The organism is Emticicia sp. BO119, from assembly GCF_013912375.1.
In the GTDB taxonomy this organism is placed as follows: Bacteria; Bacteroidota; Bacteroidia; order Cytophagales; family Spirosomataceae; genus Emticicia.
Genome location: NZ_JACETV010000004.1, coordinates 288,357 through 403,699, shown reverse-complemented (window position 1 = coordinate 403,699; position 115,343 = coordinate 288,357). Strand labels below are relative to the sequence as shown.

Below are 115,343 nucleotides of genomic sequence, written 5' to 3'. Positions count from 1 at the left end.
AAAAAACACCCGTAGAGCAAGAACTTGTGGCTTCAGATCAAACTTTAGCTTCAGCAAATGACATCAAATCAAAGCAGGCAAAGGCAAATGCTCAATCAGGGTTAGCAAATACAGGAAACATTGTTTCATTAAGCTCCCGCAGTGTTGATAGTAAAGTTAGTAATTTACCTGCTATAGCGATTAATAATCCTGTAGTAGTGAGTAATCGCACTAATATTACTGCTACAAACCAGGATAATGCTGCCAAAGCAGTTATTACACCAACGAACGCAGAATTGTTAACTGATACTAAAGTTACCCTGGCAAATATTGATAATTTAGAGGGAAAAAAATATCGTTATTTTGGTAGCAGATATACTATGAACCGAAATAAACTGGCGTTTGATGCTGAGGCACCCGAAAATACAGAGAATGTTGCACTGGCATCTAACGATTCAAAAGTATGGATAGGTTTGCAGTCAGGAGTTTCGCCGTTTGATCCTAATATGAAATTCAGTAATCTGAACAATCTGGCTTATAGTTCAGCTAATGAATACGCACAGTTGGCTAATGGTTCTGCTGCCAGTCCGGGAGATAAAAATGTACAGGTTTCTCAACCTCAAAATGATATAAAAGCAGGATTAGCTATTAATAGTGGTATAGCAGTAGGGTATAAAATTGCTAAAAAATGGCATATAGAAAGTGGCGTAAGGTATCTGAGAGGTAATTCTACCTTAGAAACTAATACCTATGCCTTTCAGAACAATGGCTATGTGAATACTTTCTTAGGTAATTATTTATTACAAAATTCTGCCAAAGATTACTCTTTAGTAGGGAATAGCAATACGGTTGTGGCGGATGCTTCTAAATTTGGCAACAGATACGAATATCTGATGGTACCCATGCAATTAGGTTATGAAATAGGTATTACCAAGAAATTAGGCCTGAATGTATTAGCAGGTATCTCGACTGACATCTTTTTACAAAACAGTATTTTTACAGACAATGGTCTGGTGAGGAGTAAAAATACGATCAGCAATGATAGCAAGATTTATAAACCTGTCAATTTCAGTGGCTTAGGCGGGCTGAAAGCCAGTTACTTAATTAGTAAACACTGGCAGGCTAATATCGGCACTTCGTATCAGAGAGCCTTGTTCTCAGGCATGAACTCATCGGTAGATCTGAATATGAGATTACAAATGTTTGGAATCAATTACGGCTTTAATTATCGGTTTTAATTAGACGGAAACGCCGGTCCCATTGGGAGAGGCGTTTTTTATTCAATCAATCTTGTTCTTACTCATATACTCCAGGTACTTCACTATCTCTTCTGCTTCATTTGGTTTTATCCCCAGATTCGGCATTTTTACTTCGTTACGATAGCTCTCCGGCTCCTGAATAAAGCCTTTCAAATCTTCTGTTTTCCAATATTCTGTTACACTTTTCGGGAAGTTCAACTCAGGCCCCATTTTACCACCAATTTTATTAATACTATGACAAGTCTGACAACGGCTCTTAAATAATTCATAACCTGCTTTAGCAGATTCTATTTTAGGCACTAAAGCTGCATCGTTCTCGTGCAATGGGGCTAAGTGTATTTTTACTAAATTATAAGGCCACTTATAGTCTACATCGGTAGGTGATACTCCTTCATACACAACATAAAATGGCTCCATTTTTATTTCCTCTCCATTGCTTTTTTTCACTAACGCCCACTCTTTGTCTTTAGGTGCATCAACATCACTCACCGCTAAATAAGCCTTTGACGAAAGTAACTTTTCGAGTGGCATTTCAGGCTTATAGCCGTCTTCGCATTCAAAAACTACTTTAGTTTCAGCAGGATTCTGCTTTTTAGCTGAGGTATAATTTTCTAATATTTCCTTTAATGATATCGCATTGAATCGTTTTTTCTTTAAATACACGGGGTCTTCATTAACTGTAATCACTTTTGTTTTTTCTAACAGGCCTTTTTCTTTCAGCTCTAATAAATCTATAGAAATAGAGTCTGTTGAACTTAATAAGATGGGCTCAGGTTTAGCTACCTGTAATGAGTCGTTCTCGGAAGATTCTGATTGATTACAAGAGAGATAAATAAGAGGTAGTAAGAGAATTAACAAAACCTTTTTCATCGGTCAAAATACGGATAGTTTGGTATCAGAATTTAAAATTAGCTTAAAATATCCGATGGGAAAATCAAATTTGATTTTTTTTATAAAAGCAGTACTTTTAGCGTATAATTTAAAACTTTACCTATGAAGAAAATCACAATCGGGAAAATCCTTTTCCTAAACCTGCTCACGCACCTATCCTTCGCTCAATGGCAAATAACCGCCAGGGACTTCGACCCCTTCAATTATTATGGTGTAACTGTAGCCAATGGAATGGTTGGTATTGTATCTTCACCTGAACCCCTGAAAGTAAAAGATATAGTACTGAATGGAGCTTTTGATACCTACGGCCGTGGTCGGGTTTCTAATATCATGAAAGTGTTTGAATTTGCAAATATGGAGTTGATTGTAGATAATCAGATGATTGATAAGAAAAATATAAGCAATTTTGTTCAGACTTTAGATATGCAGAATGCCCTCTTCACAACTACTTTTGATCTGGGTAACAAGGTGTCTGTTAAGTCTAATGTTCTGGCTCTGCGTCATCTTCCACATTCGGCTATGATTGAGATGGAAATTACTGCCAAACAAGACATTGAAGTTACGCCTATCAGTATTATGCAAACGCCAGATATGCTGAGAGATGTAAACAATTATTATCACCTGATTGACCGCCCTCATTCTTTGATTCCCTTGATGACTTCGGTCGCTAAAACCCCCACAGGCAAACATACTATTGCAGCTTCCAACTCCTTTTTATTTGAAGAAGAGAGAGGCAAAGAGCCACAATTGATACATGAAGAATGGGATAATGGCATGCACCGCATGAAGTTTACCAAGAAACTGAAAGCAGGCGAAACTTATAAGTTTTCGATAGTAGGCTCCGTTATTTCTACCGCTCATGTAACCGACCCACATAATGAAGCTGAACGATTAACGATTTTCGCAGCATTAGAAAAAAGAGAACGCCTGTTGAAAAAACACAAAGAAGCCTGGGCTAAACTCTGGGAATCTGATATTATTATTGAAGGTGACACTGAAGCACAAAGAGCTGCTCATTTTTCGCTATACCATCTTTATTCCTTTTGCAGAGAGGGACAAGCCTATAGTTTATCACCAATGGGCTTGTCGGGTTTAGGTTATAACGGACACGTTTTCTGGGATACCGAAATATGGATGTATCCGCCTTTACTGGTCATGAAGCCAGAATTGGCAAAGTCGCTTTTAGAATATCGCTTTGAACGTTTGGGTGCAGCTAAGGCCAATGCCAAAGAACATGGGTTTCAGGGAGCTATGTTCCCCTGGGAATCCGATGATTCAGGACAGGAGGCCACCCCTGTATGGGCTTTAACAGGGCCATTTCAGCACCATATTACGGGCGATGTAGGTTTTGCGTTCTGGAAATATTATCAGGTTACGAAAGATAAGATATGGCTGAGAGACAGGGGTTATCCAATGCTGAAAGAAGTGGCCGACTTCTGGGTAAGCAGGGTTGAAAAAGGCACTGATGGCAAGTATCATATTATTAATGTGGTATGTGCTGATGAATGGGCTGAGAATGTGGATGATAATGCATATACTAATGGTATGGCCAGAGAAGTATTAGGTTTTGCCAATCAGGCGGCTAAAGAATTAGGCTTACCAGAAAATCTAAGATGGAAAGAAGTACAAGAGGGAATTGTAATACTAAAATTCCCTGACGGCACTACCCGCGAACACGCCAGTTATAATGGCGAGCCTATCAAGCAGGGTGATGTAAATCTGTTGGCCTACCCTATGAAACAGATAACAGATACCAAAACCATTAAAAAGGACTTAGATTTTTACTGGAAAGTGCTGGCCGACAATCTTCCTGGCAGAAGAGGACAAAGCCCTGCTATGGCACATGGCGTTTTTTCCATTCTGAATGCCCGATTAGGGGATACAGAAACAGCTTATAAGCAATATTTAGATAGTTATAAGCCAAATGAAGTACCTCCATTCGGTGTATTAGCTGAAACCGCAGGAGGAACTAATCCTTATTTTGCTACCGGTGCAGGTGGTTTCTTACAGACCTTTATTAATGGATGGGCAGGGTTGGATCTTACTGATGCGGGTATCATTCAGCTAAAGACCAAACTCCCCACCCATTGGAAATCATTAACGATTAAAGGTGTAGGAGTGGAGAAGAAAACTTTTACGGTTAAATAGGGTTTAACAGAAAAAGGGTTTAGTTTTTAAACCCTTTTTCTATAACGGAACCGACAATACTATTAAAGACCCCTAAAGGCAGTAGTTTCCGCAGGGTCAAAAACATGGAAGATTGTGGACTGGCAGGATAGCGCAATTTAAAAGAACTATCGTTAGCGGCCTTAAAAATAGTTTTTGCTACAACCCTACCATCTGGCGCACTTTTATAAGATTCATCCATATTTTTAGTCGTAATCTCTTCATATCTATCGTAATCTTTCAGGCTCTCTTTCTTGAATATATCCATTGATCGACCCAGAAAATCTGTTTTAATAGCACCCGGTTCAATGTTTTTTATTCTGACTCCAAACTGACGCACTTCAAATTGTAAAGACTCTGCCCAGCCCTCTAATGCCCATTTAGTTGCATGATATACGCTATATAGAGGAAAAGTAATTCTACCACCCATTGAACTTACGTTGATGATAGTTCCACCTTTCTTCGCCCTGAAATAAGGTAATATCTGCCGGGTAACATTCATTACCCCAAATACATTGGTATCAAATTGCTTCTGGATTTGCTCTTTAGTAGCCTTTTCAAAAATACCAACAGCACCATACCCGGCATTATTTATGAGTACATCAATTTTTCCGAAATCTTTGATAGCATCCTCTATCGCTTTTGCAATACTTGCTTCATCAGTTACGTCTAATTGATAAAGTTTAATATTAGGTATTTGTTTCAATTCTGTTTCTTTTGCAGGTGTACGCATAGTAGCGGCTACATTCCAGCCATGTTCGGCAAAATACTTTGCTGTGATTTTACCTATACCCGAAGAAGCTCCTGTTATTAAAATGGTTTGCGTATTCATTGTGTTTTAAAATTAATAGTGAATATTTATTCATTTATACATTAAAAAAATAGGCTTTAACTTTTAATACCGTCCCAGATAATACCAAAAATTGTATCCCACTCGATGTCTGAAATACTTTTCCGGGAGTAAAATGCTACTTTCGCTACCGTTTCCAACATTCCGCATATCAGTGTAACTAACAATTCTGGATCCGTTTCTTTCACAATCCCGTGTTGCTGACCTTCTATTATTAAATTATAAAAAGGCTGCATTACCATGTTTTCCTCTGCCAGTACACTCTCTGTTTCATGAAAAAAAGGTGAACGAAAGTATTGTTCGAAAAAAGCTCCGTTTTCAGGATACAAGAGATTATTAATCAGTAAGTTATAGCAAATTTTATTAACTCTCTTTTTGAGTGGTTCACGAGTAGAAATATCCTTTATAACTTCTTCAGAGGATTTTCTCAATAAATATAGATACAGTTTTCTGATCAGTTCTTCTTTATCTTTAAAATAGATATAGAGAGTTCCGGTAGCTACATGAGCTTCTTTGGCAAGGTCTGACATCTTTAATCCGGCCAAGCCGATGCGAGCAATCATTTTTAACGCCGCTTCTAATATCAATAGCTCCTTATTTTCGTCTTTTGCTCTCATCAGTTATAATTTCACTACAAATATAAATGAATAAAAATTCATTTTACAAGAAAATTTTTATTAATTTTTTAAAGCTCATATACGATAGCGCCCGCATGAACAGAGTCGAAGGTATGCTCCCGGAAACTTTGTATAAAGGGATAAATATTACAAATAAATCTACAATGCAATAATAAATTTAAACCTTCCTCTCTCCCACCTCAACTGTCTTGCCATTCTCTAATCTGATAATCTTATCTACACAGGCGGGTATCTCGTCGGGATAATGAGTTACATAGACCAGGGTCTTGTTGAGGGCAATTACCAGTTCATTTACCAGCTCTCTGAAATACACCATGTGGTTATAATCGAGCCCTTGGCAAGGTTCATCTAATAAAAGCAAAGATGGGTTTTTAACCAAGGCTCTTGCCAGAAATACCTGTCTTTGTTCACCCGATGAAAGTTGTATAATCTGCCGGTTAGCTAAATGCTGGATATTTAATAATTTCATGTAGTCTTCAACAATCTCATATTCTTCAGGTGTCAGTTTTTTAAATAACCCTGCCGAATCAAAGAAGCCGGAGGCAACGGCTTTCCAGACTTCGGTATGACGATTGAAATATAAATGTAATTCCGGCGAAACATAGCCTATGCGTTGTTTAATATCCCATATACTTTCGCCAGTTCCCCGCTTCCAGTCAAATAGTTCATAATCATTCTGATAACCTTGTGGATTATCTGCTGTAATCAAACTCAATAATGTACTTTTACCAGAACCATTTGGCCCCATCAATGCCCATTTTTCTTGTTTTTTTACCTGCCAGTTTACCCCATCTAACACATTTTTGTTCTTATATGTAACAACAATGTTGCGCATATTGATGGCATATTCAAACACGTGATCAGGCGGATTGCTTTCTATTTTTTCTAAAATTTCGGGATACAATAATTTCTCCTTTTTTGAACCCTTATCAATAAACTGAAACGGCTTTGTGTAAATCTTTCTTACCTCACCCTCTTTCAGTTCAATTAAGTGCGTAATACATTCAGGTATCTCCCTGGATGAACTTACAATAATAACCTGTATATCTGATTGAGCTACCTGATTGAGTACCTCATGCAAGGTATGGCGACTCTCTGTGTCTAAACCAATGAAAGGATTATCTAATAAAAGAAATTTCGGTTTCTTTAATAACGACAGAGTAATGAGTGTCCGGCGTGTTTCTCCGTTGGACAGCGTAACAATACTACGGCCTAATAAATGATTGATTTTCAGCAGATCTGCTACTTTAGCAATTTCCTCATCTGAAAATTCCGGAGGGGGCAGCTTAACAGATTTCTCGTCAACCGTACCCACAGGCTTGATTCTGTTTTGCAGAATCTCTATAACTGTAGGCGCAATTTCTGCATCCATTGAGTTAAACCGCTGCTGATAGTATTGCGTGGCTGATTGCACAATACGGTTAAAGCTATAATCTTTAGCCACAAAGGCAATCTGCGAATAATGAGGCGTATGTGCAGTACCTTTATAAGGAAAGATCTTTCCGGCTATTACGTCAAGCAAAGTGGTTTTACCTGCCCCATTACCCCCAATAATTGCCCAGTTTTCATTTTCCTTGATTTGCCAGTTAATATTGTGCAGCACCGTGCGGTCGCCCTTTTGTACAGATACTTTGTGTAATTCAATCATTTGGTCAGAGATAGTCTGTACTCACGAGGGCTTTTGCCCTTGAGTTGCTTAAAAGTTTTATTGAAATGCGAAATGTTATTAAAGCCTACCTCAAAACATATATCAGCAATGGAAAGATTTTCAAATAATAATCTGCAAGCCTGATTCACCCGATGCTCATTCACAAAATCAGTATAAGTCAGGTGAGTGATTTTTTTAAAGTAACGGCAAAAAGAAGGTACTGTAAGGTTGATTAAATCAGCAACTACTTCAATAGCTATTGGCTCACGGTAATGGTGTTCTACATATTCATATACCTTATTAATACGATTTTCGTCTTTATGGCTAAAATCAAATAAAGCTTCCGACGAATTAAGTACAGAGTATTCATTAGTGGTGGCAAGGGTCTGAAAGATGTTTAATAGTTCTACCAATCGCTCAAAATGTGAAAGATTCAGCATTTTTTGTAACTTGCTACCTACCAGTTTTTTAGTCTTACCATGAAAAGAGAGTCCTTGCTTCGCTTTCTCGAACAAGTGCTTAATCTGCTGCATTTCGGGGGTATATAAAAAACTTTCTCCTAAAAAATCTTCCCGAAGTTGTACTACTATTTCTTCGTGTTCGCCAATTACACCATACCCAAAGCCTGTATGTGGCAGATTCGGGCCTATAAAAACCAATTCGCCTTCTTCGTAGTTAGTCAGGTGTTTGCCTATATGCAATTTGCCAGACCCTTTACGCACAAAAACGATTTCGTATTCAGGGTGATAGTGCCAGAAGTATCTGTCGTTTTCTGATTTCCAATAAATGAGACGGAAAGAGCTGCCCGTATCGGGGGAGATTTTCTCGTATTCTACTTTCATGCTTTATTATCATTATCAGTAAAACAAATTTATAAAATATGTTAATAAAGTACAAGTATTTGATAATGATGGAATAGTTTATTGTAGAAAAATAGCTGAATTTTGTAACTGCAAAACACTATTATTTAGCCTTTCTTTTGACAAATATACTTTACCTATGATAATTAAATCAGCGAAGCCAAGGCTTCGCTTTTTTATTTTAACAGGTAGTTGTAATCTTTTGTAAAAACTAAGCGGTTGATTATTATGCTTTTGGCAAACTTTCTAAAAACTCAATCAGCTGAACTACGGCTAAACCACGATGGCTGATAGGATTTTTTTCCTCGATACTCATTTCGGCAAAAGTTCGGTCATATCCGTCAGGAACAAAAAGCGGGTCGTATCCAAAGCCATAGGCACCTCGCTTTTCTTGCGTTATACTTCCTCTGATAATTCCATCAAACTGATGAATATCATCACCTAAAATCAATGTAATCACGCATCTGAATTGCGCCCTACGGTCTTCAATCCCTTCCAGGTTTTTAAGAAGCAATTCCATATTCTTTGCATGATTTCCATGCTTTCCAGCATACCGGGCCGAGAAAACACCTGGTTCGCCATTTAACGCATCTACTTCCAGACCCGAATCGTCAGCAATGCTGTTTACTCCAAATCTTTCGCGGACAAAAAGTGCTTTCTGACGGGAGTTACCCTGAAAGGTATTCTCGGTCTCAGGAATCTCGTCATAACAGCCAATATCTGCCAGTGTTTTTAACTGATATTTGTTACCCAACAGGGCTTGCAGTTCTTCTACTTTGTGTTGATTATTCGTTGCGAGGCATAAAATCATGGCTAATGATAGATATTTGTTTGGAACAAGAAAAATGGAAAAAAGAAAAAAATCTATTCGTAGACTGAATGATGGAGAATGAAGAAAGTAAAGATTTGACTTTCTTTATTCTCCTTGTTTATTTCTCCAAAAGGTAAAGCCTTATGCGCCCAGGCCCTCTTTCATTTTCTCAGCATTATCAGCAATGCGAAGTTGTTCGATAAAATCGTCAATGGCGCCGTCCATTACGCTCGGCAGGTTATAGACTGTCAGTCCAATACGGTGATCGGTTACACGGCTTTGTGGGTAGTTATATGTACGAATTTTGTCTGAACGGTCACCGCTGCCAACCAATGTTTTGCGAGCATCGGCAATCATGGCATTGTGTTTAGCCAATTCCATTTCATACAACCTTGAACGCAGTACTGAAAGGGCTTTTTCACGGTTTTTAATCTGTGAACGCTCATCCTGACAAGAAACCACTATCCCTGATGGAATGTGAGTCATACGCACCGCCGAATAGGTAGTATTTACCGACTGCCCACCCGCACCTGATGAGTTAAAAGTATCTACCCGAATATCATTCATATTCAACTGAATATCTACCTCATCAGCTTCCGGCATAGCTGCTACTGATGCCGCAGAGGTATGCACACGTCCCTGAGATTCGGTAGCAGGTACACGTTGTACACGATGCACGCCTGATTCAAATTTTAATTTGCCATACACATCTTCTCCCTCTACCTGCAAAATTATTTCTTTGTATCCTCCAGAAGTACCTTCGTTGTGGTCGAGAAGTGTCATTGTCCAACCTTCTTGTCTTTCAATATAACGCTGATACATTCTGAACAGGTCTCCTGCAAAAATAGAAGCTTCATCTCCACCGGTTCCAGCACGTATCTCCAGGATCACGTTTTTGCTATCATTCGGGTCTTTTGGTATCAGCATCTCTTTCAGAATAGCCTCAGCTTCTTCTTTCTGAGGTGTCAGAATATCCAATTCTTCTTTTGCCATCTCACGCATTTCTTCGTCCTTTTCATTGGCGATAATATCCTTGGCCCCTTCTATATTTGAAAGGATATTCTTGTAGGCATTGAGTTGGCTGACTATCTTCTCAAGGTCTTTATACTCTTTGCTCAATCGTTTAAATTTTGCCATGTCAGATACCACTTCTGGCATCGTAATCTGTTGAGATACCTCTTCAAATCTTTCTCTAATGGCTTCTAACTGCTCTAACATACATTTAACAAATTAAAAAAACTCCCAAGCTTATTACGAAAACAGCTTGGGAGAATTGCCGGATAGGCGCGTTTATTTTTTACATTGTGCAAAAACATTCTGATTCAGCTTGATATAAGCATCATCTCCTGCTTTCTTTGCCAACTCCATCGACTTCTCAGCATTTGGTAAGGCTACCGCACAATTTCCTTGTTTAGCTGCTACACGGGCTACCAACTGATACGCCCAGTATTCTTTGTTTTGTTCGATCACCTTATTGGCCCAAACCAAAGCTTTATCTAAATGAATACCCTTTTGGTAATAATAATCAGCGGCTGCGAAATAGGTATCAATCGTAGCATCTGCCTTTGATGTTTTCTCTTCTATCTCTGCCATGATTTTGTCATTAACCGGTTGCTCTACTCTGAATTTTGCTTCCGTGTTTTCCCACTTAATGGCTATGTCTGAAATAGTCGGGTTGATACCCTCAATATCAATGGCCATTTGTTCTACAAAGCTTTTGCTTTTGGCTGGCTTCACTTTGAAACGATACACATCTTTTTTATCATCATATCCGTAAGAGCCCCATTGCTTATCGTCTGTATTCAGGATAACTGTCCATTCAGTGGCAGTTGGTATTGTATAAAGCCCATAGCTACCTGCTTTTACCGGTGTGCCGTTTATTACCACATCATCATCAAACTTAATTGAGGTGATTTTGTTTGCGCCTGTTCTCCAGACTTTTCCGAAAGGCACTAAATCACCAAAAATTTTACGCCCTTTCACCGACGGGCGGCTATAATCAATTGTAATTTTCGTCAAACCAATCCCTTGCGAAACAGTAGCCGAAGGGCTTACCGGAGGTGTATTGATTTGTGCAAAACTTGAAATGGATATAAAGGTACAAGCTATAAATAGCTTCAGGTTTAAACGTTTCATTGGTTTTTGTCTGTGATATTAGGTTTCGGGTGCGAAGTTAAGATTTATCTTCCGTTGGCGTGTGCTTTTTGGTTAGTTTTTTAGTATTACTACTAAAAATATCTTAAAAGTTGTCCTTTTACAAGCAACAAAACGTTTTGTCCATACCAACAAATTTACACAAATAATACCTTTTAATAGTACAACCAAATCTTTAAATTGCACAATCAATAAAACCTGTTACACTATGTTTAACCTTTCAACCATTTTAGAGCACCATGCTCGTAACTCACCTGCCAAAGAAGCTCTTATTTTTGCTGATAAAAGAATTACCTTCGGTCAATTAGATGCCGTTGCCAATCAGATTGCTAATGGCTTAAAAGCCTTGGGAATCGGGCATGGCGATAAAGTTGCCCTTACCTGTCCAAACCTACCATATTTCCCGATGATTTACTTCGGGATCCTGAAAACAGGTGCTACGGTTGTCCCATTAAGTGTATTATTGAAACGCAATGAAATTGCTTTTCATTTGCAGGATTCTGATGCCAAGGCTTATTTCTGCTTTGTAGGTACACCCGAAATGCCGATGGGACAGGAAGGCCTCGCAGGTTTTGAAATGATTGATACCTGTAAAAATTTCTTTATGATAACCCCTGCTTTTACCGATGCGACTCCTATTGAAGGCACTAAAACTTTAGGTATGCTGATGACCGGGCAATCACCTGTATTTCAAAGCCATTTTACTTCTCCTGACGATACAGCAGTTATTATCTATACCTCCGGCACCACAGGCCGCCCGAAAGGTGCAGAACTAACTCATTCAAACCTTTTTCTGAATGCCTGCCTGAGCAAAGATTTACAGGATTTATCTTATGACGACAAATCTATGTTAGTGCTTCCATTGTTTCATATTTTCGGGCAAACGGTTTGTATGCTGGCAAGTATCTATAAAGGGGCAACCAGTGTACTTGTGCCCCGATTTGATGCTGAAATGGTGCTTACCCTTATGCAGAAAGAAAAAATTACGCATTTTGCAGGCGTACCTACCATGTATTGGGGTTTATTGACTTACGCTGATACTGATAAGTTTGATATGGGGGCTATTAAAAATAATCTCAAGCTTTGTATGTCGGGTGGAGCGGCATTACCTGTACAGGTTTTACGAGACTTTGAACAAAAGTTTGATGTGGCTATTTTAGAGGGTTATGGTATGTCTGAAGGATCGCCGGTAGTAACTTTCAATCAGAAAGACCGCGGCCGCAAACCTGGGTCGGTGGGTACTCCGGTATGGGGTGTCGAGGTTTGTATTATGGATGAAAACGGGAATGAGTTAGGCAACAATGAAAAGGGAGAGATTTGTTATAGAGGACACAATGTTATGAAGGGCTACTATAAACGACCTGATGCCACGGCTGAAACGATTATCAATGGTTGGTTACACTCAGGCGATATAGGTATCAGAGATGATGATGGTTTCTATTTTATTGTTGACCGTACCAAAGATATGATTATCAGGGGGGGATATAATGTATATCCACGTGAAGTTGAAGAGTTGATGATGCAACATCCGGCGGTTTCGATGGTAGCAGTGATTGGTATTCCAAGTGAGGAATACGGTGAAGAAATAAAGGCTTGTGTGGTTCTGAAACCTAATACAACTATCAAAGATAAAGAACTCATTAACTGGACAAAGGAACAGATTGCTTCGTATAAATATCCGAGAGTAATTGAGTTTATGAGCAGCCTGCCAATGGGTGCATCGGGCAAGATATTGAAGCGGGAGTTGAGGTTGAAGTAGGTATTCCTTTGGTGGAGATGTTATGTTTCAAAAACATTCTCTGGAAATTCCAAATTTGTAGAGATTGGGCAATGCATTGTCTCTATTTTTGTACCAGCGGTAACGTTTTTATATTACAGCCAATCAACTTCAAAAACCCAGTAAAACAAAAGGGTCTGGAAGAGGTTTCTTCCAGACCCTTTTGTTTATCAATACAGGAAATCAGTATTTAAACGGTTTTCCACCTGCTAATACCTCTTGCGTTTTCTCATCAAACGTAACTTTCAAACCTGTACGATAAGCAGCGTTCGACATGATCGTAGCAATTGAGTGCGAATAACCGGCTTCAATTGGCGCATGAGGGGTTTTACGGCTACGTACACATTCCATCCAGTTTTTGATGTGTGCAAATGTTAACGGGTCACCGCCTGTATTGGCACCTGATTCTACTTTTGCACCTTCCAGTTTCACGGTTGGCAACAAGTTTGGTTGTAAGCCCATAGCTTTTGCTTCACGCTCACGTAAACCACCTGTGGCAGAGATTTCGTTCGTATCTAAGTTAATCATACCACCGTTTGAGTAGTATAACTCTTTAGTTTCACCTGCTGAGTTTGAGAAACGGGAAGTAAATTGTACCTGGAAGCCAGTCGATTTATCATTTAATGGGCCGTAATCAAATACCACAGTTAGCGTATCTGCATTACTTCTGCCATCTTTCCATTGATAGATACCACCATTGGCAACTACCGAACGTGGATGTGGTAAACCTGAGAACCAGTGTACAGTATCAATCTGGTGGCTCATCCATTGGCCAGGAATACCAGATGAATAAGGCCAGAATAAACGGTACTCTAAGTATTTACGAGGGTCGAACGGAACCATCGGACGGTTCATCAGATAACGTTTCCAATCAACATCCGATTCTTTCAGATCTTTTGTTAATTCCGGTCTTCTCCAACGACCCGGTTGGTTTACATTCCACATTAACTCAACCATCACAATCGGGCCGAATTTGCCAGATTTAATGAAATCTTCTGCAGCAAAATAGTTTTCACCACTTCTGCGCTGTGAACCAATCTGAACGATTTTACCCGATGCTTTTACCGCTTTCAATACTGCACGGTTATCTTCCATTGTTTCAGCCAATGGTTTCTCCGTATAAGTATCACAACCGGCTTTTACGGCCTCTATGGTATGTAAGGCGTGTTGGAAGTCAGCAGTTGAAATGAAAACTGCATCTACCATTTTCGATGCATACAGCTCTTCGTTATTACGGAAAACTTTCACATCGCTACCTAATTGTTTATCTAAAAAGGCTTTTCCTTCTTCACGGCGGCGGTTCCACAAATCAGAAAGGGCAACCATTTCGAAGTTCATTTCTTTTTGCATGGCTTTGAAAGGGCCTACGTGAGAAGCACGGTGGCGGTCAGAGAAACCAACACAGCCCACACGTACACGGTCGTTTGCTCCGATGATTTTGCCATAACTTTTTGCCGAAAAACCAGTGGCTGCAGTAGCCAGAACTGATTTGATAATAAAATCTCTGCGGGTTGTCATAGTTTTATTGGATTGAATATTACTTGCTTGAGTGTTTATTTAAATGAATATAAGACTTAGATTTCTAATGTACTTCTCTACCAAATTACTTATAATTCAGCCCATCACCAAATTTGAATAGTGCATAACCAGGCTCCATAAATCCTGGTACATCTGATTTGTTGTCCTCTGCTGCTTTCTGCGAAACAGGCGTGCTGAAAGGCATTTTTCCGCTTGGATCAAATTTGCCAGTTACAATATCCAAAACAGCATCCTGTGTTGTACTAAAGGTGGCCAGAATCGTTTGGGTCTTCCCTTTATCAATTTCATCAATCACCCACGGATTGGTATAATTAACCACTACTACTGTCGGTTTCGAATTGATTAATTCGTTGATATGCGACACATTGATTTTGTTTTTAGACAAACTCAAATCTATCGGTTTTCCTTGTGAGCTGAACAACCCACCCCCTGTAGGAATAAGCCAGACTAAAACTACATCTGCCTCTTCTTTATTGGCTACAAACTCAAGATTCCATTTATTCTCTTTCGGAATATTTATAGAAACAGGGTTTTGTGCCTGTCCACCGGGAGGGCCTCCTCTTTCGTAATAAGTCTCAAAATAAACCTTTCTCTTTTGTGCGATTGGTAATAACTGAGCATCGTTTCTCAACAACACAATCGATTTACGAAAAGCTATATCGGCCTTTTTCTGAAACTCCGTATTGCCAACCGTTTTTACAGCAAGTTCTGTGTCAACAAATGGATTTTCGAATAAGCCCAGTTCAAATTTTTCTCTTAGCAAGCGGGTAACAGATTCGTTAATTCTTGCTTCAGAAACCAATCCGGTCTTAACGGTTTCGAGTAAAAGAGCCGGGTCAGCACCTCCTGAGAAAATATCGACACCTGCCTCAAGGGCTTTCTGATAGCGTTGTATAATCGTCAGGTTTTCAACACCCCAGGGCATCATATCAATAGGCCCTGTATCTGAATTAATAATACCTTTAAAGCCTAATTTTTTGCGTAATAAATCCTGAATGATTGCCTTATTATAAGAAAACCCAACCTCCTCCATACTCTTATCTTTCGGGGCTGAATAATAAGGCATAATGGCAGAAGTACCTGCATTGATGGCAGCAATAAAAGGTTTTACATGATAATCAAACATACCCCCCGGATAATGCGCATATTTACCCCAGTCAAAGTGTGAATCTTGTCCGCCTATCTGTGGGCCACCACCCGGAAAATGTTTGGTTGTCATGGCTACCGAATTTTTATTCAGTTGTTTGCCTTGAAAACCTAAGACAATCTCACGAATCATGTTCGAAGTTAGGTCAGCATCTTCACCAAAGGTGCCTTCAATACGTTGCCAACGTGGTTCAGTAGCTAAATCAGCCATATACATATAGCCTTTTCTTAAACCTACCGACACCCATTCCTTTGCAGCTATTTCGGCAAACTCACGAGTCAGCTTCAAATCTCTCATGGCTGCCATACCCAATTCGCCAGGCCATTTCGAAAAAACTGTAGTGCCCACACTTAATCCGATAGAAGCATCAATCGTTATATGATTACGCGGGTTAGAGGCCACAATAGCAGGAATACCCAAGCGTGAACTTTCACACAAAGCTTGCAAATTATTCGACCACTCGGCCATCGTTCTGGCATTCGTATTCGCTCGGAGAATAAAATGACGAAGATGAAAATTTGTTACACCCTTTGTTGTTCCTGCTGCTGACATCATCGGTACAGGCAATGGCTTTCGGGTAAACATATTGATGGGTTGCATCAAATCTTCTTCATTGAACCCATTTGAAATCTCTGCTCTTGCAGCACCAGCCTGAAAAGAATTGTCTCCTGCGAGGCGCGTGGTGCTGATAATCATAAAACCTATTTTTTCCTCAAGAGTCATCTGAGAAATAAGGTCTTTTATTCTTTCGTCATTCGGCAACCGCCAGTCTTCGTATTTATCAAGTTTACCGTTTTTATTCAGATCTTTAAAGTCTAAACCAGCTATTTTCAGAATTTTAGCCGAACGATAACCTAAATCTGCCTGCTTAACTTTTTGAGCAAAACCATTACTAAACCCTACCACCAGTAGTATGATAGAAAGATATTTTGATTTCATATCATTGTTTAGTTTAGATGATTATTTCAACTCTCTGATCTTCAGATTCTTAAACGAAACATTATTGCCATGATCCTGCAACAGAATGTGACCTTTATCGCCTGCTCCAAAGTTATTATACTTCGCATATTTACTTCGGGCTACTAAAGCGTTAAAAATATTACTTTTTCTTTCGTATTCTAATACTTTAAAGCCATTCAACCAGTGTTGAACGATATTATTCGGGTAAACTACGAGGCGTGCCTGATTCCAGTCGCCAATCTTACGCTGGAAACGTTTATCCAGTTTATAAGATGGTATCAGGTCATATAAACTCGCCAGTGTACGGTTGCCTACTACACCCATTTTTGCATCAGGGTGACGTTCGTCGTCCAATACCTGAAATTCAAGCCCTATGCCTGATTTTCCGCCTGAATCAAAATCTTCGTTCACGAAGTATTTTAAACCCGAATTAGCTCCTTCGGTTAGTTTAAACTCAAAAGTCAGTTCAAAAGCCCCGAATTGCTCATCTGTTACAATATCATTGCCCGTTTCAGAACCATCTGATGGGCTTATGTTAATTGTACCATCAGTTACACTCCAACGCTTTCCGGGCATAGTAGTCTGGTGTACCCCTCTCCAGCCCGTGAAATCCTTTCCGTTGAAAAGCATTTTAAAACCCTGTGCCTTTTCTTGTGGTGATAAGTTATTCAATAACAGGTTTACTACGGGCGTATTATCAACAGGGCTTGGTTTCAGATTATCTGTCTGGATTCTGATATTTCTCCAACGAATCTGTTTACCCGGTGTATCATTCTTGCCAATAGCGTGTACTTGCAGGGCAATAAAGCCGCTTGGTGTTACATCATCAACCAGATAGGCTACGGGTACGCCATTTACCCAGGTGCGGATAATATTGCCGATAGCTTCGATGCGATACTTATTCCATTCGCCTTTCTTAAAGGCTTTTTTACCCTCCGGGTTAGCATTCGGAATATACAGCCAATCGCGGCGGGCTTCATCATAAATGCCGCCCGACCATGCCCGGTCTGATGGGTCAATTTCCATCTGATAGCCATGCACACGGCCATCTTTGTAATCAGATTTTGACAAACTACGGAATTGTATGCCTGAATTCATCGAATTATCGACTTTCAGCTCCAATTCGAGGATGAAATCGCCATAATCTTTCTCAGTAGCCAGAAAAGAGTTAGGGGTGTCTGATACTGTGGTACCTACTATTTCGCCGTTTTCAATGGTATATTTGGCTTTACCGTTTAGTTGTTTCCAGCCTTTCAGATCTTTTCCATTAAAAAGTGAAGTCCATTTCTGTGCTGCAGCCGTGTAGAAAACTGACTGAACAACCAGAAAAACAATTAGTATTTTTTTCATTCAGGTATGAATAGGATTGAATAATTTTTATTCAAAATTACAATTTATACACTTATCTGTCTAATACCTATCTGTCTAAAAATTCCTAAAATTTGATAAACATTCTGCCTGTTCCTATAAAATTTTCTGATGAATTTAATAGTTAACGATATTTACTTTCAAAGCGTATTGATTTATTATGAAAACTCGTTTGCTGATTCTGAAACCCAAATTAAAGTCTTGACTAAAGCTCAGACAATGGGAGTAATCCACGGCCTTCCTTCAGGCCGTGGCAATTGATTCAATGAGCAAACTTGAAAAGTCTGGCTAAAGTCTTAGTGATTCCGGCTTCTCCTTCAATTGATGAAGCTGACCTACAGGTTCTGCCGATTAAAAGTAGTGCTCAGGAATTATGCTGCAATCAGGAGAATTTAATATTTATTGATTCCAGATACTTTTTGCTGGTCTGGCCGCTCTCGAGGGCTGTTCTTCCTTTTACAGGCACCGAATCTAATTCTATTACATTCCAGCCTTTGAATTTAATCTTTTCTAATGCTTTAAAAATAGCCGGAAAATCGACACGCCCCTGCCCCAACTCTACAAACTGATACCCTGATTTGCTTTCGGCAGGCTTCGTATCTTTGATATGTGTAGCATACAGAATATCTTTATATTTAATAACGGCATCAGCTGCATTTCCGCCTCCTTGTGTATAGTGAGCCACATCAAGTTCCAGCTTAATATAGTTGGTATCCATGCTTGTAGCGACAATTTCAACCTCCTCTGGTGTTTCGCCCAATTGGTGCATATGATTGTGCCATGCCGGTTGAACACCCGTTTCTCCTATTATTTGTTTAGAGATTTCCGACATATTCTTTGCATATTTCTTCAATTCTTCTGTTGTCGGCATCCTGTCTTTCGGACGTGAATTATTGGTTATCTGTAATGATTTTCCTCCTAAGGCTTTTATGAAACGTGCGTGGTTGAGATGTGTTTCCAGATCTTTAGAAATATCATCACTTATACCTACGTTTCCGCTTGAGAACATAGCTAAAGTAAGGCCGTTCTGGTCTAAAATATCTTTTAAGTCTTGTGGCTTATCTTTGAAAGGTGCGTAGGTGTTTGCTCTTAACTGTATTCCTTTGAAGCCTAAAGCGGCAATGTCTTTGATAGCTACGAGGTCGTTACCATTCCAGGTAATAGCCGAATATGCCATTTTATGTTTAACTTTTGCAGCGGCCAAACTTTCAAACGAAATGAGTGAAGATGCAGTCAGTAGCGACGCCTGAGCGAGGAAGTCTCTGCGGTTCATGGGGTTGATTATGTTTATTATGAATAAATGTTGAATTACTAAAACTTAAAAAGAGAGGACTCCTTGAAATGAAGGAGCCTCTCCAATGAACTATGATGAAACAAAACTAACTAAAATCCTGGATTTTGTGCAAACGCCCCCTGTGCTGATCTGTCGATTTGTGTCTGAGGGATTGGACGCACATAGTGTTTATCTGTGATATTACCCGCTGCTTGTGGGTTATATTTTTTCACTCTGTCTACTAATATTCCCCAACGTTTCAAATCTACCCAACGCATTTGTTCGCCAGCCAATTCTCTCGCTCTTTCTTCGACAATCATTTCGAAGTTCATTTGGGCATCTGTAATTAGCATAGCATCTTTTTTACCCGGCCAGCCCGCTCTGTAACGAACCATATTAATTGCTTTGGTTGCTTCAGATACATTTCCAGCCTTCAATTGAGCTTCGGCTAACATCAGGTAAATATCTGCCAAACGGAACACGAAGTAGTCACGGCTACCTGCTTCATAGGTAAGGTCGGGACGTTTGGTATCAAAAAACTTCATTAAAGTCGGGAACAAGGCTTCGCTATAAGCACTTGGTACCAATACCTGATATTTTTTCTTCGCGCGCTCGTCTACAGACATTTCGTAGCCAGGAATAAAGATAGCGGTATCTCCAGCAGCAAACGTAAGCTTAGATTTTGAGTTATCAAAAGAAGCATTCAGGTTAGCTCCTGGGTTATTACTCAACCAGGTATCTCTGAAAGTCTTTTTGTAACGAGAATCATTGGTTCTGTCGGCAAAAACAGTATTCAAAAGATAAGCTGTAGGACGCAGACGTTTAAATGGTCTTCCGTAGAATACGTCACGTTTCATACCCGGCTGTACGTCATATTGCATACCGAAAAACAAGTGCAGGTTGTTACCACCATTTACCGCACCTGTATTGTTGGTTAGGTTGGTTAGTGGGTCAGAGGTGTATTGTACTGCATATACAACCTCACTATTCTGCTGATTGTTTTCATCATGTACTGATGCAAAATCGTCTAATAATTTGAAACCGTAATTATTAATTACACTATTACAAAGTGTTGCAGCTTTTGAGAAATCATCGGCAGCTTTTGAAGACGAATAGGCTTTTGCCAGATAAACTTTGGCCAAAAGTGCTTCTGCAGAGGCCTTAGTTGCACGGCCATAGTCTGACGAATGACCTTTGGCTTCCAGATTAGCTACTGCATCGTTCAGATCATTAATGATGGCTGTGTACATCTGGGCATCTGTAGCTCTTGAGGTTTCCTTGGTAGGTGCCAGTGTTTCAGTCAATCTTAAGTCTACTCCACCCCATTGCATGAACAGGATATAATAGTAATGTGCTCTTAAGAATTTAGCCTCTGCTACTCTTAGCTTTTTGACAGCATCTGATACGGCTGCCTTGGGAGCTCTGTCAATAATAGCATTACAGGTATTGATACCACGATATAGCTCGTCCCATGTATTAATGAGATAATCAACAGTAGGCTGCATCTGTGTATCGTAGAAGTGAAAGCCTTTATAGCCACCATCTGCGCCTGTTGCATAAATATCAGTACCATATTCGGTCAGTGTTAAGCCTTGCTGGCTTCCGTAGAAATATCTGAGTGATGAATACGCTGATTTTACCGCATCTTCAAACCCTTTTGTAGTGTTCATATAATCGTTGCCGATACCTGATACTACTTCCTCGTCCAATAAATCCTTGCAAGACTGAGTTGCCAGAAGCATTGACATTACTCCTAAGACTTTGATTGGTTTTAATATATTTTTTAGTTTCATTTTCTTAATAATTAGAGTTTTTCGACTTAGAATCTCACGTTCAGACCAAAGGTAGTAACCGAAGTAGCAGGTACAACGTTTGAACTAACAGAGGTGGTACCATTACCCGAAGAAGTAATCGTTGCTTCTGGGTCAATACCATTGTATTTGTCACGGTATGAAGACCAGATTTTAGGCTGTTGAATACTTGTGTACACACGTAGAGACTCCATGCCCAATTTTTTGGCGATTTTTGGTGAGAAAGTATAGCCGAAATTAACATTTCTTAATTTAACAAAAGTACCATCAAAATAAATCAGAGTGGTATTATAAACCGGGAACTCCTGATTACTTTTCGGACGAGGGAATTCGTTGGTAGGGTTATTTGGTGTCCAGTAGTCAACTTTAATCTGTTCGTATCTACCAGCCAACTGGTTTCTATCCTGATGGAAACCACTTACAATCATGTTTCCGAAACGACCAAACAAGAAAGCAGATAAATCAAAGCCTTTGTATTCGAATCTGGTTGTGAACCCAGCACTGAAATTAGGGATGTCTGAACCTAACAATACACGGTCGGCAGCTGTGATTTTACCATCACCATTTGTATCCTGTACTCTGATCTGACCAACCTCGCTACCAAACGATTTTGCCAGGTCAGCTTCATTTGTTTGCCAGATACCCACTTTCTTGTAATCAAAGTAAGAGTTTAATGGCTGGCCAATAAACCAACGGTTTCCTAAGTCATCAACTTTACCATTATATAATGAGATGATTGCCTCTTTGTTTTTAGTAAAGGTAAAGTCAGTTGTCCATTTGAAACCACTTGGAGAGTTTACGTTTACGGTTGTTACACCCAACTCAATACCTTTATTACGGGTCTGGCCTACGTTTCTGGTTACAGAACCGAAGCCAATTGATCCTGGAAGTTGGTCAGATAATAGAAGGTCAGTAGTATTAGTTTCATATAATTCTAATGAACCCTGGATTCTACCTCTTAAGAAGCTGAAATCTAAACCGATATTAGCTGTAGCAGAAGATTCCCATTTCAGGTCAGGATTTCCGATAGTAGATGGTCTATAACCAAATGCTGCTACTGATCCCCAGGCATAGGCTGTTCTGGTTAACAAACCTTGTGTCTGATAAGGAGCTACCCCCTGATTACCTACTACACCCCAACCCGCTCTCAGTTTTAATAAGTCTAACCAGGTGATTTGTTTCATGAATGATTCATTGCTGATATTCCAGCCCAAAGCTATACCAGGGAAGTTACCATATTTGGTATTAGCCCCGAAACGGCTTGAACCATCACGACGTAATGTAGCAGTCAGGAGATACTTATCATTAAAATCGTAGTTCACACGAGCCATGTAAGAGTTGATCGTCCATTGTGTCAAACCACTACCTACCAATAATACTGAACTTGCATTACCTAAGTTATAGAATTGTTGCGATTCTGCAGGCACACCCTGTACTTCTGTTCTGTAAACCTCGAAATTATCTCTTTGAATTGAGTGCAATAAAGTAACACCCAAATTATGTTTGCCACCAAATGTTTTGTTGTAATTAACGATGTTTTCAAGTGTCCAGTTAAAGCCATTGTTATTCTGAACTGAGGCTTGTGGATCACCAAGTTTACGAGCATTAGTGGCTGATCCTACAAATCTTCCCCATCTCTGAATAGTAAAGTCAGGACCGAAGTTTATACGATATTTCAGGCCTTCTATGATTTTAACTTCCGCATACAAGCTATTGAACAAGCGATATTTTTTAGTCTCGTCAACTTGCGCACCCGGTACAATTTCAGCTAACGGGTTTGTCAACAAAGCATCATTAGTTGGCGAGAAAATGATATTTCCTTTATCATCATAAGGCACTGCCAATGGGTTTTGCTGGATTGTCATCCCGTAAGGATTCAGGTTTTCGCCATTTCTGATGCTATACATTGTGTAAGACGAGATACCTACTTTCAGGCGGTTATTGATATTGTGGTCAATGTTAATTCTCAAAGACATACGGGTGTAATCAAGACCAGCCGTAATTCCTTTATCCTGAAAATAGCCTCCTGAAATATAAAACTGCGTTTTATCATTGCCCCCTTGTACACCCAATGAGTGGTTTTGCATTACACCATTACGTAAAAGCAAATCCTGCCAGTCGGTGTTAGTACCATTGGCAATACCTTTCGCAACAGCAGGGTCACCACCTAATACGGCTACTTTTGCATCAGCGGCAGGGTCGCCCACACCTGTTGGTACAGGGTTACCATTAGCATCTTTATAATTATTGGTAGCTCTGTAAGCCTCTCTTACATACTCTAAAAACTCTGGGCCGCTAAATAACTGGATTTTATCTAACGGTGTAGAAACTCCACCATAAGTATCAAAACTTACTGTTGTTTTTCCTTTTACCGCGCCTCTCTTAGTGGTTACAAGTACAACCCCATTAGCACCTCTGGCACCATAGATGGCTGTAGCGGTAGCATCTTTTAAAACCTCCATTGACTGAACATCGCTTGGATTCAAATCTTCGTAACCTGCTGAAAGCGGAATACCATCAACCACATAAAGTGGGTCGTTACCTGCATTGAACGAACGACGACCACGAATCAGAATTTTTGGCACTGAACCTGGTCTTGAACCTGATTGTGAAACGTCAACCCCAGCCACACGGCCTTGCATTGCCTGGCCTAAACTGGTAATAGGCATTTCCTGGATCTGTTTCGCACTTACTGACGAAATAGCACCGGTAGTCTGGCTTTTCTTTTGAGAACCATAACCAACCACAACCACTTCGCTTAAAGCGGCCGCATCTTCTTCCAACGATACATCGATTGTGGTTCTTCCGGCAGAAGCAATCTCCTGCGCTTTGAACCCGATGTAACTAAATACTAAAACCGCATTACTTGAGGCTTGAACTGAAAATTTACCAGCCGCATCTGTGATGGCACCTTGCGTAGTACCTTTTACCGTAACACTAACACCCGGAAGAGGAGAACCTCCTACGTCAGAAACTTTTCCCGAAACAGTTCGGTTTTGAGCTTGTGCAAACTGCCAGCTCAGGAGCACGGCAAACACAAGCAGCATTTTTTGTAGTAGTTGTTTCATACAAATAATTAAGGTTAATATAAAATTAGGCTTCCGCTAAAAAAATGAAAATTTAATATTGGAATAATTACAAAATTAGGAATAGATATAGGCTTTTACCACTAAAATTTAGTCATTTTCTAATATTTTTTTGACAAGTTATTTGTACATTTAATCAAGAAAACATAGTGTAATTGAATTTTGCCATTATATTTACATGATTTTTATCATTAGCTATCAAAAGTGATAGAGCATAGACTGAACAGGCATTAATAGCGACCAAAGAAATGAAGCCTCAATTACTCAAAATATCGAACCCTGCTGATTATTCGTTTAATCTCTTTGTACAGGAGTGCCCTTTTTTTCCGACTCCCTGGCATTATCACCCTGAGTACGAAATTGTACTAATCTTAGAAAGCACCGGAAAGAAATTTATTGGCAGCAGTATTACTGACTACGGCCCGGGCGACCTGTGCATGATAGGTTCGTATCTACCTCATTATTACCGGAATGATGAAGAGTTTTATGTAAAAGATTCTGGTTTAAAGGCCCGTTCGCTGGTGATTCATTTTCTGGAAGATTTTTTAGGCGATAAATTCCTTGAGGTTCCTGAAAGTCAGGCTATCAAGGCTTTACTTGAGCGCTCGAAAAGAGGTTTGTCATTTGGTGAGAAAACCGTACAGAAGGTTGAGCCTAAATTTAAAAATCTGCCTACCCTGAAAGGTATGAGCCGGTTGCTTGAAATGATTTCGATTCTGACGATTCTGGCTGAAAGTGAAGATAAACAGGATTTAACAACTAATCCTATCTCGTTACGTAATGAGGTAGATTCGGCTCGTATGAATAAGGTATTTGAATATGTAATGCAGAAATACCAGGAAGAAATACAACTAAGCGATGTAGCCGAACTGGCCAACATGAGTGAGTCGGCCTTTAGCCGCTACTTTAAAAAACGTACACGCCGTACTTTCTCGCAATTTCTCGCCGAAATACGTATCGAACACGCCTGTAAACTATTGATGGCTGATAAAATGAGCGTTGCCGAGATTTCTTTTGAGAGTGGCTTTAATAATCTTTCTAATTTCAACAGGCAATTTAAGGCAATTAAAAAGATAACTCCGCTGACTTACCGGACGAAGTTCCTGGAGTAGATTAATGTTTGGGGCAATCGCACTGGTTTTTGCCTTTGAACAAACCCCATAAAAAGCCTTTTTTCTTTTTGTAAGAACCGTTCTTCTTTCTGCGGCCTTTACCTAATTCTTTTTTCATGCTTACGGTTGTTTTGCTATCAGGCATAGCTGCCTGCGAAAACTCAGGGGTGATAGTAAAAAAACCTATGATACAAAGAATTGCTATTTTTTTCATTTGGTTAGTCTATTTTCAATTGGAACGAAAAAACTCTGACAAAAATTACACCACTACTACACTTTCCACTGAAAAAGCCATAGGTTTATCGGCAAACAGTGGTTTGGTTTTAGCCCATGTACTTTTAAAAAGAGCGGAATCACGATAATTATTCAAATCATCTTCTGAAAGCCAATGACTATGTGTCATAAAAACTGAAGGTTGATTAATATCACGCATCAGTTCGAGATACTCACAACCCCTCATAGCCCTGATTTGCTCTTTCGAGTCATCAAAAACCTTTAAGAAATCGGCCACTTTATCTTCCTGAAAGGTCATTCTTACGTAGCGTATAAGCATGGAATACATTTTTTACAAATATACAAGAAAAAACAAAAACCTCCTGCGGCAAAGCTACAGGAGGTTATCTAACCCCTAACCTAAACAAAATATGAGAATGATCTATATATGTAATCCTGATTTAATACTGTAGTTTCAAAGGCACTTCTATTAACTCTAACTACAAAAAAGATTTTTGTAATTAGTTTTCATGGCTTTTAAAAAATATTTGTCTATACTTGATTGTTAATTGTGTGTGTTTGATTGTCCAAAATTAGTGAATGCCCACTCTCTCCAAAAGTCAGAATTGATGGATGGACAGTAAGAATATGCTTGTGGCAGCTTTTGGCTCAAATATGGCTTAACAACTATATATCATCTATCATTACCTATATTTATATTATGAAAAAAGCTACTCATACGCTATACTTTGTCCTCTCTCTTCTGCTTTTCTATTATCCTTCTTATAGTCAAGGTCCCAAAGTTCTGATTATAACTGCTCATCCTGATGATGAAACGATGTTTCCGGTAACGGTTTTTAAGGTTACTCACGAAATGAAGGGTACTGCCGATGTAGCCCTGATAACCGACGGTTCGGGTGGGTATAATGGTCTGGTGGCATCAAGTTATTATGGTAAAAACATGACCGATTCGGCAACGGGCCGTACATATCTGCCATTAATCAGAAAAAAAGAGCTGCTTTGTTCTGGCGAGGTAATGGGTATCAGAAATTTTTACTTTTTCGACCAGATAGATGATTTTTATCAGATGAACCCTGAGCCATTTTTATCCGGCGAGCGTTGGGATATGACCTATTGCGAGAAAAAACTGGATAAGATTATAGAACAAGGCAAATATGATTTTATTTTTTGTTTAGTACCTGATGCGGGGCAACACGCCCACCACAAAACAGCCAGTATTATGGCCATAAGAGCAGCCCAAAGATTTAAAGGTGCTGACAAACCGATTGTATTAGGCGGTAGATCGACAGGTAAGGATTCTGATTATAAGTTCATAGAATTGGAAAATTATCCTGAAACCAGGACTTCGGCTAAAGCCCCTGTGTTCTACTTTGACCGCTCTTATGGTTTTGGCGAAAACAATAAACATAGCTATATGATAGTGGCCGACTGGGTAAAGGCCTGCCATAAATCTCAAAGTGGTGATATGAACGCCGCCATGCACAAGGGAGATCTGGAAACATTCTGGTATTTTGAAATAAACGGCGACCTGAATATTGAGAGAACCAAAACCTTTTTTGAGCAACTGAAAAGTAGTGGGTTTCCTACCAAATAGGGATATCTGATAACAGATAAACCGTTTTATCGGATAAGTGTCTGTTTTACATTTTTAAAAAAATTTAAAAATTAGCGTTTTTGCCAGCAAAAAAAGTGCTTTGGTAATGAGAAAAGCCTTAAATTTGTCGAAATTTCCTACGTTCAGTGCCTCTAAAACAAAACTACAATTATAATGGAACAGCAGATTATCACAAATGAACCTATTGCTTACGAGAAGATTCCAACCAAACTTTTTAAAGATTCAAAAGAAGCCTCTAAGGCTGTTGCCCAGGAGATAGCAGACTTGATTCGGGAAAAACAAAAACAAGGGAAACCATGTATATTAGGTTTAGCCACAGGTTCGTCGCCTAAATCGGTTTATGCCGAGTTAGTGAGAATGCACCGTGAAGAAGGACTGAGCTTTAAGAATGTGATTTCTTTTAACCTTGATGAGTACTTTCCGATGGAGCCAGACTCCCTGCAAAGTTATGTTCGATTTATGAAAGAACAGCTTTTTGATAAGGTTGATATTCCGAAAGAAAACTACTTCATTCCTGATGGAACTGTTCCTGCCAGTAAGGTAAAAGATTTTAGTGATGAATATGAACGTAAAATAGATGCGGTAGGTGGGCTTGATTTTCAGTTGTTAGGTATTGGTGCGAATGGTCATATTGGTTTCAATGAGCCGGGTTCATTGATTAATTCAAGAACCCGGCTGATGATGCTTGATCACTCAACCCGTGTAGCGGCGGCATCAGATTTTGGTGGTAGTCTGGTAAAAGTTCCTAAAAAAGCCATTACGCTTGGTGTGTCTAAAATAATCAATGCTAAAAGAGTAGTTTTATTGGCCTGGGGTGAAAGAAAAGCCCCTGTCATTGCTGAGGCTGTTGAAGGGAGAGTAACCGAATCGGTACCTGCTTCGTATCTGCAAACGCACCCGAATGCGATGTTTGTAATAGACGAAAGAGCGGCTTCGGAGTTAACACGTATGAAAACTCCGTGGCTGGTTGAAGATGTGGAATGGTCAAGCAAAATGGTAAAAAAGGCTGTTACGAATCTTTCACTTTCGTTGGGTATTCCGGTATTGAAGCTGACAAATAAAGATTACAACGATAATGGTTTAAGTGATCTGCTGGCTCAACACGGACAAGCCTACGAAATCAATATTGACGTATTTAACCAGTTACAACATACTATTACAGGCTGGCCTGGTGGAAAACCCAATGCCGACGATACGAATCGCCCGGAAAGAGCCTTACCTGCTAAAAAACGTGTGATTATTTTCAGCCCTCACCCGGATGATGATATTATTTCGATGGGTGGGACTTTCCAACGTCTGGTTGACCAAGGACACGATGTGCATATCGGTTATCAGACTTCGGGTAATATTGCGGTAGCTGATGATGAAGCTATCCGTTTCATTGATTTTGTGGTTGATTTTAATCAAAAATTCGAAATTGAAAACAAGGCAACCCGTGATTTATTCAGTGAAGCAAAAGAGTTTTTGAAAAATAAGAAAGACAGCGATGTAGATACTGCCGCGGTGAGATATGTAAAAGGTCTGATACGCAGAGGTGAAGCGAAAGCCACCTGCCGTTTTGTGGGTATTCCTGATAAAAACGTGCATTTTATGGATATGCCTTTCTATGAAACCGGCCGTATTGAGAAAAAACCACTAAGTGCAGAAGATATTAAAGTTGTGGCAGATTTGATTGAAGAGGTAAAACCACACCAGGTATATGCTGCCGGAGACTTGGCTGACCCACATGGCACACATAAAGTTTGTTTAGATGCTATTTTTGCTGCTATTGAAGGTCTGAAACATAAAAATTTCATGAAAGATTGTTGGGTATGGCTATACCGCGGTGCCTGGGCAGAGTGGGATATTCATGAAATCGAAATGGCAGTACCTATGTCTCCTGACCAGGTGTTACAAAAACGTATGGGTATCTTTAAGCACCAGTCACAAAAAGATGGGGTAGTATTTCAGGGTACTGATGCCCGTGAGTTCTGGCAACGTGCCGAAGAGCGCAACAGAGCTACAGCAGGCCTTTACAACAAACTGGGGCTTGCCGAGTATGAAGCGATGGAAGCTTTTGTGAGATGGAAGTTTTAAGAGCTTGATTAATATTAAAAAAGGCGTTTGATTTTAAAATCAACGCCTTTTTTAATGGTATAAAATGAAGCCTAAATAGTCTTCACTTCAAACTTGAATTTATCTTTATTAGGCACACATTTACCATCTTTGTTAGTACAGGTCTGGCATTCTATTTTGCCTTCAATCACCGGGTTTGCCTTCATGATCTTTACTTTCTGAATAAACCTGGCTTCATGTTCAAAGTAATGCACTTTACCGCCCCATATATCATCAAATTTTTCTTTCGGTTTCACAGGCACTAATTTACCTACCAGAGTATAAGTATCGTTTTTAGTAAAATTAGCTGCGGTTGGCAAAGGGCCATCTACTTTCAGGTCAGACGAATACATGTACCAGTTATCATCAATCTTGGCTGTGAAAACCAAATCAATGGTTTCACCTACTTTTGCCGAAGTCTTTGATGGAGTGAATGTCCATTTGGCAGGTTTAAGAATCTGTGCTGAAGCTGCCATTGAAGAGGCAAGTAACACTATAAAAAGGATTTTTTTCATGCTTATAAAAAAATTAATACTATAAAATTACTTCTATATTATCTTGATTGATTAACGACCAATTATTCATTTTCATATATAGTTGTGTTAAAACTATAATGTAGTCGGCGCAATACTGTTCAATTTTAGCTTTATTTTTTTCTTTGTAATAAATATCATTGATAAGCTCGCCACTAACGTCCGTTTCGCCTCCGGGAATATCAAATAGTGCTGCTAACAAATCTAAGGAGGTATAATTCTTGTAATCGCCAAACTTCCATAGGTCAAGCGTATCAATATGATTGATTTCCCAGGGTTTTTTGCCTGATACCTGTAAAACCCTCGGAAGAGTAATTCCGTTCACTAACATACGGCGACAAATATAGGGGAAGTCAAACTCCTTGCCATTATGGGCGCATAACATCAGGTTTGACCCTGCCTTATGTTTTTCGAGTATATTTTTAAATTCTTCTAAAATCTCTTCTTCGGTTTCTCCCCTAATCATTTTAACACGAAGAGCTGGTTCGTCGTTATCATCAAAAAAAATGCCACCAATACCGATACAAATAATTTTGCCGAATTCGGCGTAAATAGAGGAGCGTTTCAGATAGAGGTCTTCGTCTGAGAGGTTATCAGTATTCTGAAAGTAGCTTGCTTTTTTGAGCCACAACTGTTTTAATCTGGTATCTAATGCGTCTAAGTGTGCTTCCTGCGACACTGTCTCAATATCTATAAAAAGAATATTTCTAAGATGTTTTATTGTATTTTCCGCCATTGTAATTGTGTGTATTTAACTACCAAATTTACAAAATTTATAGCAGAAAATAAAGTAATAATCCCAGTAAAATCCAGTAAATGGGCAAAACAAACATTACAATTCCACCTGTTATAGAATCAAAGAAAACTGACCCGCGGGTAACCTTTCTTGAAACTGATTCAGCCAGAAAATTGACTGGGAAATTTACAACCCGACCAATATAATAGAAAGGGTTTTTCCAGAAGCCAGCCTTTGGCAAAGGTACTTCTATCAATTTGGTTAGTCTTTCACTTAATATGCGGTTAAATTCTTTAAGGAATAATCCTTCTGTGGTATCCTGTGGCAATTCTTCTTTTTGTAAAGCCTCACCGATATTCACTTTAACTATTTTGCCGAATCTATTATAGTTATTGTAAGTAATAGCAACAGGTACAACTGTTACCTCCATATTATCTCCCCAGGCCTTTTGCGCCAGTCTGCCTGTTCCTTTTTTTAGTGGTAATAATTTTGTCTGATTTGTACAGAGTCCTTCCGAAAAGATTAATACTATCTCACCTTGACTGAAAAGTTCTATGCACTTCCTGAAAGTATCATCGTTATCACCCAGATACTCCTTTCCCTCTGATAACCTGTACATAGGCATCATATAAAGGCTGTTCAGTGCTTTTTTTGCCAGGGGTTTCTTAAATACATCACCACGCGCCAGCGACCAGATTCTACGTTCATAATGTCCGCAAAGCACTACGGCATCAAAGAATGAATTGAAATGATTGGAAGCTAAAAGCACAGCTCCCTTTTTTGGTATATTTTCTAAACCTGTAAATTCAATACGTTTAATAAAGAATTTTAAAAGAAAAGGAGAAAATATTCTCAGGAAATCGTAAAGCAATGTTTAAGTTTATTTAGGTAATAAAAAATTCTGTTCAAACCTCAAAATTCAGAAGAAATAAGGTCATCTGCAAATATTAAGGCAGATTAGTATTCGTTTAACACAGAGTAGTAGTTTTTTGCCCAATATTTCATAAAAATTAAATTCTCTTTGGTTTTCTTACAGGGGGCTGTAATTTCGTCGCTGTTTTACAACAAAACTTCACCAGAGGATGTTTAAATAGTGTTTTTCTGACTGAAGATTAATGACAGCCGTCGGATTCTATTATTTAAAATTACTCATAAGCCAAAGAAACAACATGAATAACCTACAAGAGAAAATCACGGCTATCTTCCCTACGGCCGATCAGATCCCGGATGCTTATCAGATTCAACCGCTTCACCAGAGAGAATATTTGGTAGGAGGTGAAATGCGCCAATGGGCAGGGAAAACACAGGATGTGTATTCGCCTGTTTATATTAAGGGAGCAGATGGCCAATTTGAAAGTAAGTATATTGGTAGTTTCCCGATTACAGATACTGCAGAAGCAATGGAAGCCTTAGATGCTGCAGTAAAAGCATTTGACAGTGGTCGTGGCGAATGGCCCACCATGAGTGTAGGTGAGCGTATAGCCTGTATGGAGAACTTTGTTAAAAAGATGTTGGAAAAGAAAACTGAGATTGTCAACCTGTTAATGTTTGAAATAGGGAAGTCTCTGGCTGATTCAATCAAAGAGTTTGACCGTACTGTTGAGTATATTTATGATACTATTGATTGCCTGAAAGATATTGACCGTGCTTCGTCGAGATTTAAAATTGAGCAGGGAATTATCGGACAGATCCGTCGGTCACCGTTTGGAGTAGTGCTTTGTATGGGGCCGTTTAATTATCCGCTGAACGAAACTTATACAACGCTTATTCCAGCAATACTGATGGGTAATACAATTCTTTTCAAGCCGCCGAAACATGGTACACTTTTGCATTATCCGATGTTACAGGCATTTAAAGAGTGCTTTCCTAAAGGTGTAGTAAACACCATCTACGGACGTGGGGCAAACGTTGTACCTCCTATCATGCAAAGTGGTAAAATTAATATTCTGACCCTTATTGGCTCAAGCAAAGTTGCTAACGATCTGAAGAAAATGCATCCTAAACTGAACCGTTTGAGAGCGGTCTTAGGTTTAGATGCCAAAAACGCAGGTATCGTATTGAAAAATGCGGATGTAGAACTTGCGGTTAAAGAATGTATTTTAGGGTCTTTGTCGTTCAATGGTCAACGGTGTACTGCTATCAAGATTATATGGGTACACCGCTCAATAGCAAAGAAATTCCTGAACAGATTTACCGAAGAACTCGAAAAACTGAAATTCGGTATGCCCTGGGAAGCGGGCGTAAATCTTACTCCTCTACCAGAGCCAAACAAACCTGCCTACTTAACCGAATGTATTGCTGATGCCAAAGCCAATGGCGCAGAGGTTATCAATGAAGGCGGTGGAACAGTTGTTAATTCTTTCTTCTATCCGGCAGTTTTATATCCTGTAAATGCTCAAATGAAAGTATATGTAGAAGAACAATTCGGGCCGTTAATTCCTGTAGTGCCGTTTGATGATGTAGAAGAACCTATTCAATACCTGATTGATGCTTCACACGGACAGCAGGTAAGTATTTTTGGCACTAATCCAGATCAGATTGCGAATCTGATTGACCCATTAGTAAATCAGGTAAGCCGTGTAAATATTAATGCCCAATGCCAGAGAGGACCGGATACTTTCCCATTCACAGGAAGAAAAGACTCGGCAGAGGGTACCCTTTCGGTTGAAGATGCCCTGAGAGCTTTCTCTATCCGAACGGTAGTAGCCACCAAAGAAACGGCTGAAAATAAAAAGATTTTCAACGAAATTGTAGAAGACCACAGTTCACATTTTCTTTCTACAAAATATATTTTCTAACAAAAATGCCCCGCCACAACGGGGCATTTTTTTATGCTTCTGTGTTGAAAATAATTCTCATTTAATTTATACGTGTTCTTATTTTTATTCTACCCGTTTTACTACCCCTTGGCACAAATCTTATCCAGATCGAGTCGCCTTCATAATAATCATACTGTGTATTAATTCTAATTAGCCCCTTTTTTAGTTCATAAGTCACCGGATCGTGATTGTTAGGATAGGAAGCATAAGTTATCGTTGCAGAAGAATCTATTTCACCTGTGATTAATACTGAAACATTTGCATGATTAATATCAGTAGAGGCTGATGTAGAATCTATAAAATACATCGCTTTAGATACATCATCTATAGAAAATTCAGCAAACTTACGTTCGGAACAGCCCATTGGCAGTAATAAACTTAGCGTACATAAAAAAGCGAAACTTATATGAGTGCGGTTTTTATTCATAGAGTTTAACGACATCGGTTAGCATTAGTTGTGATATTGAGTGTCTGTAAAGAAATATCAACATTTTCAGGTAAAAGCCTCCTTCCTTGCCCTTGTGCGATTTTTTGAAGAATAGCATTCAATATAATGCCTGTTTTTTTATTCGCTATTGGTTCGGCAGCTACTTGACTACTTATTTGTTTAAATGTATTTATTCCAAGATTATTATTAAATAAGTCCATACTTTGATTAACAGCGTCTTGCCCAACTTCATGATTATCGGTTATTTCTAATGCTGTTCGAGGTCCAACTGTAGCTGATAGCATTGCAGCCCAAAATGCATGTTTAAAGGCATTCCAATTCCCATCATCATTATTATTACAATAATAAAATAATACATAATCTTCAGCGGCTCTATATGCATTATAGGCATCAGGCAAAAGCCACCATTTAGCTGTAAAGTAAGCCTGCTCTGTAGCATTTAAATGACTCCATAAATCTTGTATTCCAGGAAATTGAAGCATACTGCTTAGCGATGATGAACTTCCACCACTCATTGCCGCTTCAAGTGCAGTTGTGAAAATTGACCCCGCACTTCCATCAATATTTACAGTTGAACAGGTTGTGTGTGTATAAAGCCAATCATAACAGCCATAACCATCAACACAAACTTGTGAATGCCAGTCAACACAAATTTCAACTTGGTCTAAGATTCGGCTTTTCTTAATATTATTACCCAAATCACCCACTTTTTTACCGTCCTGATATAATAACCCAGAAACAAAATTTTTGTTATTATCAAAGATATAAACATATCCATCAAAATCATTTAAAGCCAATTTGGTTTTTTTCTTTTTTAAATAATAATCATCTTCACTGATTATTCTCATTTCAAATGATTCTATTTTATCTTTAACTTTTGTAAAAACTAAGTTCGTTTTAATATCAGAACTCATAAAGTTGTCCTCCTCTTTTTTAGATTTTCCAGCTCTTTTATCTTTAATTTTGTAAGCTATTTGTTTGTTATGGATTAAAGGGACAGTAACTATGCTTTCATCTTTTGAAACCGTTTTTTGTACTGCGTCGCTCCAAATTGGTTTATCCGCTTCATTGTCTGATCTATATGCTTTTTGATTGTTTTGATACCAAGTTTTTGCTTCTTCAACTGTAATACTATTAGAGATTTAGGAAATTTGTTGAGGCTCGATTATATTTTGTTTGTTACAAGAGACAATATTTAGCAAGCATATAATTGAAATTATAATTTTTTTCATTTTTCGTTTTTTTGATTAATTAGTTTTTGCAAAAGAGTTAATTTAGTTTTTTATATGTTTAAGTCACTGCATAGTTATATCATTCTCCACCTCCTTTTTCTTGAAAATATTTAAATAATGCTAAAAAGTTTTATTCGTTATTCACAGCAACAAGGACTTTGAATAACGAATAGCAAAGTTCCGAAAAATTAATTTTATTTCAGTAGTGCATTGTTGAAAGTTATTAAGCGGCGTTATTCTTGTTTTATTTTATTGAGGTTACTGGAGTTAAAAACTATAGTCTTTATATTAACTTTTTTGCTCGTTTAAAGCATATCCGAAATATAAGCTTACCCCAAACGTTTCATACCAAACAGAAATAAGTTTAAACAGGTTATATCTTCTAAAAAGAATATTTTTATAATTTTGACAAAAATTTATCCCAATTAAAAACAAAAACCTATGAAGATTTTCCCGAAAATAGTATTTTGTCTTTTGCTGACGGGTGTTTTTTATTCTTGTAAAAGAGCTGCCACACCAACTAAAAGCACATCTATAGGTGAATACGAAGAGGATTTGTCGCCTGTTCGCCTGACTTATGATAAAAAGCCGGATATTGACACCAATGATGGCAAGGTGAAAAGAGACAATGTATATAATGCCGTTAAAGACGAGATTCCGATGAACGACAACAAAGAAGTTGATAAAGCTCTGGATTCTATGTCGATACATAATAAGAATATCCGCTACTCGGCTGGATACAGAATCCAGGTATATGTAGGAAATGAACGCAAAGAAGTTGATGAGGCGAGATCTTATATTTATCAGAATTTCCCTGATTTGAATGTCTATCTTACATTCAGTCAGCCTACTTACCGGTTAAAAGCAGGTGATTTTACAAGCCGGATGGATGCCGAAAGATACTACAATAGTATTCGTCAACGCTATTCTATGGCAATGATTGTACCTGAACGAATCGATATTCGTAAAAGTATGCAGATACGCTAATAACCAACAGACCACCATATAAATTGTTTACTATGACAGCTTACGTTTTTCCGGGGCAAGGGGCTCAGTTCAATGGAATGGGCAAAGACCTGTACGAAAATTTTCCCCAAGCCAAAACACTTTTCGATAAAGCCAACGAAATATTAGGTTTTGATATAACCAAGATCATGTTTGAGGGTTCAGACGAAGACCTTAAGCAAACCAAAGTTACCCAACCTGCTGTTTTCCTTCATTCGGTTATTTTAGCATTGAATCTTCCTGATTTTAAGCCTGATATGGTCGCTGGACACTCATTAGGTGAGTTTTCTGCATTAGTAGCTGCCGGAGCCTTGTCGTTCGAAGATGGTTTGAGACTGGTTGCCCAGAGAGCCGATGCCATGCAGCGCGCCTGTGAGTTAAACCCCTCAACGATGGCCGCTATTCTGAACTTAGACGATAAAGTTGTAGAAGATATTTGTGCTGCTATCACCGAAAAATCGGCAGAGAATGTGGTAGTTGCCGCTAACTATAACTGTCCGGGACAATTGGTTATTTCGGGAAGTATTGAGGGGATTAATATCGCTTGTGAAGAACTGAAAGCAGCCGGAGCAAAAAGAGCATTGGTTTTACAGGTCGGCGGAGCATTCCACTCACCTTTAATGGAGCCTGCCCGTGAAGAATTAGCAAAAGCTATTGAAAACACCAGTTTTTCAACCCCTGCATGCCCGATTTATCAGAATGTGAATGCACTGCCTTCGACAGATATTGCTAAGATTAAGGCGAATCTGATTGCTCAATTGACAGCTCCTGTTCGCTGGACGCAATCGGTTCGGAATATGGTAGAAGATGGTGCAACCAAATTTGTAGAATGTGGCCCCGGTAAGGTTTTACAAGGTTTAGTAAAGAAAATTGCACCTGATGTAGAGACTGCGGGTGCGAGTTTGTGATAACATATCTACGAAGAATAAACAAAATAGCCGCATTGCTGCGGCTATTTTGTTTATTCTATTATCAGGTTATGCCTTCCTTAGATTCAACACCTCTTGTATTGCGGCCTTTGCTTCATCGGCAACCTCCTTTGTGGTTTTCCCTTTAGGTTCAATACCTTTCAGGGCTGTCCACGAAAGTTTTGAGAAAGAAGTTAATGGAAACATCCCATTGGTTGGGTTGAATTTGCGTGTACCCTGAATAGCTATCGGCACTATCAAAGCATTTGGGGCTCTTTTCAAAAGAGCTGAAATGCCACCCTCTGCAAATGGTTTCATTTCTTCTGTTTTTGAGCGTGTGCCTTCCGGAAAAATAACCGCTGAAAAATTATTTTCATGAATATACTTACTCAGTTTCAGAATTTCGGATACTGCTTGTTTACCATCTTTGCGGTCAATGAGAGCTGCTCCGCTTTTACGGAGGTTATAAGATATAGCCGGAATACCATGAGCTAATTCTTGCTTAGATACAAAAATGGGTTGGTGTTTTCTGAGATACCAGATTATGCCCGGAATATCAAAAGTGCTTTGATGGTTAGCTATGAAAATAATAGGTCGGTCAGTTGGGTATTCTTCTAATTGCCTGAAATGAACACTGGTGCCTGTTACATAATAGCTTGTATTAAGTGCCAGATTAAAGATATCAACCGATTTTTTGTGTGCTTTTTTGCCAAAAATATTGAATGCAATTACCTGAACCACATGAAAAACAACTAATAATAGTCCAAAATAGAGTAAATAAATGACACTAAGTATGTAATCGAGAATCTTTTTCATGCAATTTTTTTTTGCACAAAAGTAGGCAGAAAAAGGTCTTTATCACAAATTAAGTCAATAATTTACTGTTTTTAGCTAAATAAGACTTACCTTGTAACGTTTTTCTAAATAAAAGAGCTTTAAAAAATATTATCATGGAATTATCCAATTTAAGATTAGAGGTGATGAAATTTGTAGGTCAGAAAATAGATTATTTTTTTGACGAATTTCTGAAACCCATCGAGACTAATTGGCAACCAGCGGATTTTCTTCCAGATGCAACAAACGAAAATTTTTTCCAAGAAGTAAAACTGTTACAAGAAAACGCCAGAGAATTGCCATACGATTATATAGCGGTGTTGATAGGTGATACCATTACAGAGGAGGCTCTGCCAACTTACGAATCGTGGTTAGTAGATGTAGTGGGAATTGACCAGGTAGATGAGCCAAACGGCTGGGCAAAATGGGTTCGTGGGTGGACAGCCGAAGAGAACCGTCATGGAGATTTATTAAATAAGTTTTTGTATCTCTCTGGCCGTGTAAATATGCGCGCAATGGAAACATCGACGCAATATCTGATTGCAGATGGTTTTGATATTGGTACGGGCCGTGACCCCTACCGTAACTTTGTTTACACGTCTTTTCAGGAGTTAGCCACTAATATTTCTCACCGCCGTACGGCTACTTTAGCCAAAAAATACAATAATAACCTATTGTCTAAAATGTGTGGGGTAATTGCGTCTGATGAAATGCGCCATGCAAAAGCCTATAAGACTTTTATCAGTAATATTTTTGAAGTTGATCCTTCAGAAATGATGTTGGCTTTTGAAGATATGATGAAAAAGAAAATCGTAATGCCGGCGCACTTTTTAAGAGAATCAGGAGTAAAAATAGGGCAGACATTTTCTCATTTCTCTGATGCTGCGCAACGTCTGGGGGTTTATACTACCATAGATTATATAGAAATTATGGAGTCTTTATTGGATGAATGGAAGATTTCCAGCATATCAAGCTTAAATGATGCTGGCGAGCGTGCCAGAGACTATCTGATGGCCTTACCAAACCGTTTAAGAAGAGTAGCAGAACGCACCAAAGTACCTACTTTAGAATACGAATTCAGCTGGATAGCTTCGTAAGAATATATTAGTGAATGAGTGATTATAATCGCTCATTCACTAAATCACACAATCACTAAATTACTTATTACAGAACTTATTCCATAGCTCTGTTCCTTTTGCCTGTTGCAGATTTTTCAGATGCAACAGATCTTCACACATTTTTTTTGTATCTTTTTTCATGGCATAGGCACTTGCTCTGCCATAATATGCATCGATATTCAGGGGGTTTTTATCCAGACTCCAGGTGTAGTTTCTGATGGCTTCGTTATAATTCTTTAAAGTAAGATAATACTTTCCTTCTGCCAGATATTCATTTGATTCCTGTAGCTTTTCATCTTCAGACTGCTCTGAGGTTGAGGCACTTCTTTCTGTCTGTTTCTCTGTCCAGCCAAAATCAAACCCCATCATTACTTCTACATTTACAGGTTTTCCTTCCCACATGGCAGGCTTCCACTTTCCTTCCGATTTCTTGATGGCGGCAATGAGTTTATTATTGTATCGATCGTTGGTAGTTCTCAGAATCTCAATACCTTTTACTTCTCCGTTTTTTGTAATGATAAATCTGGTATAAAAATCACCTGTTCTGAATTCGGGAAAATCGAAGTTTTCTGAAATATAATGGCTTGCGTTCATGTCGGCATCTATGAAGAAGGGTTCCAGATAATTAGGCTTAAATACATAAATTGTGTCCCCTCCTTTTGTCCGGTATTTTTCCGGCATAAAGCCAACATTATATAGATGTGCCGGGGTGAACATAATTTTGAGTGCAGTTGCCGACGAGTCGGCAGTGATTTGCTGCAATACCATTTTAATATCACTAACCTCTTCTATCTTATAAAACGTATCTCCACCAACAATAAGCGTATCATGGTTGACCTGATAAGGTCTGTCACCAGCCCTTCCGTCATAAACAACCCGGGAAGTTCCGTTTTTTTCAAAAATATAACGCAGTTGAATGTCCCTGACAGTCTTATCTAAAATCGGGCTTCCGTCTTTTAAGCGAATATCTTCTTTTATCCAATCTCCGACCACTTTTTCTCTGATACCCTGCGCAACAGCCACCGACGAAAAACCAATCAAAATCAAAGTTTTAAGCATACAATAGATTAATAGTTGAAAACGAAGTTAATAAAAACAGACAGAAATTTGTAAGATTATCACAGTTTTTTGTCAGAAATCCGGTGCTTTACTGTGCCATCAGTTTATCATAAATGGGTTTCAGCTGTGAGTCGCCAAAACCATAAACACCTTCGCGCGCACTGAATTCACCAAAGACTTTGTAGAAATTAGTCTCTCCTTTTTGAAGGATATCTTTCAGGATACGTTCGGGTCTGCTTAATGCTCCGCCTGAGGCAAAACGTTCAATATGTGCTACGCAAGCATCTTTCAAATAAGGGAAACAAGCTGATTTTCTCTCGGCCAGTTGCACCAGAGTAAGTAAATCCTGATTTTTATAGGCCTGCCAGAGTTCTCTTGCTAACTGAAAATCGGTCTCTCCAAATTGGACTTTATTTGAGAAGCTTACTCTTAAATCTTCAGCATCTGCACGACCGAACTCTTTCCAGATGTCTGCCTCTTCCAGAAAGGTTGGATAAACAATATAAACCTCTCTCCGAATAGCAAGACTATCAATCAATGAAAGTACAAACCATACATTTGCCTGGCAAAATAAATCATAGCCGAACCAGAGATTAAAGGTTGAGTTATCCGGCGCATTCAATATTTTCTCAAACTCACTCACTGAGTATGATTGATACTCGTCTAAGCTGATATCTAAACTCTTAGCTCTGTTTTGCCAGAATTCGGTCAGGGTATCTCCTGACAGATTTCCATCAATCAGAGCTTCCCTACATACGATAATTTCTCCTGCTATGCCTGCTTCAGGGAAGCTGTATGCCAAGGAGTCTCCGTTTAAAATGTTGTAAGTCATGGGTTAAATAATTTAGTAAATGAGTGATTACTATTAGTTATTTTCTCCTATTTTTACTTCTCCAATCAGCATGCAACCTGCTACTTTCAGACCACCTTTTAGCAAAGTAGCTTTTGAAGCTTTGTTTTGAATATTACAACGAGCGGCTGGTACTTTTCCTGCTATATAACAGACTTTTTTTAATTCCTGTATTAAGAACGACCCTAAGCCCTTGTTTCTATGGCTCTCGGCTACTTCCATATACAAATCTGCAAAAGGTTTGTTATAATGCAATAAAAAATCTCCTGAACCTACTACCTCTCCGCCTTTCTCCAATACATAGCCGCTGCCATCTTCTACCTTTTTGCCAAAAGTAGTTTCGTACTCTTCTTTTGAACGAAAAACTACATCAGAAACTGATAAATTTGTGGGACTATCTGCTTCAAACAAAATAGCCTCTGCCCTGATATTGGTGGCAAATTCATACAGCATTGCCGTGAGCAAGGGAGCATTGCTTTGCGGCTCAATAAATTTTGCACCGCAGGTATCTAATAAGACCGCAAAAACACGGGTGGCTAAACGCTGATACTGAGGAAGCAGATAAAACTCGAAAATGGTATCTCTATCTGCAATTTCCTGCCCTTTTACAGAGCCATAGCCAATCACAGCCTCATCCGCATACAAAAGATAAGAATCTGACCAGCCACGTTCATGGCAGGCATTGTATCTGATTTGTCGGTTCATTTCCTGTAAATACAAATCCCGATAGGGCAGAATATTCTTTAGAGGGATTTTGGTGGCTTTGACGTGCATGATAGATATACGTAAAATTCAATAATCAGATTGAGTGGGTATTTATTGTGGGTGAGCAATAATTTTTGCGGAGTTATTGATGATTTAGCTATTTATTAAAAATTTACTGGCTTTGATGCCTTTATAAATCTGATAAATTCTTTAGTAAATATCAATAGCCTTCTCACGTAAAATGTTTGACAATACGAGTAATGTTTTATAATATTTTAAAAAAAACAGGGTCTATTTTACCTCCCGTAAGGTTGCTGAAGTCTCTGCCAATTACCATTTAAAATTGATTTGCATGACTATTAAAAGTTTACCTTTCTCTAAATTTCTTGTATCAGCATTATCATTAAGTACCCTTTTTCTTGATAGATGTAAAAAAGGCGCAGATGATATAACTCTATCATTTAATGATGTATGTTTAATATCAAACCTGTTTAAACTTATTTCTTTTGCCTCCGAATAGCACTTTTTCAATCATATTTCACCGATTTATTTCGTCTGTAGCTTTGCTACGCTCTCAACAAATCCGCTCATCTGATTAAAAAATTGTACATTCTCGCCATAAAATAAAAAGTTAAAAAAGGTTCATCAAAAAAGACAACATTTGATGCTCAAGGGAAAATAAAGTATGAGGCGACTTATAATAGCAAAGGGCAAGCATCTTCAATAAAATATTATAATGAATCAAGTAACCCCTCTACAAGTACTGTATCATACGAATATAATTCAGATGGGCAGGTAACAAAAGAAATATCTAACTTAAGCACTACTACTTGTAGTTATAGTAATAAACTATTGATAGAAGAAAATACGATTCAGGGGTCGGTTATACTTTCAAATAATTATTTTTATAACGCTGATTCCAGAAAAAGTAAGGTTATTTATAAAACTACCGAAAATAATAAGGTTACGGAGAATTTTGAAGTGGTTTACTTCTATAAGGATACTTTATTAATCAGGACAATGTTCCGCAGGCTAATTGCTGACGGTTAGATTACAGGCTTAGATCATGCATACAAATATGACGCTCAAAACAGATTAATTGAAGAGCAGGCTTTAAGGCAGAATAACTCTGTATATGAAACTAAAAAATACCAGTATGATTCAGATAGGAATGTTATAAAGATGACACATTTTAATGATACTAATTATAAGGAATATGAGGAGCTATTTACTTATGCAAATAATAAATTAGTTGAACAAACAATGTATAGCTTTTATAGTAAAGTGCTACCACCCATTATTTCCAAAAAAGTTTTTGAATATAAACAGGATAATATCACTAAAATGACTTATTTCTATGAAGGAGAAGCATATATATATGAACAATATTCTTATACCTGTGATAAATAATGTTTATTATAAAGTCTCTATTTGTAGTAGCTCAAAAACAAAAATTCCCCTCGAAAAAACATTTCAAGGGGAATAATCTAAGGGAGGAGTATGGGGCTCGAACCCACGACCTTCGGAACCACAATCCGACGCTCTAACCGACTGAGCTAAAACCTCCATTCCGTTTAAGGACTGCAAATGTAACGGCTTTTTTACAAAAAATCAAAAAAAATTTGCTCAAATTTGCCCTTACTACTAAATTAGGGATTATGAGCGAGCGAAGAACATCTTTTTTTGATACAAAAATTGAATTCCTGAGAGGAGTAGGTCCAACCAAAGCCGAACTTCTCAATAAGGAGTTGAATATCTTCACTTATGGCGATTTAATCGAATACTATCCTTTCCGCCATGAAGACCGCACACAGTTTCATCGCATCAGCGAATTGAATGAAGCCATGCCTGCGGCACAAATCAAGGGCCGTTTACGCTCATGGGAACGCATGGGTGAGGGTCATAAAGAAAGATTAATTGCCCAGTTTACCGACGGCACCGGAATTTTGGAACTCAGCTGGTTTCAGGGTATTACTTTTCTGGAAAAAACGCTTCGGCTGCAAGGTGATTATATCGTTTATGGCAAACCTACTTCATTTAATGGCAGATGGCAGATTAGCCACCCGGAAATGGATGTGCTTACACCCGAAAATGAACGGGGTGGTTATTTCCAACCTGTCTATTCGCTCACTGATAAGATTCGTAAACGATACGTAGATAGCAAGCAGATAAGCCGCTGGATGAAAACGCTGCTGGAGTCAGCCGTGCAACATATACACGAAACTTTACCTGCATCTCTGGTTCAGAAATTCCGTCTGATATCCAAGCAGCAAGCTATCTATCATATTCATATCCCAATCAATTTTGATGCCCTTAAACAAGCCCAGAGGCGACTGAAATTTGAGGAATTATTCTATAATCAGTTTCGCCTGATTAAACAGAAACTGATTCGTAAGGATAATTATGCCGGGCAGATATTTACCAAAACCCAGTTACTGACCGAATTTTATCAGCATCACTTACCCTTTGAATTGACTGGTGCACAGAAACGGGTAATCCGGGAGATTTTTGAGGATTTGCGTTCAGGTAAACAAATGAACCGTTTATTGCAGGGTGATGTAGGAAGTGGTAAAACCATTGTGGCGTTTATTACCATGCTACTGGCTATTGACAACAATGCACAGGCCTGTTTAATGGCTCCTACGGAGATCTTGTCTGACCAGCATTATACAAACCTTAAACGTTTTGCTGATTTAATAGGCATTAAAATTGCAGAGCTGACGGGCTCAGTAGGGAAAAAAGCAAGACGTATTATTGCGCAGGGATTAGAAGATGGTAGCATAAATATTCTGGTTGGCACGCACGCTTTGCTTGAAGATTACGTGCAATTCAAGAATTTAGGCTTGTGTATTATTGATGAGCAACACCGCTTCGGAGTAGCACAAAGAGCTAAATTATGGGAGAAAAACCCGAATTTCAGGCCGCATATTCTGGTTATGACTGCTACGCCTATCCCACGAACGCTGGCTATGACACTTTATGGAGATTTAGATGTGTCAATGATTGATGAGCTACCCGTTGGGCGTAAACCTATCAAAACCATTCATCGATATGATTCTGACCGCCTGCGGGTATTTGAGTTTCTGCGGAGCGAAATCATCAAAGGCCGGCAGGTGTATATCGTATATCCGCTGATTGAGGAATCAGAGACACTTTCTTTCAAAAACCTGATGGATGGCTATGAGAGTATCGCCAGAGCTTTCCCTGAATATGCTTTGAGTATTGTACACGGCAAAATGGGCTGGAAAGAGAAAGACTACGAAATGCAACGTTTTAAGAATAAAGAAACCCAGATATTGGTTGCTACAACCGTAATTGAGGTGGGAGTTGACGTACCCAACGCCTCGGTAATGGTCATTGAAAGTGCCAATCGTTTCGGGCTTTCACAGTTGCATCAGTTGAGAGGTCGGGTTGGGCGAGGTGCCGAACAATCGTACTGTATTCTGATGACCGAATATAAGATAGGCAAAGAAACCCGCACCCGCATAGAAACCATGGTGCGAACCAATAATGGATTTGAGATTTCGGAGGTAGATTTGTCGCTAAGAGGGCCTGGAGATATGGCAGGTACGCAACAAAGCGGGATGTTAGACCTGAAAGTGGCCGATTTGGCCAAAGATGGTGAGATACTGAAATATGCCCGTGAAGCAGCTATGGAAATTTTAGATAACGACCCCGACATTCAAAGTGCTGAGAATGCCCCCATCAGACACCATATACAGAACCTACGGAGCAATGAAACCAACTGGAGCAGAATTAGTTAAACAAAATCATAATTTAATCTACCTGATGAAATATTTCATGACTGGTTTTTGTTTCTAATCAAAAAGAACCTGAATGCTACGAAGATTTACAGCTAAAATTTTTATTGGCTATTTATGTATTTTGCTGTTAGCACAGCTTTTTTCGGGCTGTATGTCTTTCAGAATGAACGATGAGGATCTGAATGAATATTTTGCAGGGCATACTATTCCGAAACAGCATACCATTCGGGTATCAGATAAAAATATAAATTATGCCGAAATTGGTAATGATTCGCTACCTGTTGCCTTTTTTGTGCATGGTTCACCGGGTTCCTGGAGCGCATTTGCAGATTTTATGAAAGATTCAATTTTACTACAAAAAGTAAAAATGGTTTCGGTTGACAGAATTGGTTTTGGCTATTCAGATTTTGGGCATGCCGAAAAATCATTAGCCAAGCAGGCAGCCTACCTGAAACCCATTGTGGCCAGGTATAAAGCACAAGGCAAAAAGATAATATTAATCGGACATTCATTAGGTGGCCCTGTAATTGCCCGAATGGCCATAGATTACCCCGAATTAATTGATAACCTGGTTTTTGTAGCAGGGTCTATCGACCCTACCCTGGAGCCTTCCCGTTGGTATCGCTATATTTTAGATTTTGCAGGTGTAAGATACATGATTCCCAAAAGCTTCAGAGCTTCTAATTATGAAATTCTTTGTCTGAAAGAAGAGTTGGAAGAAATGCTACCTTTATGGCAAAATATTAAACAGCCCTGCATTGTGATACAAGGCAATAAAGACGTGCTGGTTCATCCGCAAAATGCTGCTTTTGCTAAACGAATGTTGGTGAATGCAGAAAGCGTAGAAATGTGGCTGAAAGATGATATGAATCATTTTGTTCCGTGGTCGAACCCTGAGCTCATCAATCAGGCTATATTAAAGAGCATTGAAAGATAATTGATTAAATAGTTATCGTCATAAAGATTTTATCTCCTAACTTTGATAAAAAGTGTTTTCCATGTCCTTTTCCCGGTTATTTAAGGTAGTCAAAAAGAATTTTCAGGAACCAACGCCCACAACTCCGGCTGCCCCTTTACAGCCCACAAATAGCTATACACCACAAGTAGCCCGCAAGATGCACGAAATGCTTACAAAACACGTACCTGCTGGTGCAGTAGAATATTGTTTTGCCTTGTGGAAAGAACAGCCTTTTTCGTTTAAAATTACCCGAACACGCAGTACCTGTTTTGGCAATTATAGTTACCGTGATGGGCAGCATAAAATCACTGTCAATAATGATTTGAGTACATATGCCTTTGTGATAACCTATATTCATGAAATTGCCCATCAAAGGGCGTGGCTTGGGAAATCCCGACGAAAAATAGAGCCTCATGGCAAGGAGTGGAAAAAAAATTTCCAGTTGCTTATGTCACCAATGATGACTCCGAACGTTTTTCCTGAAACAATATTAGTTCCGCTTACACATTATATGAGTAATCCTGCGGCTTCATCAGTAAGTTATGCTCCATTAGCAAAAGCTTTGCAGTGTTTTGACTTAACTCAGCAAAATGGTATCCTGTTGGCAGAAGTGGCCGATAACCAATGGTTTACGTTCCGGAATACTGTTTTTCAGCGATTAGAAAAACGCCGCACACGTATATTGTGTATGGAGCGAACCAGTAAAAGACGATATACTATTCTGGCCACAGCAAGGGTCGATTTAGTAGATATTTAACAAATGAATGAATCTTTACTTCTCAAATAAAGCATTATACAAAGTTCTGTTTAACTCCTTGAAATACAGAAGATGGCTTTTTATTGGATTTATATGGTTATTATATCCAACGTTTATGCTGGCACAATCTTCAGTTTTAAGTAAAGGCACATGGTACAAAATTGCTACTACGCAAACAGGAGTTCATAAAATTAATGCTGCTTTTCTGAGAAAAGCTGGGATGGACATCAGTAAAATTAATCCGCAAAATATCCGTTTATATGGTAATGGCGGGGCTTTACTACCACAAGCAAATAACGAGGCACGTCCGAATGACTTGATAGAAAACGCAATTGAGGTAATCGGTGAAACCGATGGCAAATTTGATGAGAGTGATTACGTGCTTTTCTATGCAGAAAGTCCTCATACCGTTTTTTATGATGCCAGTATCCGCAAAATAAGCCATGAGAACAACTATTATTCAGATTCTACCTTCTACTTTCTGACAATTGGAGATACCAAAGGGCTAAGAGTAAAAACTGCTCCAGACATACCGTCTTCTCAGACGATTACTACTTTCGACGATTTCAGGTTTCATGAGCTTGACCAGAAAAACCTGATAAGTTCGGGTGCTAAAGAATTGAGTGGTTCGGGAAGAGAATGGTATGGCGAAGCCTTCGGCATTAATACCGAGCAGTCTTTCGACCATACTATTGCAGGTTTAGTACCTAATTCCACAATAAAAATCACTACTTCTGCCGTAGGCACTGCTTATATTTCAACACAATTAGGTCTGAAACTCAATAACGCCAACGTTGGCAATCTGGTATTTAATCCTATCAGGGCAGGGCAATACGATATTAAAGGTATTTATGATTTGAAAGGCACAGAAACTACTTCAACTTTTACTGCCAGCATCCCAAGTGGAAATGCGCTTAAACTCACCTATACTTTCAATAAGGGCAATCAATCATCAGCTACCGCCTATCTGAATTACTTTGAGATTCAGTCGAAACGAACTTTGCAGTTTTATGATACCCAAACGTTGGTAAGGTCTTTAGAAAGTTTGAACAATGTAAATACTCTATTTAAAGTAACCAATGCCAATGCCCAGTCTAAAATATGGGATATTACTCATGCACAAGTCCCTGATAATATTGCTTATACACTGAATGCGGCAGAAGCCTCCTTTGGTTTAGCAACTCAAGATAGCCTGAAAACCTTTGTTTTATTTACTGATAAAAACCTCTTAGAGCCAGGTACTATTCAGGCAATAGCTAATCAGAACCTCCATGAAACAGAAGTGCCGGATTTATTGATTGTTACACTACCTGAATGGAATGCCCAAGCAGAAAGGTTAGCAGATTTCAGAAGAACAAATGATAAGCTCTCGGTGATGGTAGCTACCATAGATGAGGTTTACAATGAATTTGCATCGGGCAAGCCTGATATCAGTGCTATTCGTGACTTCGCCCGTTTTTTATGGCTGAAAAATCCAACAAAGTTTAAATATCTGCTTTTATTTGGCGATGCTACCTATGATTATAAAAACAATAACCAGTTTGCGTACGTCAATCCTGCACTCTTTATACCTACTTATGAAAGCCGTGAATCGCTGAATCCGATTTTCAGCTTTGCATCAGACGATTATTTTGGATTTCTTGAAAACCATGAGGGTGAATGGGCAGAAAACAACCAAGGAGATCATACACAGGATATTAGTGTGGGGAGACTTCCGGTTAAATCGGTCGAAGAGGCTAAAAATGTGGTTGATAAGCTGATTTATTATGCCAACAATGCCCGTACAATTGGGAAATGGCGGAGTAAAGTGAGTTTTGTGGCAGATGATGGTGACGGTAATATTCATCAGGAAGATGCAGACAGAATTGCCAGCCTGATTGAAAATCAGGACGAAAATCTTTTTATTAATAAAATCTACGTAGATAATTATAAACAAATCTCTACTTCGACCGGTACTATTGCGCCCGATGCCAACAAGACCTTAAATAAGGTGGTAAATGAAGGAAGCCTGATTGTGAATTATAGTGGACATGGAGGGCCAGACGGCTGGACGGAAGAAAAAATCCTGACGATTGACCAGATTGAATCGTGGAGAAATCTGAGCAATATGCCTTTGTTTCTGACAGCTACCTGCTCTTTTGGTCGTTTTGATGACCCTTCAGTTGTATCAGGTGCTGAGATAGCCATGCTTAGCCCGAGAGGTGGTGCTATTGGTTTATTAACCACTACCCGCCCAGTTTATTCATATACAAATTTTTTGCTAAACAACGCATTTTATTCAGCTTTCGTCTTAGAGAAACAGCAGATGAACTGGCGGTTGGGCGATATTTTCAGACATACTAAAAACAATTCATTAAGTGGGGTAAATAACCGAAACTTTTCATTATTAGGAGACCCTTCGATGAAATTAGCGTATCCGACAGATAAGGTAACGATTACCAGAATTAATAATCAGCCCCCTGAAAACCAGACATTAAAGGCATTAGCTAAAGTAAACATAGAGGGGATTATACAGGAGTCGGGCTCTGACAAACTAAAAACTGATTTTAATGGTTACGTAATTATTTCAGTATTTGATAAGCCCTCTACTGTAAGCACACTGGGGCAGAAAACAGATAAATTCAGTTATCAGATTTATCAGAATAAGATTTTTGAGGGCAAAGTAGCTGTAAAAAACGGTAATTTTTCTGTTAATTTTATTGTTCCCAAAGATATTAATTATCAGTTAGGTACGGGCAAAATCACTTGTTATGCGGTTTTAGCAGATAGTAGCAACGATGCCATCGGGAGTTTTGAGAGAATATTGATTGGCGGTAGTGAAGCCGTTACAGGCATTGATACCAAAGGGCCTGAAATTGAACTTTTTGTAGATAAAAACAATATCCTGGAAGCTAAAATTTCAGATGATAGTGGCATTAATTTATCACAAGCCGGAATAGGTCATGAAATGTTGCTTACACTTAACGACACCTTACAAGTTATTGTTAATCAATACTTTATGAGCGATGAAGACTATACCAAGGGACTCTTAAAATATGCTTTTGGGAAGCTCCCGGCTGGTGTCTTCACCGTTAAATTAAAAATCTGGGACATCTATAATAATTCTACGGAGGCATCGTTAGAGTTCATAGTAGAGAATGAAAAGTTCAGGTTATTGCAAGCATACAATTATCCTAATCCTTTTCAGGGAGCAACCAGTTTTCTGATTGAACATAATGCTGAAGGTGAAGACATTGAGTTTGAAATCAAGGTTTTTGACAAATCGGGCAGAACAATTTTTGAGAAGTCGGAGTTATGTTATTCGTGCTTTCAGACACTGAATATTGGCATGAATATTGACCCTCAAGACCTAACGGTAGGTATATACTTTTATAGGATTACTGCCAGATTTTTAGACCATAGAATAAAAACTTATGCCTCCGGAAAATTAGTATTTTGGAAGTAAGAAAGAAAAACTGTTATATTTGATGCCTTAAATTAACAGAATCCAATACAAACAATATATTAAAGTACCCCATTTTTGGGTAGAATGAAAAAAAAGCTCTCATGAAAAGCAAATTTTTGGCCCTTGTGGCAAGTTTAGTTTTAATACATTCTTTTTCGGCGCAAGCGCAAGTCTCTGCCTCTACTGAAAAAAGGGTAGTTTCTTCTGCTGTTCCGTTTCTTACTTTTTCACCAGACTCAAGAGGAGCAGCTTTAGGCGACGCAGGGGTAGCTTCTACACCTGATGCCAACTCTATGTATTGGAATACTGCTAAATTACCTTTTCTTGACCGTAGCCTTGGTTCGAGTGTTTCGTACACTCCCTGGCTCAGAGATCTGGTAGATGATATGGGTCTTCTTCATGCTTCTATCTTTAAGAAAGTTGCGAGAGATCAGGTATTAGGTTTATCCATGACGTATTTCAATCAGGGTAATATTGAGTTTACTAATTCTTTCGGCGAAAATGTAGGCACCTTCCAATCAAGAGATTTTAATATTGCTGCCGGATATAGCCGTAAACTGAACAGAGATATTGCTATGGGGCTGAATCTGAAGTATATTCACTCAAACCTGATAGGCTCACAAGTAATCAATAACGTAGCCAGTAAACCAGCTAATACAGTAGCAGGTGATATTTCGTTCTATTATACGCAGGATTCTCCAACCATAAGAAACCGTGAAAAAGGCCCTGCATTTTCGGCAGGTGCAGTTATTCAGAATCTGGGAGGCAAAGTAAACTATGGTCGTGACCGTTATTTCTTACCGACAAACCTTAAATTAGGCGGTAACCTGAATTATAAGATAGATAACTACAATCAGTTCAACTTCTTAGTTGATGTGAACAAATTATTGGTGCCTACTCCTCCTTTGAGAGATAATAATGGTAACATTATCAAAGGTAAAAACCCTGCAGAATTAGGTTCTATTCAGGCTATTTTCTCTTCTTTCTCTGACGCCCCCGATGGCTTTAAGGAAGAGTTGAGAGAATTTACTGGTTCTTTAGGAGTAGAATACTGGTATAACAATGTTTTTGCTGTGCGTACGGGTTATTTTATGCAAAGTAGTTATAAAGGTGGTGATAAATATGTAACTGCAGGCTTAGGATTACGGTTGAAAAACAGCTACGGTATTGATTTCGCTTACCTGATTCCGGTATCACAAGGTAATGCTTTAGCCAATACATGGCGTATTTCCCTGATTTTTGATATGCAATCGAAGAAAGTGGCTGATCCATCTGAAGAGCCTGCTGAATAGTATAGTAGAGATTTATAAGATAATTCATACACAAAACCTCATAGTTTTAAGAAACTGTGAGGTTTTTGTTTTTTAGCTTTGTAACTTTACTGGCTCAACCTTATAACATATAAAAAACTTTGAAACCTGTTTTTGAAAAATCTTCTTACTTTACCCTATTTATATTCCTTTTTGTTTTTCTCTCTCTTACTACCTATGCCCAAAAGAAAAACGATAAAATTGAGTACCGCATTCATCCGGCTACCTCTCCCATCAAGGTTGATGGTATCCCGGACGAAAGAGCCTGGGCAGAAGCACAGTTAGCTACGGATTTTTATCAGGTTTTGCCGATGGATACCAGCAAGGCTTTCGTAAAAACAGAAGTAAAAATGACCTATGATGATAAAAACCTGTATGTGCTTTTTATCAATTATGAATATGCTCCCGGTCCTTATATGGTTGAATCTTTGAAACGGGATTTCACTTTTGGAAAAAACGACAATGATTTATTATTTATAGATACTTTTGACGACCAGACCAATGGCTTTACTTTTGGTGCCAATGCGCACGGGGCACAATGGGACGGCTTGCTCTATAACGGGAGTGCGGCTAACCTGAGCTGGGAGAACAAATGGATATCAGAAGTAAAATATGACGATGATAAATGGATCTGGGAGGCTGCTATTCCGTTTAAGACCCTGCGTTATAAAAAAGGCATAACCCGCTGGGGGGTTAATTTCAGCCGACTTGATTTAAAAACTACTGAAAAATCATCATGGGCACCTGTTCCACGACAGTTCCCTACGGCTTCACTGGCGTATTGTGCTTCTCTGGTGTGGGATCAGCCACCACCACAGGCAGGCTCAAATATCTCAATTATTCCATATGTTCTGGGAGGAGTAAGTGCCAATCAGGAAAGCCATTCACCAACTAAATTACGAGGAGACATAGGTTTTGACGCGAAAGTAGGACTTACCTCTTCGTTGAATTTAGATCTGACAGTGAACCCTGACTTCTCGCAAGTGGAAGTTGACCAACAACAAACCAATCTCGATCGTTTTGAACTGCTTTTTCCAGAAAAACGACAGTTTTTTTTAGAAAACGGAGACTTGTTCTCTAATTTTGGCTATACTAATATCCGTCCTTTTTTCTCCCGGCGGATTGGTCTGAACGCCCCTATTAATTTTGGGGCAAGATTAAGCGGGAAACTCAATAAAGATTGGCGTATTGGGTTTATGGATATGCAAACAGGGAAAAATGAGACCGGCGTGCCTGCGCAAAACTTTGGTGTAATAGCCTTACAACGCCGTATGTTTGCCCGTTCCAATATAGCTATCATGTTTGTCAATAAGGAGACCTTGAATTATGGGAGCCTTTCCGATTCATTAATCAGATTGAATAGCCTTTCTCAATTTAACCGGAATATAGGTATTGAGTATAACCTTGCTTCTAAAAAGAACGACTGGACAGGTAAATTTTTATACCTGAACTCGTTTGGTCCAAATACGATGAATAATGATGCCGTTTTTGCCGGGAACATTCTATACACCTCTAAGAAATGGGTGACTGGTGTACAAGTGGAGCAGGTAGGGAATACTTATTCGGCAGAAGTAGGCTATGTTCCACGAATCAATTATGGAAAACTTAATCCACAAGTAGCCTATCTGTTCTTTCCTAAACCCGGAGGTGCCGTGCTAAGTCATGGGCCAACTGCCATGTTGACCCATTATTTTACAAAAGATTTTTCACAGGAAACAGAAAACGAGAAGTTTATAGGTTATAAAATCAATTTTCGTAAGACCAATACCCTACTGGTTTGGGCCGCACATAATTATGTCAAACTATTGAGTCCTTTTGATCCAACCAATTATGTCAAAGCCTTTTTACCAAAAGGTAGCGAACATCAATGGAATTCAGCAGGATTTGACTATACCTCTAAACCCCAGGCTCTATTAACTTATCTGATTTCTACGCGTTATGGCGGGTATTATGCTAATGGTACACGCCTTCGTCTGAATGGTGAAATTGGTTATCGTTTTCAGCCTTACGTAGCTATAACAATGAGTGCCAACTATAATCGTCTGGAATTTAAAGATGACCCTTTGTTGCCGAAAGAATTAATAAATAAACAATACAATCTCTGGCTGCTGGGGCCTAAAATAGATGTTACCTTTACAAATAAATTGTTTCTGACTAATTTCGTGCAATATAATAATCAGAACAACAATTTTAATATTAATACCCGTCTGCAATGGCGGTACAGCCCGGCATCAGATTTATTTTTAGTTTATACTGATAACTATTTTTCTGATACATTTAAAGTCAGAAACCGTAGCTTAGTTGTGAAATTCACCTACTGGTGGAATGTATAGATATTATATTTTTTCTTCATTATTCAATCCTAAATACACATGAAAGTCTTAGTATTATTTTTATTTCCGATTTTAACATTCGCTCAAACCATGCCTTTTCAAATTGAGGGTCATCGTGGTGCACGTGGCCTTGTTCCTGAAAACACCATTCCATCGTTTAAAAAAGCCATCGATTTAGGTGCACACGTGATTGAATTAGACGTGGTAATTTCAAAAGATAAAAAAGTTGTTGTTTCACACGATACGTATTTTAATCCTGATATCACGACCGCCCCCAACGGTGAATTTGTAACTAAAGAAACACAGGGAAACTTGTACACACTTGACTATAAAGAAATAAAAAAGTATGATGTGGGCTCTCGTGGCAATAAGGGTTTTCCTGAACAGGAGAAAATGAAAACATATAAGCCTTTGTTTAAAGACATGATACGCGAGATTGAGAAATATACCAAACAAAAAGGCTTACCTCCGGTTAAATATAATGTTGAGATAAAAAGCAGCGAAAAGGAAATCGGTAAAACACAACCGGATTATCCTGAGTTTTCAGATCTGGTTTATAGTATTATCGTAAAAGAGCTGCCTTTAACGCGAGTGAATATACAGAGTTTCGATTACAATGTGTTGAAATTCTGGCATGCTCAAATGGAAGCCGGGAAATACAAAAGGATAGAGCTTGCTGCTTTAATAGAGCCAAGAGCTAATAACGATGTACAGGTAAATTTAGATAAACTGGGTTTTAAACCTGACATCTGGAGCCCTTATTATACACAGGTAAATACTGAGCGTGTGAAGCAATTACACGATTTAGGTATCAGGGTAATTCCATGGACGGTGAACAAAAGAGATGAAATGGAAAAAGTAAAAGCAGTAGGTTGTGATGGCGTAATAACTGATTATCCTGACCGGGCAAAGGGATTATAATAAATTATAGCAAATGATTCAATATCAATGCTTTGACTGCTATGAGGAAAAACAAGCTTTTTTAAATGATGTGCGAACAAAGAAATTTATATAATTTAGGCAGTTTTTAAAGCATATTTTAACGGCGTGGGCATTTTAAACGACATACTTGGCTTCTTTATCAAGAGACGTATTGAGCGTATTGAGGAGTTCCTGCAATATCCTATTGAAACGCAACACCGTATGTTCCATGAACTGATTGAAAATGCCCGTTATACAGAATGGGGATTAAAATATAGCTATGGAAGTATAGAAACTATCAAAGATTTTCAGGAAAGAGTCCCTATTTCTACTTATGAGGAGCTATTCCCATATATTGAAAGGGTGCTGAAAGGTGAGCAGAATGTGCTTTGGTCTTCAGATATTAAATGGTTTTCAAAATCATCGGGTACTACCAACTCCCGAAGTAAATTTCTTCCGGTTTCTGAAGAGTCACTGGAAGATTGCCATTATAGAGGGGGAAAGGACATGATGACCTTGTATATTAACAATCGCCCTGATGCCAAGCTTTATGAGGGTAAAGGATTGTCGATAGGTGGTACATTGCATAAAAACCCTTTTAATCCTAATACGCAGGCAGGTGATATATCAGCTGTTATTATGAAAAACCTGCCCACCTGGGCAGATTTCATTCGTACCCCACCTATTGATATAGCCCTGATGGAAAACTGGGAAGAGAAAATGGAACAGATGATTGAAATCTGCTCGCAGGAAAACGTAACCAGTATCTTAGGTGTGCCTACCTGGACTGTAGTACTTCTCGAAAATATTCTGGAACGAACCGGAAAGAAAAATATGTTAGAGGTATGGGAGAATTTTGAGGTTTTTGTGCATGGTGCAGTAGCCTTTCAACCCTATCGTGAATTATTCCGAACTAAATTTTTCCCATCCGAACAGGTAGCTTATCTTGAAACGTATAATGCTTCAGAAGGTTTTTTTGCGATTCAGGACGAATTAGGGCGTGTAGGTGAAATGCTTCTGATGCTCGATTATGGTGTGTTTTATGAGTTTATCCCAATGGAAGAATGGGAAAAAGACCATCCTAAAACCCTTTTGCTTGACGAAGTTGAATTAGATAAAAACTATGCCTTAGTGATTTCGACCAATGCAGGTTTATGGCGATATAAAATTGGTGATACCATAAAGTTTACCTCTAAGTATCCATTCAGAATTAAAGTAAGCGGCCGTACCAAACATTTTATCAATGCTTTTGGTGAGGAGGTTGTAATTGAAAATGCGGATATTGCTATTACTGAAGCCTGTAAGTCAACGGGTGCAACAATGGTAGATTACACAGCCGGTCCGGTATATATGGGCGAAAATAATAAAGGTGGCCATGAATGGGTAATAGAGTTTTCGAACAAGCCTGACGACGAAGACGTTTTTACCAAGATTTTAGACGATACCTTAAGAAAGGTAAATTCAGACTACGATGCCAAACGCTTTAAAAATATGGCTTTGTCGGAACCTAAAATACACTTTGTAGAAAATGGCACTTTTTATCAGTGGATGTCGAAACGCGGGAAATTAGGAGGCCAAAACAAAGTACCTCGCCTGAGCAATTCGCGTGAGTATCTGGATGATATTTTAGAGATGGTAAAAAGCTGATTTTTCGATGTGTCCTGATCAATTAAAGCCACTCATTTTCTGGAATTGGTGGCTTTTGTTTTTTAAATAAATCAGAATTCATAAAACTAAGTATTCTGGAAGGGCAATCGTAGAGACAAAGTACGGGGCCTTGTCTCTATCCGATCTGGCTGTTCTGGAGCATTTATTTTCATGAAATTAATTACCTGATTCCCAAATAATAAGTACAATGAAAATCTTACATACTGCTGACTGGCATTTAGGTAAAAGACTGGATAACTATCTGCGTCTGGGCGAACAACGAGAAGTGCTGGAAGAAATCTGTGAGATTGCCGAACGTGAGGCTGTAGATGCAGTGATAGTAGCCGGAGATTTATTTGATAATTTTAACCCATCGTCAGAAGCGATGGAATTGTTATATTCTACCCTTCATCGGCTTTCGGCTAATGGTAGCCGGGCAGTCGTAGCTATAGCAGGAAACCATGACTCGCCCGAACGAATTGAAGTACCAGATGCGCTGGCTCGTGCCTGTGGAATTGTCTTTGTGGGTTTCCCTAATTATATAGTAAAACCTATTAAAACCCGGGCAGGATTAGAAATTACCAATGTTGATGTAGGTTTTATAGAAATACAGATACCTGGTTGTGATTTCCCGTTGCGTGTTTTACTTACTCCTTATGCTAACGAGCAACGATTAAAGACCTTTTTAGGAGTTGAAGAAACAGACGATGCCTTGCGTGTGCATTTGCAAAAACACTGGCAGGGTTTAGCCGATTTATACCTCGACAACAAGGGATTTAATCTATTGGCCTCTCACTTGTTCTTTATGAAAAAAGGTGGTGAAATGCCAGAAGAACCCGAAGATGAAAGACCCATCCTGCATATTGGCGGAGCATCGGTTATTTATTCAGAGAATGTTCCGAAGCAAGTACACTATATTGCTTTGGGCCATTTGCATCGTTATCAGGTAATAGATACAGTTCCTTGTCCGGTTATCTATTCAAGCAGCCCGCTGGCATATAGTTTCTCAGAAGCCAATCAGACCAAATATATTGTACTAATTGAGGCCGAAGCAGGTAAATTAGTTGACTATACTCCTATTGCGCTAACCAAGGGAAAAGTATTGTTGAAAAAGAAATTTGATAATATTGACGAAGCTCTGGTATGGCTTGCCGATAACCCCGATACATTAGTGCAGTTGACAATCGTTTCAGATAAATATCTGGAAGCAAGTGAGAAAAAACGATTGTTAGACGCGCATGAAGGCTTGATTCAGATTATCCCCGAAATCAAAAATCTGAATGGTATGGCTGGAGAGGGCATGACAATAGATCTTTCGATGGGTGTTGAAAAGCTGTTTGAAGAGTATTTCAGAAACCGCAAAGGGCAGGAGGTCTCTGATGAACTGATGCTACTTCTGAAAGAAGTGCTGGCAGAAGGTAATGAGTAGTAAAAGCTTAAATTAATTTACCAATGATTCCTCAACATCTAATTATAAAGGGGCTTTATTCTTATAAAAACCAGCAGGAAATTGATTTCAATAACCTGACAAGCGCTTCGCTATTCGGTATTTTCGGCTCTGTTGGTAGTGGCAAATCTTCTGTGCTTGAAGCCATCATGTTTGCTTTATATGGTGATACGGAACGTCTGAACAAATCAGGCGACGAACGATATTATAATATGACTAATCTAAGCTCTGACGAATTAATCATTGATTTTACTTGTCTGGCCGGAAAGGAGGATAATAAGTATCGTTTTTTTGTAAGAGGCAGAAGAAGTCGCAGAAATTTTAAGGAAGTAAATATAGAACGTAAGGCTTATCAATGGATGAACGATAACTGGAGTCCGATTACAACTGATGATGTAGCCGAAAAAGTAATAGGGCTAAGCTACGAGAATTTCCGCCGGACAGTCATTATTCCACAAGGCAATTTTCAGGAGTTTATCGAATTAAAAGGTAAGGAACGCTCAGAAATGATGAAGGTGCTATTTGGCCTTGAAAAATTTGATTTATTCGAGAAGAATAAGCGATTAATTGAGAGAAATAATGCTGAATTAAGTGTATTAGATGGGCAGTTATTAAGTTTAGGAGATGAAACCCAGGAAGCCATTGAACAAAGAGAACACGATTTAAAACTTAAAAGAGAATTCAGCAAGAGTATAGATATACAATTACAGCAGCTTCGTAAAGATGAAAAACAACAGGAAGAACTCCTGAAATTATTTTCGAATTTAACACATACAACACATAAATTAGACACACTCAAAGAGCAGGAAAACTGGTTCAGACAAAGAGATGAAAGGCTAAAGCTCTATGAAAAGTGTGTCATTAACTTCAAATCTTTATTTGAGCAGAAAGCCTCTAAAGAAGCAGATTATAAAAGAGATAAAACCGAATCAGACAGGAATCAGATAATATTATCTCAAAATCAGCTACGATTGCAAACAATTCAACACGAGTTGGATACCATAAAGCCTGATTATGAGAAACGAGAAGAGCACCTGGCAAAAGCTAAAGAACTCGACGTATTAAAAGGTTTAAGAAATCTGGAGCAAGAGCGATTGAAAGCACAACAACGCATTGCTAACGGGAAAACTAAACTTCAGGAGAAAGAATTATTTATACAAAACCTGCTGAATGAAAAAAATCTTCTGGAGCAAAATCTGGATAAACGTAAAGAAGAGATACGCTTACAAAAAATTGAGTCTAAATTAGATGAAGAACTATTGCATCTGAAAGTACAAAAATCACTTCAGCAATTTGCCGATGCATTGAAGGATAGCGAGCCTTGTCCTCTCTGTGGTTCAGTTCATCACCCCGATGTATTGAGTTCAAATGAAGATTTCGATAGTAAAATTAATCAATTGACTACTCAAAAAGAAAATCTCAGGACGGAGTTAGTTTCAGCAGAAAATGCCATTAAGAAACTATTCTTAACTATTGAAGGAGAGAATAACGATAAAGTTGAACGATATGAAAAAACTCTTAATACACTTATCGGGCAACTGGCAGGTTTCGAAGGACAAAAAACTATTCTATTAAATCAGTTAAGTATTTTCAAATGGGTAGATTTTGAGCAAAAAAACCTTGAAGAGATAGAAACGCAAAGACTGTACACCGAAACACATCTCAAAAGAGTTGTTGAGACTTTTAATCGCTTAGATGTGGAACATCGTACGGCAGAAGGGAATATCAAGGGTATTGAGGGAAGCCAGAAAACTCTGTTGGCAAATCTTGAAAACCATACAAAAGACTTAGCATTGATTGAAAAAAGTATAGCGGAGCAATTAAAGGTTGATGATTTTGAATCGGCAGAAGCGGTATTGGCTATTCTAAAACAAAATATATTAATTGATCGAGAAAGAATAGAAATACAGACATTCCAGACTGATTTACAGGCCACACAGCAAGCTTTGGAGCAATTGACCAAAGATACAGAGGGGAAAAGGTATGAACCGGAAAGACATCACTTAATTAAAGACACCATCAAAAATAATGAGGCCAGATTTAATGAACTAAAAAAAGAAGAAGGTAGCCTGGAAAAAGAAATTGAAAGCGGGAAAGAGAATCTTAAAAACAAACAAAGGCTATTAGCAGAAAAGAAAAGATTAGAGATCCGAAAAGATAATCTTGATACACTCTACAAACTCTTTAAAGCCAATGGCTTTGTAGATTTTGTGTCAAGTATTTATCTGAAAAACCTTTCTCATGCGGCTAATGAGCGTTTCCATCGCATGACTCGCCATCAATTGCATTTAGAGGTGAATGCTGATAATGATTTTGAAGTACGTGATCTGCTGAATGGTGGTAAAACGCGATTGCTCAAAACCCTGTCTGGTGGTCAGAAATTTCAGGCAGCCTTATCATTAGCGTTGGCATTGGCCGATAATATTCATACCCGGGTGCAATCCAAGCACAATTTCTTCTTTTTAGATGAAGGCTTTGGGTCTTTAGACCGTGAGTCTTTATTGATAGTTTTTGAAACTTTAAAATCTCTGCGCAAAGAAAACCGCATTGTAGGTATCATTTCTCATGTAGACGAGTTGCAACAGGAAATACAGACTTTTTTGAAAGTTGAGAATACAGAAGATGGCAGCAAAGTATCTACAAGCTGGTAAGCATTTTTAGGCACGATTTTAGCAAATAGGTTTATTGTAATCAATAACCCGTGCTTGGAAAGTCTGTAATCAGACTTTCCAAAGTATTAAAATCAATGAAAAATCTCCTGTTACCCCTTTTACTGTTTGTAAGTTATACGGCTTCGGCTCAGCAAACCTGCCTATGCTCTCAGAACTTCGATTTTGCTTATCAGAAAATAAAAGATAATTATGCCGGATGGTCAGATAAAGTGAGGCCTGATAATCAGGCTGCTTTTGACCAGCTATCTACCGAAATTAAAGAAAAAGCCAAAAGCATCACAAACGAACGTGAGTGTTTCTTCCATCTGAAGAAATGGCTTGATTTCTTTCAGGACGGCCATGTATTTATTACCCCCATTACTCCTTATACAATTGATGACAGCCCTGAGGTAGTAGCTATCCGTGCCAGTAAAGTTCCGGCTTTATCCTTTAATGAAATAAGTTTTACTCAATATCTGAAAGAGAATGAAAATAAACTTGAAAATGTAGAAGGCATCTGGGAAAGCGATGATAAGGCTTATCGGGTTGGGATATTGAAAGATAAAAAAGACTCTAAAAAATATACAGGTTTTTTATTAGGAGATAGAGATGCTACCTGGAAAACGGGCAAAGTAAAGTTTGAAATGAATCAGGTTTCACCTTTACGCTTTATAACTACCTACTATTATGCTGATTTTTCGACAGAGACGAGCTTTACAAGAGAGGTAAAGAATTTTCTTATTATGGAAAATCTATACAAGTTTACCAAGCTATTTCCGATTCCGAAAGAAGAAGTAAGTGATGAGGATATTAAACAAAGAATCATTGATTTCAGAATTGAGCAATTAGATAATGAAACGGCCTTATTTGTGCTTCCCCCTTTTACGTTAGTAAATGGTCCTGAGTATATCAAGGAAATGATTAAAGACAGTAAACCTATTTTAGATAACTCTCCAAACCTTATTATTGATCTTCGCAATAATCCCGGTGGTGATGATGCCGCATATGAGTCTTTATTTCCATATATTAATACCAGCAGTATTGTACGAAAAGGTGGGGTATTCAGGTCAACTTTTGAAAATATTGTTTCTGTCAGACATGAATTAGAAGCTATACAGAGCTATCCGGCTTACAAAGAACGTCTTTCTCCTAAATTACAGCAGGTCTTGAGATTGATGGAGGGTAATGGGGGCAGATTTGTCAATGGGCCTGATAAAGAATTCGCTTTGGTAAGTGTAGCACCTAATCCTAAAAAGGTAGCTTTCCTTGTCAATAAAAACACAGCCAGTACGGCAGAGCAGTTTATTTTAGAAGCCAGACAAAGCAAGAAAACAATGGTTTTCGGCGAAAATACGAAAGGATTAGCCGATTATATAGAAGTAAGAGACTGGGGAATGCCTTGCTATGGCTGGCGGGTTGCCTTTGCCTTAGCCAAAAGTGCACGTTTGCCGCAGAATCCTATCGACAACAAAGGTATTGCACCTGATATTAAAATCAGTGAAAAAGAAGCAGATTGGGTTGAATTTGTCAGGAACTATCTAAAAAAGTAAGTAAAATGCCCACTTACAGGAGTGGGCATTTGCTTTTTAATCAGCCAGTCTTTCTTTAATACTTTTCAGAATCTCCGTTCCACCCTGAGCCAACACATTTTCGGCTACTTTTATTCCTAATCCTTCGGGGTCATCAACCGAACTTTCCTCTGTTACCTTAATATGTTTTTGACCATCCAAACTGATAAGCCCGGCGGTCATTTTCAGATGAAGCCCTCCGTGATCATTTTCTTCCAAAGTTGTGTTTCCATAAGACGGAATCGAACAACCACCTTGCAGTTTTTTAAGATAAGCTCTTTCGGCAAGTAAGCATTTTTCTGTCTGTGCGTCGTTAATCAGGAGCTTTATCATCAGCCTTTTTTCTTCTTCCAGCGCTTTAGCTGCTTCAATAGCAACACAACCCTGGCCAACCGGAGGCACAAACTTACTCAACGACAGATGTTCTACTATCAAATCATCATAATGCATACGGTGTACCCCTGCATAAGCCAATAGCAAAGCATCGCATTGTTTTTCTTCCAGTTTGCGCAAACGTGTCTGTAAGTTACCTCGCATATCAACTATCTGAATATGCGGATAATAATGTTTCAGCATAGCTACCCGACGCGTTGAAGAAGTGCCCACTATGAAGCTCTCACCGCTTTGAAGCGATAAGTTTTTATTAAAGCTTACCAGCACATCATTTACCTGTTCACGCTCGGTAAATGCAATAATCTCTAAATCTGATGCCAATTCAGATTGCAAATCTTTAGCTGAATGAACAGCAATATCAATCTCGCCCGTGCGAAGCTGGTCTTCCAACTCTTCGGTAAATACCCCTTTGCTACCAATTTTTGATAAAGAGCGATCCAGTATTTTATCGCCTTTGGTTTCAATAATAACAATTTCTGTATCTACTCCTTTAGCTTTTAGTTTATCTTCGACATAATACGCCTGCCACAAAGCTAATTTGCTTCCACGAGTACCGATTTTTATTTTCATCATATACGAGACTGTTTATCCTTTCGTCATTAACCTTGCAATGATTAAAGAAATATCTAAAAACACTATTTTAGCTCTGGCGTTTCGTTCTATATGAAAATGTGATTCGCTGAGCACTTCTGTAATCTGTTCTAAATTATTAAGGTTGATGGCTGCTGAAAATTTCTGTACAAAAACCAATTCATCATTTTCTAATCTGATAAGTGACTGCCCTCCGTTGCGATACAAAAAAATCTCTCTGAAAATACTTAAGCCATACTCTAATATACCTTTCTGTTGTTCTTTGCTTTTGGCATCAAATTCATCAGCCATCGGAACCAGTTTTTGTAGATTCAAAGCGTAACACATACGCATCCAGTTGGCAAACCAGGCATGGTCGTCATCATCTGATTTATCAACAATCTCCAACGCCCTGTGTATATTTCCTTCTGCCAGAAAGGCGATCTGCCTGACCCTTTCTTGTGAAATATCCTTATACTTTAATAAATATTCTGTGATTTCAGTCTCTGAAAACTTCCTGATAGCTACCCTTTGCGTTCGTGAAATAATGGTTGTCAGTAATCGTTCCATGCTATTTACTACTAACAGGAACAAGGTTTGCTCAGGGGGTTCTTCCAGAATTTTCAAAAGGGCATTGGCTGTTGTATTATGCAGGCACTCTGCCTGCCAGATAATTACAATCTTGTAACCACCCTCGTAAGATTTGAGCGATAGTTTCTGAATCAATTGCCGGGCTTCTTCGGCAGGGATATTTCCTTGTTTTATTCCGATTTTTTCGAGCCAGTCAGATAAATTGCCAAAGGGTGTTGCTTTTACAAAATTACGCCATTGAGGCATAAAGTTTTCAGAAAGTACGCTTTTACCCCCTGCTGTCGGGAAGATATAGGTGACATCCGGATGTGCCAATTTGCTCATCTTTATACAGCTTGGGCATCGGCCACAGGCATCGTCTGCCTGCTTATCTTCGCAATTAACATAGGTTGCATAGGCTAAGGCCAAAGCGAGATTGGCCGTTCCTTCATTTCCATGAAACAACTGGGCATGCGCCACATGATTATTGGCAATAGTACCAATAAGTGATTGTTTAATATCGGGAAGACCAGTGATTTCACGAAAAAGCATGGGGCAAAGTTACGATATTCTCATCAAATAGAAGACTCTGTGTCATGAATGTATTGAAGAATTTGCAGGTCTGTCTCTGTCAGTTGCTTATCTCTTCTTTTCATGGTTTCGTTAATTACCTGCATGGCTTTATCGAAACGGTAAAGCGCATAGCCTGAATCTACCCCACCCCACTTAAAAGACGGAATATGCTTCTCCTGAAAACCCGCACCAAAAATATTGGAACATACCCCTGCAACTGTACCGGTATTGAACATGGTGCTGATACCCGCTTTGGTATAATCTCCCATAAAAAGGCCACAGAATAATTCGCCACTTTTTTCTAATTGTTTAGTAGCATAACTATAAAGTTTTACATCAGAATAATCGTTTTTCAGATTAGAATTATTGGTATTTGCGCCAAGGTTACACCATTCACCAATTACCGAATTACCCAAGAACCCATCATGCGCTTTATTGCTATAGGCCGATAAAATAGAATTACCAACTTCGCCCCCTGCTCTACAAAATGGCCCAAGTGTAGTATTAGCCCGCATTTTAGCCCCCCATGCCACAATACTCCCCTCATCAGCCGAAAAAGGCCCGATGATAATAGCCCCTTCTTGTATGGTTGCATTTTTACCGATATAAACAGGGCCATTTTCGGCATTAATAATGGCGGCTTTGATACTTGCCCCTGCTTCTACAAACACATTTTCAGTTGCATAAACGCGTGTAAAGAGGTCGGTAATGGTCTGTGATTGTCTGCCTTTTGTAATTAACTGGAAATCAGCTTTTATCTGGTCTCCGTTTTTTAAATAAATATCTGGTAGATTCTGGATGATTGTTGGTCTATGCCCCACTAATTCTTTAGTCTCAAACTGGGTATAATCAATCGGGAAACTTAATTTCTGTGAAGTTCTGATAGCGATAGCGACATTACTTGTTATTAACATTTCATCCTCTTTTAGTTGCTGAATTGTCGCCAGAAGATGCGAATCCGGGCACACGCACCCGTTCAGATACAAATTATCTGATGCGATAATATGCTTGAATTTTTCTTGCAGGTAGGTTTCGGTCAGATAAGAGAGCGTTGTCCCAAGTACCTTTTCCCATTTCTGGCCGATAGTCAGAATCCCACATCTGATTTCGATTACAGGTTTGGTAAAAGTAAAAGGTTTCAATTGATTTCTTAGCTGAAGGTCATCAAAAGCAATATAGTTCATCTTATTTTCTTTAGTTTTTCCTGCGGTAAAGATAAATAAAGTTTTCCCTTCATCTAAATTTTGTTTGTCCTGAGAGACGAAATCTAATACCTTTGAAATCAATTGACTACCCTTAATTTTAGCTGATATATTTATGAAAAAGATAGTAATTTTCGGTTCGACGGGTTTATTAGGCAAACCTGTAACGCGGGCATTAATTGATGCTGGTTTTGATGTTACAGTGCTGGTAAGAAATGAAACCCTTGCCCTAAAACTCTTTCCGAAAGCTACTATTATTAAAGGTGATTTAAAGAATGAGTCCGATATAGAAAAAGCTATTGAAGGTCAGGAAGCTATTTTTCTAAGTTTATCGGTAACACAAACCGAGAAAGAACATGGATTTCATACCGAGCAGGAAGGCTTAGATACAGTTATAAAAGTTGCCAAAGCCCGAAATGTCAAACGCATAACCTATCTTTCTTCTTTAGTACACCTGTATCAGGGCATGGATGGGTTTGACTGGTGGATATTCAGAATTAAAAAAGAAGCAGTCAGAAAAATTAAAGAATCGGGCATTCCTTATACTATTTTTTATCCTTCTACTTTTATGGAAAGTATAGCGTACCAGTCAAGGCAGGGAAATATGATTGCTATTGGAGGCAAATCAGAATATCCGCTCTATTATATTGCTGCTGAAGATTATGCCCGACAAGTAGTGGGTTCATTTAAAATACTGAAAGACGAAAACAGAGATTATGTTGTGCAAGGCCCGGATGCTTTTACGCAGGCTGAGGCAGCTAAAGTTTTCATCAAACATTATAAAAAAGAGAAACTTCACACCATGTGGGCACCAATGTTCCTGATGAAAATCATGGGGATTTTTGCCCGGAAGTTTGATTATGGTTATCACATTGTAACAGCTTTGAATAAATACCCTGAAAAATTTGAGGCTGCTCAAACATGGGAAGAGTTAGGGAAACCTACTATTACGCTGAAAGCATTTGCTGAGAGGATTTAACTTAGAATATAAGTAGAAATATATTGATTAAGCAGTCGCTGCGCCGATTCAATCAATAATCGTTCTGGCTAAAGACAAGTAAATCTTAATCCATTTCAGGTATTCTCAGGAAAAGAAAATCCCCTAATGGTAAGGGGATTTCTAATTTAATTACAATTTATTTTATTTAACTAAAACTTACTTTTTTGCGATTCTGTATAGTCTCCCCTGATCGGTGATAGCATAGATAGCACCATCTCTGCCCTGTGTTACATCACGGAAACGTTGGTATTCTTCTGAAAGCAAACGCTCCTCGCCTACTACTTTATCGTTTTCAATTACCAGACGCGCAATGTGCATCCCGCTCAAACAGCCAACGAAAAGGTTGTTTTTCCACTCAGGCATCATATCTCCACTATAGAAAGTCATACCGCTTGGTGATACAGACGGATCCCAATAATAGACTGGTTGCTCCATTCCTTCTTTTTGTTGGATCACCTCACCAATTGCTTTCCCACTATACTCAATACCATAAGTAATTGTTGGCCAACCGTAGTTTTTACCTGCACGCACATGGTTTACTTCATCACCACCTCTTGGGCCAAATTCATTTGAGTAAAGTTCGCCTGTAACCGGATGAAAGGCTAACCCTTGCACATTGCGGTGGCCATAAGAGTACAATTCAGGTTTTGCCTCAGTATTACCCGCAAACGGGCCGCCTGCTACGGCTTTGCCCTCAGTAGTAATATGAATAACTTTTCCTAAACTTGAATTAAGTGCCTGCGCCTGCGGACGAGTAACCAGATCAGAGCGTTCGCCTGTGCTGATAAAGAGATTCCCACTTTTATCAAATACTATACGGCCACCATAGTGTAAAGTACCATTGTGTGCAGGTGTAGCACGATAAATCACCGTTGCTCCTTCAATTTTGGTTTCATCAGCCGAAAGTTTTCCTTTGCCCACAGAGGTATGCGTTCCTCCTGCTACATTCTCTGAGAAAGTCCAGTAAACCATACGGTTTCTCTCAAAGGCAGGATCGATGGTAATACCTAAAAGACCTCCCTGGCCGTCTGAGTTTACAGCCGGTAAACCTGTAATGGGTTTACTTAATTCTCCGGTTGCTTTGGCAATTCTTAAAGTTCCCTCTTTTTGAGTAATAATTAATCTTCCGTCAGGCAGGCTTTTTATGCCCCAGGGAGAGGTTAATCCCTCCGTAAGAACCTTAAAGCTATAAGGAGTTTTAGTTTTTATACCATTGGCTCTGGTTTGTCCGGCAAAAGCCGGTTTATAGGTAGCGTTTGGTGCTTTTGTTTCAACAGGAGCCGAATCGGCAGTGCCTTGTGCACATGAAACATAAGTTAATGAAGCAAATACAAATGAAACTAATGCTGCTTTTTTCATATAAATTTTAAAATTAAAGATACTGATTTAGAATATGGAGAATGGAAAAAAGGAACATCAAGGAAGACGAATAGAAAGCAGAAAAGGGATTTTCCTGCTCATAGCCTGCTTGTCAGTTATTCCATTTTCTAATCTCCGATTGCTTTTTTTCTTAGCTCCCCATCTTATTTAAAAACACCTGTTTGTACATCCGACCTATCGGTATTTCCTGCTGGTGAATTTTCAAAGAATCATTATTATAAGTATTGATTTTATCAATGGCTACAATAAACGATTTATGCACTCTGATAAATTTTGATTCAGGCAATTTAGCTTCCATATAACCCAATCGTTCATAAACCACATATAAATTTTCGCTGGTGAATACCTTTATATAATCCTTTAAACCCTCAATGTATAGAATATCATTCAGAAAGACCTTGACCTGGTCTTTATCAACCTTCAGAAATAAATAGGCGTTATTAAAAGCATTGGGTTCGGGGCTGATCGCCTTGGTTATCTCCTGAAAATGCAGGAATTTGGAAATAGCTTTTAAAAACCGCTCCTGACTGACAGGTTTTACTAAATAATCGAATATCTCTAAGTCAAAAGCCTCAACTGCGTATTCACGAAAGGCAGTTGTCAGAATTACTTCAGGTTTTTTATGCAAGGCTTTCAGTAAATCCAGACCAGACATTTTGGGCATTTGTATATCTAAAAACAGCAAATCGACTTCGTTGCTTTGCAGATAAATAAAGCCATCAATGGCATTATCGAATAAGCCCACTACTTCGAAATCGGGCAAAATTTCCAGATATGCCTTGATTAATTCTCTTGCGGGTAGTTCGTCATCTATAATTAAGCAACGATAGCTCATTATTCAAATTCTAATTTTAAGACTACTAAAAAACTATTCATTTCGCTATAGGTTTTGAAATCATGCTTGCCCGGATACAGCAACTCTAAGCGTCGTTTTACATTACTCAAACCTAAGCCACCATTATGCAGTTTGGGACTTTGCGCATCGGGTTCTACACTATTTTCAACCTTTACAACTAACTCGTTTCCCTTCACAGAAATATCAATTCTCAACCATGAGGGCTTAATTGAATTGTTTACACCATGCTTAAAGCAATTCTCAATAACAGGCAACAATAACAATGGCGGAATTAGAATATGATTGATGTTATCATAAATATTAAAAGACACATCCACCTTATCCCCAATTCTTACTTTCTGTAAATCAACATAGTTTCTGATATACTTTAACTCATCTTCCAACGCCACCTTTTCTTTCTTTGAATCATATAAAGTATATTCTATCAGATTAGATAGCTTAATAATCTGCTGCGCTGTTTCAGGACTTTTCTTAAAGGCTTCGGCATAAATACTATTGAGCGTATTAAAGATAAAATGCGGTTGAACCTGGGATTTCAGTAGCTCTAATTCAGCAGCGGTTTTTTCCTGTTTAAGGTCTTGCATAGTCTGTTGTTGCTTGTACCAACCCCGCATAAAATAGAACATACTGTAGAGAAATACGAGAAAGTACAGGTTTACAAACTCATATAGCAGCTTAGGGAAATAAACAAACGGGCCAGGATAAGGATGCGCCTCTATATAAGGGTAAATCAGGTAATAATTGATAGCTCGTTTAATAAAGATAAAAACAATAGCTACAGAAATCAAACCTACCCAAAAGATAGTTTTGTGGTCGGTCAGGAAGTATTTTTCAAATAAGATATGAATCGAAAGATAAGATACTATAAATGCCGCAGGCATATAAACGCAGGCCTTGATAAGAGAGGCATGGTAGTTTTCGGTCATAGCCCCTCCGCCCAACCATTCATACAAAAAGTAGAGTAGCCAGAATATCAGATTGAAGCGTATAAAAGTCTTCTTATCAATCATTACACCCTCGGTAGTGTTCAGAACGCAAATATATCGGCTATTTTTCGTTTCAGATTGATAATCCAGTGAATTTAGACCAAGCTGTTATTTTAGCGACAAACGCCGTTGGTGGTTTTATAAGATATGCGGGTATTAATTGAATTTTATTCCCCTTAATGAAACTTTTTACATCAATTTACCTGTTGTCAATTTCCCCACTTACATTTTCATTGAAATTTCATCATGAGTCAGTTTATTTACGGAATTGATTTTGGCACTAGTAATTCTGCCCTCGTTATTCTTGATACTAAAACCAACAACGTTGTTAAATTATTCACTACCCCCTCTTTGCTGTTTTTCCCGGAGACCAAAAGTGCACAAGAACAAATCACTTTTTCGATAGGTAACGAGGCCATAGAACGCTATGTAGAGAACCGAAGACGTGGACGTTTCATGAAGTCTATCAAAAAGGTACTACCTAATAAAAGCTTTATAGATACTGTAATTGGTTATAAAAGATATAAAGCCGAAGATTTGGTTTCCTTGATTCTGATTCACCTCAAAAAACAGGCGGATGATTTCTTGGGTGAAACTGTTACGACGGCTGTCATTGGACGCCCTGTGGTATTTGATGAAAATCCAGAAAAAGATGCCTTAGCACAAGAACGCTTGTCAAAAGCAGCTCGAATAGCCGGATTCACCGATTTCTATTTCCAGATGGAACCAATCGGGGCCGCATTTACTTACGAACGCCAGATTCAAAAAGAAGAACTGGTATTAGTTGCCGATTTCGGTGGTGGTACTTCTGATTTTTCCTTGATGCGCCTTAATCCGGAAGCTGTTAACCAGGCTGATAGAGGAGCTGATATGATTGCACAAGGCGGCGTGTATATTGGTGGCGATAGTTTTGATTCTGATATTATGTGGCATAAGGGTACTTCGCACTTTGGCAGAGGGGTGAAAGAAGAATTCACACCTGGCAAGCAGATAGATTTACCTTTGTCTTACTTTCAGAATATATGCTCCTGGGAAAAAATGAACTTCTTAGATACCCTCCGCATGAGAATCAATATCAGCAAGTCTTATAATTTCTCAGGAAAAAACCCCAAAGTCAAAAACCTGTTGACCTTGATTGAAGATAACCTGGGCTATGTGCTTTTCAAGCAGATAGAAAAAACCAAAATAGACCTGACTCATAATAATGAAACCTCTTTTGAGTTTAACCAGAACGAAATTGACTTTAAGGAGCCCATTACGATCGAAAATTTTGAACACGAAATTATTAACAAGAATCTGGATAAAATTGAAGATTACCTGTTAGATTTCTTAGAAAAATATAGCGTTAATACACAGGATATTGATGTGGTTTTTATGACTGGTGGTACTTCAATGGTACGTCCTTTAAAAAACATTTTCGTTAAACTTTTTGGCGAGAACAAGATTAAATCAGGGGATAATTTTAATAGCGTAGCTATGGGACTGGCTTATAGCTATAAGGTTGTTTCAGCAATTGCTTAACCCAAAAAGCATAGAAAATCATAATCATACCTATAAAACCACTTAATAAATTAATCGTGTGGTTTTCAATTAATTGTTTTTATTTAATTAAATAAAGTACTTATTTTCAGTCAGTTACAAACACATACTGACATGAAAAAATTATTTTTACTTCTTCTATTAATTACAAATGGAGCTTTCTCACAAGGTAATTATTACTTACACAATAATTCGAGCAGTGTTACTATTTTGCCAAGCCAGATAAGTGCCAAGCATCCTTTAGGAGAGTTTAATACATCTGTAGGGCAAGATGCCTTAAAGGTAAACACGCGTGATTTTAATACGGCTGTGGGTTATAGAGCACTTTACAATAATGCCAGCACCCCAGATGGTGGTGGTGATGATAATACGGCAATAGGGGTTTATTCCCTTCTGTCAAATACTACGGGATTCTCTAATATAGGTTTAGGTAAAAGTAGTCTTCAGAATAATACTGTAGGATACTGGAACATCGCTATTGGTACCAACGCACTTGATGAAAATGTAGGGGGCTATACAAATGTTGCTATTGGCTACGATGCCGTTGGCAGAGCCACAAGTGCCAATTATAATACTGCGGTAGGCACTTATGCCATGCGTTTTTCGGCTGGCGGATTTAATACAGCGTTGGGGGGTAATGCTTTGGCCGGCAATGGGTTTACGCCTTCAAATGGTACACTTAATGTAGCATTGGGTTATGGTGCTTCTTATGCTAATATTTCAGGCTCCAATAACGTAGCAGTAGGTTACGATGCGCTCAATAATAATACAACTGGAAACAGTAATGTAGCTATTGGTTATAACGCAGGTTATTCTGAAACAGGTAGCAACAGGCTTTATATTGATAATTCGGGAACTTCGTCGCCACTTATCGGGGGTAATTTTTCAACCGATAAAATTGGTATTAACCGCTCAATGGCAAATCTTGATTCAAGATCAGAAAATTTTCAGGTACAAGGCTCTGCTTTTATTACGGGTAACCTCTGCGCAGCCAGTTATAATTGTGTATCGGACTTCCGCTATAAAAAGAATATCTCTCGTCTACAAAACTCACTAACTAATCTGCTGACACTACGAGGTGTTAATTATGACTGGCGAATAGACGAATTCCCCGAACAGGCATTCACTTCACAACGTCAGACAGGCTTCATTGCTCAGGAATTAGAACAGGTTTATCCTGAAATGGTGGCAACCGATGTAAATGGCTTTAAATCGGTTGATTACGCCCGCCTGACTCCTGTATTAGTAGAAGCTATTAAAGAATTGAATGAAAAAGTACTTGCTTTAGAGAAAGGAAATGAAGTGTTGAAATCAGAAAATGCCCGGCTTAAAAAACAGTTTGATTTGTTTGAAGTAAGGTTACAGAATCTGGAAAAAGAAGAAATGAAGTAAACAGGTAATTTAACCCATTTTTTTAGGCTGAGTTTGTATGTTGAAATTGTACTATACAAAGTATTACCTGTGATTATATGGTAAAATGAACTGAATGGTATAATTTTTCCGTTATTTTGGCAATATGATTCAATTTCAGGAAAAGTAAATAATTGAGTCATAAGAAAATTATGGAAACCTTAGGATACATTGCGGGCATATTAACTACAGTTGCTTTTGTGCCGCAATTACTACAAATCTACAAAACTAAATCGGCCAAAGACGTGTCTCTGTCCATGTTCTTAATCTTTACTACAGGAGTCATTATGTGGTTAATCTATGGTATTAAAGCTAATGCTTTCCCTGTTGTTGCAGCGAACGGTGTAACCTTGATACTCGCATTGATTATCTTATTCTTCAAGTTTAAGTATAATAATCACTCTTTGAAGTAAGAGAGTTTGCTGCATCTTTTTTAAAGTCAAAATTTTATTTCAATTTTGAGCAGGCATTTCCATGTCTGATTTTTGTTGTTTGTACCTATTCTTAATGATATATTCTGAATAGAATGATAAAAAACAGAAAAATAATTGTAAATTTGACACTTAATAATTTACTTCGCATCATATTTAAAAATTATTCATATTCAACCGAGCAGAAATCATGACAAAATTGAAAGTTACGATAGGTGAAAAAGAATATTTTCCATTCATTAAAGAACCTATTGCTTATGAGGGAAAAGAATCTAATAATTATTTGGCGTTTAAATACTACGATGCTAACAGAGTAGTAGCTGGCAAAACAATGGCAGAACATTTACGTTTTGCAACGGCTTACTGGCATACCTTCTGCGGAACCGGTGGAGACCCATTCGGCCCGGGTACAAAAGTTTTTCCTTGGGATTTAAACAGCAATCCGCTACAAGCGGCTAAAGATAAAGCAGATGCAGCTTTCGAATTCATGACCAAGTTAGGTACACCTTTCTATTGTTTTCATGATATTGATATTGCTCCAGAAGGCAATTCACAAAGCGAGTTTGAAAAGAACGTTCAAACCATTGTTGCCATTGCGAAACAAAAACAAGCCGAAAGTGGTGTAAAATTATTGTGGGGTACAGCCAACTTGTTTTCTCACCCACGCTATATGAATGGTGCTTCTACCAATCCTGATTTCGCGGTAGTGGCTCATGCCGGTTTACAGGTAAAAAATGCCATTGATGCCACAATCGAATTAGGGGGAGAAGGCTACGTATTCTGGGGAGGTCGTGAAGGCTATATGTCTTTGTTGAATACAAATACAAAACGTGAAATTGATCACCTGGCGCAATTCCTGACTATTTCCCGTGATTATGCACGTAGTCAGGGCTTCAAAGGTAAATTCTATATTGAGCCAAAACCATGTGAGCCATCGAAACACCAGTACGACTACGATGTACAAACTGTCGTTGGTTTCTTGCGTCATTATGGCTTAGATAAAGATTTTCAGTTGAATGCTGAGGTAAACCACGCTACGTTGGCAGGTCATACCTTTGCACACGAACTACAAATGGCTGCTGATGCAGGTATGTTGGGTAGTATTGATGCTAACCGTGGAGATTATCAAAATGGCTGGGATACAGACCAGTTCCCGATTGATTTGTTTGAATTAACAGAAGCCATGTTGGTTATCCTGGAAGCAGGTGGATTCTCGACAGGTGGTATAAACTTTGATGCGAAAACCCGTAGAAACTCTACTGACCTGGAAGACATCTTTATTGCACACATTGCAGGTATGGATGCTTTTGCAAGAGCATTATTGATTGCCAATAACATTCTTGAGAAATCAGACTATAAAAACCTACGTACGAAGCGTTATGCTTCGTTTGATGGTGGTGATGGTGCTGCCTTTGAAAAAGGTAAATTATCATTGACTGATTTGAGAGGTATCGCCCTGAGAGATGGGGAGCCTGCACAAATCAGCGGAAAACAGGAGTTGTTTGAAATGATTATCAATCAATATATCTAAAAACTTATTGATTATAAATGAAGCCCTGTAAAATATCATTTGCAGGGCTTTTTATATTAATTTTTAATTAATTCATAGCAGGCAATTGCCATTCCAAATATTTTCCGTAATTTTGCTTGGCAAATAAGAAAACGAAATTATTTGCTATGTTAGATTCTTCAAAGTTGCTTTACGAAGCACTCACCTACGACGACGTTCTCCTCGTTCCGGCTTATTCAGAAGTTCTCCCCCGCGATACGCAAACGAAAACTTATCTGACCAAAAATATACAGTTAAATATTCCTCTCATTTCTGCCGCTATGGATACCGTGACAGAGTATGAAATGGCTATTGCAATGGCGCAGGAAGGAGGTATCGGTATTATCCATAAAAATATGACTATTGAACAGCAAGCCGAGCAGGTACGCAAGGTGAAACGTTCAGAAAGTGGTATGATTATCGATCCTATTACATTAAGCGAAGGAGCTACCATAAGCGATGCCCTACGCCTGATGGCAGAATTTAAAGTAGGAGGGATTCCGGTTATAGATGAAAATCATAAACTAAAAGGAATCGTTACGAATAGAGACCTACGTTTCCAGACTGAAATGTCGAAACCAATTGTAGAAATCATGACCAAAGAAAACCTGATTGTAGGTCATGAAGGCGCAGGTCTGGCAGAAGCAGAAGAAATTCTGAAAAACTATAAAATCGAAAAGCTACCGATTGTTGACAAAGACTACAAATTAATCGGCTTAATTACCTACCGAGACATTCTTAAAAAGAAAGACCGCCCCAATGCAGCCAAAGACCGTTTAGGTCGTCTGATTGCCGGAGCAGCTGTAGGTGTAACGCCTGATATTGAAAAACGTGTGGCTGGTCTGATAAAAGCAGGGGTTGATGTAGTGAGTATTGATACAGCCCACGGCCACTCAAAAGGGGTAATAGAGACATTACAACGTATTAAGGCTGCATTCCCGAAATTAGATGTGATTGTAGGAAACATTGCTACTGCCGAAGCGGCCGAGGCTTTAGCCAAAGCAGGAGCAGATGCTATTAAAGTTGGTGTAGGGCCGGGCAGTATCTGTACCACCCGTATCATTGCCGGTATTGGTATGCCGCAATTATCAGCCGTGGCCGATTCTGCGAAAGCTGCTGCCAAATATGGTGTTCCGGTAATTGCTGATGGGGGTATCCGTTTCTCAGGTGATATTACCAAAGCCATTGCAGGAGGTGCCAGCACTGTGATGATGGGTTCGTTATTGGCTGGAACAGAAGAAGCACCGGGTGAAATGGTGATTTACGAAGGACGTAAATTCAAAACGTATCGTGGTATGGGTTCAGTAGAAGCGATGGAAGATGGCTCAAAAGACCGTTATTTTCAGGATGCCGAAGATGATATTAAGAAATTAGTACCGGAAGGTATCGTAGGACGTGTACCTTACAAAGGCCGTGCCGCCGAAATTCTGTATCAGATGGTAGGTGGACTGAAAGCAGGGATGGGCTACTGTGGCGCTGGCGATATAATAAGTTTACAACAGGCAAAATTTGTAAAAATTACAGCCGCAGGTATCAAAGAAAGCCACCCGCACGATATTCAGATTATGCGTGAAGCACCGAATTATTCGAGATGATAATTCCAATTAGTAATAAAACGAAAAACGGCTCCCGAAAGAGCCGTTTTTTTTGTATCATGATTTTTCAAATCGTCTGCACAATGTCCGCTTATAATTCTTTAGTTTCTAATCAAATTCAAGAATTAAAGGGATTGTCATTCTCAATTTTGTTACTTTATCTTCTACCTTTCCGGATTGCCATTTAGGCATATTCTGGAAAGCTGTAATTATCTTCTGCTTTAATAAAGGACAATTTTCAACCCCTTTCATTATTTCAACTTTACCATCTACTGATACGTAAAATTGAACATATATTTTATTACAGTTCCTATCTTCAGCTTTATAAGGTTCAATTTTAGCAAGGATGTATTTATACATTTCTATTTTGCCACCTATTAATTCAGGGGATTCTATTTTTTGTACTGGCAGAATACATTCAAATTTCTCTTCAACTATCGTAACATTCATTTCCTTTTTACAGCTATAAAAAGAATAGAGTATAATTAAGAGCAAGAGTTTTATAGATTTCATATTCAGTCACATTAATAAACCAATATACACAAAATCCCCAATCTCATGGTTTTATGCTTACTTATTTTATATTTGCATAAACAAAACCATGACCTATGAAACGCATTCACCTATTACTTATCCTATTATTTTGCACAACAGTCAGTCTGGCGCAAAGCCCACAACTAAACATTGCCAAGCCCAAGCCATTTAAGCAGAAAACCTTCTGCAACCCGATGGATATTAACTACCAGTATAACTGGGAACAAACTAATGAGAAAATATCCTATCGCTCAGGCGCTGACCCTGTAATTATTACGCATAAAAATGAATATTATCTCTTTCATACCATTCAGGGAGGATATTGGAAATCGAAAGATTTATTAAACTGGCAATACATTATTCCAAGTCGTTGGCCCATGGAAGATATGTGTGCCCCTGCTGCTATTTCAGTGCGTGATACGCTTTATCTCTTCCAATCAACCTTTCAGCAAAGACCTATTTTCTATACAACCACACCCGAAAACGGCAAACTGCATTTCTATAACCGTTGGCTACCCCAATTACCAAAAGACATAGGTCCTTGGGACCCGGCTTTATTCCATGATGAAGACACCGACCGTTGGTTTATGTACTGGGGTTCCTCAAACGTCTATCCGCTATTTGGTGCAGAATTAGATAAAAGCAAAAACCTGACTTATAAAGAGAAAGACAACTACAAAGGCTTAATTTACCTACACCCTGAAAAACACGGATGGGAACGCTTTGGCAGAGACCACAGAGATACTATCAAACCTTTTACAGAGGGTGCCTGGATGACGAAGCATAATGGCAAATATTACCTGCAATACGGTGCTCCCGGTACAGAGTTTAATGTCTATGCCAATGGCACTTATGTAGGCGATGACCCATTAGGCCCGTTCACCTATGCCCCATACAATCCGGTATCTTATAAACCAGGCGGATTTATGACAGGTATGGGGCATGGCAATACTTTTCAGGATTTATATGGCAATTATTGGAATACAGGAACCCCCTGGATTGCAGTTAACTGGAATTTCGAACGCCGGATTGAAATGGTACCCGCTGGCTTCGATAAAGACGGACAAATGTATGCTAATAGTCGCTTTGCGGATTTTCCCCAACTATTACCCACGAAAAAGTGGACAGATAAAAACGAATTATTTGCAGGCTGGATGCTGCTATCTTACAAAAAACCATGTACATCTTCGTCCGTTCAGGAAGACAAGTTTTCTGCCAACTTAGTTACTGACGAAAATCCAAGAACTTTCTGGGTAGCTAAAACCAATAAAAGTGGAGAAACTCTCTCGATTGATTTAGAAAAGCCGCAAAATGTACATTCTCTTCAAATCAATTATACCGACTATAAGTCAGATATTTATGATAGTGCCTTGCCTAAAGTATATATTCAATACAGAGTTTATGCTTCTCTGGATAATAAGACATGGATAAAAATTGTAGATAATACCAACGAAAAGAGAGACCGCCCGAATGCCTATGAAGAGCTCGCAAAACCTGTGAAAACACGATATATCAAGTTTGAGAATATACACGTGCCAATGCCAAACCTGGCCATCAGCGATATACGCATTTTCGGGAAAGGTACAGGAACTGCCCCAGTTACACCACAAGGTTTAAATGTAATAAGACAAAAAGATGACCGTAATGCAGATATTAGCTGGCAGAAAGTGCCTGAGGCAGTAGGATATAATATATTATGGGGCATCGCACCGGATAAGCTGTATCAGACTTACCAGATTTGGGGAGATGCCCCATCTAATCTTGAACTAAGAGCCTTAACAGTTGGACAGAAATACTATTTTTCTATCGAAGCCTTTAACGAAAACGGTGTTTCTGCTGTAAGCGAAGTAATCGGCCCCAAGTAATTTATTTTAAAAAGAATAAATATGGAACAACAGGATACTTTTAAGTCCCTACGGGATTTAAATTACCGAACTACGTTTATTTCAATTCAATGGTTTTCTTAGCCTTCGATGATTTCACGGCAGCATCCAGAATCTCCATTGCCACCATATTGATTTTCAATGAACCCAAATCATCTTCAGATTTTACTTTGCCTCTTACCACAGCGGCAAAGTAACTGAAAGGATCATTCATGGGCGAAGCCAAAGGTTTAATTTCCACTTTCTCTTCCGGTGGCGCATTTCTATTACCTTTTCTTACACGCATTTGCAGGCTTCTATCAGCAATAATATAACCAGTTTTGCCATAAAATTCTGCATCTTTTCTATCAAAAGGCCAGTTCCAAGAGGCCTGAAATATACCTTGTGCTTTGGGGTAAGTCACAATGATTGTTGCCTCATCATCCACATTTGGATACATATCGGGTTTGATAGTCTGGGTAATAGCTGTTACCGAAGTAGGTCTTTCCCCTTTCATCATCCACGCCATAATATCGGCACCGTAGCAACCAAAATCTATAATGGCTCCACCGCCATTTTTCACAGGGTCACCCAACCAGTCCATAAAGGTATTGGTCACGCCAATCTCTTTAGGGCCAGAGTGACCATCATGAATCACTATTTTTCTGATGTCACCAATGGCATGGTCTTCATTAATCATTTTATAAGCTTCGTGGTTGCTGGCATACCATGTAGTTTCATAATTGGTCAATAACTGAATATTATATTTCTTAGCCAGGCCCTCCATTTGTTTAGCCGCTGCCAGATTAACTGCTAACGGTTTTTCTACCATTACATGTACGCCTTTAGGGGCACATTTCTGTACGGTTTCCAGATGTTCGATTATACTTCTGAAATCACAAACTGCTTCCGGTTTTGCTTTTTCAAGCATTTCGTCGAGACTGGCGTACCAAAGGCTTTCAGGCAATTTATATTTGGCAAAATACTTCATGGCAAGAGCTTTGTCGGGTTCGGCAAAGCCTACTACTTCTACGCCGTCGTGTTTAACATTATTAAGAATCTGGAACACATGGTCGTGTGTCATGCCAACAATACCTATACGGACGACTTTGTCTTGCGCAAAGGTAAACTGAATACTGATAAGGATTAACAGGAGTGTTTTTTTCATCGCTTGTTTAAATGGTTGAATACGAACAAATTTAATTAAAAAGCGCAGTAAAGATATTTTTTAAAGAATCTTTTCACGATAAAATCTATTTTTGCGTTAAGAATGAGTAATTAATTCTTTATACTTACAAAAATACTGGTTTTACAAGCTAAAAGCATCAGTATATATACCATAGAACCGCTCGGCAATGTCTATCAAAGTTCAGAATCTAAGTAAAGTTTACGGCACCCAAAGAGCCGTGGATAATATATCGTTCCAAGTCAACAAAGGAGAAATCATCGGCTTTCTTGGCCCGAATGGGGCAGGAAAATCAACCACCATGAAGATTCTGACGGGGTATATTCCGGCTACGGAGGGCACGGCAGAAGTCAATGGCTTTGATGTAAGAAACTCGCCTATGCAAGTGAAAACCAGCATCGGTTATTTGCCTGAACATAATCCTTTGTATCTGGATATGTACGTGAAAGAATTTTTAGATTTTGCAGGCTCACTCTATGGCTTAAAAGGCAGAACACTACAAATCAAGATTGATGAAACCATAGAAAGGGTAGGCTTGGGACTTGAAAAACATAAAAAAATCGGACAATTATCAAAAGGCTATCGCCAACGCGTAGGTCTTGCTCAGGCTTTGATTCATAACCCCGATGTACTGATTTTAGACGAACCTACAACCGGACTTGACCCTAATCAGTTAGTTGAGATACGCGATTTAATTAAAAACGTAGGTAGGGATAAAACAATTATCTTCAGCACCCATATCATGCAGGAGGTAGAAGCCATCTGCGACCGTGTGGTAATCATTAACCGCGGCAAAATAGTTGCTGATAGTACATTGTCTGAACTCAAAAAAGGTGACAAAGCCATTGAAGAAGTTTTCAGGGAATTGACTACATAAACTTCTATTTTAAATCTTAAAGAAATCTCCTGCCAGATATTATCCTGCCAAAATTATCTGTATTTTTGCGACATCAATCCTGATGAAGTTGTTAAACTGTTTTGCTTGTTGATTAAAAACTTCTTCTGATTATCAAACCAATCACTATCTATTTTTATTATTTGCTATGGCTAAACGTCTACTGCTTTTTTTTGTTTTATGTATTGTTTCAGTTTCTTTCGTTCAGGCTCAATGTAATAAGGAATATACTTTGAGTATCAACCAGACTCCCATTCTAACATCTGAATATAATGGGAATTCCTATACTCGTGTAAATATCTGCAAAAGTTTAAAGGCAAATTTTCAGGTAGATTATTTAGAATCAGATAGTTTAAAATTTCAATGGTTCAGAAACGATACCCTTGTAGCTCAGACTCCTTCACTTGAAACGGCCATAAGTGGTAGATATGCCGTTGAGATACAGGGTAAGAATTGCTTATATAAAATCGGAAGAATTGAAATTATATTTACAGAGAGCATTGATTTACGGATTTCAAAAGAAGAGTTAACTATCTGTGAGAATGTGTCATCTCCTTTTGATGTAACAGTATCTACCGATTTATTCTTACCACAAGTTACCTATCAATGGCAAAAAAACGGCAAAGATATTCCGAATCAGAATGAATACTTTTTTTATCCTTCTTCTTCGGGAATATATACTGTACGAGGTTCTTCAGGCGCTTGTTCCACTACTTCTTCCCCCATAAATGTTAAGGCGAGCAAAGAAAATATAGTCAATAGCTACTTACGTTTCGAAAATGGCATAGACGTAAAGAGTGACACGATTCTGTTATGTAAAGACAATACTTATTCCTTCACTACTGCCTATCAAGCCGATTGGTACTTGAATGGACAATATGTAGAAAATATCTATAGCTTTACTCCAACTAAGTCGGGTATTTATTATGCTTCTACAGAATATACAGATAATTGTATCATTAAAACAAAGCCTGTATATATCTCGCTTGACACAAAAATCTCGCCCTTAGACTTTAATTCAATGAGGCAGTATAATTCCTGTACACAGAGAGATATTTATCTTACTGACCCTAATTTAAAGGGTAATAATAAGCTGCAATTCTATGACCTTAATACCAATGTATTAAAGTATAATATATCAAATGTAAAAAATTTCTATCACCAGCGAATTGATTATGGTGATTATAGGGTAGAGTATCAGACAGAAAGCTGTAAAAGTGACCCGGTTCGTTTAGATTTGACTAAAAATAGAATTTCATTACTTTATAATGAAAAGAAAATAGGAGGTAAAAAAATCACATTATGCAACAATAGTCATATTGAGATATATACAAATCACTTATACGTTAGTGAACTAAAGCTCTATAAAGATGGTGTACTTGTGCAGACCAAAAATACGGCCTACGTTTATTCTGGCTTTCAGATTTCTGAGGCAGGTAAATATCATCTCACAATCACAGACCCTTTTTGTTTGTCAGGTGAACCGGTTTTCTCTGATACAGTAGAAATTATCGCTCCAAAAGCTATCTCAACCAAGTTAAGTATCAATTCAGCATCTTGCGACTCCAGTATTCTTACAGCTACTCAATATGAAGGCATCAGCTATTATTGGTACAAAGACAATGCTATTATTCCTGACCAAACAACTGCTACGTTAAAACTGACTAAAAATGATAATGGTACTTACTATGCTGTTTTGCAGAAGGATTTATGCTCTGTAGCCACAGAATCTATTGTCTATGGTAATCAAATATTAGGTGAAACAACGACCCTTTGTGAGGGTTCAAAGCTTAGCCTTGAATCAAAATTAAAAAACGCTGATATTTCATGGAAAGGTCCTAATGGGTTTACATCAAGTATGCCTGTTATCAGCATCGATAGCATTAAATCTCAACAAGAAGGATGGTATGTTCTTTCAACAAAGATCGATAATTGTTCATTTAAAGATTCGGTACAAGTGCTTGTCATTAAAAAACCTGCTTTCTCTTTTGAGTTTGCCAGCCGCTTTTGCCTTAATCAGAATCTGATTGTCAAATTTAGAGGCATTCCAGGTAATTATTATTTAAATTATAGCCTGCTCGGAGGTAATTCATTTGGGAGTTCTGTTAATTTATCCGGCAATGGTATTCAGGAGAAATATGTGAATCTGGGTAAAATAGAAATGAAGGGTAATAAAGAGTTTTTTACATTTCAATATTATAATAATAATACCTTTTGCATGTTTCCTATGGATATTCCGCCTCATGGGAGTACACTTGAAATCTGTACGGATAATTTTGAGTTTACAAACCTGAAAGACAGCTATTGCTATCAGGAGAAAATTAAGCTTAAATTCAAATTACCTGCCGATTTACCCAAAAATAAAAAATTTAAAATCCGATTAGAAAACTACTGGTCAAAATATGAATTAGGCATTTTTTCAGGCGATAGTGCGCAGATAACATTGCCTGATGTAAATGGCATTGGGTTGTATTTTATTATTGAAAATGAAGATGGCTCATTCGTGGCTCTAAGTAAAAATTTTAATATCAACGGAAGAGCCCGTTATGTATATGCGTTGGTGGGAAACAGATATTATTCAAGCGAGGCATCACATTGTGAAGGATATGCGACAAAACTGACATCAAATAGTGTTGGTAATGTTTCTGTTCAATGGAAAAAAGATGGCATGAATGTGCCAGGAGCCACACAACCGGATTTTGAGGCAAAAGAGAGCGGTATCTACTTTTTTGAAGTAAATGATAACGGCTGTGTAGTTGCGTCAGATTCTATACGTATTAAAACAGGCACTATACCCAAACCTTCTGTTTCGTCTGCATCCGGTATTACAAGTGCCTGTGTAGGCTTCGGTGTACCTTTAAAAGAAGATAATAGTTTTACTTATACGTCTTACGAGTGGGTGAAAAATAATAAGGTTTATGATAAAAAACCGGCAAATGAGATTTTTACTGCCAAAGAAAGTGGCTATTATAAACTCGTCGCCTCTCAGGGGTCTTGTAAGGCAGTATCTGACTCTATCCTGATTCAAATAGGACAAGATTTACCCAATACTATTTGGGCTTATAGCGAGAATAGCTCAAGTAATAATAAAGTATTTGTGTGCGAGGGATTAGAAGTCAGATTTTACAGTAATGATTATTCGTGGCAGATAATGAATAATGGCCTGGAAGCATCAAGCAACTTTAATCTTCAGTGGAAACAGAATGGGAAAGATATTAAAGGAGCCAATAATTATAGCTACTCTTCTACAGAACCGGGCATTTATTACTTACAAATAAAACAGGGTGATTGTGTTGTGAATTCTAATAAGGTGGAAGTAGTAAAACAAAACACCATGCGTATAGAATTATTAAATTACTCTGAATACGAAATCATAAATCCCAAAGAAACCATTACTTTATGCCAGAAAAGCAGTGTTGAGATGGGACATTATCAGAGATCTGAAGAGATGTATAGTTGGGAAAAAGAATTATACAAGGATGGTAAGTTGATAGAAAAAAGATCTTTTGTAAATGATGGTAACGGTTCACAATCATTTACCATAAAAGAATCAGGAGCTTACTCTCTGAAGCTCTACCCTGCTGACCAGAAAGGCTGTATAGCTTTTTCTGATACAGCCCGATTCAGATTTGTAGAGAAATCTTTTGTGTTGCCTGTTGACACTGTTTTTACATGCACAGACTCCATGAATCTTTATACTAATTACAGGCCGGACTTCATTAAAACTTATCAGTGGACGTATAAAGATAAAGTCATAGGTACTAATAATTATTCTATAAAAGTACCTACCGAAGAGGGCTTATATATAGTAGAAAGCCGATATACCGAAACCTGTAGTACTTTTCAACCCATATTTTTAGGAAGGAAATTAAATCCGGTTATATCCTTTCCGGGTAATGAATTAAACAATTCGGAAATCAGTACCTGTAAAGGGAAAAGTATCGATTTGTACTTATCTGAAGTAAGTAATCTGCAGTTTGGCAATGACCCAAAATTTACAGTTGAATGGTATAATGGGCAGCAGAAAATATCAAATAATAAAGAACTTCTGGCAATAGAGCAGTCAGGCAACTATTTCGTTAAGACAAAATATAAAGACTGTAAGGCTACATCTAATGCTATCAGAGTAGACGTAAAAGAGCTCAGGAACAGAGTTTATCCGGCTATTGATAGCCTTGCTATTTGTATCAATGGTGGTTTTCAGCTACTTAATGCCAACAAAGAGAATGGGTACACCTACGAGTGGTTTAAAGATGATATAAATTTAGAAAATAGTGCTTCTACTTTAAAAGCTACTCAACCGGGCTCGTACAAAGCACTTATCCAATCTGGTGATTGTGCTGCATTTACTCCGAAAGTCAAAATATATCCAAGCACGCAATTACCCACAGCAACTATTGCAGGTGATACAACCGTAAATTTCGGAGACATTGTTAACCTGAGATTAGCTTTTGCTTCAAGCCCTCCATTCACTTATAAACTCAATAATAATCAGGAAGGAACATCAGAAACCTCAGAAAGAATTCATCCGGTTAAGATTGAAGAGAATTATATATATAAACTGATTTCTGTTAAAAATGCCTGTGGAGAAGGTACGGTTTCAGGTGAAGCTAAAGTAAATGTGATTATTTTGGGCAATGAGCCACTGATTGGTCATAAAATCACCATAGCTCCGGTTCCGGCTGAAAGTTATTGTGAAATCATCTTTGATTTACCAGTATCGCAGGAAGTCTCGTATCAATTATTGGATATGAAAGGTCAAACATTATCAGAAAAGAATCTGGGACAAGTAACCTATAAGAAACAATACCTGAACCTAAATCATTTGGCCGCTGGTGAATACCTGATTAGAATGCAGATAGGGAGAGACTTTGTGACAAGGAAGTTGATAAAGTTCTGAGACCATATCTTATTTAAACCTAAAGAAAACAGATTAGATGCGTAATCAAACGGCATTTAATCTGTTTCTTTGCATAAAAGAACCATAGAAATAGAATGTTAGAAATTTGTTGCTTTTCCTTAGAATCCTGCCTGACAGCACAAAAGGCAGGTGCTTACCGTATCGAATTATGTGGAGGTATGTTTGAAGGAGGTACAAGCCCCTCAGCAGGCTTAATAAAACTGGCGCGCCAGAATCTCACAATTAAACTATACGTCATGATTCGCCCACGTGGAGGTGATTTCTGTTATTCAGAAACCGAATTTGATGTCATGAAGGCGGATATTCAGATAGCTAAAGAATCAGGGGCAGATGGCGTAGTATTCGGCCTTTTAAATCCTGATGGAAGTGTTGATGTATCTCGCACCAAAGAATTGGTAGAGTTAGCCCACCCGATGAAAGTGACTTTTCATAGAGCTTTTGATGTTTGTGCAAAGCCATTTGAAGCTTTAGAAACTATTATTGAACTTGGTTGTGAAAGAATACTTACTTCAGGACAGAAAAATAATGTCAATGAAGGATTAGACTTATTAAGAATCTTAGCTGAAAAAGCAGGTGATAGAATTGAAATCATGGCAGGAGGTGGCGTAACTGCCAATAATGCGGCCCACCTATTAGAAGCAGGCGTTCATGCTCTACATATGACGGGCAAAGGTATAGTCAATAGCCAAATGGAATACCGGAAAGATGATGTAAGTATGGCAAGTGCCGTATTGACTAATGAGTTTGAAATGTACGAGGCCAATTTTGATAATTGCAAAGCCGTAGTAGATATTATAACTACTAAAAAATATCACCTATAACCCTTTATGGCAATGAGAAAGTATTCAGGTATAGCTTTCTTGCTAGTGATAGGCATAAGCCTATCGGCATGGTTAAACACACCTAAAGTTACTACGCCTAATATTATTTTTATTATTGGTGACGACATCAGCCATGATGATATTGGTTGTTATGGCAATCCTTTAGTGAAAACCCCCAATATTGATAGAATGGCGCAGGAGGGATTATTATTTAATAATATGTTTGTTACTTCCAGTTCGTGCAGCCCAAGCCGTACAAGCATTCTTACAGGCAGATACCCCCATAATTCAGGCGCAGCCGAATTACACACTCAACTTCCTGCGCATCTTACTTATTTTCCTGAGCAATTAAAAGATGCTGGCTACTATACCGCATTAATGGGCAAATGGCATGAGGGCAAAAATACCAAACGAGCCTATGACACCTTACTGGCTGGAGAAAAACTGAATGGTTCAGGTGGGGAAGAGCAATGGATAAATATTCTTCGGGCAAGACCTAAAGATAAACCATTCTTTTTCTGGCTGGCACCTTTTGATGCCCATAGAGATTGGTCGGCAGATAATTTTAAGATCACACATAATCCAGAGAAAGAAGTTCAGGTTCCTAATACATTGATTGATACTAAAGCTACTCGTCAGGATTTAGCTTCTTATTACAATGAAATAGGTCGATTGGATTATTATATTGGGGAACTGTGGAAAGAACTGGAACATCAAGGCATTGCAGACAACACCATTATTATTTTTACAGCTGATAATGCCCGTCCTTTCTCAGGCAATAAAACCTTATTATATGACAGAGGTATCAAAACACCTTTTATTATCAAATGGAGAAATGGGATTAAAAGCAAGCAACAAACAGATGCTTTGGTGAGTACAATTGATATTGCCCCAACTTTATTAGCATTAGCAGGTGTAAAGCCAGCTAATACTATTCAAGGACAAAGCTTTGCCAATTTATTAAAAACACCAAAAGCCAATTTCAGACAATATATTTTTGCAGAACATAATTGGCATGATTACGAAGCCTACGAACGAATTATACGTACCAAAGATTTTCTTTACTTAATTAATCTTCGTCCGGAATTAAATAATGGTGGCCCGATTGATGCTAATCAAAGCCCGTCGGCTTTAGCTTTGAAAAAGAATAAAGCCCAATTAACCCCATTACAAAAAGAAGTATTCGTAAAACCCCGCCCTACTGCCGAGTTTTATGATATGAGATATGATGCTGCTCAAATTAATAACCAGATTAATAATCCCAGATATAAAGCAACAATCAATCAGCTTAAAAGCACTTTAGCAGTCTGGCAGACAGAGACAGGGGATACAAGCCCGGCGAAACTGACACCTGACTGGTATCATAGAGAAACAGGCAAAGCATTGCAGGAAAAAGATATAAGGGGAGAGATGCCCGGAGCAGCTAAGCAGGCTGATAGGATTAATGCGAAGGGGCCTTTTTAAATGTCGTTAAATTGTGGCGTGAACTGGAAGATCGCGCCACAATTTAATGGGTTCATAAAACGCTAAAACCCCATAAATATCTCTATTTATGGGGTTTTAATATATATAACTAAATCTTACTTCTTAGTAGCCAATTCAGCTATTTTCTCATGAATCATTACCTGGTTTGACATGATTTTCGAGAAACCTCTTACATCATCACCACTCCACGCATTATTCATTTCGCCATAGCTACCAAATACCGGCGACATCATATCGTAATCAGATTTAATACCTAATAATTGGAAATGATAAGGTGCTAATTGTACGCGCACTTCACCTGTTACGTTTGATTGTGTACTTTCTAAGAAAGTTTCAATATTACGCATTAATGGCTCAAGGAATTGTCCTTCATGCAATAACATTCCGTACCACTCAGCTAAATTCTGTTTCCAGTATTGTTGCCATTTGGTTAATACGTGTTTCTCCAGCAAATGGTGCGCTTTTATGATAATCAACGGAGCGGCTGCTTCAAAACCCACACGACCTTTGATACCAATGATTGTATCACCCACGTGAATATCACGACCGATACCATATGGAGAAGCTAATTCCGATAAACGACGAATAGCATCTACCGGATTTTTGAAACGACGACCATTGACACCTTTCAACTCCCCTTTCACAAACTGTAGCGTTACTTCACTACCTTTCTTCTTCGTAACCTGCGTCGGGAAGGCACTTTCTGGTAAGAAACCATCTGACGTTAAAGTTTCTCTACCACCTACCGAGGTTCCCCACAAACCTTTATTAATAGAGTAAGCGGCTTTATGCCACTCACGAACAACTCCCTTTGATTTCAAAAACTCAATTTCTGCCTCACGCGATAAACGTAAATCGCGGATTGGTGTAATAATCTGTGCATTTGGTAGTACAATTCTGAATACCATATCAAAACGTACCTGATCATTTCCGGCACCTGTACTTCCATGTGCTACAGCTTCTGCGCCAATCTGTTTGGCATAATCAGCCACAGCAACCGCCTGAAACATACGCTCAGCACTGACAGAAAGCGGATAAGTATTGTTTTTCAGGATATTGCCATATACCAGATAGCGAATACACTTCTGATAATATTCATCTACCATACGAGCTGTATGATGGTGTTTCACGCCTAATTCATAAGCTTTTGTCTCAATATCCTTGATTTCTTCTTCTGTAAAACCACCCGTATCAACCAATACAGAGTGTATTTCATGACCTAATTCTTCGGTCAGGTATTTTACACAAAACGAGGTATCTAATCCTCCACTATATGCTAAAACAACTTTCATATTACATCAGCCGTTAAAACGGAAATATTGGTTTTAATAAAAATTTTGCAAAAATAGGACTTCTATCCCTATATTCTCGTATATATGTATAAATATAATTATACTTTAATCTTTAATCTTGTAAAAAAGGCTCCGTTTTTATATGTCAAAAATCATCACTTTCATCTTATCTATTGGTTTATTTTTATCATGCGCCATGACCGATACAACCGAGATGGTCTCTATTCCGAAACCAATCGGAACAGGCCCGGACAGAACTTTTTTAGCCTTGGGTGATTCTTATACCATTGGTGAAAGTGTGCTCGAAAAAGACCGCTGGAGTATGTATCTGATTGACCTACTAAAAGATAAATTTACGATTACAAAACATGATATTATTGCCCGCACAGGCTGGACAACCGAAGAGTTGATACAAGCCATTGCTGATAGTAAAAATACTAATCAATATGATATGGTGTCTTTGCTCATAGGCGTCAATAACCAATATCGCGGACAAAGCATAGATAAATACAGAGCCGAATTCAGAGAGTTATTGCAAATCAGTGCCAGATTTGCACATGGAGATTTTAAAAAAGTATTTGTCCTATCAATTCCTGATTATGGTGTAACGCCTTTTGCTGCCTCTCGCAATACGCAGAAAATAGCTAAAGAAATTGACGAGTTCAATACAGTAGCTAAAGATGAGTGCAGAAAAGCAGGTGTGCCTTTTCTGGATATTACCTCAATTACCCGTGAGCATACCGATGCCGCTTATATTGCCAGTGACCAGCTACATTTTTCAGGTAAAATGCACGAGTTATGGGCAATTAAAGCCAGAAGTACGGCAGAAATAATTTTGAGAGAATAATTTATATTATAGCTATATTATCTTGGAACTGTAAAATACATTACCGTTCCGATAATACCGAAAACAATATTAGGTAACCAGACAGCTAAAATAGGTGGCATATTTCCCGATTCGGCAATCCCTTTTGACATAATGTAAAATAGGATATAAACAAACGCCAAAACAAATCCGATAGCAATCTGGAAACCTACCCCACCTCGGGCTTTACGGGCAGATACTATCAAACCCATTAAGGATAAAATAATTACAGCGAATGGTGTAGCAAAACGCTGGTATAGTTCAATCTGAAAAGTTTCTATACCCTCGGCACCACGACTATTAATCAGGTCAATTTTCTCTTGAAGTTCGGGAATTGTGAAAGACTCCTGTATCTGACGTTCACTTTCAAAATCTTTTGGAAACAAGTTAATAACCGTGTCTTTAGGACTTGTACCATATACCATCCTGTCTTTCATAATTCCTAAAGTACGGATTTTATAATCATGCAGTTTCCACTTCTTAGTGCTATCGTCCCAGGTAATGCGTTTGGCTGATAACTTTTCTACCAATTTATTATTAACTATTCTCTCTAAAGTAAAATCGTATCCTGTTTTTGCTTCGTTGTTATAACTCGACATATAAGCGTAGGTATTTGGTGCTACGGCTGTGTGGAAATCACGGGCAGAAAAATAAAACTTATCGTTGACATACACATTTTCAAAAGCTAATCTTTCAGTATTAGCACGCGGCAGAATCCACCCTACCATTACAAATGAAAAAACAGCAATGATAGACGCCCCAATAAAATAGGGGAGCATCAATCTTCTGAAGCTTATACCGCTACTCAGAATCGCCACAATTTCGGTATGTGCGGCCATCTGAGCCGTAAAAAATACGGTAGAAATAAAAATCATTAACGGGCTGATATAATTGGCCCAGTAAGGAGCAAGGTTGGCGTAGTATTGTAGCAGAATAGCCCGCATAGGTGCTTGCTTCTGAATAAAATCATCGTTTTTTTCTACAAAGTCAATTACCATAATAATCAGAACGATAACAACAACAGCAAAAACATAAGTGGTAAGAAACCGTTTGATCAGGTATTTATCTAATATATTCATGAAAGACTCATTAATGGTTTACCAAACCTCTCATGTCTGGTTTGTTGTAAACAACAAAGAGAATAGTGTCTATTCTCTTGTGTACGAAAATATTCTTTCTAACGCCCAAAATTATAAAATGATACTTATTCTGAGTTGAATTTATAAAACTTTAACAGACCTTATTTTACCAGCAGATTTTTCGCTACTTCATTACTGATAAAAACTGACTGGCTATTATTGAGTAAAACAATATATGATTTATCAAACTCACTGATTTCCTGTATCTTGATTGTACTACCTAAAGTGATCTGGTTTTTGTCTAAATGCTGCAAAAAAGCGGGTGAATGTACTAATACTCCCACCATCACTACTGTTTGGTCAATAGGCACTTCCGACAATTTACAAGAGGTCATCGATGGCATTTTACCTTTTGCATCAGGAATCGGGTCACCATGTGGGTCAAATTGCGGATTCCCTAAAAATTTGTCTAACTTCTCTGTCAGTTCTTTTGAATCTATATGTTCCAGTTGCTCGGCAATATCATGAATCTCGTCCCAGCCAAATCCTAATTTCTCTACCAAAAAAACCTCCCATAAACGGTGTTTGCGAATCACCCCTAATGCTATATATTGCCCTTCTTTCGTTAGTGTAACACCCTGATACTTACGGTAATTAATCAAATTCTTTTCCGCCAGCTTTCGTAGCATATCTGATACCGAAGCAGCCTTTGTTTGCGTATGTTCGGCCAGTTCGTTTGTACTTACTTCATTCCCCCCGTTCAGTTCAGTAAGCATATAGATTATTTTAAGATAATTTTCTTCTGTGAATGAAGTCATAGCCTTTAGCGTGATGATAATACCCTGCAAAAGTACGTTTTCTAACCAATTAATCAAATTTTTAGACAAACCTAAAAATTAATTTTGATTTATATATTTTTATTTTTAATATTGCATAAAATATAGATTCAGTGCAATAGAACCACTATGAATAAGTCAGTAACGGTTGAACAACACAAAGGTTGGAAGAAATCATCAGACAATGTATCATTACCAGAAGTACACGGCAGTATAAATATTCCTGACAAAGGAGGTTTCTGGAAAAAGTTTTCGGCATTCATCGGGCCAGGATTGATGGTAGCCGTAGGGTATATGGATCCGGGAAACTGGGCTACAGACATTGCCGGAGGTGCCAAGTTTGGTTATACCCTACTGTCGGTTATTTTAATATCTAATTTATTTGCCATGCTTTTGCAACACCTTTCATTAAAGTTAGGTATTGCCACAGGCAGAGACTTAGCACAGGCTTGTCGGGATGCTTATTCCAGGCCTGTTTCGTTTGTTTTATGGATTTTAGCCGAAGTGGCCATTGCGGCCTGTGATTTAGCAGAGGTAATAGGCGCAGCAGTAGCATTAAATTTACTTTTTGGTATTCCGCTTACTTATGGTATTGTTATCACAGCTATTGATGTAATCTTCATTCTGTTTTTACAGAACAAAGGTTTTCGTATCATTGAAGTAATAGTAGGTGGATTGATTCTTATTATTTTATTATGCTTTGGTTATGAAATTATTGTCTCAAACCCTGAGTGGTTTGGAGTAGCCAGGGGCTTAGTACCTGATGCACAAATTGTGGTGAATCCTGAAATGCTCTATATCGCCATCGGGATTCTGGGCGCAACAGTAATGCCACATAATCTGTATTTACATTCAAGCATTGTGCAAACACGTAAAATTAAGAATACAAGCGCAGCCAAAAAGAGCGCTATTAAATTTGCTACGATTGATTCTACGGCTTCATTATTTATCGCCTTCTTTATAAATGCGGCTATTCTGATAATGGCTGCTGCAACATTCCATTTCTCTGATAATCAGCACGTGGCCGATATTACCGATGCCTATCACCTGCTCGACCCGATTCTTGGTGTAAAACTGGCCGGTTTGTTTTTTGCGGTAGCCCTTTTAGCAGCAGGACAAAACTCTACCCTGACAGGTACACTGGCCGGACAAATAATAATGGAGGGTTTTCTGAATATCAAACTCAAACCTTGGCTTCGCCGATTAATTACTCGTTTAATTGCGATTATTCCTGCTTTGATTGTAGCCATTATCTATGGCGAGCGGGGTACTTCTGACCTACTGGTACTTAGTCAGGTAATTTTATCCCTGCAATTAAGTTTTGCTGTAGTGCCTCTGGTAGCTTTTACATCAAGCAAACTCAAAATGGGTGAATTTGTGAACTCAAATCTGATAAAATATACTTCGTGGATAGTGGCAGTTATCATTATTTCCTTAAATGCGTATCTGCTTTTTGATACTATTTTTTAAAATTTTTTATGTATCTTTGTAGGAGTAGGAATCGTATTCTTACTCCTTTTTTTATCCTGCTTATATCCTGTTCAATTCTTCATTGTTTTGAATTAAGTATCTACTTTAACTGTTAATTACCTGAGTTTTTAATATCTTAGGTAGCCCATGAAACAATGGCCAAGCAAATAATCGTTAATAAACATTTGTGTGCTGTTGTATTGTTAAATAGTGCTTATTTTTATTTTTAATCCATTATCTGAAGATGACAGAAGATATTTTTTCAACTGAAACCACCTACTTTGCTGATGTAATTTTGCCCGTACCTATTCCACGTATGTTTACTTACCGCGTTCCACGCCATCTGGCAACTGATATTAAAATCGGGGCAAGAGTGATTGTACAGTTCGGCAGAAATCGAGTTGTAACTGCTGTAGTCGGAAAAATTCATACTAAACCACCCGAGAAATATCAGGCCAAGTACATTTTAGAATTGTTAGACACTGACCCCCTCATCACCCCTTCACAATTATGGCTTTTTGACTGGATCGCCGAATATTATATGTGCTGTATTGGCGAGGTAATGAATGTAGCCGTTCCGTCGGGTCTGAAAGTAAGCAGCCAGTCAAGGATACAGGCAAATCCTGACTTTGATCACCCTGAATTATTAGAAGAAAAAGAGGTGGAATTTTTAGAGATTCTTAAAATCCATACTTCTCTTACCTATGACGATGCCATCAAGTTTGTGGGCGAAAAGAATATCAATCCGATGATTAAATCATTGATCGGTAAGCACGCCATTATTATGTATGAAGAGGTAAAAGAAAAATACAAGCCGAAAATCGCCAAGAAAATACGCCTGAAAAGAGTTTACGAAGGGAGTGAAGAAGTGTTGAATCTGATTGATTCGCTTACCAGATCACCCAAGCAACAAACGGTTATTATGGAGTATCTCCGAAATATCCCCATAAATGAGTTGTCAGAAAAAAATCATCAAGGTGTAGATAAAACACTTTTTACACAGGGTGAAACCTCTGATTCTGCCCTGTCAACCTTATTAGATAAAGGTATTTTAGAACAATTTGAAGTAGTTGTTTCACGCTTTGGTGACGAAGCACCTGATGAGCCATTAAGAATAGAATTAACTAATACTCAACAAGTGGCAAGTGATGAAATTATGCAACAATTTTCTGAGAAAGACATTGTGCTGTTGCATGGTATCACGGGTAGTGGTAAAACCGAAATCTATATTGATTTGATTCAGAAAGTATTAGATGGCGGTTCGCAGGTACTTTATTTATTGCCTGAAATTGCTCTGACAACCCAGATAGTTGTAAGGCTCAAGCGGGTATTTGGTGATAAAATGGGGGTATATCATTCTAAATTTTCTGATAACGAACGAGTAGAGGTATGGAGGGGCATTGTAGACGGAAAATATCAGTTTGTAGTTGGTGTGCGCTCAGCAATATTCTTACCATTAGATAACTTAGGTTTAGTGATTATTGATGAAGAGCACGAAACTTCTTATAAGCAGTTTGACCCTGCTCCGCGGTATCATGCCCGTGATGTAGGTATTATGCTGGGTTTAAAACAAGGAGCAAAAATACTACTCGGTTCGGCTACACCATCTATCGAAAGCTATTACCAGGCACAAATGGGTAAATATGGGTTGGTAACACTTAACCAACGGTATGGCGAAGCACAATTACCTGATATTATGCTGGTGGACTTAAAAGCAGAGCGAAAAGCTAAAACCATGAAGAACGACTTTTCGAGTGTACTCTATAACCAGATTCAGCAGAATTTAGCAAATAAAGAGCAGACCATTATTTTTCAGAACCGAAGGGGTTATTCACCCTATCTTAATTGCCAGGAGTGTAACTGGGTATCTGAATGCCAACAATGTGCCGTGAGTTTGACTTACCATATGCACTCCACTGAGTTAAGATGCCACTATTGTGGGCATAAAGAGGAAATACCAAAGGTTTGTCCGGTTTGTGGTTCGGGTAAATTGCGCACGATTGGTTTTGGAACAGAGAAACTCGAGGAAGACCTGAAAGCAATGTTTGACACTGCACGGGTTCAGCGCATGGATTTAGATACTACACGTACCAAAAACGCCTATCAGAATATCATTACTGAATTTGAGCAGGGAGGAACAGACATTCTGGTAGGTACGCAAATGATTAGCAAAGGACTTGATTTTGACCAGGTGAGTCTGGTAGGAATTTTCGATGCCGACCGCATGATTCATTTCCCTGATTTCAGGGCTTCGGAGCGGGCTTTTCAGATGCTGACACAAGTAAGTGGAAGAGCCGGACGACGTGCCAAAAAGGGACTGGTGTTGATTCAGACTAATGACACCCAGCAATCTTTATTACAAAAAGTAGTAATTAATGATTATCAGGGATACTATACACATGAAATAGCCGAGAGAGATAGCTACTTTTATCCACCGTTTACCCGGATCATTTCAATTACCTTAAAACATGAAGAACAGGAAAAAGCAGAGAAGGCAGCCCATTGGTTAGCCGAAAAACTTCTGGAAAAATTAGGTAAAGCCCGGGTATTAGGCCCTGAAAAATCGCTGATTGAAAGAATACGTAATAAGTTCTTATTTGATATTATGCTTAAACTTGAAAAAGACAAGCTGAATATCAAAGCTGCCAAAAGCTTTTTAAGAGAAAAAATAGACGAACTGCATCAGCAAAAAGAACATAAAGAGGTGGACGTAGTGGTTGATGTTGATGCTGTATAGCACACATCTTTTCAGGCTTATTTTAATGACTGTAAACGTTCATTCGGCTGACATTTACAGTCATTAAATAAAAAAATTAAATGGGTTTTTCAGGTGTTTGTTTTGCCAGAAAATATTTTCTTTACATTTGTCTTTATTCAAACGCCTATTAAATATGTCTCAGCCTATAACCCGTATATTCGATTTATTAACCGAATCGATTGCCCAGTACAATAAACCCGATGTTTTTGCTTCTAAACTTCAAGGAGAATGGGTAAAAATCTCAGCCAATGAATTTATTGACAGTATCAATCAGCTTAGCTATGGTTTTTTAAAGTTAGGTGTAAAAAAGGGGAATAAAATTGCCATTATTTCTGAAAGCCGCCCTGAATGGAATATTGTTGACTTTGGGATTCAGCAAGTAGGAGCAATCAGCGTTCCTTTATATCCGAATATTACGGTTGAGGATTATAAATACATTTTTCAGGATGCCGACATTACCTATGTGTTTGTAGGTGATGAAACCTTATTGGAAAGAGCACAAGAAGCCGCTAAGACAGCTCCGGGTATTAAGGCAATCTACACTTTTGATAAAATCAAAGGGGCTAATTACTGGAAAGATATAAGTGAAAATGAGGATAAGGAAAATAAATCAAAAATAGAGACCATTAAAAAGTCTATTAAATCTGATGATTTACTCACATTGATTTATACCTCCGGCACTACTGGCAAGCCGAAAGGTGTAATGTTGACACACAACAACATTATCAGCGACTTTGAAGGTTGTAAAGATTACTTCCCGATTGACGCTGAATGTCGTGCCTTGAGTTTTCTGCCATTGAATCATGTGTATGAGCGTATGGTATTGTATCTGTATATGCGCTTGGGAGTATCTATTTATTATGCCCAGAATATGGGTACAATTGCAGAAGACCTTAAAGATGTAAAACCTCAAATATTTACGACTGTACCTCGTCTACTCGAAAAAGTCTATGATAAAATAGTAGCCACGGGTTATGGATTAAGTGGCTTAAAACGCCGTATCTTCTTATGGGCATTAGATTTAGGGCTTAAATATGACCCTAATATGGATGGTGGCTGGTGGTATAATCAACAATTAAAGCTTGCTCAGAAATTAGTTTTCAGTAAATGGCAGGAAGCCCTCGGCGGCAATATAAGAATGATATGTTCGGGGGCTGCAGCTCTGCAACCTCGTTTAGCCAGAGTTTTCTGGGCAGCGGGTATTCCGGTTTCAGAGGGTTACGGTATGACTGAAGCCTCGCCTGTAATTGCTACCAATCGTGTAAAACCTTTAGATTTAAGAATTGGCACAGTAGGCCCTGTTATTGACGGTGGCACGATAAAAATAGCCGACGATGGCGAGATTCTCTACAAAGGCCCTAATGTGATGGTAGGTTATTATAATTTACCTGAACAAACCAAAGAAGCTATTGACACCGACGGCTGGCTTCATACAGGCGACATTGGCACTCTGGTAGAAGGAAAATTTCTGAAAATAACCGATCGTAAGAAAGAAATATTCAAGACATCAGGGGGCAAGTATGTAGCGCCACAGGTATTAGAGAACAAAATAAAGGAATCGGTTTATGTAGAGCAAATCATGGTTGTTGGTGAGGGACAGAAATTCCCGGGGGCATTGATTATACCGGAATTTGCGGCATTAAAAGAATGGGCTAAATCAAAAAATATCCCTTATGCTTCTGATGCCGAAATTGTAAAAAATAATGATGCAAATAAACTGATTATGGAGGAGGTAAATCGTTTTAATAAAGAATTTGCACCCTATGAACAGGTAAAAAAAATAGCGTTATTAGCTACTCCCTGGACGATAGAAAATGGTGAAATTACCCCAACCCTTAAACCTAAGCGAAAGGTAATCATGAATAAGTATAAAAATTTGATTGATGCGATGTATGAATAAAATCTCCTGACAGGCTGCGTTTCTTTGAATGTTTAAAAACTTACCAGATTGAGAATAGTCGTAAAAATACGGCCTTACCTTAGTTTTTAAATACCAGAAACACACACTACATAATAAGTCGTACGCCATTTAATTCTGAAACCCGATAGGGGAATTTATCACTTGGAGCACTTATAAACATAAAATTATTAGGGATTTTCCATTTTTCGCTCAATTCCTGAATTAACTCAGGCCCAAACTTACCTTCTACCTCGATATATTCTAAGTCAATATCGGGGTATGCTCTATCCAAAGTCCGAAAATCGTTCATGAATTTTTCATCTACCTTTTTATTCTTATCAATCACAGTCACAATTTTTAGTCTTTTTGTAATTTCGTTTTCTTCAACATACATAATTACTTTATTGAGTAATGCTATATTATCTCCTTTTGAAAAATACACAAACTCCTGCATTGATAGTTTATTGATGGTTCTTGTTATCTTTAGTTCGATATATCTTACGTTCTTTTTGAAAGACTCAAAAAAAGTACGCATCAAAAACAAAAAGTATTGCAATACATAATTTCTATTTAAAAAAAGAGAAATAACGAGAATAGTCGGAATAAAATACTGTAGAAAAACAACCAGATATTTAGGATGTAATTTGACATTTCCGTATATGGCAGCTAAAATAGCCAGAATGGCAATCACTACTACAAAAGGTTGGGCATATTCGGGTCTTGGAAGTTTTTCTCTTTTTACTTTTAATAAAAAATTACCTACACCAAAGTATGCCATTACTAAAAGAAAGGATATGGTATATACACCTGCCAATGGTTCTAACTCTCCCTTTGTTATCCACAAAACAGAAATACACAATAAAAAAAACACGACTAATATTCTTGGCGAAGAGCCTTTACTATTTTCTTTTATTAAAAATTGCGGCAGAATTCTATCTAAAGTCATTCTTTTCATTAATCCCGCAACACCCACGTAAGAAGTAAGAACAGCACCGCTTAATACTAAAACAGCATCAATTGAGATAAGTGTTGCCAATGTTGAACCACCTGTGACACCTCCTAAATGAGATAAAAGAACCTCCTGGTGTTCTTTAACTGCCGAAATCGGAACTACCGTTATAATAGCAAGCGCCATTAGCGGATTGATAATACTTACGGCAACCCACATATTCCTCAGGGTTTTTCTAAATACCCCTTTATCTTGTTCTTCAATAAAATTAGCAGAGCTTTCGAAACCCGATATGCCAAGCATAGCTGTACAGAATCCGAAAAAGAGGGCCACCGGAATACTACCTTTAACGGGTTCTTTAAAATTCAGTTCTGAAACAGAAAAACCATTGTTCAACACAAACCAAACCGCACTAAGAATCAATAAAATCATTGATAACATATGAACAGTAAAAATAAATATAGCTACATTAGAAGATTCCTTTATGCCTGAAATAATAAGAACAAGGAAGAAAAATAACAAACCTACAGTTGCCCATATAACTGGTGTTGACTTTACTAAACTATGCAGATAATGCATGGCCTCAGTTGCAGATATTACGGCCGTAGCCATATAGGAAAGAATAGTAAGACATGCGGCAACAGACGCATTGCTTTTAGAGGTAGTATTGAGTAGAATGTTGTAGGCTCCTCCGTTAAGTGGTAAAGCGCCGACGGACTCCCCATAAATTTTTCTGAAGAGATATAAAACCCCAGCTACTATGATTAGTGAAATCCAGGCGTATTGTCCGGCATATAAGATAGACAACGCCGAAACATATAAGCAGGAAGAGGTAATATCGTTTCCACAAATAGCGGTAGCTGCAAATTCACTTAACTTTTTATGTGCGTTCATATATAGGCATCTTATTTCATGTGAATATCGTGCTGAGGGAATGGAATGACGATTTTATGTTCTTTAAATTTTTCAAATATACTGAATCTTAATTCACTCCTTATATTTTCGACCCTAAACAAATCATTTGTCCAGAAAAAGACCGAAAAGAACAAGGCAGAATCACCAAATTCTGTGAATCTTACAAAAGGCCGGGGTTCGGGCATGACGGCACTATGCTCACTTACCAATTCAACCAGAATTGCTTCTACTGCTCTTATATCTGTACTATAGTCAACGTTGGCTTTTACTTCGAAGCGTGAAATTGCCCCTAAATGAGTCCAGTTCTGAATATGATTTGAGGTAAGCATTGAATTAGGAAGAATAATATATTTATCGTCGCGTGTGAGGGCTGTGGTAGTCCGAAGGTTAATTTCGCTGATCTGGCAAACAATTTCATTTACCTCAATAATATCACCAACTTTTATTGATGCATCAACAAGTAAAATAATACCAGATATAAAATCTTTAAAAAGTGTCTGCAAACCAATACCCAGACCGACTAAGAGTGCAGCTGAGCCTGCCAGAATTACAGAAATATCTAATCCAAAAATATTAAAGCCATAAACAATAGCAAATATCAGAATGGCATATTTAAAAAGGTTAAAGAGAGAATACTTTTTTCCTTCATCAATTTTTTTAGTCCGGTAAATAGCCCTTTTTACTGTATGAATTACAAATATAGTAAAGAAGAATAAAAGAGCGATTCCAAGAATAGATGACACTCGTAGGTCGAATGCTCCGATTTTTATAATAGAATAATTAAGGATTTCCTGAAGGTTCATAAGGTTTGTATTTAATTATCAATCAGAAAACAGATATTCCTAAAATTGATCAATTTCAACCAGAGAGTTGGCATTTTATGCATTTACCCATGCAAAGTAGCATTATTTATTTTTTCTTCAAATTTAGATATATATAATGTTCTATTTTTTCTTTTCTTATTATTATAGCTTGTTTTGCTACGGCTTGTTACTTAGGTCTTGCAATTATGGCCTTACTACCTATATATAGGCGTGTTTTACAGATATACCTATTGATAGGTCTTTTGTAAATTTTTGCGCTTCAGGAGTTTATAATAAGGTTAGACTTATTAATTCAATATAAAAGCTCAAGACTGAATATTATATTTTGATATCTAATCTTCTATTCTTTAGAATTATCCGGTATAAACAATACTGCATCGGCAATCACAGCTCCATCCGCACCCTGATTAGTAATTTCAAGTGTATTCCCGAATCCTCTTTCGAAAAAAAACTCCCCTACATATAGCCAATCGCTTTCTGTATTTTGCGGTTTCAGCATTACAGTTTCTTTGCCTGAATTAGTTAAGATATTGACCTGGATTTGCTTGGATAGCTGTTCGAGGTGTGGGAAATAGATATAAACCTTATACTTCTTTGTAATAGGAATGCCGGGATTATAAATAACCGATTTTTCTTCTGCTCCTTTCGATTCATCAAGCAGGTAGTTTTTACCGTATCTTCCATAGCCTTTTGGCGCAACCGTCCAGTTTCCATTTAGTTTTACCTGATAATAATCATTATCCACCAGTATCTCAGCCTGACTTTTATTGGCTAATGGATTGCCATTTAATTCATGTTGCAATTTTTTAACGTCAATTTCATGTAAACCTATATTCGTATCAATCGCCACATTAGCAGCTGTCGCAGCCGATTGCCCTAATACCATAAAAACAGGCTCCATACGGATAGACCCATAGGCGATATGTGTGGCCGACAAACAAACAGGAACCAGAAGATTCGTGCATTCAGTCCTTTTAGGCAAAATAGACCAATAAGAAATCGGATACGGAGGTAAACCGCCCAAACCCTGCTGCACATCGCCCTCATTCTTTACCATCCCATTCACTACTATTCGCTGGCAATTATGTGAATCCATCGTATAAGCCGCCATGCCTATGCCGTCTCCTGCGGTTTGTCTGCCTTCGCAATGATGTTCAGTCATCACATATTCTCCTATCATTCTGCGGGCTTCTCTTACGTACATCTGCTGACTAAAATGATTATTCTCTATATATTCATCTTTCGGATACCCCCATTTCTTCATCTCTGTTCTCAGATGCTCCGGCACTCTTGCGTCATTGCCTAAGAAATACAGAAACCCCTTGATATAATCTTCATGCTTCTGCTGAATCTTCTGACGAGTTGCATAATTTGCTTCTGGATAATTGTAGTTTTCCCCAATCATATCTGTAGAAAAAGGCCCGGAATTATTAATATCTGTCTTCCGGTGCGGCATCGGCTGAATGTGCATCAATGCCCAATTTAATTCCTTAGGTTGTTTCTTTTCTATATAACGTAGTAATAACTCATATTTCGAGGCATCATAATTAGCAGGCTTTATAATAGGAAGCTGATTTTCAATACTATCTGTCAGACAAAGCCTGAAATTATAGGTTTGTACTTTCTTATCTCCTGATCCTGTTTTTGCCAGTTTCTCATTACTGATTCCCCAAAGCAATCCACTTGCCGGATTCCCGGGTACTATATAAGGGTCAATACCATCAGGAAACTGATGTTTATCTAACAATTGTACCCCATTCCATTTTTCATCATAGACCAAATTGGCTTCCCGACCTATCGTATAACTCACCCCTGCTTTCGCCATCAAGTCTCCTTCATAGGTGGCATCAATAAAAACCTTTGCCTGAATCCATTGGTTTGATTTACCATTTTCTACCAGAATTTTTTCAATCTTAGTTCCGCGCTTTTCAGCTTTCTTTAAATGATGCTGATAAAGCACCTCTACATTGGCTTCTTTGATATATTGCTGAAAGGTCTTTTCAGCTACAGATGGCTCGAAAGTCCATTGCTCGAATCGGCCATAATGTTTGCCGATTCTTCTATAAAAATCTCTGGCTATACCTGTAATAGCATATTTATTTCCAATATCTGTTTGCCCAAGTCCTCCCGAAGTCAATCCACCTAATCTTCTGGTGGGTTCTATTAATACGACTGTTTTTCCATACATTTTGGCAGTGTAGGCAGCTATTACACCTGCTGATGTTCCGCCATAGACACATACATCGACAGATTTGACCTGTGCTAGGCAACAACTTGATAAGAAGAGGAATAATAGGAGTGTTTTCATAAAAAAGTCACATTTATTCTCAAAAATAGAATTTATTTTCGTTACTCTTTGTAAGTAACGAAATGAGTATTATAAAATTTATTCCCTTAAATAATATCCTTTCGATTTAGTATATTTGAAACCTGTCTATTCTTTTTCGTGTTATTGAAAAATAAAGAAATCGCGCCTAAAATATGCCCTCGCAAACCTTAGAGTTAAAAGCCGTCGGAGCTTTTCCAAAATTGTTTTTAGATTATATCACAAAAAACGAAACGCTTGCTACTTTTTATAATCAATTTCCTGACATTGAAGGATTCCGAAAAGCTATTCAATCAAGAGTTTTCACCCAGAAAAAGCGTCAGATATTGGTAGATGCCTTAGAAAGACAATATGCAACGCTTGATTCTAAACCAGACTTCTCTCCTCTATTAGATGATAAAACCTTTACAGTAACCACAGGCCACCAGTTGAATATCTTTACCGGTCCGCTTTATGTGATTTACAAAATTGTAACCATTATCAACTTAGCTAAGAAACTAAAAGCCGAGTTTCCGGATTATAATTTCGTACCTGTTTATTGGATGGCAAGCGAAGACCATGACTTTGAGGAGATTTCTGTTTTTAACTTATTTGGTAAAAACTATAAATGGGAAACTACGCAGAAAGGGGCAGTAGGACGTATGAATCCGGCAGAATTAAGGGCGATTTGCGATCAGATACCTGAAAGAGTAGAATTTTTCCAGAATGCTTATCTGAATCACGGTACGTTGGCTAATGCCGTACGATGTTATATGAGTCATTTGTTTGAGAGCGAAGGCTTAATTTGTTTAGATGCTGACGACGCAGCATTGAAATCTGTTTTCAGCCCGATTATTAAAGACGACCTACTACAAAATACAGCCAATAAAATCGTCACTGAAACGTCCGAACAACTTCAGTCTACGGGTTATCATACCCAAATTACTCCAAGAGAAATCAACTTTTTTTATCTGGAAGACGGCCTCAGAGAAAGAATTGTTAAAGAAGAGAGCAAGTATAAGATCCTTCACACGAATATTACATTTTCAGAAACTGAAATCCTGCAACTGGTAGATAGTAACCCCGAAAGATTCAGCCCGAATGTGGTTTTAAGGCCATTATATCAGGAGACTATTCTACCTAACCTGGCCTATATCGGTGGGCCATCCGAAGTGCCTTACTGGTTACAGTTGAAAGGGATTTTTGACCATTATCATGAGCAGTTTCCCCTATTGATGCCACGTAATTTTGCCTTGATTGTGAATGAAGCCAGTAGAAAGAAAATAGATAAACTTGGTATTACCACAGAAGAGCTATTTGCCGATGAGGTAATACTCCGTAAGAGTTTTGTTGAAAAGAATTCAAGAAAATCATTAAGTCTTGCTTTTGAGATTGATGAAATCAGCGATATTTTTGAGCGTATTCTTAAAAAAGCCTTGATTATCGAGGCAACTATGAAAGGCCCTGTAGAAGCCGTAAAAGCCAAAAGTATTCATTCTTTAGAACATCTTGAAAAACGCATCAAAAGAGCAGAAGAACGTAACCAGGAAGGCTCGGTGACTCAGCTTTTAGCTTTGAAAGAAAAACTGTTTCCAGGCGGAGGGCTACAGGAAAGAAAAGAAAACTTCCTGAATTTCTATCTGAGCGATAATCTATTTATCAAAAAGCTTTTAGATACTTTAAATCCACTTGATTATAGTTTTAATGTGATAGAGATATAAATGAATCGAAAGCCCAAATATACGGGCTTTTTTTACTTTCAAACTCCTTTACTACCTCTCATCATTTTACACTTCTTGTGTTTTTCAATAAAAAAATCAAAAAACACTTGCTTTACTGAACACCGTTCATTTTATTTGTACTGTTAATTAACATAAGATCAGTATAGATGGGGATTACCGAAAGAAAAGAAAGAGAAAAAGCCGAAATGAAGCGACTCATTATGGATGCCGCCCGTAAGCTTTTTATTGAACAAGGATTTGAAAAAACAAGCATTCGTAATATTGCCGATGAGATTGAGTATAGCCCCGGAACCATTTATCTGTATTACAAAGATAAAAGCGAATTATTGTTTGATTTACATCAGGAATCGTTCCAGAAGCTTATAGAACAATTTCAACGCGTGTTAAATATCAGAGACCCCTTTGAAAGATTAATCACAATGGGGCGATATTATATGCAATATGGTTTTGAGAATCCGGAGTTATATGAATTGATGTTTCTGATGTCATCTCCTATTGAAACCGTTGAGTGCCGTGAAGAAATATGGGAAGATGGACACGTTGCTTTTGATATGCTTCGCAATATTGTCCGGGAGTGTATTCAGGCAGGATACTTTAAAATTGATGATGTAGAGGGAACTTCAATGATGATATGGGCAGCAGTACATGGCTTGGTAACAATTCATTTACGAAAACGCACGACTATGTTCCGTGAAGGAGAGCGTATTCCACGCCTGGAACATGCTTATGAGCGATTTGTAGAGCTAATAAAAGGAAAAATTTAGTTTAATCCTCACAATATTCATTAAAACAAAAGGCATGAATCCGGTTATAGAATTTTTTAAAGCCAATATTGGCAAATACGCAGCAGATATAAGTCCGTCGAGTTTAGGCAGATGGATGAACGGTAAACTGATAGCAGTAGAAGAAGGCTCGATTGAAGTAGAGTTTGTAGTAAGAGAAGAAATGACTAATCCGCTAAAAATTCTTCATGGAGGCACTGCTGCTTCTATGTTAGATGATGTAATGGGGATGACCGTTTATATGTTAGGCCGGGAGACTTTCTACACTACTGTTAATTTGAGCGTAGATTATCTTTCACCTGCGAAAGAAGGTGATACCTTGCTGGTAAAATCAAATATTATAAGGGCAGGCAAGACTGTAATTCATATTACAAGCACAATATATACTGCTGACAAGAAAATAGTAGCCAAATGTACTTCCAATATGGTAGCTACAGGCTTGAAAATTTAAGTATTTTTCCCCGTCTGCCAAAAGACGGGTTTATTTGGCACTTTTACTTAACACTGTTCATTAATTGAAAAAGCTTCAGTGAAATATGAAAAACCTAATTTTACTCTTAACCCTCTGCCCTATTTTTGCATTTTCTCAGGTTTCTTCACCTGTGCTTGAATCCTATATTCAGGAGGGGTTGAAGAACAATTTGGCTTTGCAACAAGAAACTTTTGAAATAGCCAAAGCGCAGGAAAATGTAAAACTTGCAAAGGCCAATTTTTCACCTAAAATTACTTTTGCCCCTACTTATACTGTAGCAGCAGGCGGACGCCGTTTGTCGTTTCCGGTAGGCGACCTGCTTAATCCGGTGTACTCTACGCTTAATGCACTGACTCATTCGAGTGTTTTTCCACAGGTAGAAAATGTCAATGAGTTATTAGCCCCCAATAACTTTCATGATACCAAATTCAGTTTTCAGTATCCCGTCTATAATACAGATATCCGGTACAATCTGCTTATCCAACGAGACTTGCTATCGGCACAGGAGGCTAAAAAACGAATCGTTGAAAACGAAGTGCGCTATAATATTACCATCGCTTATCTGCAATACCTGCAAACTTTAGAAGCGCAGAAAATCTTTTCGGCCTCTCGTTTAGTGTTGAGTGATTTTGTAAAACTGAATGAAAAATTAGTTAATAATAACGTTGCAACCAAAGATGTTGTTTACTCGGCTGAATATGAAGTTAGTAAACTTGACCAACAGGTTGCAGTAATGGATAAAAACCGATATACAGCCCAGGCGTATCTGAATTTTTTGATGAATCGTGATTTTGCTACTGAGATTGTTGCTGATACGATTTTTCTTGACGCAAATATACAGGTAAATATAGCTGATACACGTGAGCAGTCTATTGCTAACCGTCAGGAAATAAACCAGCTAAAGGCTAACATTCAGGCCAGTCAATCTGCCATCAAATTGCAGGAAATGAGTTCCTTAAGACCACAGGTATTTATAGGCGGGAATACCGGTTTTCAAGGTAAAGGATATACTTTTAAAGACCAGGCTTATGTTGTTGGCCAGATTGGATTAACCTGGGATGTATTTCATGGGCATGAGAAGAGAGTGAAGATTCAGCAGGCAAAAATTCAGAAGAATCAGTTGGAGACAAAACTGGAAGAAGTGCAAAAACAGATTCAATTACAGGTTTCACAAGCCTATTTTGAATTAGAAGCTGCACAAAAGACACTTCCAACAGCTAAAGATGGCACTATAAAGGCCGAAAAATACTTTAAAGTTGTTGATAGCCGCTACCGTAATGGACAAGCTATTTTAGTTGAATACCTGAGAGCGCAAAACGAAGTAATAACAGCCAAATTACAGGAGTCATTGGCAAAATATGACATTCTGTTAAAAAAAGCCATGTTAGATAAGGTAGCAGCAGTCAGATAATTTGATTATTTATCATAAACATAAGTAAATATGTTTTTTGCCATCTTTAATGCTATTCTTTTAGGTTTTATTTCTTTGATACATTTCTATTGGCTCGTAGGAGGCAGATGGGGAAGTTTTGTGGCCATACCTACCAGTAAAGAAGGAAAATCAACCTTTCAACCTGGTATGTTTGCAACACTCACAGTAGCCTTAGGTTTATTTTTTATGGCATTATTGCATATAGATAAAGCAGGATTAGTAGAATTAACTCTGCCAGATTGGATAGATACCTACGCTCTCAAAATTATAGCCTTTATATTTCTGATCCGGGCCATTGGTGAGTTTCGTTATATTGGTTTTTTCAAGAAAATCACAAATACTCCATTTGCAAGATCAGGTACTTGGCTTTATTCTCCACTTTGCCTTTTATTAAGTTTAAATGCATTACTAACCTCACTACAAATATGAAAAAAGTATTACTGATACAAGGGCACCCAGATAGTGAAAGTTTTAATTCTGCACTATTTGATGCTTACAAAAAAGGATTAACCCAATCCGGAGCAGACGTTAAAGAAATAATCATTAACGAATTATCCTTTGACCCAAACCTGCATTTCGGATACAGAAAGCGCACTGAATTAGAGCCAGATTTGGTGGATTCTATAGAGAAAATTAAATGGGCCGAACATCTCGTATTCTTTTATCCGGTCTGGTGGGGTTCGGTTCCTGCTTTGCTGAAAGGTTTTTTAGATAGAGTTTTTCTTCCCGGTCTTGCCTTTAAAAAGCGTGAAAATTCCCTTTGGTGGGATAAACTACTGACAGGCAAAACTGGTCATCTCATCAGCACACTTGACCAACCGGCCTGGTTCTATTGGTTTTACAATCGCAGACCTACTTATTATGCCATGAAACAAATGACACTGGAATTTTGTGGGGTAAAACCAGTGCGTACCACAACTATAGGCCCCTTGAGGCTCTCAAAAGACAGTTACCGTGAAAATTGGCTGAAAAAAGTAGAAAAATTAGGTTTTAATCAGAAATAAACAGACTTATATATGAAAACGAAATTATTTCCACTCATTTACGCTTTTGTGTTCCTTGTTTTGCTGAGTTGTGGGAAGAAAAAAGAAACCAAACAGGAAACTGAAGAGATTATTGCAGTTGAAGTGCAACCAGTTGGGAAAAAACCACTTAGCGAGCCTATTGTTGCCAGTGGTGTGCTATCATCAAAATCAGAAATGAAACTGGCATTTAAAACAGGAGGTATGATACGAAAAGTGTATGTAAATGAAGGTCAATTCGTTAAAGAAGGACAATTATTGGCCGAACTTGACTTATCAGAAATAGATGCACAGGTAAAACAGGCGAAATTAGGCCTTGAAAAATCGGAAAGAGATTTAGAGCGTGTAAAAAAACTTTATGCTGATGAAGCCACTACACTGACCAATGTACAAGATGCTACTACAGGGTATAATGTTGCCAAAGAAAATGTACAAGTAGCAGAGTTCAATCAGAAATTATCTAAAATCTATGCTCCTGCTAATGGTCGTATTCTTCGTAAAATATCAGAACAAGGTGAATTAATCACACCTTTTTCGCCAGTATTTATTCTGGGGACGGGCGAATCTGCCTATATCGTCAATGTAGGTTTAGCAGATAGAGATGTAGTAAAAGTAAAATTGGGCGATATTGCTAATATTTACTTAGATGCCTACCCCAACGAACCCTTTCATGCCCGAATCACCCAGATAGCACAAACGGTTAATCCGGCTACAGGTACATTTGAAGCAGAATTACAGATTCAGCCTAATGGTAAGAAACTTATTTCGGGCTTTGTAGCCAAAGCCGAAATTTCTTCAGGTAAAGGACCGGTTTCGTTAGTTGTTCCGGTGGAAGCATTGGTGGAAGCAGACAAAGATAAGGCGTTTGTTTACATACTGAATGCTGATAGACAGTCGGTCAGCAAAAACAACGTTGGTATCGGCGCGGTATATGGAAATGACGTGGCTATTTCTTCTGGTCTGGCAGAGGGTACACCTATCATTACCAAAGGAGCTAATTTCCTGAGCGATAAGAGTAAGGTAAAGGTTATAACCAAATAAGCCTTTCTTCAAGAATATTTATATGATTTTGTCTGGCTACGTTTGTTCATAGCCAATTAGTAGAAAAATGTGTCAATTGTAGATATAGGTCGCTAAAATCTAATTAGAAGCGGCAAATCAATACACTTAATTCATCATTAAAATGCGCCTTGCAGAATTTTCCGTTAAAAACTACCAGTTTACTATCATTATTTTTATAATGGTATTAGCCATTGGTATCAACTCTTTGTTGAATATGCCCAAAGCCGAAGACCCGACTCTGAAGGCAACTTTCAACAGCATCATAGTCGTATATCCCGGTACGTCTCCGGCTGATATGGAAAAACTGATAGTTGATCCGATAGAAGACCGTCTGGCTGAAATCAGCGATATTAAGAAAGTTACTTCAGTAGCAGATGAGGGAGTAGCCAGTGTTGTAGTTGAGTTTCAGCATAGTGTAAACACTGACGAAAAATACAATGAAGTGGTAAGAGAAATTAATGCTATTCGTAATACGCTCCCTGCTGATATTTATAGTGTTGATATTCTCCGCCAGACGCCTGAAGGTGTAAATATTATTCAATGTGCCTTATTATCTGAAACAACGCCTTATAAGGATTTAGAAAAAGAAGCCGAAAACCTGAAAGATGATTTATTGAAGGTGAAGTCTGTCAAAACCGCAGAAATCTGGGCTTTCCCGAAGCAACAGGTAAGAGTTTCAATTAATCTGGACAAAATGGCTCAGTTTCACATTCCGCTTAATAGAGTTTTAGGAGCTATTCAGTCTGAAAATGCCAATATCCCGGCAGGTAATATTGAAATAGGAACACGTAAGTTCAGCGTAAAAACATCTGGTAGTTACGAGAGTCTCGAAGAAATCAAAAATACGATTGTTAGTACTTCAGGCACAACTGTTACTTATTTAAGAGATATTGCCGATATTAAGTTAGATTATGAGGAAGAAAGTTATATTGGGCGTCTGAATGGTAAACGTGCGGTTTTTGTCACAGCAACAATGAAAGCCGGAAGTAATATCTTCAAAACCGGGGAACAAATCCGCCCGATTATCGATAATTTCAAAAAGAGCCTGTCTCCCAATATCAGATTTGAACAAAGTTTTGATCAGGTCAAGAGTGTTTCCACCCGTTTGTTGGGGTTAGCCAGAGACTTCGGCATAGCTATTCTTCTGGTTTTAATCACGCTGATTCCTTTAGGTTTCAGAGCCTCGTTGATTGTAATGATTTCAATACCCTTATCATTAGCTATGGGATTAACCATGCTCGATTTAGCCGGTTTTGGTATTAACCAGCTAAGTGTGGTAGGTTTAGTAATTGCTTTAGGCTTATTGGTTGATGACTCTATTGTGGTTGTTGAAAATATTGCCCGTTTCCTAAGGACAGGAATGTCTCGCACGGAAGCTGCTATTGAGGCTACCAAGCAGATTGGGCTGGCTGTATTGGGCTGTACCGCCACCTTGATATTTGCATTTTTACCTCTCTGTTTTTTACCAGAATCTGCCGGAGAATTTATCCGCAGTTTACCGATGGCCGTTATCACGACTATTATCGCCTCTTTATTTGTTTCATTAACTATCGTTCCGTTTCTGGCAAGTCAGTTAATGCCAAGAGAAGACCATGGCGAAAATGTAGTTTTACGATTAATGAAACGAGGTATTGAAGGTTCATATCGTAAGATTCTACACGTAGCATTAGCGCATCCGATTATCAGTCTTTTAATGGCTCTTGCTATTTTTGTGGGTAGTTTAACCTTGATTCCTATTGTTGGAACCAGTGTATTCCCCCGCTCTGAAAAACCACAGTTTTTAATCAATATCGAGACACCATTGGGCACAAATATGTCGGAGACGAATCAGGCTGCCCGTTTTGTGGAAAACGAATTAAGCAAGAATGAGATAGTAAAAAACTATGCTACTAATGTAGGCAAGTCTAACCCCCGTATTTATTACAATATTATTCCTATGGGGGGCACAAGAGCAAATTATGCACAGATTTTTGTACAGTTACAAGATAAAGTAGAAGTACCTGAAAGAGAACAGTTTATTGATGAATTAAGAGGCAAATTTGATTCTTACGCCGGAGCAAAAATCAGGGTAATTCAGTTTGAGCAGGGTCCTCCGGTAGAAGCACCTCTCGCAGTAAGAATCTTTGGTGAAAACCTTGATTCATTACGGTCGATTGCCTTTCGTGTCGAAAAAGCCTTTAAAGAAACCAAAGGAACTATCTACGTAAGCAATCCGCTATCTGCCCAGAATGTTGATTTACGTGTAAATATCAACAAGGACAAAGTAGGTATGTTGGGGATTCAGACAGTAGATGTTGACCGTACTATCAGAATGGGGATTGCCGGGATAAACATAGGCAGTTATAATGAAGGAGATAATGATGATATAGATATTAATGTAAGCCTGCCCCGCGATCAGTATGCTAATATGGACGTTTTCTCAAAAATGTTTGTTGCTAACCAAATGGGGAATCTGGTGCCATTAAAACAGTTAGCTACTGTTAACTTTGAGACATCTCCCAATAGAATCAATCATTATGATAAAGAACGATATACTATTATTTCCGCCTTTGTGCAAAGTGGTTTTCTGACACCTAAAGTAACTCAGGAAATAAGTGCTAAATTACAGGCTATGGAACTACCTAAAGGCTATGAAATAAAAATGGCAGGTGAAGTAGAGCGTTCACAGGAAACATTTGGTGGCTTAGGTACAATCATTATCATTACCATCTTCGGAATCATGGCAATTCTGATTCTTGAATTTAAAACTTTTAAAAGTACTATTATTGTATTATCGGTAATTCCTTTAGGCATGATTGGGGCAATTCTGATTCTGCTCTTTACAGGCAATACACTTTCTTTCACAGCTATTGTCGGCATTATTGCGCTGGCGGGAATTGAAGTAAAAAACTCTATTCTATTAGTTGACTATACCAATTATTTAAGAAAGGAGCAAGGTTTGAGCATCAATGCAGCTATTGAGGAAGCTGGTGAAACCCGATTTATACCTATTGTTTTGACAACCATGACAGCTATCGGCGGCTTGATTCCATTGGTGTTAGAACACTCTCCTCTTTATTCACCGTTGGCATTAGTTATGATTGGGGGGCTTATTTCTTCATTGATTCTAACCCGTATTGTAACTCCGGTTATGTACAAGTTATTGCCTCCAAAAATCTGATTTTCGTTTTCAGTCTCTGCAAAGAATTTTATAGAGACTGAAAATTTTCCTAAGTTTTTTGCAAGGTGCTATGTTTTATCTACCTTGCATTAATCAAAAAGCGGGTATATAGTACACCTGCCAACCTAAACAATAATCTGAAAAGGCAATATGGCAGATTTGCTGAAAATAAACGAGTTCAGAGACAATGTCGTTAAGCTCATCGAAGCAAAGTTTGAATTAACAAAGCTTGGGTTTCAGGAAAAAATTGAAGGAATCGCTGTAAAGGCCATTTATACGCTACTTCTGTTTATTCTCTCTATTACCGTTATTATCTTCCTTAGTATTCTCGTAGCCGTTGGCCTCAATATCTGGTTAAAAAGTGCCTGGTTAGGTTATCTCATTATCTTTCTCATTTATGCAGGTATTCTGGCAACTTTCATCTTTGCCAAAGACAAAGTTCAAAACACAATCAAAGAAAAAGTCCAGGAGATGATTGATGAGAATCAGGGACAAGACCTCCCTGAATAAATATCATTCCTCTATACGGGTTTGAATTTTACAAATAACAGTTTGAAACTCGCAAGACTCATCTTATAAGCCTCCTATACCTTTGTGTCATCAAATTAATACATAAAACAAGATGACAACAACAAGTAAACTCGCTTTAGTTACCGGAGGTAGCAGAGGTTTAGGAAAAAACATGGCATTGAAAATTGCCGAAAAGGGAATCGACGTAATTCTTACTTATCATACTCAAAGAGAAGAAGCTCAAGCCGTAGTAGCTGAAATCGAAAAAGCAGGACAAAAAGCGGTAGCATTACAACTGAATGCAGGAGATATTAAAAGTTTTGGTAACTTCTTTGAGCAACTAAATACTGTTCTGAAAGATCATTTCAATACTACTCATTTTGATTTTCTGATTAATAATGCCGGAATCGGCCGTCATACTGCCTTTGCAGAAACTACGGAAGAAGAATTTGACCTACTTTTAAATATCCATTATAAAGGCGTATTCTTCCTGACTCAAAAATCATTACCAATCCTGAATGATGGTGGACGAATCATTAATATTTCTTCAGGTTTGGCTCGTTTTTCTACACCGGGTTATTCAGCTTATGGTTCTATGAAAGGAGCCATTGAAACATTAACCAAGTATTTAGCGAAAGAATTAGGTTCACGAGGGATTGCGGCCAATGTAGTAGCTCCAGGAGCTATTGAAACCGACTTTGGCGGTGGTGTTGTACGAGATAATGCACAAGTAAACCAAATGGTGGCGGGTATAACAGCCTTAGGTCGTGTAGGTTTACCTGATGATATCGGTGGTGTAGTCGCTTTCTTATGTACAGAAGAAGCCAGATGGATAAACGCCCAGAGAATCGAGGTCTCAGGGGGAATGAATATCTGAATTTCAGACAAATAGTGTTAATCACCAAGTTACATAGAGTGAGTTTCGCATGATTAGTAATCAACCGTGCGACTCTATGTAACTTGGTGATTAAAAGAATAATATCCTAAAACCAAAAAAGTTATCCGCAAAACAGATAACTTTTAAAACCTTCCTCTTTTTATCAGAGTCCCACTTGACTCGAAAAATTCTTTATTCACGGTTCAGCACTGAACCATTTTCATAACTAATGTTATTTTGTATAGTAATGTATTAATAAGCATATACCTGTAATTTTTCTTTTAGTTCTTTCCTTGCAATATGTATTCTATTCTTCACGGTTCCAATCGGCACTTTTAGTTTTTGTGCAATTTCGTGGTATTTAAACCCACTAAAGTGCATCATAAAAGGTTGTTTATAGCTTTCATCTAAAGTCTCAACAGCATGATTAATATCTTCGAGAGCAAAAGTAGAGTACGCATTATTTTCGACACTGCTATCTGTACTGTTAATAAAATGTAAGTTATCAGTGGTATCAATAAAAGTATTTTTCCTCAGCAATCTCTGATAATTCGTAATAAAGGTATTCTTCATGATGGTATAAAGCCATGCTTTTAAATTGGTACCATCAGTATATTTATCGCGGTTCATAAATGCTTTTACAAGCGTATCCTGCAATAAATCATTGGCGTCTTCTAAGTCTTTTGTTAATCTGAATGCAAAAGGCTTTAGAGACTTCGAGGTCTTTGAAATTGCGTAGTTAAATTCAAGAGTTGTCATGGCTTGTTTATTTTTAGCGTTATAATAGTTAAACAAAACTAAATAATAAGTTTTTATAAAACCAAAGTTTTTTAAACTTTTTTATTGAAAAATCGTCAAAATTTATCTAACGTATTAATTTCAACGATTTTCTTGTTCATTTTTTTTGGCCAAATATTAAACAAACCAGCAATTGTAGAAACATTTCCTCAATACTGTTTCTACTTTTCTACATATACGAGAAATAATTGAATCTGGTTGTCGAAAAATGGAAA

The 115,343-nt window shown here is 38.2% G+C and carries 87 protein-coding genes and 1 tRNA gene (1 of these 88 only partly in view); 47 read left to right on the top strand and 41 right to left on the bottom strand.

What is annotated here, in order from left to right; genetic code table 11:
• Positions 1–1,217: the 3' portion of a hypothetical protein gene (locus H1R81_RS15580; RefSeq protein ID WP_181841664.1), read on the top strand. Its footprint begins 316 nt before the window's first position; 1,217 of the gene's 1,533 nt are visible here — the last part of the coding sequence; the start codon falls outside the window, past its left edge; the stop codon is at positions 1,215–1,217.
• Between the two features lie 42 nt (positions 1,218–1,259).
• Here H1R81_RS15580 and H1R81_RS15575 read toward each other — a convergent pair whose 3' ends face one another.
• Positions 1,260–2,108: a cytochrome c family protein gene (locus H1R81_RS15575; protein ID WP_181841663.1), complete on the bottom strand. Its 849-nt coding sequence runs from the start codon at positions 2,106–2,108 to the stop codon at positions 1,260–1,262.
• Between the two features lie 123 nt (positions 2,109–2,231).
• On the opposite strand from H1R81_RS15575, the gene H1R81_RS15570 reads away from it, so the two are divergent.
• Positions 2,232–4,277: a glycoside hydrolase family 65 protein gene (locus H1R81_RS15570; protein ID WP_181841662.1), complete on the top strand. Its 2,046-nt coding sequence runs from the start codon at positions 2,232–2,234 to the stop codon at positions 4,275–4,277.
• 19 nt (positions 4,278–4,296) lie between these two features.
• Here H1R81_RS15570 and H1R81_RS15565 read toward each other — a convergent pair whose 3' ends face one another.
• The 7 genes from H1R81_RS15565 to H1R81_RS15535 all read right to left on the bottom strand — a co-directional run bounded on the left by H1R81_RS15565 (position 4,297) and on the right by H1R81_RS15535 (position 11,238).
• Positions 4,297–5,127 carry an SDR family oxidoreductase gene (locus H1R81_RS15565; RefSeq protein ID WP_181841661.1) on the bottom strand — a complete coding sequence of 277 codons (831 nt, stop codon included), beginning with the start codon at positions 5,125–5,127 and terminating at the stop codon, positions 4,297–4,299.
• Between the two features lie 56 nt (positions 5,128–5,183).
• A complete protein-coding gene (locus H1R81_RS15560) occupies positions 5,184–5,762 on the bottom strand; it encodes a TetR/AcrR family transcriptional regulator (RefSeq protein WP_181841660.1) in 579 nt (192 codons plus the stop codon).
• 178 nt (positions 5,763–5,940) lie between these two features.
• The gene (locus H1R81_RS15555; RefSeq protein ID WP_181841659.1) at positions 5,941–7,431 is read right to left on the bottom strand and encodes an ATP-binding cassette domain-containing protein; all 1,491 of its coding nucleotides are present in this window, start codon (positions 7,429–7,431) and stop codon (positions 5,941–5,943) included.
• On the bottom strand, positions 7,428–8,273 hold the full coding sequence (locus H1R81_RS15550) for an AraC family transcriptional regulator (RefSeq protein WP_181841658.1): 846 nt from the start codon (positions 8,271–8,273) through the stop codon (positions 7,428–7,430). The genes H1R81_RS15555 and H1R81_RS15550 overlap by 4 nt, the downstream gene beginning before the upstream one ends.
• 244 nt (positions 8,274–8,517) lie before the next feature.
• Positions 8,518–9,102, bottom strand: a complete 585-nt coding sequence (gene rdgB / locus H1R81_RS15545; RefSeq protein WP_181841657.1) for an RdgB/HAM1 family non-canonical purine NTP pyrophosphatase — start codon at positions 9,100–9,102, stop codon at positions 8,518–8,520.
• A gap of 141 nt (positions 9,103–9,243) precedes the next feature.
• Positions 9,244–10,320 (bottom strand): peptide chain release factor 1, encoded by a 1,077-nt coding sequence (gene prfA, locus H1R81_RS15540; protein ID WP_181841656.1) that lies wholly within the window; start codon positions 10,318–10,320, stop codon positions 9,244–9,246.
• A gap of 72 nt (positions 10,321–10,392) precedes the next feature.
• Positions 10,393–11,238, bottom strand: a complete 846-nt coding sequence (locus tag H1R81_RS15535; protein WP_181841655.1) for a DUF2911 domain-containing protein — start codon at positions 11,236–11,238, stop codon at positions 10,393–10,395.
• A gap of 226 nt (positions 11,239–11,464) precedes the next feature.
• Between H1R81_RS15535 and H1R81_RS15530 the strand changes: the two genes are divergently transcribed.
• Positions 11,465–13,015 (top strand): long-chain fatty acid--CoA ligase, encoded by a 1,551-nt coding sequence (locus tag H1R81_RS15530; protein ID WP_181841654.1) that lies wholly within the window; start codon positions 11,465–11,467, stop codon positions 13,013–13,015.
• A 201-nt stretch (positions 13,016–13,216) separates the two neighbouring features.
• Here the strand turns inward: H1R81_RS15530 and H1R81_RS15525 are convergent, their stop codons facing one another.
• From H1R81_RS15525 to H1R81_RS15515, 3 genes are all read right to left on the bottom strand, one after another.
• The gene (locus tag H1R81_RS15525; protein ID WP_181841653.1) at positions 13,217–14,551 is read right to left on the bottom strand and encodes a Gfo/Idh/MocA family protein; all 1,335 of its coding nucleotides are present in this window, start codon (positions 14,549–14,551) and stop codon (positions 13,217–13,219) included.
• Positions 14,552–14,636: 85 nt separating this feature from the next.
• Positions 14,637–16,658, bottom strand: a complete 2,022-nt coding sequence (locus H1R81_RS15520) for a glycoside hydrolase family 3 N-terminal domain-containing protein (RefSeq protein WP_181841652.1) — start codon at positions 16,656–16,658, stop codon at positions 14,637–14,639.
• 21 nt (positions 16,659–16,679) lie between these two features.
• Positions 16,680–18,029: a DUF1080 domain-containing protein gene (locus tag H1R81_RS15515; protein WP_181841651.1), complete on the bottom strand. Its 1,350-nt coding sequence runs from the start codon at positions 18,027–18,029 to the stop codon at positions 16,680–16,682.
• 129 nt (positions 18,030–18,158) lie between these two features.
• Between H1R81_RS15515 and H1R81_RS15510 the strand changes: the two genes are divergently transcribed.
• Entirely contained in the window at positions 18,159–18,308 is a 150-nt protein-coding gene (locus H1R81_RS15510) for a hypothetical protein (protein ID WP_181841650.1), read from the top strand.
• Positions 18,309–18,429: 121 nt separating this feature from the next.
• Here H1R81_RS15510 and H1R81_RS15505 read toward each other — a convergent pair whose 3' ends face one another.
• The 3 genes from H1R81_RS15505 to H1R81_RS15495 form a co-directional block, all read right to left on the bottom strand.
• The gene (locus H1R81_RS15505) at positions 18,430–19,320 is read right to left on the bottom strand and encodes a sugar phosphate isomerase/epimerase (RefSeq protein ID WP_181841649.1); all 891 of its coding nucleotides are present in this window, start codon (positions 19,318–19,320) and stop codon (positions 18,430–18,432) included.
• 110 nt (positions 19,321–19,430) lie between these two features.
• A complete protein-coding gene (locus H1R81_RS15500; RefSeq protein WP_181841648.1) occupies positions 19,431–21,113 on the bottom strand; it encodes a RagB/SusD family nutrient uptake outer membrane protein in 1,683 nt (560 codons plus the stop codon).
• 26 nt (positions 21,114–21,139) lie between these two features.
• On the bottom strand, positions 21,140–24,178 hold the full coding sequence (locus H1R81_RS15495; RefSeq protein ID WP_229251152.1) for a TonB-dependent receptor: 3,039 nt from the start codon (positions 24,176–24,178) through the stop codon (positions 21,140–21,142).
• A gap of 287 nt (positions 24,179–24,465) precedes the next feature.
• On the opposite strand from H1R81_RS15495, the gene H1R81_RS15490 reads away from it, so the two are divergent.
• The gene (locus tag H1R81_RS15490; RefSeq protein WP_181841646.1) at positions 24,466–25,329 is read left to right on the top strand and encodes an AraC family transcriptional regulator; all 864 of its coding nucleotides are present in this window, start codon (positions 24,466–24,468) and stop codon (positions 25,327–25,329) included.
• Position 25,330: 1 nt separating this feature from the next.
• Here H1R81_RS15490 and H1R81_RS15485 read toward each other — a convergent pair whose 3' ends face one another.
• Together H1R81_RS15485 and H1R81_RS15480 are read right to left on the bottom strand one after the other, a co-directional pair.
• Positions 25,331–25,543: a hypothetical protein gene (locus H1R81_RS15485; RefSeq protein ID WP_181841645.1), complete on the bottom strand. Its 213-nt coding sequence runs from the start codon at positions 25,541–25,543 to the stop codon at positions 25,331–25,333.
• 45 nt (positions 25,544–25,588) lie between these two features.
• Positions 25,589–25,882: a putative quinol monooxygenase gene (locus tag H1R81_RS15480; protein ID WP_181841644.1), complete on the bottom strand. Its 294-nt coding sequence runs from the start codon at positions 25,880–25,882 to the stop codon at positions 25,589–25,591.
• A gap of 381 nt (positions 25,883–26,263) precedes the next feature.
• On the opposite strand from H1R81_RS15480, the gene H1R81_RS15475 reads away from it, so the two are divergent.
• Both H1R81_RS15475 and nagB read left to right on the top strand, forming a co-directional pair.
• On the top strand, positions 26,264–27,157 hold the full coding sequence (locus H1R81_RS15475) for a PIG-L family deacetylase (protein ID WP_181841643.1): 894 nt from the start codon (positions 26,264–26,266) through the stop codon (positions 27,155–27,157).
• 174 nt (positions 27,158–27,331) lie between these two features.
• A complete protein-coding gene (nagB, locus tag H1R81_RS15470; protein ID WP_181841642.1) occupies positions 27,332–29,254 on the top strand; it encodes a glucosamine-6-phosphate deaminase in 1,923 nt (640 codons plus the stop codon).
• A gap of 71 nt (positions 29,255–29,325) precedes the next feature.
• On the opposite strand, the gene H1R81_RS15465 is transcribed toward nagB, so the two are convergent.
• Genes H1R81_RS15465 through H1R81_RS15455 form a run of 3 tightly spaced genes read right to left on the bottom strand, consistent with a single transcriptional unit; the run spans position 29,326 to position 31,412 of the window.
• A complete protein-coding gene (locus H1R81_RS15465) occupies positions 29,326–29,787 on the bottom strand; it encodes a protein-disulfide reductase DsbD domain-containing protein (RefSeq protein WP_181841641.1) in 462 nt (153 codons plus the stop codon).
• A gap of 19 nt (positions 29,788–29,806) precedes the next feature.
• Positions 29,807–30,541, bottom strand: a complete 735-nt coding sequence (locus H1R81_RS15460) for a ribonuclease H-like domain-containing protein (RefSeq protein ID WP_181841640.1) — start codon at positions 30,539–30,541, stop codon at positions 29,807–29,809.
• Between the two features lie 37 nt (positions 30,542–30,578).
• Positions 30,579–31,412 (bottom strand): 1-acyl-sn-glycerol-3-phosphate acyltransferase, encoded by an 834-nt coding sequence (locus H1R81_RS15455; protein WP_181841639.1) that lies wholly within the window; start codon positions 31,410–31,412, stop codon positions 30,579–30,581.
• A 298-nt stretch (positions 31,413–31,710) separates the two neighbouring features.
• On the opposite strand from H1R81_RS15455, the gene H1R81_RS15450 reads away from it, so the two are divergent.
• Positions 31,711–33,339, top strand: a complete 1,629-nt coding sequence (locus H1R81_RS15450; RefSeq protein ID WP_181841638.1) for an NADP-dependent glyceraldehyde-3-phosphate dehydrogenase — start codon at positions 31,711–31,713, stop codon at positions 33,337–33,339.
• Positions 33,340–33,400: 61 nt separating this feature from the next.
• Here H1R81_RS15450 and H1R81_RS15445 read toward each other — a convergent pair whose 3' ends face one another.
• Both H1R81_RS15445 and H1R81_RS15440 read right to left on the bottom strand, forming a co-directional pair.
• Positions 33,401–33,787, bottom strand: a complete 387-nt coding sequence (locus tag H1R81_RS15445) for a hypothetical protein (protein WP_181841637.1) — start codon at positions 33,785–33,787, stop codon at positions 33,401–33,403.
• 5 nt (positions 33,788–33,792) lie between these two features.
• Positions 33,793–34,722, bottom strand: coding sequence for a DUF6973 domain-containing protein (locus tag H1R81_RS15440; protein ID WP_181841636.1), 930 nt, complete (start codon positions 34,720–34,722; stop codon positions 33,793–33,795).
• Positions 34,723–35,481: 759 nt separating this feature from the next.
• Between H1R81_RS15440 and H1R81_RS15435 the strand changes: the two genes are divergently transcribed.
• Together H1R81_RS15435 and fabD are read left to right on the top strand one after the other, a co-directional pair.
• A complete protein-coding gene (locus H1R81_RS15435) occupies positions 35,482–36,027 on the top strand; it encodes an SPOR domain-containing protein (protein WP_181841635.1) in 546 nt (181 codons plus the stop codon).
• Between the two features lie 32 nt (positions 36,028–36,059).
• On the top strand, positions 36,060–36,953 hold the full coding sequence (fabD, locus tag H1R81_RS15430; RefSeq protein WP_181841634.1) for an ACP S-malonyltransferase: 894 nt from the start codon (positions 36,060–36,062) through the stop codon (positions 36,951–36,953).
• 69 nt (positions 36,954–37,022) lie between these two features.
• On the opposite strand, the gene H1R81_RS15425 is transcribed toward fabD, so the two are convergent.
• Positions 37,023–37,769: a 1-acyl-sn-glycerol-3-phosphate acyltransferase gene (locus tag H1R81_RS15425; protein ID WP_181841633.1), complete on the bottom strand. Its 747-nt coding sequence runs from the start codon at positions 37,767–37,769 to the stop codon at positions 37,023–37,025.
• Between the two features lie 134 nt (positions 37,770–37,903).
• On the opposite strand from H1R81_RS15425, the gene H1R81_RS15420 reads away from it, so the two are divergent.
• Entirely contained in the window at positions 37,904–38,884 is a 981-nt protein-coding gene (locus H1R81_RS15420; protein ID WP_181841632.1) for an acyl-ACP desaturase, read from the top strand.
• 60 nt (positions 38,885–38,944) lie between these two features.
• On the opposite strand, the gene H1R81_RS15415 is transcribed toward H1R81_RS15420, so the two are convergent.
• From H1R81_RS15415 to H1R81_RS15400, 4 genes are all read right to left on the bottom strand, one after another.
• Positions 38,945–39,964, bottom strand: coding sequence for an energy transducer TonB (locus H1R81_RS15415; RefSeq protein ID WP_181841631.1), 1,020 nt, complete (start codon positions 39,962–39,964; stop codon positions 38,945–38,947).
• Positions 39,965–40,052: 88 nt separating this feature from the next.
• The gene (locus tag H1R81_RS15410; protein WP_181841630.1) at positions 40,053–40,796 is read right to left on the bottom strand and encodes a DUF1835 domain-containing protein; all 744 of its coding nucleotides are present in this window, start codon (positions 40,794–40,796) and stop codon (positions 40,053–40,055) included.
• A 33-nt stretch (positions 40,797–40,829) separates the two neighbouring features.
• Positions 40,830–41,588 (bottom strand): GNAT family N-acetyltransferase, encoded by a 759-nt coding sequence (locus tag H1R81_RS15405; protein WP_181841629.1) that lies wholly within the window; start codon positions 41,586–41,588, stop codon positions 40,830–40,832.
• A 1,422-nt stretch (positions 41,589–43,010) separates the two neighbouring features.
• A tRNA-His gene (locus tag H1R81_RS15400) sits at positions 43,011–43,086 on the bottom strand.
• Positions 43,087–43,177: 91 nt separating this feature from the next.
• On the opposite strand from H1R81_RS15400, the gene recG reads away from it, so the two are divergent.
• The 11 genes from recG to H1R81_RS15345 all read left to right on the top strand — a co-directional run bounded on the left by recG (position 43,178) and on the right by H1R81_RS15345 (position 62,302).
• Complete coding sequence (gene recG, locus H1R81_RS15395; RefSeq protein ID WP_181841628.1) at positions 43,178–45,283, top strand: ATP-dependent DNA helicase RecG; 2,106 nt, start codon at positions 43,178–43,180, stop codon at positions 45,281–45,283.
• Positions 45,284–45,356: 73 nt separating this feature from the next.
• Complete coding sequence (locus H1R81_RS15390; RefSeq protein ID WP_181841627.1) at positions 45,357–46,220, top strand: alpha/beta fold hydrolase; 864 nt, start codon at positions 45,357–45,359, stop codon at positions 46,218–46,220.
• A 61-nt stretch (positions 46,221–46,281) separates the two neighbouring features.
• Positions 46,282–46,998, top strand: coding sequence for a SprT-like domain-containing protein (locus tag H1R81_RS15385; protein WP_181841626.1), 717 nt, complete (start codon positions 46,282–46,284; stop codon positions 46,996–46,998).
• A gap of 58 nt (positions 46,999–47,056) precedes the next feature.
• Entirely contained in the window at positions 47,057–50,443 is a 3,387-nt protein-coding gene (gene porU / locus H1R81_RS15380; protein WP_220275235.1) for a type IX secretion system sortase PorU, read from the top strand.
• Positions 50,444–50,544: 101 nt separating this feature from the next.
• Entirely contained in the window at positions 50,545–51,735 is a 1,191-nt protein-coding gene (gene porV, locus H1R81_RS15375; protein ID WP_181841624.1) for a type IX secretion system outer membrane channel protein PorV, read from the top strand.
• 119 nt (positions 51,736–51,854) lie between these two features.
• Positions 51,855–54,086 (top strand): DUF5916 domain-containing protein, encoded by a 2,232-nt coding sequence (locus tag H1R81_RS15370; RefSeq protein ID WP_220275234.1) that lies wholly within the window; start codon positions 51,855–51,857, stop codon positions 54,084–54,086.
• Between the two features lie 39 nt (positions 54,087–54,125).
• Positions 54,126–55,007 carry a glycerophosphodiester phosphodiesterase family protein gene (locus H1R81_RS15365; protein ID WP_181841623.1) on the top strand — a complete coding sequence of 294 codons (882 nt, stop codon included), beginning with the start codon at positions 54,126–54,128 and terminating at the stop codon, positions 55,005–55,007.
• 126 nt (positions 55,008–55,133) lie between these two features.
• Positions 55,134–56,654 carry a GH3 auxin-responsive promoter family protein gene (locus tag H1R81_RS15360; protein ID WP_181841622.1) on the top strand — a complete coding sequence of 507 codons (1,521 nt, stop codon included), beginning with the start codon at positions 55,134–55,136 and terminating at the stop codon, positions 56,652–56,654.
• Positions 56,655–56,862: 208 nt separating this feature from the next.
• Complete coding sequence (locus H1R81_RS15355; RefSeq protein ID WP_181841621.1) at positions 56,863–58,083, top strand: exonuclease SbcCD subunit D; 1,221 nt, start codon at positions 56,863–56,865, stop codon at positions 58,081–58,083.
• A gap of 23 nt (positions 58,084–58,106) precedes the next feature.
• Positions 58,107–60,752, top strand: a complete 2,646-nt coding sequence (locus tag H1R81_RS15350; RefSeq protein ID WP_181841620.1) for an SbcC/MukB-like Walker B domain-containing protein — start codon at positions 58,107–58,109, stop codon at positions 60,750–60,752.
• 95 nt (positions 60,753–60,847) lie between these two features.
• Entirely contained in the window at positions 60,848–62,302 is a 1,455-nt protein-coding gene (locus H1R81_RS15345; protein WP_181841619.1) for a S41 family peptidase, read from the top strand.
• A gap of 36 nt (positions 62,303–62,338) precedes the next feature.
• On the opposite strand, the gene hemC is transcribed toward H1R81_RS15345, so the two are convergent.
• Genes hemC through H1R81_RS15330 form a run of 3 tightly spaced genes read right to left on the bottom strand, consistent with a single transcriptional unit; the run spans position 62,339 to position 65,610 of the window.
• Positions 62,339–63,283 carry a hydroxymethylbilane synthase gene (gene hemC / locus H1R81_RS15340; protein WP_181841829.1) on the bottom strand — a complete coding sequence of 315 codons (945 nt, stop codon included), beginning with the start codon at positions 63,281–63,283 and terminating at the stop codon, positions 62,339–62,341.
• A 15-nt stretch (positions 63,284–63,298) separates the two neighbouring features.
• Positions 63,299–64,405 carry a DNA polymerase III subunit delta' gene (gene holB / locus H1R81_RS15335; RefSeq protein WP_181841618.1) on the bottom strand — a complete coding sequence of 369 codons (1,107 nt, stop codon included), beginning with the start codon at positions 64,403–64,405 and terminating at the stop codon, positions 63,299–63,301.
• A 23-nt stretch (positions 64,406–64,428) separates the two neighbouring features.
• Positions 64,429–65,610 (bottom strand): putative sugar nucleotidyl transferase, encoded by a 1,182-nt coding sequence (locus H1R81_RS15330; protein WP_181841617.1) that lies wholly within the window; start codon positions 65,608–65,610, stop codon positions 64,429–64,431.
• 133 nt (positions 65,611–65,743) lie between these two features.
• Between H1R81_RS15330 and H1R81_RS15325 the strand changes: the two genes are divergently transcribed.
• Positions 65,744–66,607 carry an SDR family oxidoreductase gene (locus tag H1R81_RS15325; RefSeq protein WP_181841616.1) on the top strand — a complete coding sequence of 288 codons (864 nt, stop codon included), beginning with the start codon at positions 65,744–65,746 and terminating at the stop codon, positions 66,605–66,607.
• A gap of 177 nt (positions 66,608–66,784) precedes the next feature.
• On the opposite strand, the gene H1R81_RS15320 is transcribed toward H1R81_RS15325, so the two are convergent.
• From H1R81_RS15320 to H1R81_RS15310, 3 genes are all read right to left on the bottom strand, one after another.
• Entirely contained in the window at positions 66,785–67,987 is a 1,203-nt protein-coding gene (locus tag H1R81_RS15320; RefSeq protein ID WP_181841615.1) for a PQQ-dependent sugar dehydrogenase, read from the bottom strand.
• Between the two features lie 151 nt (positions 67,988–68,138).
• Positions 68,139–68,843, bottom strand: coding sequence for a LytTR family DNA-binding domain-containing protein (locus H1R81_RS15315; protein ID WP_181841614.1), 705 nt, complete (start codon positions 68,841–68,843; stop codon positions 68,139–68,141).
• Complete coding sequence (locus H1R81_RS15310; RefSeq protein WP_181841613.1) at positions 68,843–69,874, bottom strand: sensor histidine kinase; 1,032 nt, start codon at positions 69,872–69,874, stop codon at positions 68,843–68,845. The genes H1R81_RS15315 and H1R81_RS15310 overlap by 1 nt, the downstream gene beginning before the upstream one ends.
• A 222-nt stretch (positions 69,875–70,096) precedes the next feature.
• Here H1R81_RS15310 and H1R81_RS15305 point away from each other — a divergent pair, with 222 nt between their 5' ends.
• The 5 genes from H1R81_RS15305 (at position 70,097) to guaB (ending at position 76,374) form a co-directional block, all read left to right on the top strand.
• Complete coding sequence (locus H1R81_RS15305) at positions 70,097–71,371, top strand: Hsp70 family protein (RefSeq protein WP_181841612.1); 1,275 nt, start codon at positions 70,097–70,099, stop codon at positions 71,369–71,371.
• A gap of 132 nt (positions 71,372–71,503) precedes the next feature.
• A complete protein-coding gene (locus H1R81_RS15300) occupies positions 71,504–72,781 on the top strand; it encodes a tail fiber domain-containing protein (protein WP_181841611.1) in 1,278 nt (425 codons plus the stop codon).
• Between the two features lie 170 nt (positions 72,782–72,951).
• Positions 72,952–73,212 (top strand): SemiSWEET transporter, encoded by a 261-nt coding sequence (locus H1R81_RS15295; protein ID WP_181841610.1) that lies wholly within the window; start codon positions 72,952–72,954, stop codon positions 73,210–73,212.
• Between the two features lie 208 nt (positions 73,213–73,420).
• A complete protein-coding gene (xylA, locus tag H1R81_RS15290; protein ID WP_181841609.1) occupies positions 73,421–74,761 on the top strand; it encodes a xylose isomerase in 1,341 nt (446 codons plus the stop codon).
• Positions 74,762–74,907: 146 nt separating this feature from the next.
• Positions 74,908–76,374: an IMP dehydrogenase gene (gene guaB, locus H1R81_RS15285; protein WP_181841608.1), complete on the top strand. Its 1,467-nt coding sequence runs from the start codon at positions 74,908–74,910 to the stop codon at positions 76,372–76,374.
• A gap of 108 nt (positions 76,375–76,482) precedes the next feature.
• Here guaB and H1R81_RS15280 read toward each other — a convergent pair whose 3' ends face one another.
• Positions 76,483–76,887 (bottom strand): hypothetical protein, encoded by a 405-nt coding sequence (locus H1R81_RS15280; RefSeq protein ID WP_181841607.1) that lies wholly within the window; start codon positions 76,885–76,887, stop codon positions 76,483–76,485.
• Positions 76,888–76,982: 95 nt separating this feature from the next.
• Here H1R81_RS15280 and H1R81_RS15275 point away from each other — a divergent pair, with 95 nt between their 5' ends.
• Positions 76,983–78,773, top strand: coding sequence for a family 43 glycosylhydrolase (locus tag H1R81_RS15275; RefSeq protein WP_181841606.1), 1,791 nt, complete (start codon positions 76,983–76,985; stop codon positions 78,771–78,773).
• Between the two features lie 76 nt (positions 78,774–78,849).
• Here the strand turns inward: H1R81_RS15275 and H1R81_RS15270 are convergent, their stop codons facing one another.
• On the bottom strand, positions 78,850–79,938 hold the full coding sequence (locus H1R81_RS15270) for a Gfo/Idh/MocA family protein (protein ID WP_181841605.1): 1,089 nt from the start codon (positions 79,936–79,938) through the stop codon (positions 78,850–78,852).
• 187 nt (positions 79,939–80,125) lie between these two features.
• Here H1R81_RS15270 and gldA point away from each other — a divergent pair, with 187 nt between their 5' ends.
• The 4 genes from gldA to H1R81_RS15250 all read left to right on the top strand — a co-directional run bounded on the left by gldA (position 80,126) and on the right by H1R81_RS15250 (position 88,057).
• Positions 80,126–80,833 (top strand): gliding motility-associated ABC transporter ATP-binding subunit GldA, encoded by a 708-nt coding sequence (gldA, locus tag H1R81_RS15265; RefSeq protein ID WP_181841604.1) that lies wholly within the window; start codon positions 80,126–80,128, stop codon positions 80,831–80,833.
• Positions 80,834–80,999: 166 nt separating this feature from the next.
• A complete protein-coding gene (locus H1R81_RS15260; protein WP_181841603.1) occupies positions 81,000–85,751 on the top strand; it encodes a T9SS type A sorting domain-containing protein in 4,752 nt (1,583 codons plus the stop codon).
• 95 nt (positions 85,752–85,846) lie between these two features.
• Positions 85,847–86,593, top strand: coding sequence for a copper homeostasis protein CutC (locus H1R81_RS15255; protein ID WP_181841602.1), 747 nt, complete (start codon positions 85,847–85,849; stop codon positions 86,591–86,593).
• A gap of 12 nt (positions 86,594–86,605) precedes the next feature.
• Positions 86,606–88,057: a sulfatase gene (locus tag H1R81_RS15250; RefSeq protein ID WP_181841601.1), complete on the top strand. Its 1,452-nt coding sequence runs from the start codon at positions 86,606–86,608 to the stop codon at positions 88,055–88,057.
• 116 nt (positions 88,058–88,173) lie between these two features.
• Here H1R81_RS15250 and H1R81_RS15245 read toward each other — a convergent pair whose 3' ends face one another.
• Positions 88,174–89,370: an argininosuccinate synthase gene (locus H1R81_RS15245; protein WP_181841600.1), complete on the bottom strand. Its 1,197-nt coding sequence runs from the start codon at positions 89,368–89,370 to the stop codon at positions 88,174–88,176.
• A 142-nt stretch (positions 89,371–89,512) separates the two neighbouring features.
• Between H1R81_RS15245 and H1R81_RS15240 the strand changes: the two genes are divergently transcribed.
• Complete coding sequence (locus H1R81_RS15240) at positions 89,513–90,217, top strand: SGNH/GDSL hydrolase family protein (RefSeq protein WP_181841599.1); 705 nt, start codon at positions 89,513–89,515, stop codon at positions 90,215–90,217.
• 17 nt (positions 90,218–90,234) lie between these two features.
• Here the strand turns inward: H1R81_RS15240 and H1R81_RS15235 are convergent, their stop codons facing one another.
• The gene (locus H1R81_RS15235) at positions 90,235–91,314 is read right to left on the bottom strand and encodes an LptF/LptG family permease (RefSeq protein ID WP_181841598.1); all 1,080 of its coding nucleotides are present in this window, start codon (positions 91,312–91,314) and stop codon (positions 90,235–90,237) included.
• A gap of 161 nt (positions 91,315–91,475) precedes the next feature.
• Positions 91,476–92,132 carry a metal-dependent transcriptional regulator gene (locus H1R81_RS15230; protein WP_181841828.1) on the bottom strand — a complete coding sequence of 219 codons (657 nt, stop codon included), beginning with the start codon at positions 92,130–92,132 and terminating at the stop codon, positions 91,476–91,478.
• Between the two features lie 147 nt (positions 92,133–92,279).
• On the opposite strand from H1R81_RS15230, the gene H1R81_RS15225 reads away from it, so the two are divergent.
• The 3 genes from H1R81_RS15225 (at position 92,280) to H1R81_RS15215 (ending at position 98,278) form a co-directional block, all read left to right on the top strand.
• Positions 92,280–93,620 (top strand): Nramp family divalent metal transporter, encoded by a 1,341-nt coding sequence (locus H1R81_RS15225; protein WP_181841597.1) that lies wholly within the window; start codon positions 92,280–92,282, stop codon positions 93,618–93,620.
• A gap of 244 nt (positions 93,621–93,864) precedes the next feature.
• Complete coding sequence (priA, locus tag H1R81_RS15220; RefSeq protein ID WP_181841596.1) at positions 93,865–96,357, top strand: primosomal protein N'; 2,493 nt, start codon at positions 93,865–93,867, stop codon at positions 96,355–96,357.
• Between the two features lie 154 nt (positions 96,358–96,511).
• The gene (locus tag H1R81_RS15215; RefSeq protein WP_181841595.1) at positions 96,512–98,278 is read left to right on the top strand and encodes a long-chain fatty acid--CoA ligase; all 1,767 of its coding nucleotides are present in this window, start codon (positions 96,512–96,514) and stop codon (positions 98,276–98,278) included.
• 106 nt (positions 98,279–98,384) lie between these two features.
• Here the strand turns inward: H1R81_RS15215 and H1R81_RS15210 are convergent, their stop codons facing one another.
• The 3 genes from H1R81_RS15210 to H1R81_RS15200 form a co-directional block, all read right to left on the bottom strand.
• On the bottom strand, positions 98,385–100,121 hold the full coding sequence (locus H1R81_RS15210) for an APC family permease (protein ID WP_181841594.1): 1,737 nt from the start codon (positions 100,119–100,121) through the stop codon (positions 98,385–98,387).
• Between the two features lie 11 nt (positions 100,122–100,132).
• Positions 100,133–100,945: a mechanosensitive ion channel family protein gene (locus H1R81_RS15205; RefSeq protein ID WP_181841593.1), complete on the bottom strand. Its 813-nt coding sequence runs from the start codon at positions 100,943–100,945 to the stop codon at positions 100,133–100,135.
• A gap of 361 nt (positions 100,946–101,306) precedes the next feature.
• Entirely contained in the window at positions 101,307–103,274 is a 1,968-nt protein-coding gene (locus H1R81_RS15200; RefSeq protein ID WP_181841592.1) for an FAD-dependent oxidoreductase, read from the bottom strand.
• 173 nt (positions 103,275–103,447) lie between these two features.
• Here H1R81_RS15200 and bshC point away from each other — a divergent pair, with 173 nt between their 5' ends.
• From bshC to H1R81_RS15150, 10 genes are all read left to right on the top strand, one after another.
• Entirely contained in the window at positions 103,448–104,992 is a 1,545-nt protein-coding gene (gene bshC, locus H1R81_RS15195; protein WP_181841591.1) for a bacillithiol biosynthesis cysteine-adding enzyme BshC, read from the top strand.
• Between the two features lie 167 nt (positions 104,993–105,159).
• Positions 105,160–105,777, top strand: a complete 618-nt coding sequence (locus H1R81_RS15190) for a TetR/AcrR family transcriptional regulator (RefSeq protein ID WP_181841590.1) — start codon at positions 105,160–105,162, stop codon at positions 105,775–105,777.
• A 34-nt stretch (positions 105,778–105,811) separates the two neighbouring features.
• A complete protein-coding gene (locus H1R81_RS15185) occupies positions 105,812–106,246 on the top strand; it encodes a PaaI family thioesterase (protein WP_181841589.1) in 435 nt (144 codons plus the stop codon).
• 85 nt (positions 106,247–106,331) lie between these two features.
• Complete coding sequence (locus H1R81_RS15180; protein WP_181841588.1) at positions 106,332–107,678, top strand: TolC family protein; 1,347 nt, start codon at positions 106,332–106,334, stop codon at positions 107,676–107,678.
• Between the two features lie 30 nt (positions 107,679–107,708).
• A complete protein-coding gene (locus H1R81_RS15175; RefSeq protein WP_181841587.1) occupies positions 107,709–108,128 on the top strand; it encodes a DUF3995 domain-containing protein in 420 nt (139 codons plus the stop codon).
• Positions 108,125–108,703: an NAD(P)H-dependent oxidoreductase gene (locus H1R81_RS15170; RefSeq protein ID WP_181841586.1), complete on the top strand. Its 579-nt coding sequence runs from the start codon at positions 108,125–108,127 to the stop codon at positions 108,701–108,703. Before H1R81_RS15175 ends, H1R81_RS15170 begins: the two co-directional genes overlap by 4 nt.
• A gap of 12 nt (positions 108,704–108,715) precedes the next feature.
• Positions 108,716–109,762 carry an efflux RND transporter periplasmic adaptor subunit gene (locus H1R81_RS15165; RefSeq protein WP_181841585.1) on the top strand — a complete coding sequence of 349 codons (1,047 nt, stop codon included), beginning with the start codon at positions 108,716–108,718 and terminating at the stop codon, positions 109,760–109,762.
• Between the two features lie 142 nt (positions 109,763–109,904).
• A complete protein-coding gene (locus tag H1R81_RS15160) occupies positions 109,905–112,943 on the top strand; it encodes an efflux RND transporter permease subunit (protein ID WP_181841584.1) in 3,039 nt (1,012 codons plus the stop codon).
• A gap of 150 nt (positions 112,944–113,093) precedes the next feature.
• Positions 113,094–113,453 carry a phage holin family protein gene (locus tag H1R81_RS15155; protein ID WP_181841583.1) on the top strand — a complete coding sequence of 120 codons (360 nt, stop codon included), beginning with the start codon at positions 113,094–113,096 and terminating at the stop codon, positions 113,451–113,453.
• Positions 113,454–113,565: 112 nt separating this feature from the next.
• Positions 113,566–114,330 carry an SDR family NAD(P)-dependent oxidoreductase gene (locus tag H1R81_RS15150; protein WP_181841582.1) on the top strand — a complete coding sequence of 255 codons (765 nt, stop codon included), beginning with the start codon at positions 113,566–113,568 and terminating at the stop codon, positions 114,328–114,330.
• Positions 114,331–114,582: 252 nt separating this feature from the next.
• On the opposite strand, the gene H1R81_RS15145 is transcribed toward H1R81_RS15150, so the two are convergent.
• Complete coding sequence (locus H1R81_RS15145) at positions 114,583–115,089, bottom strand: RNA polymerase sigma factor (protein ID WP_181841581.1); 507 nt, start codon at positions 115,087–115,089, stop codon at positions 114,583–114,585.
• Positions 115,090–115,343: the final 254 nt, after the last annotated feature.

Excerpts from the sequence above, each read along its gene's own strand:
- H1R81_RS15525 (WP_181841653.1), bottom strand. The coding sequence starts at position 14,551 with ATGACAACCCGCAGAGATTTTATTATCAAATCAGTTCTGGCTACTGCA.
- H1R81_RS15295 (WP_181841610.1), top strand. The coding sequence starts at position 72,952 with ATGGAAACCTTAGGATACATTGCGGGCATATTAACTACAGTTGCTTTT.
- H1R81_RS15510 (WP_181841650.1), top strand. The coding sequence starts at position 18,159 with ATGAATTTAATAGTTAACGATATTTACTTTCAAAGCGTATTGATTTAT.
- H1R81_RS15385 (WP_181841626.1), top strand. The coding sequence starts at position 46,282 with ATGTCCTTTTCCCGGTTATTTAAGGTAGTCAAAAAGAATTTTCAGGAA.
- H1R81_RS15300 (WP_181841611.1), top strand. The coding sequence starts at position 71,504 with ATGAAAAAATTATTTTTACTTCTTCTATTAATTACAAATGGAGCTTTC.
- H1R81_RS15180 (WP_181841588.1), top strand. The coding sequence starts at position 106,332 with ATGAAAAACCTAATTTTACTCTTAACCCTCTGCCCTATTTTTGCATTT.
- holB (WP_181841618.1), bottom strand. The coding sequence starts at position 64,405 with ATGCTTTTTCGTGAAATCACTGGTCTTCCCGATATTAAACAATCACTT.
- H1R81_RS15145 (WP_181841581.1), bottom strand. The coding sequence starts at position 115,089 with ATGACAACTCTTGAATTTAACTACGCAATTTCAAAGACCTCGAAGTCT.
- H1R81_RS15255 (WP_181841602.1), top strand. The coding sequence starts at position 85,847 with ATGTTAGAAATTTGTTGCTTTTCCTTAGAATCCTGCCTGACAGCACAA.
- H1R81_RS15150 (WP_181841582.1), top strand. The coding sequence starts at position 113,566 with ATGACAACAACAAGTAAACTCGCTTTAGTTACCGGAGGTAGCAGAGGT.
- H1R81_RS15450 (WP_181841638.1), top strand. The coding sequence starts at position 31,711 with ATGAATAACCTACAAGAGAAAATCACGGCTATCTTCCCTACGGCCGAT.
- H1R81_RS15555 (WP_181841659.1), bottom strand. The coding sequence starts at position 7,431 with ATGATTGAATTACACAAAGTATCTGTACAAAAGGGCGACCGCACGGTG.
- H1R81_RS15240 (WP_181841599.1), top strand. The coding sequence starts at position 89,513 with ATGTCAAAAATCATCACTTTCATCTTATCTATTGGTTTATTTTTATCA.
- H1R81_RS15515 (WP_181841651.1), bottom strand. The coding sequence starts at position 18,029 with ATGAAAAAAATACTAATTGTTTTTCTGGTTGTTCAGTCAGTTTTCTAC.
- H1R81_RS15185 (WP_181841589.1), top strand. The coding sequence starts at position 105,812 with ATGAATCCGGTTATAGAATTTTTTAAAGCCAATATTGGCAAATACGCA.
- H1R81_RS15235 (WP_181841598.1), bottom strand. The coding sequence starts at position 91,314 with ATGAATATATTAGATAAATACCTGATCAAACGGTTTCTTACCACTTAT.
- H1R81_RS15365 (WP_181841623.1), top strand. The coding sequence starts at position 54,126 with ATGAAAGTCTTAGTATTATTTTTATTTCCGATTTTAACATTCGCTCAA.
- prfA (WP_181841656.1), bottom strand. The coding sequence starts at position 10,320 with ATGTTAGAGCAGTTAGAAGCCATTAGAGAAAGATTTGAAGAGGTATCT.
- H1R81_RS15230 (WP_181841828.1), bottom strand. The coding sequence starts at position 92,132 with ATGACTTCATTCACAGAAGAAAATTATCTTAAAATAATCTATATGCTT.
- bshC (WP_181841591.1), top strand. The coding sequence starts at position 103,448 with ATGCCCTCGCAAACCTTAGAGTTAAAAGCCGTCGGAGCTTTTCCAAAA.
- H1R81_RS15325 (WP_181841616.1), top strand. The coding sequence starts at position 65,744 with ATGAAAAAGATAGTAATTTTCGGTTCGACGGGTTTATTAGGCAAACCT.
- H1R81_RS15410 (WP_181841630.1), bottom strand. The coding sequence starts at position 40,796 with ATGACTTACAACATTTTAAACGGAGACTCCTTGGCATACAGCTTCCCT.
- recG (WP_181841628.1), top strand. The coding sequence starts at position 43,178 with ATGAGCGAGCGAAGAACATCTTTTTTTGATACAAAAATTGAATTCCTG.
- H1R81_RS15490 (WP_181841646.1), top strand. The coding sequence starts at position 24,466 with ATGAAGCCTCAATTACTCAAAATATCGAACCCTGCTGATTATTCGTTT.
- H1R81_RS15280 (WP_181841607.1), bottom strand. The coding sequence starts at position 76,887 with ATGAAATCTATAAAACTCTTGCTCTTAATTATACTCTATTCTTTTTAT.
- H1R81_RS15460 (WP_181841640.1), bottom strand. The coding sequence starts at position 30,541 with ATGGCGGAAAATACAATAAAACATCTTAGAAATATTCTTTTTATAGAT.
- H1R81_RS15165 (WP_181841585.1), top strand. The coding sequence starts at position 108,716 with ATGAAAACGAAATTATTTCCACTCATTTACGCTTTTGTGTTCCTTGTT.
- H1R81_RS15250 (WP_181841601.1), top strand. The coding sequence starts at position 86,606 with ATGAGAAAGTATTCAGGTATAGCTTTCTTGCTAGTGATAGGCATAAGC.
- H1R81_RS15215 (WP_181841595.1), top strand. The coding sequence starts at position 96,512 with ATGTCTCAGCCTATAACCCGTATATTCGATTTATTAACCGAATCGATT.
- guaB (WP_181841608.1), top strand. The coding sequence starts at position 74,908 with ATGTTAGATTCTTCAAAGTTGCTTTACGAAGCACTCACCTACGACGAC.
- H1R81_RS15245 (WP_181841600.1), bottom strand. The coding sequence starts at position 89,370 with ATGAAAGTTGTTTTAGCATATAGTGGAGGATTAGATACCTCGTTTTGT.
- H1R81_RS15175 (WP_181841587.1), top strand. The coding sequence starts at position 107,709 with ATGTTTTTTGCCATCTTTAATGCTATTCTTTTAGGTTTTATTTCTTTG.
- H1R81_RS15570 (WP_181841662.1), top strand. The coding sequence starts at position 2,232 with ATGAAGAAAATCACAATCGGGAAAATCCTTTTCCTAAACCTGCTCACG.
- H1R81_RS15520 (WP_181841652.1), bottom strand. The coding sequence starts at position 16,658 with ATGAAATCAAAATATCTTTCTATCATACTACTGGTGGTAGGGTTTAGT.
- H1R81_RS15565 (WP_181841661.1), bottom strand. The coding sequence starts at position 5,127 with ATGAATACGCAAACCATTTTAATAACAGGAGCTTCTTCGGGTATAGGT.
- porV (WP_181841624.1), top strand. The coding sequence starts at position 50,545 with ATGAAAAGCAAATTTTTGGCCCTTGTGGCAAGTTTAGTTTTAATACAT.
- H1R81_RS15505 (WP_181841649.1), bottom strand. The coding sequence starts at position 19,320 with ATGAACCGCAGAGACTTCCTCGCTCAGGCGTCGCTACTGACTGCATCT.
- H1R81_RS15260 (WP_181841603.1), top strand. The coding sequence starts at position 81,000 with ATGGCTAAACGTCTACTGCTTTTTTTTGTTTTATGTATTGTTTCAGTT.
- H1R81_RS15225 (WP_181841597.1), top strand. The coding sequence starts at position 92,280 with ATGAATAAGTCAGTAACGGTTGAACAACACAAAGGTTGGAAGAAATCA.
- H1R81_RS15310 (WP_181841613.1), bottom strand. The coding sequence starts at position 69,874 with ATGATTGATAAGAAGACTTTTATACGCTTCAATCTGATATTCTGGCTA.
- H1R81_RS15315 (WP_181841614.1), bottom strand. The coding sequence starts at position 68,843 with ATGAGCTATCGTTGCTTAATTATAGATGACGAACTACCCGCAAGAGAA.
- H1R81_RS15475 (WP_181841643.1), top strand. The coding sequence starts at position 26,264 with ATGAAAAAAGCTACTCATACGCTATACTTTGTCCTCTCTCTTCTGCTT.
- H1R81_RS15420 (WP_181841632.1), top strand. The coding sequence starts at position 37,904 with ATGGAATTATCCAATTTAAGATTAGAGGTGATGAAATTTGTAGGTCAG.
- priA (WP_181841596.1), top strand. The coding sequence starts at position 93,865 with ATGACAGAAGATATTTTTTCAACTGAAACCACCTACTTTGCTGATGTA.
- H1R81_RS15465 (WP_181841641.1), bottom strand. The coding sequence starts at position 29,787 with ATGAAAAAAATCCTTTTTATAGTGTTACTTGCCTCTTCAATGGCAGCT.
- H1R81_RS15155 (WP_181841583.1), top strand. The coding sequence starts at position 113,094 with ATGGCAGATTTGCTGAAAATAAACGAGTTCAGAGACAATGTCGTTAAG.
- H1R81_RS15550 (WP_181841658.1), bottom strand. The coding sequence starts at position 8,273 with ATGAAAGTAGAATACGAGAAAATCTCCCCCGATACGGGCAGCTCTTTC.
- H1R81_RS15350 (WP_181841620.1), top strand. The coding sequence starts at position 58,107 with ATGATTCCTCAACATCTAATTATAAAGGGGCTTTATTCTTATAAAAAC.
- H1R81_RS15330 (WP_181841617.1), bottom strand. The coding sequence starts at position 65,610 with ATGAACTATATTGCTTTTGATGACCTTCAGCTAAGAAATCAATTGAAA.
- fabD (WP_181841634.1), top strand. The coding sequence starts at position 36,060 with ATGACAGCTTACGTTTTTCCGGGGCAAGGGGCTCAGTTCAATGGAATG.
- H1R81_RS15535 (WP_181841655.1), bottom strand. The coding sequence starts at position 11,238 with ATGAAACGTTTAAACCTGAAGCTATTTATAGCTTGTACCTTTATATCC.
- H1R81_RS15435 (WP_181841635.1), top strand. The coding sequence starts at position 35,482 with ATGAAGATTTTCCCGAAAATAGTATTTTGTCTTTTGCTGACGGGTGTT.
- H1R81_RS15425 (WP_181841633.1), bottom strand. The coding sequence starts at position 37,769 with ATGAAAAAGATTCTCGATTACATACTTAGTGTCATTTATTTACTCTAT.
- H1R81_RS15320 (WP_181841615.1), bottom strand. The coding sequence starts at position 67,987 with ATGAAAAAAGCAGCATTAGTTTCATTTGTATTTGCTTCATTAACTTAT.
- H1R81_RS15210 (WP_181841594.1), bottom strand. The coding sequence starts at position 100,121 with ATGAACGCACATAAAAAGTTAAGTGAATTTGCAGCTACCGCTATTTGT.
- H1R81_RS15415 (WP_181841631.1), bottom strand. The coding sequence starts at position 39,964 with ATGCTTAAAACTTTGATTTTGATTGGTTTTTCGTCGGTGGCTGTTGCG.
- gldA (WP_181841604.1), top strand. The coding sequence starts at position 80,126 with ATGTCTATCAAAGTTCAGAATCTAAGTAAAGTTTACGGCACCCAAAGA.
- H1R81_RS15205 (WP_181841593.1), bottom strand. The coding sequence starts at position 100,945 with ATGAACCTTCAGGAAATCCTTAATTATTCTATTATAAAAATCGGAGCA.
- H1R81_RS15575 (WP_181841663.1), bottom strand. The coding sequence starts at position 2,108 with ATGAAAAAGGTTTTGTTAATTCTCTTACTACCTCTTATTTATCTCTCT.
- H1R81_RS15270 (WP_181841605.1), bottom strand. The coding sequence starts at position 79,938 with ATGAAAAAAACACTCCTGTTAATCCTTATCAGTATTCAGTTTACCTTT.
- H1R81_RS15305 (WP_181841612.1), top strand. The coding sequence starts at position 70,097 with ATGAGTCAGTTTATTTACGGAATTGATTTTGGCACTAGTAATTCTGCC.
- H1R81_RS15560 (WP_181841660.1), bottom strand. The coding sequence starts at position 5,762 with ATGAGAGCAAAAGACGAAAATAAGGAGCTATTGATATTAGAAGCGGCG.
- H1R81_RS15390 (WP_181841627.1), top strand. The coding sequence starts at position 45,357 with ATGCTACGAAGATTTACAGCTAAAATTTTTATTGGCTATTTATGTATT.
- rdgB (WP_181841657.1), bottom strand. The coding sequence starts at position 9,102 with ATGATTTTATGCCTCGCAACGAATAATCAACACAAAGTAGAAGAACTG.
- H1R81_RS15440 (WP_181841636.1), bottom strand. The coding sequence starts at position 34,722 with ATGAGTTCTGATATTAAAACGAACTTAGTTTTTACAAAAGTTAAAGAT.
- H1R81_RS15405 (WP_181841629.1), bottom strand. The coding sequence starts at position 41,588 with ATGCACGTCAAAGCCACCAAAATCCCTCTAAAGAATATTCTGCCCTAT.
- H1R81_RS15160 (WP_181841584.1), top strand. The coding sequence starts at position 109,905 with ATGCGCCTTGCAGAATTTTCCGTTAAAAACTACCAGTTTACTATCATT.
- H1R81_RS15275 (WP_181841606.1), top strand. The coding sequence starts at position 76,983 with ATGAAACGCATTCACCTATTACTTATCCTATTATTTTGCACAACAGTC.
- H1R81_RS15530 (WP_181841654.1), top strand. The coding sequence starts at position 11,465 with ATGTTTAACCTTTCAACCATTTTAGAGCACCATGCTCGTAACTCACCT.
- nagB (WP_181841642.1), top strand. The coding sequence starts at position 27,332 with ATGGAACAGCAGATTATCACAAATGAACCTATTGCTTACGAGAAGATT.
- H1R81_RS15500 (WP_181841648.1), bottom strand. The coding sequence starts at position 21,113 with ATGAAACTAAAAAATATATTAAAACCAATCAAAGTCTTAGGAGTAATG.
- H1R81_RS15355 (WP_181841621.1), top strand. The coding sequence starts at position 56,863 with ATGAAAATCTTACATACTGCTGACTGGCATTTAGGTAAAAGACTGGAT.
- H1R81_RS15480 (WP_181841644.1), bottom strand. The coding sequence starts at position 25,882 with ATGCTTATACGCTACGTAAGAATGACCTTTCAGGAAGATAAAGTGGCC.
- H1R81_RS15345 (WP_181841619.1), top strand. The coding sequence starts at position 60,848 with ATGAAAAATCTCCTGTTACCCCTTTTACTGTTTGTAAGTTATACGGCT.
- H1R81_RS15485 (WP_181841645.1), bottom strand. The coding sequence starts at position 25,543 with ATGAAAAAAATAGCAATTCTTTGTATCATAGGTTTTTTTACTATCACC.
- H1R81_RS15445 (WP_181841637.1), bottom strand. The coding sequence starts at position 33,787 with ATGAATAAAAACCGCACTCATATAAGTTTCGCTTTTTTATGTACGCTA.
- H1R81_RS15190 (WP_181841590.1), top strand. The coding sequence starts at position 105,160 with ATGGGGATTACCGAAAGAAAAGAAAGAGAAAAAGCCGAAATGAAGCGA.
- H1R81_RS15170 (WP_181841586.1), top strand. The coding sequence starts at position 108,125 with ATGAAAAAAGTATTACTGATACAAGGGCACCCAGATAGTGAAAGTTTT.
- xylA (WP_181841609.1), top strand. The coding sequence starts at position 73,421 with ATGACAAAATTGAAAGTTACGATAGGTGAAAAAGAATATTTTCCATTC.
- H1R81_RS15200 (WP_181841592.1), bottom strand. The coding sequence starts at position 103,274 with ATGAAAACACTCCTATTATTCCTCTTCTTATCAAGTTGTTGCCTAGCA.
- H1R81_RS15495 (WP_229251152.1), bottom strand. The coding sequence starts at position 24,178 with ATGCTGCTTGTGTTTGCCGTGCTCCTGAGCTGGCAGTTTGCACAAGCT.
- hemC (WP_181841829.1), bottom strand. The coding sequence starts at position 63,283 with ATGAAAATAAAAATCGGTACTCGTGGAAGCAAATTAGCTTTGTGGCAG.